Annotated in this window: 102 protein-coding genes, 4 tRNA genes, 3 pseudogenes and 2 riboswitches (2 of these 111 running past the window's edge); of the genes and pseudogenes, 50 read left to right on the top strand and 59 right to left on the bottom strand. The window is 63.8% G+C overall.

All coding sequences use genetic code 11. The features are described from left to right. The 4 genes from QTI66_RS17505 to QTI66_RS17490 form a co-directional block, all read left to right on the top strand. Positions 1-728 carry the 3' portion of a transketolase family protein gene (locus QTI66_RS17505; protein WP_286561104.1) on the top strand. It extends 184 nt beyond the left edge of the window, so 728 of the gene's 912 nt are visible here — the last part of the coding sequence; its start codon lies beyond the left edge, outside the window; it ends in the stop codon at positions 726-728. Further along, positions 725-2,812, top strand: a complete 2,088-nt coding sequence (locus tag QTI66_RS17500) for an NAD-dependent epimerase/dehydratase family protein (RefSeq protein WP_286561103.1) — start codon at positions 725-727, stop codon at positions 2,810-2,812. The genes QTI66_RS17505 and QTI66_RS17500 overlap by 4 nt, the downstream gene beginning before the upstream one ends. A gap of 83 nt (positions 2,813-2,895) precedes the next feature. Further along, complete coding sequence (locus QTI66_RS17495; protein WP_353506202.1) at positions 2,896-3,570, top strand: class I SAM-dependent methyltransferase; 675 nt, start codon at positions 2,896-2,898, stop codon at positions 3,568-3,570. Beyond that, positions 3,567-3,968, top strand: a complete 402-nt coding sequence (locus QTI66_RS17490; RefSeq protein ID WP_286561102.1) for a GtrA family protein — start codon at positions 3,567-3,569, stop codon at positions 3,966-3,968. Before QTI66_RS17495 ends, QTI66_RS17490 begins: the two co-directional genes overlap by 4 nt. A gap of 1 nt (position 3,969) precedes the next feature. Here QTI66_RS17490 and QTI66_RS17485 read toward each other — a convergent pair whose 3' ends face one another. The 8 genes from QTI66_RS17485 to QTI66_RS17450 all read right to left on the bottom strand — a co-directional run bounded on the left by QTI66_RS17485 (position 3,970) and on the right by QTI66_RS17450 (position 15,512). Beyond that, on the bottom strand, positions 3,970-5,697 hold the full coding sequence (locus QTI66_RS17485; protein ID WP_286561101.1) for an ArnT family glycosyltransferase: 1,728 nt from the start codon (positions 5,695-5,697) through the stop codon (positions 3,970-3,972). Between the two features lie 409 nt (positions 5,698-6,106). Further along, entirely contained in the window at positions 6,107-6,331 is a 225-nt protein-coding gene (locus QTI66_RS17480) for a hypothetical protein (RefSeq protein ID WP_286561100.1), read from the bottom strand. 379 nt (positions 6,332-6,710) lie between these two features. Then, on the bottom strand, positions 6,711-9,815 hold the full coding sequence (locus QTI66_RS17475; RefSeq protein WP_286561098.1) for a type I restriction endonuclease subunit R: 3,105 nt from the start codon (positions 9,813-9,815) through the stop codon (positions 6,711-6,713). A gap of 66 nt (positions 9,816-9,881) precedes the next feature. Continuing rightward, positions 9,882-11,177, bottom strand: coding sequence for a restriction endonuclease subunit S (locus tag QTI66_RS17470; protein WP_286561097.1), 1,296 nt, complete (start codon positions 11,175-11,177; stop codon positions 9,882-9,884). Beyond that, the gene (locus QTI66_RS17465) at positions 11,167-12,753 is read right to left on the bottom strand and encodes a type I restriction-modification system subunit M (RefSeq protein ID WP_286561096.1); all 1,587 of its coding nucleotides are present in this window, start codon (positions 12,751-12,753) and stop codon (positions 11,167-11,169) included. The genes QTI66_RS17470 and QTI66_RS17465 overlap by 11 nt, the downstream gene beginning before the upstream one ends. A gap of 51 nt (positions 12,754-12,804) precedes the next feature. Further along, positions 12,805-13,506, bottom strand: coding sequence for a DUF6988 family protein (locus tag QTI66_RS40115; protein ID WP_286561094.1), 702 nt, complete (start codon positions 13,504-13,506; stop codon positions 12,805-12,807). A gap of 216 nt (positions 13,507-13,722) precedes the next feature. After that, on the bottom strand, positions 13,723-14,748 hold the full coding sequence (locus QTI66_RS17455) for a DUF932 domain-containing protein (protein WP_286561093.1): 1,026 nt from the start codon (positions 14,746-14,748) through the stop codon (positions 13,723-13,725). A gap of 536 nt (positions 14,749-15,284) precedes the next feature. Further along, positions 15,285-15,512, bottom strand: coding sequence for a hypothetical protein (locus QTI66_RS17450; protein ID WP_286561092.1), 228 nt, complete (start codon positions 15,510-15,512; stop codon positions 15,285-15,287). Positions 15,513-15,814: 302 nt separating this feature from the next. Then, positions 15,815-15,920: riboswitch (SAM-I-IV-variant riboswitch) on the top strand. Between QTI66_RS17450 and QTI66_RS17445 the strand changes: the two genes are divergently transcribed. The 4 genes from QTI66_RS17445 to QTI66_RS17430 all read left to right on the top strand — a co-directional run bounded on the left by QTI66_RS17445 (position 15,918) and on the right by QTI66_RS17430 (position 20,208). Continuing rightward, positions 15,918-16,379, top strand: a complete 462-nt coding sequence (locus QTI66_RS17445; protein ID WP_286561499.1) for a DUF3293 domain-containing protein — start codon at positions 15,918-15,920, stop codon at positions 16,377-16,379. Its footprint overlaps the riboswitch before it by 3 nt. 105 nt (positions 16,380-16,484) lie before the next feature. Beyond that, entirely contained in the window at positions 16,485-17,666 is a 1,182-nt protein-coding gene (metK, locus tag QTI66_RS17440) for a methionine adenosyltransferase (RefSeq protein ID WP_286561498.1), read from the top strand. Continuing rightward, positions 17,663-18,454, top strand: coding sequence for an N-formylglutamate amidohydrolase (locus QTI66_RS17435; protein WP_286561091.1), 792 nt, complete (start codon positions 17,663-17,665; stop codon positions 18,452-18,454). Before metK ends, QTI66_RS17435 begins: the two co-directional genes overlap by 4 nt. Before the next feature lie 803 nt (positions 18,455-19,257). Then, positions 19,258-20,208, top strand: a complete 951-nt coding sequence (locus tag QTI66_RS17430; protein ID WP_286561090.1) for a hypothetical protein — start codon at positions 19,258-19,260, stop codon at positions 20,206-20,208. 73 nt (positions 20,209-20,281) lie between these two features. On the opposite strand, the gene QTI66_RS17425 is transcribed toward QTI66_RS17430, so the two are convergent. The 5 genes from QTI66_RS17425 to QTI66_RS17405 all read right to left on the bottom strand — a co-directional run bounded on the left by QTI66_RS17425 (position 20,282) and on the right by QTI66_RS17405 (position 23,717). Next, positions 20,282-20,839, bottom strand: coding sequence for an NACHT N-terminal Helical domain 1-containing protein (locus QTI66_RS17425; RefSeq protein ID WP_444815014.1), 558 nt, complete (start codon positions 20,837-20,839; stop codon positions 20,282-20,284). Positions 20,840-21,663: 824 nt separating this feature from the next. Beyond that, entirely contained in the window at positions 21,664-21,801 is a 138-nt protein-coding gene (locus QTI66_RS17420; protein ID WP_286561087.1) for a hypothetical protein, read from the bottom strand. A 65-nt stretch (positions 21,802-21,866) separates the two neighbouring features. Then, the gene (locus tag QTI66_RS17415; protein WP_286561085.1) at positions 21,867-22,454 is read right to left on the bottom strand and encodes a hypothetical protein; all 588 of its coding nucleotides are present in this window, start codon (positions 22,452-22,454) and stop codon (positions 21,867-21,869) included. A 418-nt stretch (positions 22,455-22,872) separates the two neighbouring features. Then, a complete protein-coding gene (locus QTI66_RS17410) occupies positions 22,873-23,421 on the bottom strand; it encodes a hypothetical protein (RefSeq protein WP_286561084.1) in 549 nt (182 codons plus the stop codon). Continuing rightward, positions 23,418-23,717 (bottom strand): hypothetical protein, encoded by a 300-nt coding sequence (locus QTI66_RS17405; protein WP_286561083.1) that lies wholly within the window; start codon positions 23,715-23,717, stop codon positions 23,418-23,420. Before QTI66_RS17405 ends, QTI66_RS17410 begins: the two co-directional genes overlap by 4 nt. Before the next feature lie 125 nt (positions 23,718-23,842). On the opposite strand from QTI66_RS17405, the pseudogene QTI66_RS17400 reads away from it, so the two are divergent. The 3 genes and pseudogenes from QTI66_RS17400 to QTI66_RS17390 form a co-directional block, all read left to right on the top strand. Continuing rightward, positions 23,843-24,253, top strand: a pseudogene (locus QTI66_RS17400) (type I restriction endonuclease subunit R); the annotation flags it as partial. Between the two features lie 338 nt (positions 24,254-24,591). Then, on the top strand, positions 24,592-25,158 hold the full coding sequence (locus tag QTI66_RS17395; protein WP_286561082.1) for a hypothetical protein: 567 nt from the start codon (positions 24,592-24,594) through the stop codon (positions 25,156-25,158). Between the two features lie 220 nt (positions 25,159-25,378). Next, a complete protein-coding gene (locus tag QTI66_RS17390) occupies positions 25,379-26,158 on the top strand; it encodes an NYN domain-containing protein (protein WP_286561081.1) in 780 nt (259 codons plus the stop codon). Positions 26,159-26,662: 504 nt separating this feature from the next. On the opposite strand, the gene QTI66_RS17385 is transcribed toward QTI66_RS17390, so the two are convergent. Beyond that, entirely contained in the window at positions 26,663-27,373 is a 711-nt protein-coding gene (locus QTI66_RS17385; RefSeq protein WP_286561080.1) for a hypothetical protein, read from the bottom strand. Between the two features lie 352 nt (positions 27,374-27,725). Here QTI66_RS17385 and QTI66_RS17380 point away from each other — a divergent pair, with 352 nt between their 5' ends. Next, positions 27,726-28,748, top strand: coding sequence for a hypothetical protein (locus tag QTI66_RS17380; protein WP_286561079.1), 1,023 nt, complete (start codon positions 27,726-27,728; stop codon positions 28,746-28,748). A 245-nt stretch (positions 28,749-28,993) separates the two neighbouring features. After that, positions 28,994-29,272 carry a hypothetical protein gene (locus QTI66_RS17375; RefSeq protein WP_286561078.1) on the top strand — a complete coding sequence of 93 codons (279 nt, stop codon included), beginning with the start codon at positions 28,994-28,996 and terminating at the stop codon, positions 29,270-29,272. Between the two features lie 232 nt (positions 29,273-29,504). On the opposite strand, the gene QTI66_RS17370 is transcribed toward QTI66_RS17375, so the two are convergent. The 12 genes from QTI66_RS17370 to QTI66_RS17315 form a co-directional block, all read right to left on the bottom strand. Continuing rightward, positions 29,505-29,717 (bottom strand): hypothetical protein, encoded by a 213-nt coding sequence (locus tag QTI66_RS17370; protein ID WP_286561077.1) that lies wholly within the window; start codon positions 29,715-29,717, stop codon positions 29,505-29,507. Between the two features lie 138 nt (positions 29,718-29,855). Next, positions 29,856-30,245 (bottom strand): hypothetical protein, encoded by a 390-nt coding sequence (locus QTI66_RS17365; RefSeq protein WP_286561076.1) that lies wholly within the window; start codon positions 30,243-30,245, stop codon positions 29,856-29,858. Continuing rightward, positions 30,245-32,725: a DUF3987 domain-containing protein gene (locus QTI66_RS17360; RefSeq protein ID WP_286561075.1), complete on the bottom strand. Its 2,481-nt coding sequence runs from the start codon at positions 32,723-32,725 to the stop codon at positions 30,245-30,247. The genes QTI66_RS17365 and QTI66_RS17360 overlap by 1 nt, the downstream gene beginning before the upstream one ends. Next, positions 32,722-33,405: a phage antirepressor KilAC domain-containing protein gene (locus tag QTI66_RS17355; RefSeq protein WP_286561074.1), complete on the bottom strand. Its 684-nt coding sequence runs from the start codon at positions 33,403-33,405 to the stop codon at positions 32,722-32,724. The genes QTI66_RS17360 and QTI66_RS17355 overlap by 4 nt, the downstream gene beginning before the upstream one ends. Before the next feature lie 103 nt (positions 33,406-33,508). After that, positions 33,509-33,721, bottom strand: coding sequence for a helix-turn-helix transcriptional regulator (locus tag QTI66_RS17350; RefSeq protein ID WP_286561073.1), 213 nt, complete (start codon positions 33,719-33,721; stop codon positions 33,509-33,511). A gap of 634 nt (positions 33,722-34,355) precedes the next feature. Next, entirely contained in the window at positions 34,356-35,588 is a 1,233-nt protein-coding gene (locus QTI66_RS17345; protein WP_286561072.1) for a tyrosine-type recombinase/integrase, read from the bottom strand. 130 nt (positions 35,589-35,718) lie between these two features. Then, positions 35,719-35,806, bottom strand: a tRNA-Ser gene (locus tag QTI66_RS17340). Positions 35,807-35,901: 95 nt separating this feature from the next. Further along, positions 35,902-37,083 (bottom strand): radical SAM family heme chaperone HemW, encoded by a 1,182-nt coding sequence (gene hemW / locus QTI66_RS17335; protein ID WP_286561497.1) that lies wholly within the window; start codon positions 37,081-37,083, stop codon positions 35,902-35,904. A gap of 100 nt (positions 37,084-37,183) precedes the next feature. Next, positions 37,184-37,783: an RdgB/HAM1 family non-canonical purine NTP pyrophosphatase gene (rdgB, locus tag QTI66_RS17330; protein WP_286561071.1), complete on the bottom strand. Its 600-nt coding sequence runs from the start codon at positions 37,781-37,783 to the stop codon at positions 37,184-37,186. Positions 37,784-37,815: 32 nt separating this feature from the next. Then, on the bottom strand, positions 37,816-38,547 hold the full coding sequence (gene rph / locus QTI66_RS17325) for a ribonuclease PH (protein WP_286561070.1): 732 nt from the start codon (positions 38,545-38,547) through the stop codon (positions 37,816-37,818). Between the two features lie 31 nt (positions 38,548-38,578). After that, positions 38,579-39,481, bottom strand: a complete 903-nt coding sequence (locus QTI66_RS17320; protein WP_286561069.1) for a PP2C family protein-serine/threonine phosphatase — start codon at positions 39,479-39,481, stop codon at positions 38,579-38,581. A gap of 10 nt (positions 39,482-39,491) precedes the next feature. Next, on the bottom strand, positions 39,492-40,499 hold the full coding sequence (locus QTI66_RS17315; protein ID WP_286561068.1) for a serine/threonine protein kinase: 1,008 nt from the start codon (positions 40,497-40,499) through the stop codon (positions 39,492-39,494). A gap of 90 nt (positions 40,500-40,589) precedes the next feature. On the opposite strand from QTI66_RS17315, the gene QTI66_RS17310 reads away from it, so the two are divergent. The 4 genes from QTI66_RS17310 (at position 40,590) to QTI66_RS17295 (ending at position 44,714) form a co-directional block, all read left to right on the top strand. Continuing rightward, complete coding sequence (locus tag QTI66_RS17310; RefSeq protein WP_286561067.1) at positions 40,590-41,504, top strand: YicC/YloC family endoribonuclease; 915 nt, start codon at positions 40,590-40,592, stop codon at positions 41,502-41,504. 8 nt (positions 41,505-41,512) lie between these two features. After that, positions 41,513-42,133, top strand: coding sequence for a guanylate kinase (gmk, locus tag QTI66_RS17305; protein ID WP_286561066.1), 621 nt, complete (start codon positions 41,513-41,515; stop codon positions 42,131-42,133). 25 nt (positions 42,134-42,158) lie between these two features. Then, complete coding sequence (rpoZ, locus tag QTI66_RS17300) at positions 42,159-42,362, top strand: DNA-directed RNA polymerase subunit omega (protein WP_286561065.1); 204 nt, start codon at positions 42,159-42,161, stop codon at positions 42,360-42,362. Positions 42,363-42,458: 96 nt separating this feature from the next. Next, the gene (locus tag QTI66_RS17295; RefSeq protein WP_286561064.1) at positions 42,459-44,714 is read left to right on the top strand and encodes a RelA/SpoT family protein; all 2,256 of its coding nucleotides are present in this window, start codon (positions 42,459-42,461) and stop codon (positions 44,712-44,714) included. Positions 44,715-44,730: 16 nt separating this feature from the next. Here the strand turns inward: QTI66_RS17295 and greB are convergent, their stop codons facing one another. Together greB and QTI66_RS17285 are read right to left on the bottom strand one after the other, a co-directional pair. Beyond that, positions 44,731-45,300 carry a transcription elongation factor GreB gene (gene greB, locus QTI66_RS17290; protein ID WP_286561063.1) on the bottom strand — a complete coding sequence of 190 codons (570 nt, stop codon included), beginning with the start codon at positions 45,298-45,300 and terminating at the stop codon, positions 44,731-44,733. Positions 45,301-45,458: 158 nt separating this feature from the next. Further along, a complete protein-coding gene (locus tag QTI66_RS17285; protein WP_286561062.1) occupies positions 45,459-47,093 on the bottom strand; it encodes an acyl-CoA dehydrogenase family protein in 1,635 nt (544 codons plus the stop codon). Between the two features lie 388 nt (positions 47,094-47,481). Then, positions 47,482-47,591: riboswitch (glycine riboswitch) on the top strand. A gap of 95 nt (positions 47,592-47,686) precedes the next feature. On the opposite strand from QTI66_RS17285, the gene QTI66_RS17280 reads away from it, so the two are divergent. Further along, the gene (locus QTI66_RS17280; RefSeq protein ID WP_286561061.1) at positions 47,687-48,988 is read left to right on the top strand and encodes a D-amino acid dehydrogenase; all 1,302 of its coding nucleotides are present in this window, start codon (positions 47,687-47,689) and stop codon (positions 48,986-48,988) included. Between the two features lie 166 nt (positions 48,989-49,154). Here QTI66_RS17280 and QTI66_RS17275 read toward each other — a convergent pair. Further along, a tRNA-Arg gene (locus QTI66_RS17275) sits at positions 49,155-49,231 on the bottom strand. Positions 49,232-49,463: 232 nt separating this feature from the next. Here QTI66_RS17275 and QTI66_RS17270 point away from each other — a divergent pair. Continuing rightward, on the top strand, positions 49,464-49,892 hold the full coding sequence (locus QTI66_RS17270) for an FHA domain-containing protein (protein ID WP_286561060.1): 429 nt from the start codon (positions 49,464-49,466) through the stop codon (positions 49,890-49,892). A gap of 178 nt (positions 49,893-50,070) precedes the next feature. Here the strand turns inward: QTI66_RS17270 and QTI66_RS17265 are convergent, their stop codons facing one another. Next, positions 50,071-52,365, bottom strand: coding sequence for a heavy metal translocating P-type ATPase (locus QTI66_RS17265; RefSeq protein WP_444815013.1), 2,295 nt, complete (start codon positions 52,363-52,365; stop codon positions 50,071-50,073). A gap of 60 nt (positions 52,366-52,425) precedes the next feature. Between QTI66_RS17265 and cadR the strand changes: the two genes are divergently transcribed. Then, complete coding sequence (gene cadR / locus QTI66_RS17260; RefSeq protein WP_286561058.1) at positions 52,426-52,872, top strand: Cd(II)/Pb(II)-responsive transcriptional regulator; 447 nt, start codon at positions 52,426-52,428, stop codon at positions 52,870-52,872. A gap of 36 nt (positions 52,873-52,908) precedes the next feature. Here the strand turns inward: cadR and metE are convergent, their stop codons facing one another. Continuing rightward, the gene (gene metE, locus QTI66_RS17255) at positions 52,909-55,242 is read right to left on the bottom strand and encodes a 5-methyltetrahydropteroyltriglutamate--homocysteine S-methyltransferase (protein WP_286561057.1); all 2,334 of its coding nucleotides are present in this window, start codon (positions 55,240-55,242) and stop codon (positions 52,909-52,911) included. Between the two features lie 70 nt (positions 55,243-55,312). On the opposite strand from metE, the gene QTI66_RS17250 reads away from it, so the two are divergent. Continuing rightward, a complete protein-coding gene (locus QTI66_RS17250) occupies positions 55,313-56,233 on the top strand; it encodes a LysR family transcriptional regulator (RefSeq protein WP_286561056.1) in 921 nt (306 codons plus the stop codon). Positions 56,234-56,343: 110 nt separating this feature from the next. Then, positions 56,344-56,880, top strand: coding sequence for a hypothetical protein (locus tag QTI66_RS17245; protein ID WP_286561055.1), 537 nt, complete (start codon positions 56,344-56,346; stop codon positions 56,878-56,880). A gap of 18 nt (positions 56,881-56,898) precedes the next feature. On the opposite strand, the gene QTI66_RS17240 is transcribed toward QTI66_RS17245, so the two are convergent. The 7 genes and pseudogenes from QTI66_RS17240 to hrcA all read right to left on the bottom strand — a co-directional run bounded on the left by QTI66_RS17240 (position 56,899) and on the right by hrcA (position 65,509). Beyond that, positions 56,899-58,656: an adenylate/guanylate cyclase domain-containing protein gene (locus tag QTI66_RS17240; RefSeq protein WP_286561054.1), complete on the bottom strand. Its 1,758-nt coding sequence runs from the start codon at positions 58,654-58,656 to the stop codon at positions 56,899-56,901. Beyond that, positions 58,656-59,486: a hypothetical protein gene (locus QTI66_RS17235; RefSeq protein WP_286561053.1), complete on the bottom strand. Its 831-nt coding sequence runs from the start codon at positions 59,484-59,486 to the stop codon at positions 58,656-58,658. Before QTI66_RS17235 ends, QTI66_RS17240 begins: the two co-directional genes overlap by 1 nt. 27 nt (positions 59,487-59,513) lie before the next feature. Beyond that, on the bottom strand, positions 59,514-61,457 hold the full coding sequence (locus QTI66_RS17230) for a caspase family protein (protein WP_286561052.1): 1,944 nt from the start codon (positions 61,455-61,457) through the stop codon (positions 59,514-59,516). Between the two features lie 30 nt (positions 61,458-61,487). Then, on the bottom strand, positions 61,488-63,557 hold the full coding sequence (locus tag QTI66_RS17225) for a hypothetical protein (protein ID WP_286561050.1): 2,070 nt from the start codon (positions 63,555-63,557) through the stop codon (positions 61,488-61,490). A 371-nt stretch (positions 63,558-63,928) separates the two neighbouring features. Next, positions 63,929-64,069, bottom strand: a pseudogene (locus QTI66_RS39910) (IS6 family transposase); the annotation flags it as partial. 325 nt (positions 64,070-64,394) lie between these two features. Further along, positions 64,395-64,471, bottom strand: a tRNA-Ile gene (locus QTI66_RS17220). Between the two features lie 33 nt (positions 64,472-64,504). Continuing rightward, positions 64,505-65,509, bottom strand: coding sequence for a heat-inducible transcriptional repressor HrcA (hrcA, locus tag QTI66_RS17215; protein ID WP_286561049.1), 1,005 nt, complete (start codon positions 65,507-65,509; stop codon positions 64,505-64,507). Positions 65,510-65,537: 28 nt separating this feature from the next. Between hrcA and QTI66_RS17210 the strand changes: the two genes are divergently transcribed. Genes QTI66_RS17210 through rapZ form a run of 3 tightly spaced genes read left to right on the top strand, consistent with a single transcriptional unit; the run spans position 65,538 to position 68,991 of the window. Then, the gene (locus tag QTI66_RS17210; RefSeq protein ID WP_286561048.1) at positions 65,538-66,434 is read left to right on the top strand and encodes an NAD kinase; all 897 of its coding nucleotides are present in this window, start codon (positions 65,538-65,540) and stop codon (positions 66,432-66,434) included. 2 nt (positions 66,435-66,436) lie between these two features. After that, on the top strand, positions 66,437-68,122 hold the full coding sequence (recN, locus tag QTI66_RS17205) for a DNA repair protein RecN (RefSeq protein ID WP_286561047.1): 1,686 nt from the start codon (positions 66,437-66,439) through the stop codon (positions 68,120-68,122). Continuing rightward, positions 68,119-68,991, top strand: coding sequence for an RNase adapter RapZ (gene rapZ, locus QTI66_RS17200; RefSeq protein WP_286561046.1), 873 nt, complete (start codon positions 68,119-68,121; stop codon positions 68,989-68,991). Before recN ends, rapZ begins: the two co-directional genes overlap by 4 nt. Here the strand turns inward: rapZ and mutY are convergent. From mutY to mutM, 3 genes are all read right to left on the bottom strand, one after another. After that, positions 68,988-70,028 (bottom strand): A/G-specific adenine glycosylase, encoded by a 1,041-nt coding sequence (mutY, locus tag QTI66_RS17195; protein ID WP_444815019.1) that lies wholly within the window; start codon positions 70,026-70,028, stop codon positions 68,988-68,990. The two genes, rapZ and mutY, sit on opposite strands and share 4 nt — an antisense overlap. A gap of 66 nt (positions 70,029-70,094) precedes the next feature. Then, positions 70,095-72,056 carry a dynamin family protein gene (locus QTI66_RS17190; RefSeq protein WP_286561044.1) on the bottom strand — a complete coding sequence of 654 codons (1,962 nt, stop codon included), beginning with the start codon at positions 72,054-72,056 and terminating at the stop codon, positions 70,095-70,097. Positions 72,057-72,173: 117 nt separating this feature from the next. Next, positions 72,174-72,989 carry a bifunctional DNA-formamidopyrimidine glycosylase/DNA-(apurinic or apyrimidinic site) lyase gene (mutM, locus tag QTI66_RS17185; protein ID WP_286561043.1) on the bottom strand — a complete coding sequence of 272 codons (816 nt, stop codon included), beginning with the start codon at positions 72,987-72,989 and terminating at the stop codon, positions 72,174-72,176. Between the two features lie 82 nt (positions 72,990-73,071). Here mutM and QTI66_RS17180 point away from each other — a divergent pair, with 82 nt between their 5' ends. The 8 genes from QTI66_RS17180 to QTI66_RS17145 all read left to right on the top strand — a co-directional run bounded on the left by QTI66_RS17180 (position 73,072) and on the right by QTI66_RS17145 (position 79,394). Then, a complete protein-coding gene (locus tag QTI66_RS17180; protein ID WP_286561042.1) occupies positions 73,072-74,943 on the top strand; it encodes a tetratricopeptide repeat protein in 1,872 nt (623 codons plus the stop codon). A gap of 122 nt (positions 74,944-75,065) precedes the next feature. After that, positions 75,066-75,443, top strand: a complete 378-nt coding sequence (locus QTI66_RS17175; protein WP_286561041.1) for a lipoprotein insertase outer membrane protein LolB — start codon at positions 75,066-75,068, stop codon at positions 75,441-75,443. Beyond that, positions 75,440-76,327, top strand: a complete 888-nt coding sequence (gene ispE / locus QTI66_RS17170) for a 4-(cytidine 5'-diphospho)-2-C-methyl-D-erythritol kinase (protein ID WP_286561040.1) — start codon at positions 75,440-75,442, stop codon at positions 76,325-76,327. Before QTI66_RS17175 ends, ispE begins: the two co-directional genes overlap by 4 nt. A gap of 42 nt (positions 76,328-76,369) precedes the next feature. Then, positions 76,370-76,446: transfer RNA gene (locus QTI66_RS17165), tRNA-Gln, on the top strand. Positions 76,447-76,503: 57 nt separating this feature from the next. After that, entirely contained in the window at positions 76,504-77,475 is a 972-nt protein-coding gene (locus tag QTI66_RS17160; protein ID WP_286561039.1) for a ribose-phosphate pyrophosphokinase, read from the top strand. Positions 77,476-77,567: 92 nt separating this feature from the next. Then, positions 77,568-78,224, top strand: a complete 657-nt coding sequence (locus tag QTI66_RS17155; RefSeq protein ID WP_286561038.1) for a 50S ribosomal protein L25/general stress protein Ctc — start codon at positions 77,568-77,570, stop codon at positions 78,222-78,224. A gap of 68 nt (positions 78,225-78,292) precedes the next feature. Continuing rightward, a complete protein-coding gene (gene pth / locus QTI66_RS17150) occupies positions 78,293-78,934 on the top strand; it encodes an aminoacyl-tRNA hydrolase (RefSeq protein ID WP_286561037.1) in 642 nt (213 codons plus the stop codon). Between the two features lie 28 nt (positions 78,935-78,962). Beyond that, on the top strand, positions 78,963-79,394 hold the full coding sequence (locus QTI66_RS17145; protein WP_286561036.1) for a hypothetical protein: 432 nt from the start codon (positions 78,963-78,965) through the stop codon (positions 79,392-79,394). A gap of 3 nt (positions 79,395-79,397) precedes the next feature. Here QTI66_RS17145 and QTI66_RS17140 read toward each other — a convergent pair whose 3' ends face one another. Continuing rightward, complete coding sequence (locus QTI66_RS17140) at positions 79,398-79,706, bottom strand: YfhL family 4Fe-4S dicluster ferredoxin (RefSeq protein WP_286561035.1); 309 nt, start codon at positions 79,704-79,706, stop codon at positions 79,398-79,400. 120 nt (positions 79,707-79,826) lie between these two features. Between QTI66_RS17140 and QTI66_RS17135 the strand changes: the two genes are divergently transcribed. The 6 genes from QTI66_RS17135 (at position 79,827) to QTI66_RS17110 (ending at position 86,747) form a co-directional block, all read left to right on the top strand. Next, positions 79,827-80,777: an ABC transporter permease gene (locus tag QTI66_RS17135; RefSeq protein ID WP_286561034.1), complete on the top strand. Its 951-nt coding sequence runs from the start codon at positions 79,827-79,829 to the stop codon at positions 80,775-80,777. A gap of 79 nt (positions 80,778-80,856) precedes the next feature. Continuing rightward, positions 80,857-81,738, top strand: coding sequence for an ABC transporter permease (locus QTI66_RS17130; protein WP_286561033.1), 882 nt, complete (start codon positions 80,857-80,859; stop codon positions 81,736-81,738). A 174-nt stretch (positions 81,739-81,912) separates the two neighbouring features. Next, positions 81,913-82,965 carry an ABC transporter ATP-binding protein gene (locus QTI66_RS17125; RefSeq protein ID WP_286561032.1) on the top strand — a complete coding sequence of 351 codons (1,053 nt, stop codon included), beginning with the start codon at positions 81,913-81,915 and terminating at the stop codon, positions 82,963-82,965. Further along, positions 82,962-83,777 (top strand): ATP-binding cassette domain-containing protein, encoded by an 816-nt coding sequence (locus QTI66_RS17120; protein ID WP_286561031.1) that lies wholly within the window; start codon positions 82,962-82,964, stop codon positions 83,775-83,777. Before QTI66_RS17125 ends, QTI66_RS17120 begins: the two co-directional genes overlap by 4 nt. Before the next feature lie 57 nt (positions 83,778-83,834). Further along, positions 83,835-85,325 (top strand): ABC transporter substrate-binding protein, encoded by a 1,491-nt coding sequence (locus tag QTI66_RS17115; RefSeq protein WP_286561030.1) that lies wholly within the window; start codon positions 83,835-83,837, stop codon positions 85,323-85,325. Between the two features lie 15 nt (positions 85,326-85,340). Beyond that, on the top strand, positions 85,341-86,747 hold the full coding sequence (locus QTI66_RS17110; RefSeq protein ID WP_286561029.1) for an amidase: 1,407 nt from the start codon (positions 85,341-85,343) through the stop codon (positions 86,745-86,747). A 21-nt stretch (positions 86,748-86,768) separates the two neighbouring features. On the opposite strand, the gene QTI66_RS17105 is transcribed toward QTI66_RS17110, so the two are convergent. Further along, positions 86,769-87,638 carry a LysR family transcriptional regulator gene (locus tag QTI66_RS17105; protein WP_286561028.1) on the bottom strand — a complete coding sequence of 290 codons (870 nt, stop codon included), beginning with the start codon at positions 87,636-87,638 and terminating at the stop codon, positions 86,769-86,771. A gap of 105 nt (positions 87,639-87,743) precedes the next feature. On the opposite strand from QTI66_RS17105, the gene QTI66_RS17100 reads away from it, so the two are divergent. Together QTI66_RS17100 and QTI66_RS17095 are read left to right on the top strand one after the other, a co-directional pair. Beyond that, complete coding sequence (locus QTI66_RS17100) at positions 87,744-88,142, top strand: tautomerase family protein (protein ID WP_286561027.1); 399 nt, start codon at positions 87,744-87,746, stop codon at positions 88,140-88,142. 45 nt (positions 88,143-88,187) lie between these two features. After that, positions 88,188-89,519 carry a tetratricopeptide repeat protein gene (locus tag QTI66_RS17095; RefSeq protein ID WP_286561026.1) on the top strand — a complete coding sequence of 444 codons (1,332 nt, stop codon included), beginning with the start codon at positions 88,188-88,190 and terminating at the stop codon, positions 89,517-89,519. A 7-nt stretch (positions 89,520-89,526) separates the two neighbouring features. Here the strand turns inward: QTI66_RS17095 and QTI66_RS17090 are convergent, their stop codons facing one another. The 5 genes from QTI66_RS17090 to QTI66_RS17070 all read right to left on the bottom strand — a co-directional run bounded on the left by QTI66_RS17090 (position 89,527) and on the right by QTI66_RS17070 (position 92,257). Beyond that, positions 89,527-90,219, bottom strand: a complete 693-nt coding sequence (locus QTI66_RS17090) for a histidine phosphatase family protein (protein WP_286561025.1) — start codon at positions 90,217-90,219, stop codon at positions 89,527-89,529. A gap of 91 nt (positions 90,220-90,310) precedes the next feature. Then, the gene (locus QTI66_RS17085) at positions 90,311-90,796 is read right to left on the bottom strand and encodes a RidA family protein (protein ID WP_286561024.1); all 486 of its coding nucleotides are present in this window, start codon (positions 90,794-90,796) and stop codon (positions 90,311-90,313) included. A gap of 16 nt (positions 90,797-90,812) precedes the next feature. Beyond that, on the bottom strand, positions 90,813-91,220 hold the full coding sequence (locus tag QTI66_RS17080; protein ID WP_286561023.1) for an iron chaperone: 408 nt from the start codon (positions 91,218-91,220) through the stop codon (positions 90,813-90,815). 1 nt (position 91,221) lies between these two features. Further along, entirely contained in the window at positions 91,222-91,764 is a 543-nt protein-coding gene (locus tag QTI66_RS17075) for a hypothetical protein (protein ID WP_286561022.1), read from the bottom strand. A gap of 88 nt (positions 91,765-91,852) precedes the next feature. After that, a complete protein-coding gene (locus QTI66_RS17070) occupies positions 91,853-92,257 on the bottom strand; it encodes a VOC family protein (protein WP_286561021.1) in 405 nt (134 codons plus the stop codon). 841 nt (positions 92,258-93,098) lie between these two features. On the opposite strand from QTI66_RS17070, the gene QTI66_RS17065 reads away from it, so the two are divergent. From QTI66_RS17065 to QTI66_RS17040, 6 genes and pseudogenes are all read left to right on the top strand, one after another. Then, positions 93,099-96,578, top strand: a complete 3,480-nt coding sequence (locus QTI66_RS17065) for a response regulator (RefSeq protein WP_286561020.1) — start codon at positions 93,099-93,101, stop codon at positions 96,576-96,578. Then, positions 96,575-97,438 (top strand): CheR family methyltransferase, encoded by an 864-nt coding sequence (locus tag QTI66_RS17060; protein ID WP_353506201.1) that lies wholly within the window; start codon positions 96,575-96,577, stop codon positions 97,436-97,438. The genes QTI66_RS17065 and QTI66_RS17060 overlap by 4 nt, the downstream gene beginning before the upstream one ends. Continuing rightward, entirely contained in the window at positions 97,435-98,040 is a 606-nt protein-coding gene (locus QTI66_RS17055) for a chemotaxis protein CheB (RefSeq protein ID WP_286561019.1), read from the top strand. The genes QTI66_RS17060 and QTI66_RS17055 overlap by 4 nt, the downstream gene beginning before the upstream one ends. Next, a complete protein-coding gene (locus QTI66_RS17050; RefSeq protein WP_286561018.1) occupies positions 98,030-99,229 on the top strand; it encodes a hybrid sensor histidine kinase/response regulator in 1,200 nt (399 codons plus the stop codon). Before QTI66_RS17055 ends, QTI66_RS17050 begins: the two co-directional genes overlap by 11 nt. 65 nt (positions 99,230-99,294) lie before the next feature. Then, on the top strand, positions 99,295-99,654 hold the full coding sequence (locus QTI66_RS17045; RefSeq protein WP_286561017.1) for a response regulator: 360 nt from the start codon (positions 99,295-99,297) through the stop codon (positions 99,652-99,654). A 285-nt stretch (positions 99,655-99,939) separates the two neighbouring features. Then, positions 99,940-100,128, top strand: a pseudogene (locus QTI66_RS17040) (phage tail protein); the annotation flags it as partial. Positions 100,129-100,191: 63 nt separating this feature from the next. Here the strand turns inward: QTI66_RS17040 and QTI66_RS17035 are convergent. Continuing rightward, positions 100,192-101,406, bottom strand: a complete 1,215-nt coding sequence (locus tag QTI66_RS17035; protein WP_286561016.1) for a GAF domain-containing sensor histidine kinase — start codon at positions 101,404-101,406, stop codon at positions 100,192-100,194. Between the two features lie 15 nt (positions 101,407-101,421). Beyond that, positions 101,422-101,625, bottom strand: coding sequence for a hypothetical protein (locus QTI66_RS17030; protein WP_286561015.1), 204 nt, complete (start codon positions 101,623-101,625; stop codon positions 101,422-101,424). Positions 101,626-101,759: 134 nt separating this feature from the next. On the opposite strand from QTI66_RS17030, the gene QTI66_RS17025 reads away from it, so the two are divergent. Beyond that, entirely contained in the window at positions 101,760-102,134 is a 375-nt protein-coding gene (locus QTI66_RS17025) for a response regulator (RefSeq protein WP_286561014.1), read from the top strand. A 74-nt stretch (positions 102,135-102,208) separates the two neighbouring features. Here QTI66_RS17025 and QTI66_RS17020 read toward each other — a convergent pair whose 3' ends face one another. Genes QTI66_RS17020 through QTI66_RS17010 form a run of 3 tightly spaced genes read right to left on the bottom strand, consistent with a single transcriptional unit; the run spans position 102,209 to position 106,841 of the window. Further along, positions 102,209-103,456, bottom strand: a complete 1,248-nt coding sequence (locus QTI66_RS17020; protein WP_286561013.1) for a c-type cytochrome — start codon at positions 103,454-103,456, stop codon at positions 102,209-102,211. A gap of 2 nt (positions 103,457-103,458) precedes the next feature. Continuing rightward, positions 103,459-104,013, bottom strand: a complete 555-nt coding sequence (locus QTI66_RS17015; RefSeq protein ID WP_286561012.1) for a (2Fe-2S)-binding protein — start codon at positions 104,011-104,013, stop codon at positions 103,459-103,461. Continuing rightward, a complete protein-coding gene (locus QTI66_RS17010; protein ID WP_286561011.1) occupies positions 104,010-106,841 on the bottom strand; it encodes a xanthine dehydrogenase family protein molybdopterin-binding subunit in 2,832 nt (943 codons plus the stop codon). Before QTI66_RS17010 ends, QTI66_RS17015 begins: the two co-directional genes overlap by 4 nt. A 324-nt stretch (positions 106,842-107,165) precedes the next feature. Between QTI66_RS17010 and QTI66_RS17005 the strand changes: the two genes are divergently transcribed. Together QTI66_RS17005 and QTI66_RS17000 are read left to right on the top strand one after the other, a co-directional pair. Then, positions 107,166-108,128, top strand: a complete 963-nt coding sequence (locus QTI66_RS17005; RefSeq protein WP_286561010.1) for an AraC family transcriptional regulator — start codon at positions 107,166-107,168, stop codon at positions 108,126-108,128. Positions 108,129-108,248: 120 nt separating this feature from the next. After that, on the top strand, positions 108,249-109,295 hold the full coding sequence (locus QTI66_RS17000) for an aldo/keto reductase (RefSeq protein WP_286561009.1): 1,047 nt from the start codon (positions 108,249-108,251) through the stop codon (positions 109,293-109,295). Positions 109,296-109,313: 18 nt separating this feature from the next. Here the strand turns inward: QTI66_RS17000 and QTI66_RS16995 are convergent, their stop codons facing one another. The 6 genes from QTI66_RS16995 to QTI66_RS16970 all read right to left on the bottom strand — a co-directional run. Continuing rightward, the gene (locus QTI66_RS16995) at positions 109,314-110,459 is read right to left on the bottom strand and encodes a serine hydrolase domain-containing protein (RefSeq protein WP_286561008.1); all 1,146 of its coding nucleotides are present in this window, start codon (positions 110,457-110,459) and stop codon (positions 109,314-109,316) included. An 88-nt stretch (positions 110,460-110,547) separates the two neighbouring features. Continuing rightward, positions 110,548-111,771, bottom strand: a complete 1,224-nt coding sequence (locus tag QTI66_RS16990) for an ABC transporter substrate-binding protein (RefSeq protein WP_286561007.1) — start codon at positions 111,769-111,771, stop codon at positions 110,548-110,550. Between the two features lie 78 nt (positions 111,772-111,849). After that, positions 111,850-112,872, bottom strand: a complete 1,023-nt coding sequence (locus QTI66_RS16985) for a branched-chain amino acid ABC transporter permease (protein WP_286561006.1) — start codon at positions 112,870-112,872, stop codon at positions 111,850-111,852. Positions 112,873-112,876: 4 nt separating this feature from the next. After that, the gene (locus QTI66_RS16980) at positions 112,877-113,746 is read right to left on the bottom strand and encodes a branched-chain amino acid ABC transporter permease (RefSeq protein WP_286561005.1); all 870 of its coding nucleotides are present in this window, start codon (positions 113,744-113,746) and stop codon (positions 112,877-112,879) included. 1 nt (position 113,747) lies between these two features. Further along, on the bottom strand, positions 113,748-114,461 hold the full coding sequence (locus tag QTI66_RS16975) for an ABC transporter ATP-binding protein (protein ID WP_286561004.1): 714 nt from the start codon (positions 114,459-114,461) through the stop codon (positions 113,748-113,750). Continuing rightward, positions 114,461-114,494, bottom strand: partial view of an ABC transporter ATP-binding protein gene (locus QTI66_RS16970; protein WP_286561003.1) — the 3' end only. 701 nt of this gene lie beyond the right edge of the window; the window shows 34 of its 735 coding nt (coding positions 702-735); its start codon lies off the right edge, out of view — the gene reads right to left on this strand; it ends in the stop codon at positions 114,461-114,463. Before QTI66_RS16970 ends, QTI66_RS16975 begins: the two co-directional genes overlap by 1 nt.

The raw sequence follows: 114,494 nt of genomic DNA, 5'->3' as shown, positions 1-114,494 counted from the left end.
GTTTCGATGTGTGGGCCTACAGCATCGCGCCCTTCTGCTATGCGCGGCCGTTCGAGCAGATTCGCAACGACGTCGCCTTCCACGGCCTGCCGGTCAAGCTCGTCGGCAACGGCGGGGGATACGGCTACGGCGTGATGGGGCCGACGCACCATGCCATCGAGGACTGCGCGGTGATGCTGTGCCTGCCGAACATGTCGGTGTATGTGCCCGTGTTCGACGAAGACGTCGGGTCCGCTGTCGAGCGCGCCGGCGCTGGCAAGGGCGCGTCCTATCTGCGGCTGGGCCGCGGTGAAAAGCCCAAGGATTACGTGATACCGCCGTACGCCGCGTGGCGCGAACTCTGCGAAGGCGGAAGCGACGCCGTGGTGATTGCGCTCGGGCCGCTGGCCGGCACCTACATCGGGGCGGTGGAGTCGCTGCCGTTCGATCGTCGTCCTCACCTGTGGGCCGTGTCGGAACTGCCGATCGCGAAGAATCCGATGCCGCAGGCGCTTGTCGCGCAGCTTGCCCATTCTTCCATTCTTTGCGTTGCAGAAGAGCACGTGCGGCGCGGCGGTCTCGGATCGGAACTCGCGTTCACGTTGGTGGACGGCGACCTGACGGCGGGGCGCTTCGTCCACCTCTACGCCAAGGCGCACCACTACGACCGCTACGGATCCCAAGGCTATCTCCGGCGCTCGTCCGGACTGGACGCGCAGAGTCTCTTGTCGGCGATTGGACAGGCATGAAATCGTTTGGCCACCCCGAGACGGAATACCCGAATGCCCAGCACGAGGCCGCGCCGGTCAGCGTGTTGCGCGAGCTGCATATTGCGCAGGAGAAAGCGGCTCCTGTGAGCATGCCCGCGAGTGCCGACCTCAAGGACCTGATCCGCGCGCTGCGCGGTCCGATCCTGGTGACGGGCGCCTCGGGCTTCATCGGCATCAATCTCTTTCGTGCGATTGCGGCCGAGCGCTCCGATGTCTTCGCAGCCGTGCGGCGTTCGAAGAACTGGCGCATGGCCGATGTGAAGGACGAACAGATCGTCGCGGCGGACCTGAACGACCCTGCAGCCACCAAGAATCTCGTCACCAGCCTGCGGCCGCAGACGATTTTCGACTGCGCCGCCTACGGCGCCTATTCGTTCGAGGAAGACGGAAGCCTGATCTACCAGACCAATTTTCAGTCGATCGTCAACCTGATCACGCTGGTGCAAGACATGCCCTTTGCGGCCTTCGTCCACGCCGGCAGTTCATCCGAGTACGGCACGAACTGCACGGCGCCTGCGGAAGACAGTCCCTGCGAGCCGAACAGCCACTATTCGGTTTCCAAGGTCGCCGTTGCCAGCTTCCTGCGCTACATGGGCAAGCAGAAGCGCTTCCCCTGCGCGAACCTGCGGCTGTATGCGGTGTACGGCCCGTACGAAGACACCTCGCGCTTGATGCCGACGCTGCTGCGCAAGGCGCTGGCCGGCCAGCTTCCGCCTTTCGTCGATGCGAGGACATCGCGCGACTTCATTCATGTGGACGACGTGGTGTCCGCGTTCGTGCGCACCGCGACATCCATGCGGCCCGGCATCTATGGCGAGAGCTTCAACATCGGAACCGGCGTCAGGACGACGATCGCTGAACTCGCATCGCAGACCAAAAAGCTGTTCGCGATCGACGAAGCGCCGCGGTTCGGCACCATGGAGGGCCGCGCATGGGACCTGGCTGACTGGTACGCCGACCCGCGCAAGGCGTTCGCACTGCTCGACTGGGCGCCGCGTGTTTCGCTCGCGGAAGGCATGCTGTCGACCGCGCAGTGGGTCAGGCAACTGAGCGACGTGGAGCATGCGGCCGCGACCAAGCGGGACCCGAACGCGCGCCGCAGAAGCGTCAGCGCGATCATCGCCTGCTACAAGGACGGCGAGGCGATACCGGTGATGTACCGGCGCCTGACCGACACCTTCAAGAAGCTGGACATCGACTACGAGATCATTTTCGTCAACGACTGCAGCCCCGACGCGAGTGCGCAAGTCATTCGCGAGTTGAGTGAAAACGACTCCCACGTGATCGGCATCTCGCACTCGCGCAACTTCGGCTCGCAGATGGCGTTTCGCAGCGGGATGGAACTTTGCACCAAGGACGGCGTGGTGCTCCTGGACGGCGACCTGCAGGACCCGCCGGAGCTGATCGAGAAGTTTTACGCGCAGTGGGAAGCGGGATGGGACGTGGTGTATGGACGAAGGGTGCAGCGCGAGATGCCCTTCGCCTGGGGCCTGATGTACAAGCTCTTCTACCGGGTCTTCGCGAAATTCAGCTACATACCGATCCCGCACGACGCCGGCGATTTTTCGCTGATGGACCGGCGCGTGATCGGCTGGCTGCTCAACTGCCCGGAGCGCGACCTCTTCGTGCGGGGCTTGCGCGCCTACGTCGGATTCCGGCAAACGGGAGTGGACTATGTTCGGCCCGAGCGCATGTTCGGGCACTCCACGAACAACCTGTTCAAGAACATCGAGTGGGCGAAGAAAGGCATCTTCTCGTTCAGCAACACACCACTCACGCTGCTGACCACGACGGGCATCATCGCGCTGATACTGTCGAGCTTCCTCGCGGTGGCGACCGTCATCCTGAAGCTGCTGTTTCCGACAATTGCCGCACAGGGCGCCACCACCTTGCAGATCCTGATCCTCATGTTCGGCTCCGCCAACCTCTTCGCGATCGGCCTGGTGGGCGAGTACGTCGCAAAGATCATCGCTGAAGTGAAGGGAAGGCCGAGGCTCATCCGCTCGGCGCTAATCCGCAACGGCAAGACGACAGAACTCCTTGCCGATGGCAAGGCGAGATAGCGGAGAGCATCCTGGCCGAAGCATTCAAGCCCATTGCCATCCGGCCGCCAAGCGAGGACCGGGGGCTCTTCGCGTTGCGGTGCGTGCTGGACCTGCAGTTCCTGACGACCTTCCGATTCCTCAGGCGGGAGTTGGTGGGACTGCGCGGCAGGGTGCTGGATGTTGGCGCGGGACTTTCGCCGTGGAGGGAAATGCTGCAAGACGCCGCGTATGTCGGCCTCGATGTCGAATCGGCTGACCGCGAATTCGGCATGTCGCGGCAGCGCGATGTCGTGTACTACGACGGCGCAAGAATGCCATTTGGCGACGGGAGCTTCGATCACATCCTGTGTTCCGAGGTGCTCGAGCACGTGCCTGACCCGGGCTACTTCATGTCCGAGCTGAGCCGGCTGCTGAAGACCGGCGGAACGCTGGTGCTCACCGTGCCGTGGTCGGCGCGGCTGCACCATCTGCCCAACGACTATCAGCGCTTCACGCGCTACGGCTTGGCAGCGCTGACAGAGCGCGCCGGCCTCGATGTCCAGCGCATCGAGGAGCGTGGCAATGACGTGGCGGTGGTCGCCAACAAGATCATCGTGATGCTGGTTCGCCTGGTTCGGCCGGCAGGCTGGCGTTCGGCGATCTGGTCGTGGCCGCTGGCACTGTTGCTCATGCCGGGCGCGATCGCGTTTCTGCTCGCGGCCCATCTGGCGCTGCACTTTGGCTGGGGATCGCGCGATGATCCGCTGGGCTACGGGCTGGTGGCCGTCAAGCGATGACGCATGCGACACGCACGCCGGCGCACGTTGTTCGCTTCCTGCGCTACCTGGCGGTCGGCGGGCTCAACACCGCGTTCGGGTTTGCCGTCTACGGTGCGCTGATCGTTGTCGGAGCGCCAATCTGGCTGGCGCTTCTGCTGGCCAATGTCGCGGGCATCGGATTCAATTTCTTCACGACCGGCACGCTGGTGTTTCGCGCATCGCTGCGCGGGCGTCTGGTGCGGTTCGTGGGGGCTTATGCGTGCATCTATGGCGTGAACCTGCTCTTGCTGGCCCTCGTCAGGCAGTGGGTGCAAGGGGAGATCCTGGCCCAGGCGCTGCTCGCGTTGCCGATGGCGGCGTTTGCTTATGTGCTCATCCATCGCTTCGTGTTCACCGACGCACCGGGAATGGCTTGATTCAGGGCGCGGCCTTCTTCAGCACCAGCACGTGCGCGGTCTCGCCGAGCAACCACCTGTCGTAGGCATGGCGCTTGATCTCGTCATAGCCGGCCATGGGTCCTGACGCGATGACGTAGGCGTCATTGACCACCCACCAGTAGCTCTTGCCGGGTGTGGGGACGTAGCCTGCGTCGTAGATGTACCAGCCGTTGAATTCATAGCCGCCGTCGATCTGCCGGGGGTCGATCTTGTCGCTGCGGACAAGCTCCTCGGTTGCCTGCCAGCGCGTCTTGCCCCATGCGACGTAGTCGTGCGTGGCGGCCACGGAGAACACTGCCATCGCCAGCATGCAGAACGCCGACGTGACAAGGCGAGCACCGCGCATGGCAGGTAGAGAAGCGCGGTCGGCGGAAAACAAGGCCACCATCAGCAGCGGCAGGAAGAACAGCAGATAGCGGTCAAAGATCGGGAAATGGCCGGCCGCATAGAGCAGCACCAGGAAGTAGGAGCCCGCAGTTCCCAGCAGGAATGAAAGAAGAGGGTTGTGCCACCACGCGGAGTGCTTCTGCGAATTTGCGCCGCGCGCAAAACGGGTGGCGAGAAAATAAAGCGCCACTGTCACCGCCATGACGGACAGGATGGTCATGGCCTGCCACGCGAGTTGCAGAACCCGGGGAATCACTGGCAGGTTGATCGACAGCAGGTAGGTGTCGCGCAAGGTCAGCGGCCCCAAACCAAAAGGCATCAGCACGTTGCCCAGGCTCGGGATCGTCTTGCCCGTCAGGAAGAGCAATGCAGTCAGTACGAGCCCGAAGATCCCGAGTGCGACGAACAGCTTTTTCTCGTAGCGTTCGAGCTCTGGCCGACGTGGCCTGAAACTGAAGAGCGCGGCCAGTGGAAGAAAGAAGAGCCCGAGGTAGCTCACGATCTTGGCGGACGTTCCAAGGGCGGCGACACCGTCGTGCCAGCTTGGCGCAAATTTGCTCACGTCCGAATGTGTGGCGGCCAAAGAGATCCGCCCCGTGTGCACCATCCAGTACTGATACCCAAGGTGCAGCGCCGCACCAAGGCCGACGACCACGAGTCCCTTGACGACGGATCGCATGCTGAACTTCTCCTGCACGACGTGGGCGACGGCGAAGCCGATCAAGAGGCAGATGCCGAGTTGCCGGATCAGGATGACCAGCATCGACACGCCAATGGCGATGAGCAGATGCTTGCTGGATTGGCGCCGGAAGCCGAGCACGAAGAAGTGGATGGCAACGATCGAGCATGCAACGAAGGGCACATCGGTCATGTAGGTGCTGGAGAGACCGAAATACAGCGGATTGACCAACAGCGCCAAGGTGCCGAACAGGGACCTCTTCCAGTCATCCGTGAGTGTTTCGAGGGTTCGAAACAACACGAGCGCGCCGATCAATCCAAGTACCGAGGTCGAGATGCGAAGGGCCTCGAACGAAAAGCCGAATGGCAGGCAGAAGAGCGCGCCCCAGAACACCTGGGGGCCGACGTTGGCGCTCGATGGGCTCGGGAAGTGATAAACGCCGCTCTCCAGCAGCGATTTCACGGCGAGGGAATACACCCAATCGTCATTGAGCGGATAGCTGCCCCACGGGTCGGAGATGACCAGCATCACCAGCCACAGCAGGACGATGCCGGAGTACGCAAGGATGGCCGGTCCGGCCGTGCGGGGAATGGACGGTGCGGTCGACAACCTCGGACTCGGCGACGTGGTGTGGTAGTTCATGAAAGTCCAAATGCTGGTGCGGAACCTTTGTGGCACGGCGCGAGCGTCTCGCCGTACAGGGTTCAGTGCACGGCACTTGCATCGCGGTCGAACTTGGCGAACTCAGAAACTGGCGGGCGGGAAGAAAAAAGTCGATTCAGGGCCTCGACTGCGGGGTGGAACCCAGGTCTTGCCGTATGCGCCTTGAAACACTTTCCGGATGCAAGATGTGCGCCCGTTGTCGTGGTCATTCGCACGCGAAATGTGCGTGCGCGCAAATTACGCCGATAGCCCCCTCGCGCGAGCGGTATCGACGAAGGCTTCATTTTCCAGTTCGCGCGTCACTGCGGCGCGGCCCTGGCTGAGTTCGGTTGGTTTGGGGGTGCTTTGGCGGCGGATTAGGCGCCGTGGCGGAGAGTGTGTCCGCCGTCTATGTATATTTCATGCGGGTTTCAAGGACTTCTCGAAGATTTTCCATCATCCCTACCATCGAAAAGCAAAACGCCTTCGTCTTCCCTCGCCCCCGGTCAAGACGGGGGGTTTTGGGGTTTCGGCTCAGCCTGCGGCGCATCCACTGCCTGAAGAATTTTGGCTCCTGACCAACCGGGCACGTGAGGCGCAGGTCGTACTCGCCGCGGTCCAGGATGTCCACCATGCGCTTCTCGTCGTCAGGCCGGTGGGAACGCTGATGGCCGGCGTCAGGCTCGCCTACCCCCGCATGGTTCGATAGCCATGTTCGACCGCGGCAAGTGCTTCTGGCAGCCACGACGAGAACGCCTCCGCGTCTTGCTTTGTGGCGTAAAGAACGAACCCGGCGGAGTCGAGGCGTCTGAATTCGGCCGGGGGAGCCTGCACTTGGCAGTTGACCCGTTGTAGCCAGTCGTCGCCCATAACGCACGGCATCCAAAAGTGGGGCCAGGAGTCCGAGTAATTTAGCTGGCCGGCCTCTCCTTGATACTCGAACGCTTTGTCTTCAAGGCAAGCAACAAGAACCTTCATGTCAACCCCCGGTCAAGTACTAGACGGCCGGCGCTTTACGCGGTCGCCCACTCGTCCGACAGCACTTCTGCTTGCTTCATCACCATGTCGATGGCGGCCGCCTCCATGTCAGGCGGGTACTTGTGGTTCGTAAGGATGTGCCGAACCTTCACCCGCATGGCTGCTCGCACGGAGTCACGTCTGGACCAGTCTACCGAGGCGCTTGCCTTTAGTTTTTTGGTCAACTCTTGGGCAATCAGCCTCAGGGTCGCGTCACCGAGTTCGCGGACGGAGGCTTCGTTGCGAGTGAGCGCGTCGTAGAAGGCCAACTCGTCGGTGTCCAGACCGAGTTCGGCGCCCCTGCTGGCTGCTTGGCGGAACTCCTTGGCCATTGCAATGAGCTCTTCGATGATTTGTGCCGTCTCAACTGCCCGTGCCTTGTAGCGGTTCAACGCCGCTTCGAGTAGGTCCGAGAACTTGTTCTTGGAGACGACGTTCGTCCGAAAGCGAGATCTGATTTCGTCGTTCAACAGGCGCTCGAGGAGTTCGACGGCTAGGTTCCGGTGTTCAAGATGCCGCACGTCGTCGAGGAAGGCATCCGAGAGGATGCTGATGTCGGGCTTCTGCAGGCCGGCCACCTCGAAAATGTCCAGCACCTCTTCAGACACCAGAGCGCCGGAGACAATCTGGCGCATGGCGTGCTCTTTAGCCTCGTCACTCAGCGCCTTGCGAGGGTCCGCCTTCGTGAGCACCGCTTTGACGGCTTGGAAGAAGGCGAGCTCCTCCAGGTAGGGTGCCGCCTCGTCAAGAGTGCACGATAGGGCAAACGCTTTCCCGGCCGCCACCGTGTGGTCGGCGAACAGACGGCGACCTTCCTTAGCCTTCTCCTTATGGGTCTGTTTCAGGATGTGGTCAACGGCCTTCGGCAGGACGCTGAGCGCCTTTGCGCGGAACTCTAAGTAGTCGCATCCGTGCAGCAACCCACGCAGAATGTCCATCTCGTCCAGAAATTTCGCGAAGGCTTCCGCGGCGTCCACAGTTGGTCTGCCTTTGCCCTTACTGGCCGTGTACTCCTTCAGTGCGAGCTTCAGCTCACCGGCGATACCGATGTAATCGACCACCAAGCCGCCGGGCTTGTCCTTGAACACCCGGTTTGCACGGGCGATGGCTTGCATCAAGTTGTGGCCCTTCATCGGCTTGTCCACGTACAGCGCGTTCACGACAGGTGCGTCAAAGCCGGTGAGCCACATGTCACGTACGATGACTAGCTGCAGAGGATCAGCTTCATCCTTGAATCGCTTCTCGAGGAGCTTGCGCGTGTCCTTGGAATACACGTGCTCACGGATGTGGGGCTTGTCGCTGGAGCTTCCGGTCATGACGATTTTGATGGCGCCCGTGGAGGGGTCGTCATCGTGCCAGTGCGGCCGCAGCTTGACGATTTCGTCGTAGAGCCGCACGCAGGCTTCCCGGCTCATGGCGACAACCATGGCCTTGCCGAACTCCACTTGTGCTCTTGCCCCAAAATGGCCAACCAAGTCCTTGGCGACCTTGGCGACCCGCGGCTGCGCGGCCACAATCTTCTCGAGCGCGGCCCACTTGCGGTAGCGCGCAGACGTCTCCAGCTCTTCTTCGTCCTCGGCGAGCTCCTCGACCTGCTCGTCGATGTGCGGAGTTTCTTCGGGCTTGAGGTCGAGCTTGACCAACCGGCTTTCGTAGTAAACGGGGACCGTAGCCCCATCCTTCACAGCCTGCTCGATGTCGTAGATGTGGACGTAGTCGCCGAACACAGCCCGGGTGTCGCGATCAGTGCTGCTGACCGGGGTCCCGGTGAAGGCCACAAAAGTTGCGCTCGGCAGCGCGTCGCGCATGTGCTTGGCATGCCCGTATCGGATAGCGCCATCCTTCTGACTGAGTTGTGCAGTCAGGCCGTATTGGCTGCGGTGCGCTTCGTCGCAGATGACCACAACGTTTTCGCGTGTGGTGAGCTGAGGAAATTTCTCCTCGCCGGCCTCCAGAGCAAACTTCTGGACCGTCGTGAAGATGACGCCGCCAGACGGCCGGCCGTTCAGGAGCTTCCGCAACTCATCCCGAGACTCAGCCTGGATGGGGGCTTCCCGGAGCAGTTCGGCATTTCGGGAGAACGTCTCGAAAAGTTGACCGTCAAGGTCATTGCGGTCCGTGACGATGACAAGTGTTGGGTTCTTCAGGGCGGGCTCCGTCAGCAGCACAGAGCCAGAGCACACCATCTCGATGGACTTGCCGGCGCCCTGCGTATGCCACACAACCCCGCCTTTGCGATTCCCGCCAGGTGCGGCGGCGCACACGACGCTCTCGGCTAGCGCCAGAACGGCATGGATTTGGTGGTACCCCGCAATCTTCTTGACTAGGGTGCCTTCGACCTCGAAGAGGATGAAGTTGCGCAAGTACCTGAGTAGCAGCCCCTTCTGGAATACGCCGCGAAGCAGTGTTTCAAGTTCTTGGCCAGGGCCGAAAGGGTCGAGGTTCACACCGTCAACAGTCCGCCAGGCCATGTACCGCTCTTTATTGGCGGTGAGCGAGCCCATGCGTGCGTTCGAGAAATCCGAGATGAGGCAGAACGCGTTGTGGTGGAAGACGGCGCGGATGTCCTTCTTGTAGTTCTGCATCTGGTCGTAAGCCTTCCAGATATCCGCGCTCTCGTCCGCCGGGTTCTTCAGTTCGATGACCACGAGAGGAAGGCCGTTCAGGAACACCACCAAGTCTGGCCGGCAGGTGTGCTTCGGTCCTTGGACGGTGAACTGATTAACCACGTACCAGTCGTTGTTCTCGGGGTTCTCGAAGTCCACCACTTGGACGATGGTGTCCTTCTGCTGACCATGGGCGGCATACGACACCCGTACCCCGTCAACTACGAGACGGTGGAACGCCCGGTTCGACTCGACCAAGTCCGGGTTGTCGAAGGCGGAAAGGATGGCGACGGCCTTCTTCATGGTCACCGCGGGCAGGCCCGGGTTGATTCGCTTGAGGGCCCCCAGCAGCCTGTCAGCAAGGACGACCTGCCGGTGGTCGTCCCGCTCGCCGCCTTCGCCGGTGATGTCCGGGCCATAGCCGTAGTCATAGCCGAGCTCTTGGAGCCAGCCAATGGCCGCTTCTTCGACTTCGCTCTCGGTGATTTTGGCCATGGGCGTAGGTAGGTGGGGCGCTAAGACCGTGCGAATGTAATCCAAGCCGGTCAGGGCACCGCCTCGTTAGGCAGCCAGAAGCTCCGCTACGGCCGCCTCCGCGATTGCTGGGGCCAGTTGCCCCGAGATGAGCCGGGGAAGAAGCGTGTCACGCAACTCCATCAGAGCTGCATGGGTGCGGCCATTCACAACTATGGCATCAAAGAGGGGCTTGGATCTTTCGTTGTACTCGCTCAAGGTTGCTTCGTCCGGCCACACCACCTTTACACCCTCGAACGTTGCTCTGGTGATGGTGTCGAACACGCCGCCGTGAGCTATTTGTCGGAGTTTGGTGATGAGGGCGAGTGTCTGGAAGTACACCCAGTACTCACCGGCTTTTCGCTTTGTGGAGAGGGCGTAGCAAGACTGGTTGATGGTCATCTTGCCTTCCACCATGCCTGTTTTCCCGACGGTTCCCCTAGCCGAAATGATCGTGGACCGCTGAGGAAGTAGCTTCGCAGCCGAATTCGCCAGGCCCGCTTCCGTGATGGTCTTCTCCGTGCGAAGAACGAACACTTGGCCAGGAGCTGGCGCGTCCGCAACTGAAAACCAAGGCACCGGGCCTCCCCAGTATGCCGGTACGGCCGTCTTCGGAGTACCACCGCTATGAATGTTCACAGTCTCGGAGAACGCGCAGACATCCCACCCGTGCGGCACGGGGCCCAGCTCGGTCTCGCCCAACGCGCAAGGGTATGCAGAAGGAACAGGTACTGGGGTGTCCTCGCTTTGAGTCAACAAAGGGTCAAAGTTAACGAACCACGACTCGAAGACCGCGCGCCCCACACTCTCCAAGGCGGCGTTCTGGTTCTCAAGGACCTCGAGCTGGTCGTCAATCGCGCGAAGAAGAGCCGCTGCACGCTCCTGCGCGGGCCGGGCTGGCAGGGGAAGCCGCAGGTTTTCGATGTACGGAATACGAAGGTTGCTGACCGTAGTGCCTTCGCCTTCGACCACAAGCATCTGCTTCTGCAGAACTGGGGACCGTAAGCTGTAGAACAAGAAGTCGGGATCAACCTTTTCAGGATCCGGTCGAATGAGCACCAGCCGCTGACCGAGGCAGCACTTCAAGCCCTTCGGAATCTGGCAAAGCTGGCCGATAGGAGCTTCGCGCGTCAGCACGATGTCCTTATAAGTTGGGATGGCCCGACGCACGCGCTGCTTGAAATGTGCTTCGTCGGTGAACGACGGTGCATCGAGATAGAGGCGGCCGTCTTTGATGTATTGGTTTCTGAGGACAACGACGCCACTGTCCATCCACTTCGGCGTGCTGTGCGGGCAGTCGGCAATCAGAGACGTGACGTTGGCGAGTTTGACTTCAGAGCTCATACCCAAGCTCCTTCAGGCTAGTCCGAACCTCATCGCGCAAGTCGTCACTTCGCCTGAATAGCCCCTTGAGCTCTCCAACAAGAGCATCCAGTCTCTCTTTGAAGCTCTCGTCGTCGTCATTTTCAGCGGCGTGCGAGCCCGTATACCGGCCAGGGGCAAGAACGTAACCGTGACCCCTTATTTCCTCCAGTGTGGCCGACTTGCAGAATCCGGGGACGTCCTGGTAGACCTGCATCTCATCCTCATCCTTGACCGAGATGCGGTCTGCATCTTCCCTCCAAAGATGGACAGCTTGAGCAATCTTTTGAACGTCTGCCTCCCCCAAGTCGCGGTTCACTCGTGATTTCATGAATCCAAGCTTCCGAGCATCTATAAACAGAACTTCTCCTGAGCGGTCCCGCCCGTTCTTAGTCTTGTCCTTGGCAAAAAACCAAAGGCAACAAGGAATCTGTGTGTTGAGGAAGAGCTGGCCGGGCAGCGCGACGATGCACTCCACGACGTCGTCCTCGACCATTTTTTGGCGAATCACATCCTCGCCACCGGCAGTGGTGGTCAGCGTGCCGTTGGCCATGACCACACCGGCTTGCCCCTTGCTGCTCAAGTGATGCAGCGCATGCTGCAGCCATGCGAAGTGGGCCGGCTTTGCAGGCGGAATACCATAGCTCCAGCGGGGGTCCTTCAACAACGACTCTCTCGGCCATTCGCTCTCTTTTCCGAACGGCGGGTTCATCAGGATGTAGTCCGCCTTTAGAGTGGGGTGCTTGTCGCTCGAGAACGTGTCCCCGTTCGCGTCGCCGAGGTTGAAGTCCAACCCACGAATGGCCAGGTTCATGGCGGCTAGCTTCCAGGTGTTGGGGTTGCGCTCCTGACCGTAGATTGAGACGTCGCTTGCTTTGCCGCCATGCAGAACGGTGAACTGCTTGGAGGAAACGAACATGCCGCCGGCGCCGCACGCCGGGTCGTAGATTTTTCCCTTGCGCGGGGCAAGGACCTCTACCAGAACCTTTACGATAGGCTTCGTGGTGTAGAACTCGCCGGCGTTCTTCCCCTCGGCACCAGCGAAGTTCCCCAAGAAGTACTCGTAAACATCGCCCAGAACGTCGCCGCCGTCTTTCCCGTCGAACTGCACGGTGGCGACTAGGTCAATGAGTGAGCCGAGCGTATTCGTCTCCAGCACCGTTTTCACGTAGACCTTAGGCAGCAGGTTGTCCAGCTTCGGGTTGTCCGCCTCAATGAGGCCCATGGCCTCGTCAAGCAGCATGGCGATCTTCGATTGCTTGGCGTTGGCTTGGATGAAGGCCCACCGGGCGCGTTCGGGCACCCAGAAGACGTTCTCCATGGTGTAGTAGTCCCGCTCCTCAAGGGCCACTGCGCGGGCCTTCTCGTTCTTTAGGAACAGATCGTTTGCCGGGTCGGCGAATGCGAGTTCCAACTCGGTCTGCCGGGCGACGAACGCTTCTGACACGTACTTCAAGAAAATGAGGCCCAAAACGGGGTACTTGTAGTCCGAGGGGTCTATAGAGCCGCGCAGCTTGTTGGCCGTGGCCCAGAGGGCATTCTTGAAGTCTTGATTCATATTTCTTTTCGATTGGCGGTGTCAAGGACGGATTGGGGGGCGGCCTCGACGCTAGTCTGTGGACCATATTCTGCCTTTCGGCGGGCGCGTACTGCCCGTGCGCAGTTCCGCCCTGCTGAAGTCGGCGGCATGCACGCGCCATGCTTTTCCCGGAGCAGGCGCATGCGGGGGACGAGGCCAGGGTCTTGGGCTGCGATGACTGCGGCATTCGCCACGTACAACACCATCAGGTTTCGATTCCAAACGACGGCAATCAATTTCTCGCTGGGGTACGACGGCATTAGAGCGTGCACGACTGCCTGCGAACCGATGTGCACAAATGAAATGCATCGCCTTGATCGTGGTAAGCAGGCGCGCGAACTCGGCAGCGAGGTTCGGAACCTCCCGCTTGATATGGGACAGCATGGTCGCGATACCCACCTTCGGTGCAGGCTCCTCGTGATCGGGTCCGTCAACGGGCGCGGTCAACTTTTCCAGCCATTCGTCATTGGCGCACTGGGCGGTCCAGACGGCCCGCACCACGGCCTCGACGTGCAGCCTGCGCAAAGCCAGTGCCGTGCCAGTCAATCCGGCGCTTATCAGCACGCGCTGGCTCAACGCATGCTCGAAGGCGGCGCCGCACAGCGCCGTGGCGATGATGCCGCGCTTCGATCGTGGCTGGCACTTGCCGAGCAGCTTGCCCATGTCTTCGTCCAGCGCCTCGCTGGCTTCCAGCAATTCGGCAAGGCGGGTATCGCCGTCGTGCTTTCTCAACTTCGTGCTTTCTTAACTTCGTGCTTCCTTTGCCGGAGACTCGACCTGACGCGCATGCGCACGCTGGGGAAGGCCGTCCGCAGGCGCTTCGAGGCAGCCGCAAGACACCCCCTCAAGCCAACGAACACGTCTCCCGAAATCGCGCTCCAATGCACGAAGTGAAAAAAGAGCCCTTGTCGGGCGAGCACGTCTCGCTTTGGAGGGTCCCGCAGCCAATTAGGCCAGCTTTGCCTCCAGCAAGATGCGCTTAAGGGCATCGGTCTTGATCCGATCCCCGGTGCCGAACAGAGTGTTCGCGTAGCGGTCGCCGTCGAATTCACTGAAATGATCGACCCAAGCTGTGATGGAGTTCAAGCCACCCCACCAGTTCTTTTCGGCCGGCGGAATGACGATTCTCGAAGCGCACTCGACCGTGCGCCCATTCAAGTGAAGGTCCATGATCTGCTGGCGTTTTTCCGCGGCGTTGGCGACACGGGAGTCATGCCCGCGCGCCACCGCGGCACTGGTGTTCGCAGTTGCCGGCCGGGTAGGCTCGGGTATGAGCTTCTTTAGAAAGGCAATGAAAGCGTCGTCCGTGCATTTGGCATCAATCAGCTTAGCCATCGATGCCTCAGCTTCGCTTTGCTGAAGGAGCACGGCCTTGAAGAAGGCTTCGGCCTCTGCTTTCAACACTTCGTGGCTCCCACTGTGGCTCCGTCGGAAAACGTGTGCTTGATCTCGCTTTCTAAGGGCAATCGTCAAAGTGTTGTTGCAAACCACCCGTACCGTTGTCAAACGAATGTCAATTGGCAACGTCCCGTCATGGCTGTTGCTAAACAGGAGGTAGGTATCGAGCTTGTCCTCGCCAGGCAAAACGATGCCCTGCGGCAGCTTCGCCAACAGCCAGACCACCTCGCCCTTTTTTAGGTAGCCGCCCGTGTGATACACCCGTTCGCCCTTACCGAACAGTGAATCGAACAGTTCTGCACCTTCGCGATTCTGCAGAACCTTGAAGTCTGGATGGACAACGCCTAGGACTCGGCCGGCCAGACCGGAAGGCACGTCGTTACGCACGATTGCTTTTCGTTGCGGCGCGTCGGACTGGTGCTCGTCCTGGAGCACCAAGGGGTGCATGCTGACTGTCCAGTCGAGGCCGCCGGCAGCCAGCGCCTCCTCAAGATTTGCCGGCTTGGTTAGCTTTGTCCCGAGTGTGTGCCATGGCCTTTCGCCGAAATAGAACATTTGACCGATGTTGTGCGCCATTTCAATCTCCTCTGGGTTTGTGTCCCTGTCGCCTTCAAAAACATGTCCTGGGCAGGCAGACCCTTCCTCGACGCGGAGCCAAGACCACGATGGCTGAGAAGAGTCATCATCGTCTTGTCAACTATTGCGCAGAGCATCCTTTGGGCCGAGGCTGAGGCTTCTCAATAGAAACCCTTGCCGAATTGATGTAATCAGGCAAGCAATGGGAACTTTTCCGCAGTTGTTGGCGTTTGCAACCAGCGCCCTCTGGACGGCGACCTCCATTTCGTCCCGCGAAGAGGCGCAGTTCGCGAAGAACTATGTCCGTGCGGGCTTCAGCTTTTTGTTGCTTGTCGCGAACAAAACTTGGTCAACCCAAGTCTTGCGGACTCGTGGCGCGCAAAGCGCCTCTGGAGGACGAGGCTTGTCAACGGCCCGTGGGATTCGGCGCTTCGGGCCAGCGACGCAAGGGACGCCGCGACTTGTACACCCATTCATCGGCTATGCGGCCCTTGGCGACGGACATCGCAAACCGCTAGATTCAGGCGGCCCTGTTCTCACAGAAGATACAGCATTCCGAACTCCTCGATGATGTCGACGCCCCCAGCCTTGCGTTCCTGACTAAGGGAGAACGGCGCCGCCTGGAGGAGGCAATTGCCGAAGAGCGGTTGGAAGCAAACGAATCGAACGGGATGAGCTGCATCGCGCATTGCTCGATCAAGGGCGATGCTGGAGCTGTTCTGGAGTTCGAGGGAGACATCGAGGACGACGGGGCCTGCATCCATCTACGGACGCCATACGACAAGCGCGCCAAACGATTCACAGACCTCTCTCGTTGCCTCACGTCTGAAAACCAATGCTGAACTGGCCAGCGCCTTCATCGCCGCCTTCCGGCGCGAGGGATGGAAGGTGAGCCAGAACGAGCCATTCGCTGGCGCCCTGTGCACTGCAGACGTTCACCGGCGGACCTCCAGCGAAGTGCCGGTCCCGCCCTCGTCGCGATCACTTACCGGTGGTAGGTTGCAGCAACGGACCTTTTCAGGCCCGCAAGGAAAGCGTTAACGCTGAGAAGAATCCCGCTATACTTTTCGTACATTTTGATTTGGGCCGACGCCCATGCCAACCTGCCTCCCCGGGCAAGGTGGATCGCGAAAGCGGATGTGGCTCCCTGGTGAGCAACGAAGCGGGTGATGCGTCGGCCCTCCTTGAACGGAGGGCTTTTTTTGTTTTTTGACACGACCATCGATCCCGGCACGATCCGGGCTTATCGCGAAACTGAGTACCGCGTGCTCGGCGACACCCCGGCGACCTTGAATGTTGACGCCGCCTGTGTCGACCTTGCTGCCATTCACGAAGCGCATCGCGTCGATTGCAGTGCCTTCATCACGGCCTGCAACCCTTTCAGCGAACCATTGGGTGAGACGGCCAACGCGCAGCGCCAGTCCGCCTTCGCCCGCGAGTTGGCTCGACGCGGCCTTGCTTTTATCAACGCCATCGGCCAGCACCCGGTCGGCGACTGGCCCGGCGAGGCCAGCTTCCTGGTGCTCGGCCTTCAGCTTGACGCGGCCAGGTTGCTCGGGACGCAGCATGGGCAGAACGCGATCGTCTGGAGCGGTCCGGACGCGGTCCCGCGGCTGATTCTCTTGCGATGATTTACCTGGGCGGGTCGGCCCACCATGAAGGTGAAAGACCGGGGGGATTTGATCCAGATTGCCGCCCCCGACACATCGTCAAACGCGGCTAAACAGGAGATCGACATGCCGATTCGCCATGGCCCTTTCTCTTCGGAGTCCGTGTCCGAGGGCCACCCCGACAAGCTCGCCGACCGGATCTCGGACCGCATCCTCGATGCATTCCTTGAACGCGATCCGCACGCGCGCGTGGCCTGCGAAACGCTGCTGGCCAACCAATGCGTCATCGTGGCCGGCGAGTTCAAGATCAGGCGTCAGGAAGACTATGTGGCAGTGCGTGAGGGCGCAGCCGGTCTGGTGCGGCAAGTCCTTCGCGACGCTGGCTACCGCAGCAGCTCGAACGGGATCGATCCCGATGCGTGCGAAATCCAGATCCGCTTCAACGCCCAGTCGCAGGACATCAGCCAGGGCGTGGACCGCGCGGACGGTCTCCTCGGTGCGGGCGACCAGGGCCTGATGTTCGGCTACGCGTGCGACGAGACACCGGAGTTGATGCCCGCACCGATCGTCTATGCCCATCGCCTCGTTCGAAGGCAGGCCGCACTGCGCAGGAGCGGCGCGCTGCCGTGGCTTCAACCTGACGCCAAATCGCAGGTGACGTTCGAATACAAAGATGGTCGACCCACCCAGGTCAAGACCGTGGTGCTCTCCACGCAGCACGATGCAGTGGTTGATCTCCAGGCGCTTCGGGACGCCGTGCTGCGCGAGATCATCGACCCGGTCATCCCCCAGAGCCTGCGCGCTTCCGACTTCCGCACGCTGATCAATCCGACGGGGCGCTTCGTGACCGGCGGACCCAAGGGTGATGCCGGGCTGACCGGGCGCAAGATCATCGTTGACACCTACGGTGGCGCAGCGCCACACGGAGGTGGCGCGTTTTCCGGCAAGGACCCTTCCAAGGTCGACCGCTCGGCAGCCTACATGGCCCGGTTCCTTGCCAGGCAGGTCGTCGCCCGGGGATGGTCGGGCCGGTGCCTGGTGCAACTTGCCTATGCGATCGGCGTCGCTGAGCCGGTGAGCTTTCTTGTGGAGGCGGAAGGCGCCACCAGGGCACGCAACGCCGAGATCGCTGCCAGCCTGCACGAGGAGTTCGACCTCACGCCCGCCGGGATCGTTCGCGAGCTCGCGTTGCTGAGGCCGATCTACTTTGAGACCGCTGCCTACGGGCACTTCGGGCGCGACGACCTGGATCTTCCCTGGGAGGCGACGCCGGGGCTGAAAGGGGCGCCGGAGCGGACGATCGCATGACCTATCCGTCCTGGGTGGTACTGCACGTGCCGCACGATTCAACCGACGTGCCCCACGCGGTGCGCGAGCAGTTCCTGCTCAATGACGAGCAGCTGGCCATTGAGCTCAACCGGATGACGGATCACCGCACTCGTGCACTCTTCGTCGATCAGAGCTCGGACGCGGCGACGGTGCGCGCGCCGGTCAGCCGCCTCGTGGTCGATGTGGAACGCTTTGCAAGCGACGACGACGAACCCATGGCTGCCCGGGGCATGGGTGCTGTCTATACCCTGACCTCGGGCCTGGCGCCGCTGCGTCGCGAATTGAGCAGCGACGAGCGCGAAGCCCTGATGCAGGCGTACTACTTTCCGCACCACGTGCGCCTTGAAGCTGCGGTTGCGGCCAGCGTCGAGCGGCATGGCCGCTGCCTCGTGCTCGGCGCCCACAGCTTTCCGGACAGGCCATTGCCTTACGAGCGGGCCGCTGCGGACGCGGAAAGACCGGACATCTGCATCGGGACCGATTCGTTTCACACGAGCGAAGCATTGGCGCGAGCCTTCGTGACCGCGTTTCGGCGGGCGGGCTGGCGAGTCGCGGTCAATGAACCGTTCGCCGGCGCGCTGGTGCCCAGTGATCGCTTCGGGCGCGACCGTCGCGTCGCTGCCGTGATGGTGGAAATCAATCGACGGCTTTACCTGAAGGCAGGTGGCGCGGAGGTATTGCCGGAGTTCGCCGCCATCGCCCGGCAGGTCAGGCAGTGCTGCGACTTGGCAATTGCCTCCTATGCCCTCTTGGACGCGCGACGGTGACAAGCACACCGAATCAGCAGACGAAAGTGGGCGCACTGCCGAAACGATCGCGCGACGCAATGGTCATGTACTCCAAGCGAGCAGGACCCTTCGCGTGCGGCTTTCGTACGCGAGACGACGGACCAGCACAGCCTTGCTCGATGAGATACTGGGCCGGGATGCGCGGACCTTCAGTGTTGAAGGAGACCACCCGCGGTACTCCCTCCCCGAGCGCACCGCCGACGCCAGTGAAGACGACCTTGACACTCAGGCAGAAGTCGGATGGTCCACCATGACCAACACGCCGCGAGCGAGGCCAATATGAATAGTACCTTCCGATACTCCACGCTGGCCTTAGCGCCCGCCCTCGGCCCTTTCGCAAGTGCATTGCGATGCGCTCATCAAGTTCCGATGCTTTGATTTCGACCCTCGACGTCGACCGCGGAACGGTCGAAGTAGTTTTTGGGATTCACCGCCTTCGCACGCCAGCGGTAGTGCACGGCGAGCTCCCTCGCTCGCCTTCTCCAATTCGAAGGGCTCGATTGCTGCAAGGATGACTGCTTCCGCCATCTCGTCGTTTGCCTGCCCGGAGCTACATGTAGCCGGCAAGCGCGCGAGAAAGGCGCGCTGTGCGCCATCGAGGCGACTCCACACTCAACAAACCACAAGAGACTCGTTCTCAGCGGGGGCGCACTCATCGAAGCGCGCCACATGCAGCTCAAATGCGCCACTGCGAGCATTACTGCTCAGTTTCGACGTTTGCACCAATGTTTTGAAACCTACATCGACCTAGACTGCGCGCCAATAGTTTAGTTGGAGACTCGATGAACTGGTTCAAGAAGGCTGATCCGAACCCACTTGGCGTGCCGCTCAGCGATCTGCTGCTCATGCTGGAACCTACGTCGATCAAGGCAAGCTTGAGCGGCAATACTCTAATCGCCCGCCATGAGCACTATTCGGTTCGAATCGAGGTGGTGCCCCCCGAAAACCGGGAGTCGGAGAACGGGCCGATTCGCGCAGTGGTGCGCATGGTCACCGAGTTGCCCAAGCCGATCATGATCCTGTTCGAAGGCAAGGAGGCCGGGGCGACAGCGGCCTACAACGGTTTCGCTGCGCTCGGATCCCTGTGTACAGAAGGCGGCAAGATCTGCATCGGCTCGAGATTGACGATCTACGAGGACGAGGATGCGTGGCGCACGCTGCACCTGCCGCTTCTGATGTTTACCACGACCTGTGGTGCCGAAGCCATCCTGGGCGCGCTGCGACGGACCATGACGAACGAAGGACCACGCGAGGGCACCTCGAAGTGGACCGAAGGTGACTTCGAGCAAGTCGAGGGGTATCTCTCAAGGATGTGCCTGTGCACCACCGGAGGGTTGGGCCTTACGGCCGAGTTTGGCCTAAAGGAAGGCGCGGTGAGCGCCGCAGCCGGTGACCATAAGACGGCCTTGTTGCAGCTGATGGCCGATCAACCGCACCCTGAGCTGGGCGCTGGGTTGTTCTGCCTGCTGCAGATGCCGCACCAATTGCGCGATGAGGACCGCCTAAACCAGGTGTGCCTGCAGCTCAACAACATGGAAATGGCGGCCCATGACCTGCCGCCGTACTTTGGCGCCTGGTGTCCGGGAAAGCTGGGCAACAACCCGGCGTACATCAGCTTCCTCCCGAACGCGCTGCATTCGGTCTCGGGTATTGCCGTCAACTCCGCTTTCTGGGCGATGAACCGAGCGCAGTGGGCCGACGCCATGCTCGCGTCACTTGGCGTGCGGGCATGAGCTAGGAAGCGGCATGCCCCAGCCCCCTCGCTCGGCAGGGCGGCTGACGCACCGCCCGACTTGGAGATCCACGTCAAGGCAGTTTGCCTGCCAGTGAAACAACGTAGGCGCAGGATTCGCCCAGGACTAGTTCGGCCAGTCGCGCACAGTCTCCTCCTAAGCGAAGAAAGTGGGGGCGCGCAAGCACGTTTGCTGCGTTCAACAACCGCGCAGCGTCAAGGTCGCCGCGGGCAATCTCGTCGGCCAAGTCGAGTGAATCGAAGACCGACTTGACGGCCAGCACTGCGGCGACGCGATCGTTGTCGGATAGGCCGCCAAATTCGATATCGATCGTCTCGGAAAGCCGTTTGGCGACCTCGTCCTGCAATCCCTCGAAGAGTTGCTGAGCCGCACGCCTCGTACTGAAGTCCTCGATCTTTTTCTTCAGCACGTCGATCGTGCCGGTCGCGGCGGCTTCGGCCATCGCATTGTCCTTGAGCCAAGCTTGGCTACGGCCTTCATCATTGCTGTGCCAAGGCCCACCGTCAGCGCCTCTATCAAGCCCAACGGAAGTCCTCCTTCGCTTCGACCTCAAAGTGTTGTTCGCGAACGCTCCAGTGCAACCTGTGTTGGGAAAATGCGGCGGCGCCACCTGAGTCAGCCAGCAAATACCACAGGCCCGAACACGATCTAGTACATCACCCTAGCTCGGTGAGGGCAAGGGGGTGAGGCGCCGCCGAATTTCGACGGCGCTTGGACTTGCGGCGCCGTCACGCTACGACTTGCACGCGCCCTCGCCCTGCCCTATGCACGCTCCAGCCCCTTCAGGTACGCTGATCGCGGCGACGGGGTCATCGACGTTGTCCTCTGCGGCACTGCGGTGCAGTTCCTCGGCGATGCGCAAGCCGGTTGCGATCTCCTGCTTCTGCACCTGTGCTTCGTCGGCTCGTGGACCTGGCCGACCTTGAAGGCCGGCTCGAAGACCGCCCCAAGCGCATCAAGGGCGAGCTGTTCGCCTTCGACAACATCGACGTGGCCCCACTGCTGGACGAGCTGGCGCACCGGGGCTTCATCGTGCGCTACGCCGTCGATGATGAGCCGCTGATTCAAGTGTGCGGGTTCACCGCGCACCAGACGCCCAACTTCAAGGAGGCGCCTAGTCGCCTACCGCCAGCACCGTGTTTGCACAGTGATAGCACCGTGCGAGCACGCCCGCACCGCTGCCGGCGTCTGCATGTGCTGGGCGCGTGCCGGCCGTCATCTGCGCGGTCACGATGCGACCCGAACACCAAGCTCTGCAGGCGCGCCTGTTGGGGTGCAGGCCCGTCAAAAGGGTCATATGGGCCGCAGCGCGCGAATCAGGCACCGGGCAAGGGGTGGGTGGCATCGCGGCATTTCGACGGCTCCTGGGCTTCATACGCCGGGCGCGCAACGAGGTGACGCCACGGTGGCGTGGCGGTGCGGTGTCCGTCGCGCCTACTGGCAACGAATTTGCACTTCGGCCGATGCGTTGTTGTAGGCGATCGCGTCAATTGAGGTCGAATTCACAGGGGTGACCTGCTTGCCTTGCTTCCCGCAGAAGTCACGCGCTTCGGCGAACAGTTCAGCCTTCATTTGCCCGCCGCTGTAGACGAATTCCCGGGATATTGGCCAACATCGGTCGCGGTCTTGCAGCCACGCTACAAAGAGACTGCCGCAAGCTTGTCGTTGATGTACGCCCAAGCCTCAGGGCTGAGGTTCCCCTCGGACACGTAAGATGACAGCGCGGAGTTCGTTCGGTAGATGTGTTCGTATTGGCACAGTACATCGCTCTCAAGCCATGCCTTTGACGCCCGAATCATGATGAGCGCAGCCCCCCGCTTCGCGGCAGCCTCGGCAAGACCGAGCATCGCGGCGCGACTAGGCAGTCTCAGGTTCTCATCGTACTTTGCGCTTGCCCATGGATTAATCTGCAAGGCGGCAACATTGTGCGAGATGAACTGCTCGCCATACCGCTGAGATAGCGAGCGGAGGCGAGGCCGCCACCACCCACTCATTCCCACAGGCGCGCTCTCATGGAGCCCTGCAAGCGGCCAGCCGTCAATCTTGAAGTGATGGTCGTCAAGCGTGGACGTGGCGTCGAAGCCTGGGTTCGCCAAGAGCAGGACAACCGGTGCGGTGTCGATGTTTCCCTCGTGCGGGCATGGTCCCATTTCGGGATGCAGCCGGTATTTCTCGCTGACTCTCGCGTTGTATCGCTCAATGGCAGTTAGGTCGGCGTCGTACATGTCTCGCGTCCCTCAAAGGTTGGTGCCTCGGGTTTGAACAGGACCTTGTCATTGGTCGTATCGCGAAGTTGCGGAGCAAATACCCAATGGCTGTTTCTTGCTTCCAACGCTTCGAGTTGAAGCTCGAAGTGTCCATCAGCCAGCGATTGCGCCGGCAGTCTCGGTGTCTGGTGGCAGCGTGTCGGGCTTGCCCAGCCTTCGAGCCATGCGCGCCAGCTCATCGTCAGATAGGCCGGTCCATGCGACCAGCCCCGCAGCGCAGCGGCTCGCCCCCGGTGGAGGGCGTTCCGGAGAGCCGGCCAAGCAGCGCAGCCGATGACCCTTCAATCGCGGCTGAGGCCGCGCGCATGCGCCTCGCGAACCGGGGCGGTTGCCCGCCGGGCCGAGCCAGCCTAGCTCGGCAAGGTAGAAAAGGACATCAGCGCCCATACGGCCGCGGCTTGAACTTCGAGGCCCGGAACGCCGGTTCCGGCTCAGGCGGATCGGCTTCGTGCGGCCGCCAATGCGCGCTGCCGGTGCTGCGTGCCCGGGCAATACGAACCTCCATCGACACCCACAGCAGCAGGTGCGCGAGGACGTGCTTCGGCGCTGCCAGGAGCAGCTCGCGCATCGCGCTGCGCCATTCGACTGGGGCTGTGTAGGTGCGCATCATCCGCAGTTCGTGCGGCAGAAGGCGCCCAGCCTCGTCGGTGGATTGTTCGATCAGCAGTTCGAGCTGGTAGACAGTTGCAAAGTAGGACCATTCGCCGTACCGCTCCTGAAATCCCCGGTCCTTTTCCATGCGGCGCTCCATGCGCTCCAGGCCCTCGGCCAGCAGGGCGCACTGCGCTGTTGCGTCATCACCCTCGCACCAGCGATCCCAGTGCGCGGTGTACTCGTTCCACCAGGATTCCTCGAACAACCCCTCATTCATCGGCGGTGCCAGCAGCCGGTCGAGGTCAATGCGGGGCGCGCCGCCCATGGTCATGAATTCGGTAGCCACGGCGCCATTACCGGATCGCCCACCAGCATGGACGGGCCGGCGCTTGCGCGTGAGGATTCCGGCCGCGCCCAAGCCACGCAGCGGCCTGATGCGCGCGCTTCTTCGAGCTGTGCCCGGCTGGTGATCCTGAACACATCGCGCTTGCAGTTGTCGCAATAGCGCACGTCGGCCGCAAAGGTCGGACGTAACTCGTTCCATTGCATTGAGCACAAGAAGCCGAAATCGCAGGGCCGCGGCCCGTCCGGCGCATCGTCGGGTTGTCTCTCGATCGGTCCGTCCATGGTCTGGCGCTTTCGTGTAGCGTGATGATAGGAGGCAAACCTGCAGTGTGCCCGGCCGCGTGGCGAGTGAATAGGCGGATGAGGGCGAGCGTACTCTGGCGCTGCATGAGCCAGGCGGTTAGTACAAGCTGCAGCCGTTGACTGAAACCGGCGGCGGAGAGGTGCAGGACAAGGTCAAGGCGTTGTTGTCCGAAATCGTGGCCAAGGTTAACGACCTGTTCGAGGGCGACCTGACCGACGACGACAAGCTGGTCTACGTGAACAACGTGCTGAAGGGCAAGCTGCTGGAGTCCGAAATCCTCGTACAGCAGGCAACCACCAACACCAAGGAGCAGTTCTCGAACTCGCCCGACCTGGCGGCCGAGTTGTTGAGCGCGATCATGGATGCGATTGCGGCCAACACGACGATGAGCACGCAGGCGCTGGATTCGGAACGGGTGCGCAGTGGGTTGAAGGACATCCTCCCGGGGCCGGCGGGACTTTACGAGGCGTTGCGGGCACGTGGGGCGGGTTTCCCCCCTGCATACGCGGGCTAGGGGGCCGCCTGTTGTCGGTGCACAAGCACCTCGCTATTTAAGGCGTGTTGGTGTGCCCCTCTTTCGGGCGGCATCGTCGCGTGGGGCAATGGTTTTCAAAGTAGTTATCGACTTTGCTCGTCGGCCCGAGCGGTATGCAGATCGCTGTAGAAAACAATATAGATCCGGAAATAGTGCTCGTTTGAGCCCGTTCTTGATCGTCTCTTGTCCTGCCGGAGGGTATGGTCGTCGGCGTCGGTCGCCATGGCTGTTTGCAGCCGGCCGCAACGTGAGCAAGCAAAATCAAACGAAAAATAGAGGCATCAATGACTTCTCGTAGAGACGCGACTCTTTCGGATATGGCAAACGCCTATGACGAGGTGCTGCCGCACATAGGCGATCAATTGGCAATCTTTTCTCAGCTCCTCGACTCGATTTCGTACTGCGAGAGCCTTGGCTCGTCAGCTTGGTCCCTGACTTTTCTGGACAACGGCTTTCGTCTCAATGTGGGTCCCATTGAAGCCATGACGTGTCGTTTCGCGCATTGGGCTGCGGGTGAGGCCGAAAACGACCACGATGTGACGTTCGTCAACGTGCGACTGCTTTTGGCGGGCGCCGATTGCCTCAATGTTTTGGGTGGAGAAGGGCAAATTAAGGAGATGAGCTACGGGTCGGTCGGCGAAAAATGCTGGTGCTATTTCGGCGCTTTCCTTCCCGCGTCGGGCGACACTCCTGATCCCATTCGACTGGCGACTGAAGAGCACCTGTCACGGTTGCGCGAGAACCACCGCCGCTTCTTGAAGCTTGCCTGCCACACGCCCACCGGCAAGCTCCGGCAGAAATCGAACTTCGCACAGCACCACTGCGAAGGCTTGTTCGCATACGCCCAGCAAGTTGTCGGCGCTTCTCAGTTGGCACAAACTTAGGCGGAATGCGCTGCACCGTCGAAGTTGACGCTGGCAGGATCAAACTGCTGCTACCCCTCGACCCCGTGTCCGGCGCGGCGTTGCCCGAAGCCAATCAAGGAAGCCATCACGGCGACGCCGCCACTTGCGACGGACATCGCGAACCGCCGGATGATGGTCTGACCCAAGGCCCCCAGCCCCCCACTTTGATCCGCCGCACAACTAGAGGGAAAGATTCTCGATGGGCCACCAATTCGACGCCAGCGCAGACCCGAGGGTTGCGGTTCTTGTGGATTGCGACAACACCACGCCTGAAATCTTGGAGTACGCCCTGCGGGTCGTCGCCCAGTTCGGGCGCGTCGTGCTCAGGCGCGGCTATGGCAACCACGCCACGCTCGCGAACAAGTGGCAGGACGCGCTAGTACGCTTGGCCTTCACGCCGTGCCTTCAGTATCAATACGCCCCAGGCAAGAACACCGCTGACATTGCGCTCGCACTCGACGCTATGGAGGCCCTCTTCGACCAGCGTGCCGAGACGTTCTGCATCGTCACCAGCGACTCCGACTTCGCCTACCTCTGCCGCAAGCTACGCGAACGCAGCGCCACTGTACACATCGTCGGCGAGGCGAAGACGCCCGACGCACTGCGCAACGCGAGCGACCAGTTCTTCGAGTGGACGCCGCCCGAGGCGCCGCTCGCCGCCAATGCTTTGGCCCAGGCCGCTAAGGCTGTCGCAATCCCGAAGCCGAAGTTGCGGCCAAAGTCGGTTGTTAGCGCGGTGAACCTATTGGCGGCGGATTCAGCCGACGGGCGTGTGCATGTGGGTTCCCTCGGTTCGTACTTACGCCGTACTGATCCCGCCTTTACGCCAGAGACCTACGGCCACTCGGGATTGGTCAGCATGCTCAAGACGTATGACCTGCTGAATTTGCGCCAGGAGACTGGCGGTCATTGGACGGTCGGGCTCGCCTCGCCGAAGGAAGTGGGCGAAGCAAGCACCGCCGTCGATACGCCTATCTGATCGGGGCGCGTCATGGCATCGGATCAACGGGACTGGCATCGCGATTGATGGCGCAAGCGACTGGGCCAATGTCGAGCGTTCCTCTTTTCGCATGGGCGAGGATGACAAGCGGCGGCCCCGCAGCAGGCCGGCCGGATTGCGCCGGGGGCGGAAGACCCGAGCAGCGCAGAAAAGGTGTAGCGATGCACCTAGCGCGCCACGAGATCGCAGAGCTGTATGGTCTGAGCGAAAGTCCGCCGACCCCGTAGGCGCCCCCGCCCGCGCTCAGCTCGCCCAAGCCCGGACTGGAATGCTTGCCCCGACTTCGACGTGACCGGCCAAGACGTTGCCCCCTACAACGTGGTCAATATCCCATTCCCGCAAGAGCTCGAGGCGACACCGACGTGGGATGGGCGCGGGCGAACCCAGGATGAAGTTGAATCGTGCAGGGGATTCAGGCTCACAAAGCCGACGGTCGTGCGACTCGCCAAAAGCCGTTGGCCGACGGGTGTGCCCACCTGAATGCTAAAGGGGATCCGGGAACGACTTCAGGACTCGATATTCCAGCTTTGTGTTCGTGGCTGCGACAACTTCGATCCGCACACCTTTAAAGCCAATGATCTTTTCGGTCGTGAGGTCGTACTGCACGTCCTGCGAGAAGGCACTGCGGAGCATGTCGCCTGAGAACTCGCGATAGGTCACCTTGATCTGGTCGCCCAATCGCCCACCGTAGATTAGCTCTTGGCGAAAGTTGGGTCGCGCACTATCAATTATCTTGCCGACGCTAAATTTCGGGTTCGCCGGCGAGATTGACCCCGGGCCAGTAAGGTCGTAGTAACCCTGCAATTCCATCGTTCCGTTCGCCTTCACGACTACATAGCCATTCTTTGGGAAGGCTTTTCGCCCGAATATCTTGTCGTTCACATAGTAAGTGCCAGCGGGCGGCTCATAGCGGGACGCACCGTCGGGGGTCTTGTCAATGAATGCCATGCGGCCAGGCTCGACGACGTATTCACGCCCAGCACCGTTGTCGGTGATCCGCTCGCGCAACTCCAGGCCATCGAAGACATAGGAAATGCCTTTTTTCACCAGCGTCTCGCCCAACTCAGCCGTCGCGACGGTGTTAAGTGCTGGCGTGTCAACAACGAGGATCTCAGCGGGCGCGGTCTTCGTGCTCGCGCAGCCTGTGAGAACTGCCGCAAGTGCGATGCAGAAAATGGTGACTAGGGGACGCATAGAGGATGAGTGAAGTGAGGGGTTGGCGGGCTTGGATTCAGGAGGGGTCGCCGCAGTGTAGCCAGCCCTTCCAAGGCGGCGCCGGGGCGCTGGGGCCTGACGACAGGTAAAGCGCGACTTTCTTGGCGTCCCAGATGCGGCACAGCGCAACGCATCGTCCTTTGGCATTCCGATATGCGCACGGTGTGATGCTCACATCGTCGGCCTTTTGGCGCGCACATTGGCGCCCTAGGCAAAGAACGCGAGACTGAGCGCAAGTTGAACTGCGACTTCAACCGGGGCAGCCGATTTCCGTTGCGCGCCAAGGTCGCTTCATGATGAGATCGCGCAGTGTTGAACAACGGAGGCGGGAATGAACAAGGCAATTGCTTTGCTGGCTTTCGCACTTGCGGCGATCATCTTTTACTTTGCCTGGTTCACCTACGAGGACGAGGAGAAGCGAATTCAAAGCGTCGTCGAGGATTGGTGGATCCGGGTGGACGAACTTGGCAATCAACTGCGCTCACGGCAGACAGCCCTTCTTCGATTTGCAGCCCAAGGAGCGACGCATATTCTGGACAATGTCTTCGGTCCCAACATCTGGTCTCTGCAGGGCTACTTCGCGGCAGTCAAAGTGATATTTTGGGCTGGCAGCCTCTTTGGCGGTGTGGCGATCTTTGCAGTAGCGGGATTAATTCCGAGTCCCATTTGGCAGGCGGTTGCTGTGCTTTTTGCGATGGGGACTCTTCTGGGGTGTGGCTGGGTATTTTGGCAAGTTGCCCATGGGGCGGCCGACCGGAGCTCTGGGGCGTTCTTCATCTTTCTCATACTCACGGTCACAGTGCCCCTTATTCGCTACTGCTCTGGCGATCAAAGCAAGGATGCGGCGCTCGAAAAGTTCCTTATGAAAGCGAGCGCGTTCGCTGTGGGCGGGCTCATTTCGATGTTGGTTTTCCAACTAACGAGGATAGTTCTTGTGAGAACTTCGAGCGGAAAAGGGGAAGGATGGCTGCTTTTGTTCACCGCAGCCGTAGTTGGCGCGCTTGCCTCGGTAACAGCGTTGAGTCTGGAACGGCAAACTGGACAAACTTGGTGGATCCTCTTGTTCGGGATGGGCTTTGCATGCCTCTTGTTAGCCACCCTTTATTCACTGCTCGGTGCAATCTTGATCGTCATGATCGCACACCGGGCTGCTTGGCCCTTGATCAGTCGAGCTCTATACATACTTCCTAGGTACAAGCCGCTTGCGAATAAGAAGTTCCTCAATATGGCTGGAGTCGCTCTGATGGGCGCAGGCTTCATGCAATTGGGCTACGGGGAAGGTCTCTTCGACTACTTGCGAGCCATGCCGATGTGGCGAGTTGAAGCATCAATGGCGAGGCAAGGTACTGCCTGAATCTCAACTTGACGCCAGCGCCAGCAGTCCAGCGACGCGCAGGTGGGCATTCACGGTTTGGGCGTACACGAGGGCGGTTTGAAGAAGAACCGAGCCCTGTTGCCGGTGCTATGCACCTCCAGCCCCTTTAGGGTACGTGAGTGCATTTCAGCACTAGCGCGACGCACGCCATCAGGATGGCCCCCTCAGATGCTCCGGGAAACCCTGGCCGGGGGGTAATCGTCTCGCGGTCGTAGGGCTCCGTGATGGAGGGCAATGTTGTCGGCGTAGCGTTCGGTTTCTTCGACTACAACGACAACGTGGCTACGGTGTGCCTTGTAGTGTTGGCCTTGCTGGTCCTCACGCCGGTGGACCGCACCCGCCGCACGGTGTGGATCGCACGAAAACTCAACACCAACGTCGAACCGATGCTGTGGGTAGCAGTACCGCCCGACGAGGCCGTGAGGCGCAAGCGCGAACCGGCCTGGCAGGTACGCCGCCTTGTCGTGGTGGACGACACGGTGGTCGAAGAACACGCCGAGTAGTGCGTAGGACGGACTTCCACGAGGCCGGTGTGGCTCCTTGCCCCTGCGTCAAGGTGAAACGCAGGGGCCGGTGCAACAGGAACGGTTCGTGCAAATCCCCCGGCTGGGCCGGTTGGCCCATTCCAGATACGCCTCGGGGGACAGGGCAAGGGGGCAAGGGGGCAAGGGGGCAAGGGGGCAAGGGGAAGCGAGGGCAGTGACGCCACAACCAGCACAGCCCCCACTGGCGGCTCTATGCGGCCTCCAGCCCCTTCAGGTACGCGCTGATCGCGGCGGTGGGGTCATCCACGCTGTCGTCCTCGGCAATGCGGTGCAGTTCATCGACAATGCGCGCCTTGCTTGCAACCTCGTGCTTCAGGCCCTGAGCATGGGCAATCTGGTTGACGCGGCGGCGCAGGGCGCCGGAGATGGAAATGGGGGGGCGGGGGAAATTGCGGGGGCTCATGGGTAAGTCAGTGAGATGTACGCGTTGCGTGTGTGCACGCGTGCGAGTGAATCGTGGCTGGGGCGGTGTCGGGCTGGTCGTCCACGCGCAGTTCGCGCGCGGAAGGTCACGGGCGAGGATAGAAACCTGCAAAGCCTCTCACGGGTCACCACCTTTGCCGGGGTGCGGTGCTGACGCGTAGCGGAGAAGTCTTTGACCATATTCCTTGCGAAAGTGGTCCAGAAGATCGGCGCGAAGGTGATGCGGTGTTGCGATGCAGTCGGCACGCATTTCCTCACGGGCGGCGGCTTCGTCGCCATAGAGGTCGCATACGCGCATCGCGATCTCAAGTATGTCGGCCATCTCGGTGTCGGCGACGCGCTCCCCCTCTTTCAGGAACCGGATAATTGCCGCCCTGTTGTCGCGCAGCAGCTCGCGTTGGCGCTCGTGCAGTGCGCTTGCGGCGCTGACAAACATCCGGTCGCCCGCATCGAGCCAAACGGAGTGGCCAAGGCTATGGAGCACTTCGAGGATGGACGCGGGCTTCACTAGATTTCCTCGATGTCGGCGATTGCGGCCGATGCCTCCAGGACGACGGGCTTAACTTCGTCGTGCGAACCAGGCGAACTTGGCGAAAGATCAATGCCCGTGCGGGTTGCGGCCTGTTCTTGCTGGTCGCGAACCGTGCGAACTTGGCTAACCAATGCTTCGGAGTTGAACTTCGTGCCGCCGCTTTGTTCGTCAGATTCGCCAACTTCGCCCCCGCGCAGATCAGTCTGCAGAGCGCGCTGTTGCTCAAACTTCGCCAACTTCGCTTTGTTCGCATCCATCAAGCGGTACATTTTTTGGGGACGGCGGGTGCTCGGCACCGTCTCAACCTCGATCAATGCCGGCGTGTGCGACAACAACTCGTCGAGCGCCGCATCAATCTTGTCCTTGGACAAGTGCCTCGCGAAGCATTCGACGGAGATGTCCGTTCGGCTGGCGCTGCCCTTGCTGGTCAGGAACTTGAGGATCTTGTTGGCGTTCGCGCTGGTCTCGGCCACCGTCACTTCATCCAGCGCAGTCGCGAAGATATATTTGACGGAATCGGTCCAGTAACGCACCCACGCCATCGCGGCCCCGACATGGGGCACATCGATTTCATTGCGCTTGTCGAAGATGGCGAACAACATCGCCATGCGCAGCAGAATCGGGGCGCGACGTTCGACCAGCGCGTTGACGAGCTCGCCGGCGCTTTGGTCGTTGAGCTCGCCGTGGTAGAGCTTCTCGTAGTGCCTTTGCGCGGCCGGTGTGAGTTTCATCTCGCGCACATCGGTTTCGACAGGGCGATCTGCGCCGATCCATTTCAGCGCATCGATGATGCGGTCGGCGAAGCCGTCAATCACGTGCGGTGATGTTGGCCGGGGGAATGGCACGAGGTGCTCGCGCTCGGCAAACACCATCATGAAGCGATTCGCGAAGCCATTGGTCAGCTCGCGGGTTGCCAGCATCGAGCGCAACTCGCTCGGTGTCACCGCACACGACATGGCGACATGCGGATCGGTTGCCCCGAGGCGATTTGTCTTGGTCGCCGGCTTGATCGAAGTACCGTCAAACACGTCGCGCAGTGCGGGCGACAGTGTGTTGCCGTCGCGCTTGGTCTGATTCAAGACGTTCGCGAACTCCGACTCCACCACATACAACCGCTTGTCATGGATTGGCGGGACCTCGTTTTTGCCGTCCATGTAGCCATCGTGGATCAGGAATGCCAGGCCCTCGCGCGTGGACAGGCCGCCGCGGTGGACCTGCGGCGCGATGTACTCGTCCTTCGCACGGATCGCCTTGTCGATGCGCTGAACGATACTGGTGGCGTCCCCCTTGCGACCGCGGCCGGTGCGACCGACATGGAGTCCGAATAGGCGCGGGTGGTGAAAGGTGTTGCCCACGGGGTAGTAGGCAACGCGCCCGACCGCGGCGCTCAGGTAGGTCATGACATTCAATGCCACGGCGAAGGGGTTGGCTTCGGTCGTCTCGGCAGCGGCCAGCGCGATTTCGCCAATCAGGCCATACAGCGCGGCCGGATCCGGGCGCGGCACATTGCGGTGGGGGTCGGGGTGATCGTCGTCGTGCACCTCCTCGACGGCCTCTGCCTTCTCGAAGCACTTGCGCACCGCATCGAACCCTTGCGCCTGATGCAGGTCGTTGAAGTCGGTCTGGCCGGGCTTCCGCTCAGCGCCGAACACCGGCACCATGACCGTGCCGCCCACGGCCTTGGCGGCCTCCTGCGCTTTGGTCAAGCCGGGGTTGCCTTTGGCGTCGATGTCGTCGTCAGCGGCCACCACGATCTTCATATACGGGAAGCGGGCGCGCAGGGCCTTGGCCACGGGCATCAAGTTACCGCAGTCGAACGCGACAGCAACGGCTTGCCCGGTCGACTCGTGCACGCTTGCGCCGGTGGCAAAACCCTCGGTGATGCAAATGGTGTCGCCCGGCTTGCCAATACCGAAGTAGCACTCACGCTTGCGGCCAAAGGGAAGGAACCGCTTGACGCCGTTCGCGTCGATCCGCTGGAGCGTCGTCATCTTGCCGTTTGTGTCCCGGATCGGCACGATCAGGTCGCCACCTTCGACACGCAGGCCGTGAGGGTTGACGCCTTTCTTGAGCAAATAGGGATGGTCGGGCGCGGCGGGTTCGGCGTTGCGCCAGAGGATGTTGGCATCCGCCGCTGCGGCCTCGCGATGCATCTCGTCAGCTTCTTCACGGGCGCGGCGAGCCGCCTCTACATGAGCGCGCTGAGCATCCCTTTCGGCTGCGCTGAGGGCACGGCCGATGTCAGCCCTCCACACCTGCCAGTCAAGGCCGTCGCAGTGATTTTCAAAGCCGCCGGCGGGCACACCGTCGAGGTGGAGGACGTAGGCCGCGTCGCAGCGGCCGTTCTTGCCCTTGGCATCGCAACGGTGGAGCGTGCCGTCGGCAATGATTTGCTCGGGCGGGATGATGTCGCGGGCTTCGAGCGCCGCGCGGAACTGTTGGAGCGCGTTGGTCAAATCGCACCGCCGATCTTCGCGAGGTAGACTTGATGTTTGGCCCACTGGCCTGCGATCCAGACGAAGCCCTCGGGCGTGAACTTGGCTTTGATCGTGGCGCGCATGGACTCATCAGCGGGGCCGGCCTCCACAACGAAGAAACCGGCGCTCAAATGGATCGAATAGGGCAGGCGCTCGCAGCCCAGGCGGTACATGATGCCGGCGCTCTGCAGCCACGCCACAAAGTCGTGTTCGTCCGCACCCAAGAGCATGCAGACCTCACGCAGACCCTTGTTGCCGAAGGACGCCATAAAGGCGCCGGCGTACTGCTTTTTGATCACCGCGATCGCATCCTTGTCGTCCCGGAGCGCGATGAGTCCCGCGTCAATCTGTTCGTCGAACTGCTTCATCGCGAAACCCCACAGTCGCGGCATGCTCACCGGCACGCCAGTTTCCATTTCGTACCAGCGGTCGAGGATGTGCCAGTCATGCCCGCTGCCATAGCGAGATGCCAAGACGAACGTCTCCAGTTTGGGCAGCAAGTACACGGGGTAAGGCACGCCATTCTGCGAATTGCACTGCGTGGACTGAAAGAGCAGTGCGCCCGTTTCCCCGTACAGGTCGATCAGCAAGGTGCGAATGTCGGCCTTCACCTTGCGGTGCTCTTGGCGCGTGACGCGTGCAATCTCGCGGCTCGACATCGTGAGCGATTCCGCATTGGTTTTGAGGTGGTGCGCATTGAAGGCCGGTGCGGGCATGCTCACGCCCGGCATGACGCCGTACATACTGTTCATGTGAGGCCCCTTATTCGTCGGAGGCCAGTTTGGCGATCAGCTTGTCGATGTCGCTGGAGAGCCAGCAGGTGGTCTTCGGGCCGAGTTTGTGCCCGGACGGGTAGCGACCGTCTTTCACACCTTTCCACCATGCCGCACGGGACACGGGCACGCGGGTCAGGACTTGGGGGAGGCGCAGCAGGGAATCTTTTTCAGGAGCGAGGTAGGTAGTGCTCAATTGCATTTGCGAGGTTTCGGAAAGTACTTGCGAAGCCCCGAACCCTGCGAAAAGGTCAAGCTTGCGACATCGCGTTGACGCTGGCTCTTCCTACCCGCTATCCTCTGTCTCCTCTGCAACGAGTGACTTCTGGACTTTTGGGTCCGGGTGGTCAAGACGGGGTTCGTGATTTGGTAGATCGCGAACCCCGTCGCCTTTTGTGGGCTACTGAGACGCATCCATTGCTGTTTCTGCATCCGTTTGTCCACTTGGGCATTGGAATGATAGCCAGCACCCCCGCCTGACTCGCCGCTATTTGTGTGGTCTTGAGCCACTTTGAGACTGCTTTGACGGCTCTTGTTAACCAGAAGTGAAAGACTTCGTCACGTCTCAAAATCGCAACTTACTGGTGCCACTAGGTTTTTTTTCGGCGTTTGTTAACCATAAATTACGGAAGCGTCTGTTGCACAAAAGACACGCCCGCGGCCGGAGGGGATGAGCGTGCGCCGGCAATCGGTGATGCCACGCGCGGACTTTTGACAACTTGCCCCTTCAAGGACATTGCAGAGCATCGACAACGTGGTGCGAATAGGCAGCATCGCCGAGGGTTGTGGCAAGGCACACCCCAGACTCCCGGCGCCACCCCGAGCGATCGGCGACGTCAAGCCGCTCTAATTGGCACCACGTTGGCCCCTTTGATGGGCGGCGTGTCGCAGTAGTCGGCCCACGCTTGCATCATCGAGGTCCGTTTCTTGAGCAAGTCGCCGCGGCGGTACGCAGCTTCGACGGCACTTTCGATCGTGTGTGCCAGCGCCATTTCGGCGACTTCGCGAGGGAACGTGGTCTTTTCGGATGCCCAATCGCGAAACGTACTGCGAAAGCCATGCGGCACGGCGTCGAGCTTCATGCGCCGCATGCAGGCCGTGAGGGCCATGTCCGATAGCGGCTTGCCCTTCGCGCCGGGGAACACAACATCCGACCCTTCGATACGGGGAAGGCCATCGAGCAGCTTCATCACCTGCCTGGACAAGGGCACGCGGTGCTCTTTCTTCGCCTTCATCCGCTCAGCCGGCACGGTCCACACCTTTTCGCGCATGTCGATTTCATGCCACCGAGCGCCGCGAACCTCCCCGGAACGACCCGCCGTCAGGATGGCGAACTCGAGCGCCCGCGCCCCGATGCCCTCCATCCTCCGAAGCTCGATCATGAATTTGTGCACGTCGTCGATCTTCACAGCCGGGTGGTGCTTGACGGTCGCGATCTTCCGCGGCTTCGCGAGCATATGGTCGAGGTGTCCGCGCCAGCGTGCCGGGTTGTCGCCGGTCCGAAAGCCTCGCGCCGTTGCCCAGTTGAGAATGGTTTCGATCCGGCCACGCAGTCGCGAGGCGGTTTCCGTCTTGGTCGTCCAAATGTCTTCCAAGACCTTCAAGACGTGCGCGAGCTCGACGTCCTGCACTAATACGTTTCCGAATACGGGCGACGCATAGTTGTCCAGGGTGCTTTGCCACTGCGCGCGATGTTTGGCATTGCGCCATTCGCCTGACTTCGCTTTCATGAAGCCTTCAACACACTGATCGAACGTCTTGGCCTTGGCGTGGGCGGCGGCGGCCGCGCTGCGTGCCGCCTGGCGCAATTGAACCGGGTCGGAGCCGGCGTCGATCAGATCGCGCGCCGCCCTGGCCCGCTCCCTCGCCTGCGCAAGAGTCACGTCCGGAAAGCCCCCGAGCCCCATGTCGCGGCGCTTGCCGGCAATCATGGCGCGCAAGACCCATGAACGGGCACCGGCGTCGTTAACTTTCAACTGCAGGCCGGCCACGCCCCCAACGGCATGCGCGCCAGGCTTCTTGAGCCGACCGACCTGCAACGCACCAAGTTCCACTGCCTTTTTGGGCATATCGTCCTTTCCATCAACCTTACCCACAAAAGATGTGGGATTGCGCTGGATTCTAGGAGTCGACATGAGCCGATCGCATGAGGTTTTCCCTCTGTGGCGACAGTGTCTTGGAAGAATTTTCGGGGGGATCTGGCGGAGAGTGTGAGATTCGAACTCACGGACGCTTTCACGTCGGCAGTTTTCAAGACTGCTGGTTTAAACCACTCACCCAACTCTCCTGATGCGCGGCGGCGTGACCGCGCGGCATGGATTCTAGTCGGAGCGCGACACTGGAGTCGTCGAGACGGTCACCGCATCGCTCCCACGTCGCGCATCACGCAAGAAAAATCTCCTGCAAATCACTCAAAAAGTCAAAGCCCCGCTCCGTCGGCCAGGCATGCCAGAGGTCACGCGCAAGCAATCCTTTGCGTTCCGCCTCCTCCATGCCCTTCTGAATCGCCGTGATCGCCAACCCCGTACGCTCGCCGAACTGCGCCAGCGTAAAACCGTCCTTCAACCGGAGCGCGTTCAACATGAACTCAAAAGGCAAGTCCGCAATCGCCACTTCCTCACTCTGCGCCACAGCACCCGTCGAAGCAGACAACGCGTTCTCCATGTACAGCCGCGGCTCACGAAAGCGCACCTGCCGCACGATGCGATGCGCAAAGCTCAGCTTGCTGTGCGCGCCGGCGCCAATGCCGAGGTAGTCGCCAAACTGCCAATAGTTGAGGTTGTGCGCGCAGCGATGGCCTTCCTTCGCATACGCCGAGATCTCGTAGCGCTGCATGCCCAGCTCGCCCGTGCGCTCGGTGATGCGGTCGAGCATGGCGTACGCGTCGTCTTCCGGCGGCAGCGCGGGCGGGTACTTGGCGAAGTAGGTGTTCGGCTCCAGGGTCAGGTGGTACACCGACAGGTGCGGCGGCGCCAATGCCAGTGCCTGCGTCAGGTCGGCTTCCAGGTCTTGCGGGGTCTGGCCCGGCAAGGCGTACATCAGGTCGAGGTTGAACGTCTCGAACGCGCTGGCCGCCTCTTCGACAGCCGCGATGGCTTGCGCGCTGTCGTGCACGCGGCCGAGCGCCTTCAGGTGCGTGTCGTTGAAGCTTTGCACGCCGACTGACAAGCGCGTCACGCCCGCGGCCCGGTAGCCCCTGAATCGGTCGCGCTCGAAGGTGCCGGGGTTGGCTTCCAGCGTGATTTCGCAATCCGGCGTGAGCTTCAGGCGCGCGCGCACTTCGCTGATCAGGCGGTCGATGCTTTCCGGAGAAAACAGGCTGGGCGTTCCGCCGCCGATGAAGATGGTGTGGACGCTGCGGCCCCAGATCAGCGGCAGCGCGGCGTCGAGGTCGGCAATGACGGCGTCGATATAGCGTTGCTGCGGAATGCCATCGCCCGCCGCCCCGTCACGCCATTCATGCGAGTTGAAGTCGCAATACGGGCACTTGCGCAGGCACCAGGGCAGGTGCACGTACAGCGACAGCGGCGGCAGTGCCGCCAGCTGCAGCGGGCCGGGTCGCATCTGGTGCAACACGTCATTGGCGTTGCTGCTCCCTTGCTCCGCTGAGACGGGTCGAATGGGGATGCTCACGCCGTCAACTCTCGACGAATGGGACGCGGCCTCATGCCCAGCGCTCGCGAATGAGCGCAAGCATGGCCCGCGCCGCCTGCCCTCGATGGCTGTTCGCGTTCTTCACGTCCGCGGGCAACTGCGCAAAGGTCTTGCCGAAATTCGGCAGGAACATCACCGGGTCGAAGCCGAAGCCATTGTCCCCGACCGGCTCGCGCGCGATCTGGCCGACGACGCGACCCGCCGCGATCAGCGGCTCCGGGTCGTCGTGCGTGCGCAGCGCCACCAGGGTGCTGACCAACGCGGCGCGGCGGTTGGCGACGCCTTGCATCTGTTCCAGCAAGGCGCGCACGTTGTTGCTGTCGCCCTTGGGGTAGCCGAACTGCGTGGCGTAGTAGGCCGTGTCCACGCCGGGCAGGCCGCCGAAGGCATCGACGCACAAGCCCGCGTCGTCGGCAATGGCGGGCAGGCCCGTCGCGGCGCTGGCGTGGCGGGCCTTGGCCAGCGCGTTTTCGACAAAGGTGCGAAAGGGCTCGGCCGCTTCGCTCACACCCAGCTCGGATTGCCGGACCAGCACCACGCCCAGCGGCGCAAAGAGTTCCTGCAGCTCGGCGAGCTTGCCTGCATTGTTGGATGCCAGGACCAGTTTCATGTCAACGTCTGCGCCACTCGGGCGCCCTCCAGTCACGCGGCCGCGAGGGCCTGCGTCTGCATCCCGATCAGCTCGCCGATGCCTTTTTCGGCAAGGCCCAGCAGCTTGTCCATTTCGGCGCGCGAGAAGGCCGCGCCTTCGGCCGTGCCCTGCACTTCCACGAAGTGCCCGGCGCCGGTCATGACCACGTTCATGTCGGTGTCGCACGCCGAGTCCTCGGTGTATTCGAGGTCGAGCAGCGGCGTGCCGTCCACGATGCCCACCGAGATGGCGGCCACGTGGCTGCGGATCGGTGACGCAGCGATGCGGCCGTCCGCGATCAGCTTGTTGACGGCGTCCTGCGCCGCGACGAAGGCACCGGTGATGGCTGCCGTGCGCGTGCCGCCATCGGCCTGCAGCACGTCGCAATCGAGGTGGATGGTGCGCTCGCCGAGCGCCGCCAGGTCGAACACCGCGCGCATCGAGCGGCCGATGAGTCGCTGGATTTCCTGCGTGCGGCCGCTCTGCTTGCCGCGAGCGGCTTCGCGGTCGCTGCGCGTGTGCGTGGCGCGCGGAAGCATCCCGTATTCGGCCGTGACCCAGCCTTCGCCGCTGCCGCGCTTGTGTGGCGGCACGCGTTCTTCGACCGAGGCGGTGCACAGCACGCGCGTCTGGCCGAACTCGATCAGCACCGAGCCTTCGGCGTGGATGGTGAAACCGCGGGTGATGCGCACGGGGCGCAGCTGGTCGGCGGCACGGCCGCCGCTTCGTATGTAGTCAGTCATTTTTAGGGAATCGGGGAAGGGAAAGGAGAGGTCAGCCCTTGCGCGCCGCTGAACGGCGGATGGCCTCGTTGATTTCGGCGATGGAACGCTCGATGGCGTCTTCGTCCAGGTCGTCCGATTCGCTCTCGGAGGGCATGCCCGCCTGGATGGTGGAGGCAAAAACGCCTTCGTTGATGCTGTCGGTCGAAATGCCGCGCTCGACGCCCGGCGCATCCGGGGTTTCCCACTCGAGCGCGATCATGGTGACGTTGTCGCCGTTGGCACCGCCGCGGCGCAGTGCCATTTCGACCAGTTCGGGCGCCGCGTCGGACACGGGCTGATTGGCCAGGATGCGCACGATCTGCATCTCGTCCATCACGCCCCACAGGCCGTCGGAGCACAGCATGATGCGGTCGCCCTGCTGCAGCGTCAGCGGCTCGGAGATGTCGAACAATGGCGTCGTCGGCGAGCCCAGGCAGGTCAGCAGCAGGTTGCGGTTGACGATTTCGGGGCCGGGCGTGGCGCGCGGCCGCTCGGCGTGCGAGTGGTCACGGGTGCGCGTGAGCAATTCGCCGTCGCGAATCACGTAAAGGCGCGAATCGCCGCAATGCACCCAGGTGGCCGAGGTGCCTTGCAGCACCGCCGCCACCACTGTGGTGCGGGGCGTGTCGAGCATGCCCTTGTTGCCGGCGTAACGCATGATCTGGTGGTGCGCCGCCAGCACGGCCGAGGTCAGGAAGGCCTTCGGATCCCGCAGGATGGGCCGTGCCTCGCGCTGGTAGAGGGCCGCGATGGTCTGCAAAGCCAGCTGCGCCGCCACCTCGCCTTCCGGATGGCCGCCCATGCCGTCGGCCAGCACGAAGAGGCCCGACTCCCGCGTGTAGCAGTAGCCCATGCGGTCTTCGTTCTTGAGACGGCCGCCTTTGCGGCTGACCTGGAAGACTGAGAATTTCATGCGGGCGCTTTCATGCCGGTCTCGTGGTGGGCGCAGCCGCCTTTGGCAGCGTCTTCTTGTCCGGCGAGCGCATGTTGTCGATGGAGAGGCGAACCTTCTCGCCCACCGTGAGCTTGGTGTAGCGCCGTTCACCTTCGCGGCTCAATTCTTTTTGCAGCGCAAAAACCGACTGCGGACGCGAAAGCGGGTCGAGCGACATGCACCATTCGACCACCTCGATGAGGTTGTCCGAATACACCCCGCGCAGGCGCGAAAGCGAGAGCGAGAGCCGGTCTTTTTCAATGCGCTGCGGCGCGTCGCTGGGCGGATAGCCCTGCATGCAGGCGTAGATGCATGCGCCGATGGCGTAGATGTCCGTCCACGGGCCCATCGACGAATCGCGGCGGTACATCTCGGGAGCCGCAAAGCCCGGCGTGTACATCGGCCGGATGAAATTGCCTTCCTTGCTCAGCACTTCGCGGGCGGCGCCGAAGTCGATCATCACGGCCCGGTCGTCGTCGGTCACGAAGATGTTGGCGGGCTTGATGTCCAGGTGCAGCATCTTGTGCTGGTGCACGATGCGCAGGCCCCGCAGGATCTCGTCAAAAAGCGATCGGATGGTCGACTCGCGGAACACCTTCTGCTTCTTCAGGTCGCGCGCCGTGACGATGAAGTCCTGCAGGGTCGCGCCCTCCAGGTAGTTCATCACCATGTAGACGGTTTCGTTCTCGCGGAAGAAGTTGAGCACGCTCACCACCGAGGCATGCGAGATCTGCGCGAGCGAGCGGCCTTCTTCGAAGAAGCTCTTGAGCCCCAGGCGGTAGAGCGAAAGCTTCTCCGGCGCCACCTGCGGCAGAAGTTCGCCCACACCTCGCGAAGCCAGGGACGAAGGCAGGTATTCCTTGATGGCGACCTGCTGGCCCGAGGCGTCGAGCGCGAGGTAAACAACACCGAAGCCACCCGCGGACAGGCGCCGCACCACGCGGTATCCGCCGATAACCGTGTCAGGCAACAGGGGCGAAGGTTTGACCTTTGACATAATCCGGGAGTTTCGCCCGAAGGCGGTAGTGCGGCAAGCGAGCGCAGTGCCGACGCCTTCGGTGCACATACAAGAACACAGCGAGGCGCGATGCCAGTTTACAGCATGACCGGCTACGCAAGTGGCCAAACCGGCGCCACTGCGGGCCACTCCGAAACCGACGTTCGTCCCTCGACAGCGAGCCGTCTGGGGATCGAAATCCGGTCGGTCAACAGCCGCTTCCTGGACCTCACGTTCAAGCTGCCCGAAGAGCTGCGCCAGCACGAAGCAGCCCTTCGCGAACTGTTGGGAGAACGCCTCAAACGCGGCAAGGTTGAGGTGCGCGGCGCCATCGAGAACGCAGCGCCGGGCGGTATTGCCGACCCCTCCCCGCGATTGCTGCAGCGGCTTAATGGCGTCCAGGACAACATCCGCGCCTGGCTCCCGGCCGCCCGCGAACTGAGCGTGGCCGACGTGCTGCGCCTGGCCGGCGGCGACAGCGCCGCCCAAGGCGACTGGGGCCCCGACCTCACCGCACTGGCCAAGCGCGTGCTCGACGACCTGCTGGCTGCCCGCGCCCGCGAAGGCGGCCGGCTTGCCACCATGCTCACCGGCCACCTCGAGCAGCTTCGCAAGCTGGCCGAGCAAGCCCGCCCGCTGGTGCCCCAACTGGTGGAACAGCAGCGCACGCGCTTCCTTGAGCGTTGGCAAGAGGCGATGGGCCTGGCCGGCGGCACCCTGCCCGAAGCCGCGCAGGACCGCGCCCTGACCGAAGCCACCGCCTTCGCCATCCGGATCGACGTGGCCGAGGAACTCACCCGCCTTGCCTCGCACCTCGACGAAATCGAGCGCCTGTTGAAAAAAGGCGGCGAGATCGGCAAGCGTCTCGATTTCCTGATCCAGGAACTCCACCGCGAAGCCAACACGCTGGGCTCCAAGTCCGCCACACTGGAACTCACCCGGATCGGCGTCGACATGAAGGTCCTGGTCGAGCAGATGCGCGAGCAGGTTCAGAACATCGAGTAATACTTTTTATGGACTACCCCGGAAACATCTTCGTGGTGGCCGCGCCCAGCGGCGCTGGCAAGTCGAGCCTGGTCAAGGCACTCATGGAACTGGATTCCGGGGTACAGCCTTCGGTTTCGCACACCACGCGCCCACCCCGCGGGCAGGAAAAGCACGGGCGGGAATACTTCTTCGCGTCCAACCCGGAATTCGACGCCATGGTCGAAGGCGACGCCTTCGTGGAATGGGCGCATGTGCACGGCCAGCGCTACGGCACGTCCAAGCGCGCCATCGAAGAGCGCATTGCCCAGGGCGCCGACGTCATCCTAGAAATCGACTTCCAGGGTGCGCTGCAGATCCGCAAGACCTTTGCCAACGCGGTGCTGATCTTCATCCTCCCGCCCAGTTGGGAAGAGCTTCGCTCGCGTCTGGAACGGCGGGGCGAAGACAGCGGCGAGACCATCGAATTGCGCCTGAAAAACGCCGCCCACGAGATGGCCCGGGCCAGCGAGTTCGATTTCGTTATAATCAACGAACTATTTGAGCGTGCGCTTTTCGACCTGAAAGCGATCGTTCACGCGCAGCGGCTGCGGTTCTCCGCCCAGCGACGCCTTCGAGCCGACACCTTCGCCGCGCTGAATATCTCCTGACACCGACCACCACCGAAAGCTCCAGATGGCCCGCATTACTGTCGAAGACTGCCTGCTCCAGATCCCCAACCGCTTTCAACTCGTGCTCGCGGCCACCTATCGCGCTCGCATGCTGAGCCAGGGCCACGCGCCCAAGATCGAAAGCAAGAACAAGCCGGGCGTAACCGCCCTGCGCGAGATCGCCGACGGCAAGATCGGCCTCGAAATGCTCAAGAAGGTGCCGGGCTGATAGCGGTCCATCACTTCTCTCGAAAAAAGCACCAGACAAGGTGCTTTTTTTTCGTCACGAAACAGTGAACTTGCGCACACGCTAAAGTGGGGGCTTATGAGCGCTGTCGTTAAACCCCAGCACAAGGCCTCCGGTGGCGCCCAGCGCCCAACTCCGGCGGCCCTCAATGCCGCGGCCGCAAGCTTTGCAGCGCTCACCGCCAAGCTCGATTACCTCAACGCGGAAGACACCGAACTGGTGCGCCGCGCCTACCGTTTTGCCGACGAAGCGCATCTGGGCCAGCTTCGAAACAGCGGCGAGCCCTACATCACCCACCCCATCGCGGTTGCGCAGCAGTGCGCCGAATGGAAGCTCGATGCGCAGGCCCTCATGGCCGCCCTGCTGCACGACGCCATCGAGGACTGCGGGGTCACCAAGTCGGAATTGATCGAGCGCTTTGGCGCCCCGGTGGCCGAACTGGTGGACGGGCTCACCAAGCTGGACAAGCTCCAGTTCAACACCCGCGAAGAGAACCAGGCCGAATCTTTCCGCAAGATGCTGCTGGCGATGGCGCGGGACGTGCGCGTCATCCTCATCAAGCTGGCGGACCGTACGCACAACATGCGCACGCTCAACGACGCGCCGCGCGAAAAATGGGGCCGCATTTCCAACGAGACGCTGGAAATCTACGCGCCCATTGCGCACCGCCTCGGGCTGAACCAGACCTACCGCGAACTGCAGGAACTGTCGTTCAGGCACCTGCTGCCGTGGCGCTACGCGGTGCTGTCCAAGGCCGTGACCAAGGCGCGCGGCCGCCGGCGCGACTTGATCCAGAAGGTGCAGCGCGAGGTGGAGACGTCGTTCTCGGCCGCCAGCATGAACGTGCGGATCCACGGCCGCGAGAAGACGCTCTACTCCATCTATCGCAAGATGCGCGACAAGCACCTGAGCTTTGCGCAGGTGACCGACATCTACGGCTTCCGGCTCATCCTGCCGACCGTCATCAACTGCTACACGGGCTTGGGCATCCTGCACCAGATGTACAAGCCGCTGCCGGGCAAGTTCAAGGATCACATCGCGATTGCGAAGGTCAACGGCTACCAGTCGCTGCACACGACGCTGGTGGGGCCGTCGGGCGTCAACGTCGAATTCCAGTTGCGCACGGAGGCGATGCATGTCGTTGCCGAGTCGGGTGTGGCGGCGCATTGGCTTTACAAGGCGTCGGAGCCCAATCCGGCGAGCAACGACCGGCTGGGCACCAAGTGGCTGCAGTCGCTGCTCGACATCCAGGACGAAACGCGCGACGCCGCGGAGTTCTGGGACCACGTCAAGGTCGACCTGTTCCCGGACGCGGTCTACGTTTTCACGCCCAAGAGCCAGATCCTTGCGCTGCCCCGCGGCGCGACGGTCATCGACTTTGCCTACGCAATCCACAGCAACGTGGGCGACCACACGTCGGCCGCGCGCATCAACGGCGACCAGGTGCCCCTGCGCACCGAACTCAAGAACGGCGACGTGGTGGAGGTCATCACGGCGCCGGTTTCGACGCCCAATCCGGCGTGGCTGGGCTTTGTTCGAACAGGCCGGGCGCGCTCGAAGATTCGCCACTACCTGAAGACGCTGGCGCAGGCGGAGTCGGAACAGCTCGGCGAAAAGCTCCTGGCCCAGGCGCTGCGTGCCGAAGGGCTCGGAAGCCTGCCGGCGGACGATGAAGAGCATCAGTCGATGTGGGAGAAGCTCCTTCGCTTCACCGGCAACAAGTCCCGCTCCGAACTGCTCACCGACATCGGCCTGGGCAAGCGCATCGCGACCATCGTGGCCAAGCGCCTGCTTGCCTTGCTGGCCGAGCGCGGCGAAAAGCCCGATGCCCTGATGCTGAGCCGCGAGCGCTTCACGGCGCACGAAAACGTTTCACAGGGCGCCGTGACGCTGGATGGCAGCGAGAACTCTTCCGTGCGATTTGCGCTGTGCTGCCGCCCCATTCCCGGGGACGCCATCGTCGGCTACTTGGGGCATGGCGAAGGGCTGGTGGTCCACACCGAGGATTGCGGCGTCGGCCAACGGCTGCGCTACAAGGACAGCGAACGCTTCTTCGCGGTCGAATGGGCGGACGAGCCGGTGCGCACGTTCGAGACGGGCGTCATCATCACCGTGCGCAATGACAAGGGCGTGCTGGCGCGCGTGGCGGCCTCGCTGTCGGGCGCGGAGGCCGACATCACGCACGTCGAGATGTCCGAGGAGGCGCCGCAAGACCTGACGGACCTGCGCTTTGTGATCGCCGTGCGCGATCGTGCGCATCTGGAAGCGGTGCTGCGCACCGTCCGCCGTACGCCCTCGGTGCTGACGGCCGCACGGACGGTGCCGGCGCCCTGAACTCAGCGCTTCGTCGTCAGTGCGCGACCGGGCTTGGGTAGCTCACGCCCAGGACTTCGATTTCGTGCACGCCGCCGGGCGTGACCAGCTTCACCACATCCCCCTCACGCGCCTTCAGCAAGACGCGCGCGATGGGTGAAATCCAGCTCACCTGGGACTTGGCGCTCTCGGCTTCATCGATGCCCATGATGGTGATGGTGCGCTCCTCGCCCTGTTCGTCGGCATAGTGCACGGTGGCACCGAAAAACACCTGGTCCCGGCCGTGATGAACAGAGGGGTCGGTGACCTCGGCGATCTCCAGGCGCTTGGTGAGGAAGCGGATGCGTCGATCGATTTCGCGCAGGCGCTTCTTGCCGTAGAGGTAGTCGCCGTTCTCCGAACGATCGCCGTTCTTGGCGGCCCAATGCACCGATTCAACGATCTTCGGACGCTCGTCGTCCATGAGCTGCAGAAGCTCGTCGCGCAGGCGCGAATAGCCGGCCGGCGTCATGTAGTTGCGCGTGCCCGCGGGAATCGGCGGCGACCCGCCTTCGGCGCCGTCGTCCTCGTCGTCTGCGTCACTTTCCTTGGTGAATGCTTTGCTCATGGTGTGGGGAAATCATAGTGGCAGACCCACAACCCATTCGCCGGCGTGGCCGGCCAGCCAGCCAAGGGCAACGCCCTGGGGGGCTGGTGGCCAGGAGTCCGGGCGGCAGAAGGCGTTGCAGCCGACGCTTTCTTCGCTTGGACCCTATGCGCCGGCGATCAAATCCACGCGGCGCGCAAGATCGCAGCCGGATTGGCGGTGCCGGACGTGATGCCACCGACCGCTCCCCATTCCGGATCGAAGCGGCTGTTGATGAAGGCTTGCGCCCGATCGCCTTCGGCGTATTGCAGCATCAGGCATGCCTGAACGGTGAGTGCCAGTCGCTGCGTAAAGCGGCGGGCCTGCCGTTCGAGCGCGTCCGGTGGAAGTTGCAAGGCATCGCGCAAGGACTGCACTTGGGCCAACACACGCGGTTCGTGCGCTGCAATTTCGCCCAACCGGGCGAGCACCAGCATCGCGTCATCCGGGTTGCGCGAAATGGCGCGCAACACATCCAGGCACATGACGTTGCCCGAGCCTTCCCAGATCGAATTGACGGGCGCCTCGCGGAACAGCCGCCCCATCGGGCCGGTTTCCACGTAGCCGTTGCCGCCGAACACTTCCATCGCCTCGGCCGTCACGGCGACGGCGCGCTTGGTGTTCCAGAACTTGGCGGCCGGGGTGATGACGCGACGCCACGCCAAGTCCAGCGCTTCGTTCGAGCCGAAATGCGCCGCCAGATCCATCGCCAGAAGCGTCGCTGCTTCGGATTCGAGCGCCATGTCGGCGAGCAGTTCGGTCATCACGGGCTGCCCGACCAAGGCCTTGCCGAAGGCGTGGCGGTTGCGCGTGTAGTGCAACGCCTGCGTGAAGGCGTGGCGGATGTGGGCGGCGCCCGCCAGCGCGCAGTCGAGGCGGGTGTTGGTGGCCATTTCGATGATGGTCGGGATGCCGCGTCCCTCCTCGCCCACCAGCACACCCCAAGCGCCCTCGAAGCGCACTTCGCTGCTGGAGTTGGAGCGGTTGCCGACCTTGTCTTTCAGACGCTGGATGTGGATGGGGTTCTTGGTGCCATCGGGACGCCACCGCGGCACGTAGAAGCACGACGCGCCGCGCTCATCGGTCTTGGCCAAGACCAGGTGCGCGTCGCACATCGGCGCCGAAAAGAACCACTTGTGGCCCGTGAGCAGGAACTCTTCGCCGAGCGGGCCGGTGCCAACGGGCACCGCACGCGTGGTGTTGGTGCGCAGGTCGCTGCCACCCTGCTTTTCGGTCATGCCCATGCCGACCGTCATCGAGCGCTTCTGCGCGACCGGGATGTCTCGCTCGTCATGCTCCATCGACGCGAGCTTGTCGGCCACGGCCGCGTAGAGCGCCGGGTTGCGACGCAGCACCGGGATGCAGCCCTTGGTCATTGTGGTCGGGCAGGTGGAGCCGGATTCGATCTGGCTGTGCATGTACAACGAGGCACCGTAAGCCGCCCATGCCGACGGCCGCTTGTCGTTGTACGGCAGGTTGGCAATGCCGTTGCGCCGCGCGATGGTCATCATCGTGTGCCAGGCAGGGTGGAACTTGACGAAGTCGATTCGCTCGCCGGTGCGCGAGAGGGTGTGCAGTTCGGGTTCGTAGCGGTTGGCGTCTTCGCCAGCCTGCAGGGTGGTTGCAGCGCCGTACTCCGCGCCTTGGCGCACCAGTTCCTCATCGCTCCACTGCGCGCCGGCGCGGGCCACTGCACGGCGAAGCACGGGGTCGCTGGTGTAGACGTTGTAGTCCTTGAGGTCGGTGGCCTGGTTGTCTGGATGAATGCCGATCATGGTGTCTCTGTCCTGGTTGAATGTGCATGTGCGCGGGGAAGCGCTGCGACGGCACAACAAATTCTAGAAACGAAGACGGGATGAGGTGTTCGGGTTCCGCAGGCTCGGGAGGCGAAGTCTTTTCCCCTTCCTTCGCCTGCCGAAGGGTGCCGCGGCCCTCGCCGCATGGAGCGAATGGACAGCGGTCCAGGGCACGACGTGTTCGGCTTTCAGCGCGAGAGGGCGACTGCAACAACCCTTCGCCGTGGCGCCGTTTCCTTGACGGTGCGCGCACGCGCCATTAGCATCGCCGTTCTGCAGGAGAGCGGGCAAGCCACTTGCCCCACCGAAGGCGCAAACTCCCATAAACGCTCAGGTCGGCCCCAACGGGCCTGTACTGCAGGAACTGACAAAGCCGTCTGGAGAGCCATCGCACACCATGTGCGATGCACCGAAGGAGCAAACCTGTTGCGGGCGCAGCGGGTGAATCTCTCAGGTACCAAGGACAGGGGGAGCGGCAACTCGGACGACAGTTTCCGGTTGCCCATTCATTTCAGTGATGGTCCGCCAGGCGATGCCGTTCGGGTGCTGCAACCACTCGAAGGTTCTTCATCATGCGCGTGATCGTTCTCGGCGCCGGCTTGCTCGGCGTGACTTCGGCTTATTACCTCCAGCAACTCGGCCACGAAGTGACCGTCGTCGACCGGCAGGCTTCACCGGCCGCTGAAACCAGCTTCGCCAACGGCGGACAAATCTCGGTGAGCCACGCCGAGCCCTGGGCCAACCCCAGCGCGCCCTTCAAGGTACTGCAATGGCTGGGCAAGGAAGATGCGCCCCTGCTCTTTCGCTTGCGCGCCGACATGCGCCAATGGCTGTGGGGCCTGCAGTTCCTGCGCGAATGCACGCCGGCGCGCACCCGCCACAACATCGAGCAGATCGTGCGTCTGGGCACCTACAGCCGCGATACCTTGCAACAGTTGCGCCGCGACACCCAGATCGCCTACGACCAGCGCACGCAGGGCATCCTGCACTTCTACACCAGCCAGAAAGAGTTCGATGGCGCGCTCGGGCCGGCCGAGCAAATGCGCGCGCTGGGCTGCGAACGCCAGGTGATCTCGGCGGACGAAGCCGTGAAGCTCGAACCTTCGCTCGCGCACATCCGCCCGCAGTTGGCCGGCGCCACCTACACCGCCGAAGACGAATCGGGCGACGCCAACGCGTTCGCGCGCGAAATGGCCAAGCTGTGCGCGGCCAGCGGCGTCAAGTTCCTGATGAGCCACACGGTGACTGCGCTGCGCGAAGCCGGCGGTCGCATCGACCACGTCGAAGCCACGGACGGCGAAGGCCGCTTCCAGCGCATCACCGGCGACGCGTACGTGATGGCGATGGGATCGCTCAGCCCGCTCATGGCGCAGCCCCTGGGCATTCGCTTGCCGATCTATCCCGCCAAGGGCTACTCGGTCACGGTGCCGGTGATCGACGCAAGCAAGGCCTACCAGGTGTCATTGACGGACGATGAATTCAAGCTCGTCTTCTCGCGCTACACGTCGGAGAAAGGCGACCGCATGCGCATCGCCGGCACGGCCGAGTTCAATGGCTACGACCGCGACCTCAACCGCGTGCGCTGCGAAGCCATCGTGCGCCGTGTTGAACAGTTGTTTCCTGGCGCGGGCGATGCGTCGCAGGCGCAGTTCTGGACGGGCCTGCGTCCCGCAACGCCAAGCAACGTGCCCTTGATCGGCAAGACCAAGCTGCCGAACTTCTTCCTGAACACGGGCCACGGCACGCTGGGCTGGACGCACTCCTGCGGCTCGGGCAAGTCGATTGCACGCATCGTGAGCGGGCTGGCGCCTGAGGTGGATTTCGCGTTCACGGGGATGCCGGCGCCGTCGATGGGCAAGCTGGTTCCGGCGTAAGGTATCGCGGGCCTGGAGCCCCGAGCACGGTTTGCAATGAGGTGAGGACGACGCGAAAGCGCGTCTTCATTTTTCGCGCCGTGTTGTGGCGGGAAACACGTCGTGGCGCGAAACGAACGCGCAAAAGAAAACGGGTCAGCCCCTTTCGGAACTGACCCGTGAATGATGGTGCGGCTGGCAGGAATTGAACCCACGACCCCTTGGTTCGTAGCCAAGTACTCTATCCAACTGAGCTACAGCCGCACAGCTTGCGATTATAGCATGCAAAAAACACACTCTTTTCCGACGCCGATCAAATCCAGGAAGTGACCGGCTGAAGCCTTGGCGTCGAAATGCCGCAAGACGCAATTATGACAGATTCCACAAATAGGCGAAAAGGCTTACGCCGTTCGGCCTAACAACTGTGTCCCGGCCAGTACATTCGGGGGAACCCTCGGGAATCTTCCCAAGCAAGCACCAGCAAGGATCTCTCAAGATGCCAAGACTCATCATCTTGACCAAAGGCCGCAGCGTCAAACAAGTCAACATCACCGGCCGCCTCACGACCATTGGACGCACCGAAGGCAACTCGCTGGTGATGGAGAGCGACCGTGTCAGCCGCAGTCACGCCGTCATCGACTGGAACGGCGATCGTTATGTCATCACCGACGTTGGCAGCCGCAATGGCACCTTCGTGAACGGCATGCGCATCCGGCAACGCCCGTTGGCCAATGGCGACACCATCAGCATCGGCGATTGCGAACTGCGCTTTCTCTACAACACCAAGACGCTGTCGGAGTCCGAAGCGCTTCGGCTTGTCACGATCCCTGGCGCGCTGGCCGATCTCGATGCTGCCGCTGCACTGGCGGCGCGCCACCGGCCGAAAGCGCCCGAAGGCGTGCATCCTTCGGTCGACTTCTTCTGAGCACCTGCTCCACGCGCCCGAAGTGATGGATAGATCGTCGGGCTGCTTGTTGATCGCTTCTATTTCACAGGCTTCTTGCGCTTCGGCAAGGCAGCGTTGGTCGCCATCTCGCCCTCCCCTGAATGCACACTCGCATGCGATCACCAATCCTGGTGCGGATGATTTGACGACTGCGAATTCAAGTCTTCATCAATCGGGGTGACATCAAGCGCAGCCCATTGGCCACCACCAGCAGCGTGGCGCCCATGTCGGCAAACACGGCCATCCACATCGTCGCGGTGCCGAAGATGGCCAGCACCATGAAGACCGCCTTGATGCCCAGCGCTAGCGCGATGTTCTGCATCAGCACGCCGTGCGTGCGGCGCGACAGGCGGATCGTCTCCGGGATGCGGCGCAGATCGTCGTTCATCACCACCACGTCGGCGGCCTCCATGGCGATGTCTGTGCCCATGCCGCCCATGGCAAAGCCGATGTCGGACCGGGCCAATGCGGGTGCATCGTTGATGCCGTCGCCGCTCATGCCGGTCATGCCGTAGCGCGACTTGAGGCGATGGATCTCGGCCAGCTTGTCTTCGGGCAGCAGATGGCCTCGCACTTCGTCGATGCCCGCCTGTGCCGCGATGGTTCGGGCGGTGGCGATGTTGTCGCCGGTGAGCATGACCGGCGCGACGCCAAGCGCCTTGAGTTCGGCCACCGCCTGGCGCGACGATTCCTTGATCGTGTCCGCGACGGCAAAGATGGCGAGCACGCCGTCCTCGTCGGCCAGCAGCGTGACAGTGCGGCCCATTTCCTCGTTCGCTTTCAGCACGGCCTCGATGTCGGCAGAGCACTGCCCGCGCTCTTCGATCAGGCGATGGTTGCCGAGCACATAGCGGCGACCTCCGATGTCACCCTGCGTGCCGCGTCCGGCCAGCGAGCCGAAGGACGACACGGCGCGCACCGGTAGTGCAAGTCCCTGCGCGATGGCCACGGATACGGGGTGGTCGGATCGATCTGCGAGGCTCATGGCAATGCGCGCAATCGGCCCCTCGTCATCGCCGCCGCGCATCGACTTCCACTCGACGAGTTTGGGCTTTCCCTCGGTGACGGTGCCGGTCTTGTCGAGCGCGATGGTTTTCAAGTTGCGCGCTTCTTCGAGGTAGGTGCCGCCCTTGATGAGGATGCCGCGGCGCGCGGCCGACGCGAGCGCACTTACGATGGTCACGGGCGTCGAGATCACGAGAGCACAAGGGCAAGCCACCACCAGCAGCACCAGCGCCTTGTAGATCGCGTCGAGCCAGGCCAGGCCCAACAGCCACGGACTTAGCAGCGCCACGACGAGCGCAAGCGCGAAGACGGCCGGCGTGTAGATGGCAGCGAAGCGATCGACGAAGCGCTGCGTGGGCGCACGTGTTCCTTGTGCCTGCTCAACGGCGTGGATGATGCGGGCCAACGTGGTGTTGGACGCGGCCGCCGTCACGCGGAATTGCAGTTCACCCGTTTCGTTGATGGTGCCGGCATAGACCGGATCGCCCACGGTGCGATCGACGGGCAGGCTTTCGCCGGTTACTGGCGCCTGGTTGACCGCGCTGCGGCCTTCAGTGATGACGCCGTCGAGCGGCACGCGCTCGCCGGGACGGATGCGCACGATGGACTCCAGCGGCACATTCTTCGAGGGCACGCCCGCCCAGCTACGGTCCGGCTGCAGCACGTCGGCGTTTTCGGGTGCGAGCGCAACAAGCCCCTTGATGGCATTGCGGGCGCGGTCTGCGGCCCGGGCCTCGATCAGCTCCGCGATGGCGTAGAGCGCCATCACCATCGCAGCCTCGGGCCATTGGCCAATGACGAAGGCGCCGGTCACGGCGACGCTCATCAGCGCGTTGATGTTGAGCCGGCCGCGCGCCAGTGCTTTCATGCCCTTGGTGTAGGTCTCGACACCGGACAGAAAGATGGCGATGGCGGCGACGACCAGACCAAGGTACTTCATGGCGGGCGCATCGCTCGCCATGAAGTGCAAGGCTTCGGCGCCCAACGCGAGCACGAGCGCCACTGCGAGGCGCTTCACGCCCGTGCCATGGCCGTGGTCATGACCTGCGTGATCGTGGCCTTCGTGATCGTGATCGTGATCGTGGCCGTCGTGCGCTTCGCCATGCGCGACCGCGCCGTCCTCGGCCACAGTCGTCGGCTCGTAGCCCGCCTTGCGAATCGCTGCGACCGCCAACGCGACCACCTCGACCGGCGCCTGGATCGCCACTGTGCGCGCGCCCAGCTGGAAGTTCAGGCTCTTGATGCCGGCCACCTTGTCTAGCGCACGGCGGATATCGCTTTCCTCGACAGCGCAGTCCATGGCGGGAATGCGGAACACGCTGGCGCCGGCAGGCGCTGCCAGCGGAGAGGCAAGGTCAGCCGAAGCAATCGGCGCGCAGCAGGCATCGTCTGCGCAGCAATCCTGGGCAGCGCGCAGAGGGATGGCGTGCAATGGGGTTTTCGTCATTGCCGCCATTGGAAACCCTGTAGTGGGTTTAGAGTCAAGCGTTTTGGCGGAGACCCTTTCATGAAGATCGGTGAACTGGCGCAGGCGACGGCAACGCCCGTCGAAACCATTCGTTTCTACGAGCGTGAGGCGCTACTGCCAACACCCGGGCGCACCGACGGCAACTACCGCGTCTACGGGCAGGAACACGTCGAGCGGTTGACGTTCATCCGGCATTGCCGGTCGCTCGACATGGCGCTGGAAGAAATCCGTTCACTGCTGCGCTTCAAGGAGCTGCCGCAGGAAAACTGCGCCGGCGTCAACGACCTGCTCGACGAACACATCGGCCACGTCGCACAGCGGATTCGCGAACTGCGCGTGCTCGAAAAGCAACTCAAGGTGCTGCGCCAGCAGTGCGGCGAAGTGGACGCGGCGGCGCGGTGCGGGATCCTCAAGGAGCTTTCCAGCGACACGCCTGCGTTGGCGCTGAAATCCGGCGCACGGCGCCACATCCACTCGACGCATTGAGGGACGCTGAAAGGGTCGCCTTGGCGCCTTTCAACGCTATACCTGCGACGCAACGCTCAGTTCACCACGCAGCACCTTCGCCGCAGCCACCATGTTCGACAGCGCAGCCTCCGTCTCGGGCCAGCCACGCGTCTTCAGGCCGCAGTCGGGATTGATCCACAGGTTGGCCGGCGGCACCACCGCCGCCGCCTTGCGCATCAACCGCACCATCTCCTCCGTCGTCGGCACGCGCGGCGAGTGGATGTCGTAGACGCCCGGTCCGATCTCGTTCGGATACTTGAAGTCGCCGAAGCCGCGCAACAGTTCCATGTCGGAGCGGCTGGTTTCGATGGTGATCACGTCGGCATCCATCGCCGCGATCTCGGGCAGGATGTCATTGAACTCCGAGTAGCACATGTGCGTGTGGATCTGGGTGCGGTCGGCCACGCCCGATGCGCTGATGCGAAACGACCGCGTCGCGCCTTCGAGGTAGCGCTTCCAGCCCGCGCGGCGCAGCGGCAAGCCTTCGCGAATGGCCGGCTCGTCGATCTGGATGATGCCGATGCCGGCCTTTTCGAGGTCGACCACTTCGTCGCGAATGGCCCAGGCGATCTGCTCGGTCGTGACGCTGCGCGGCTGGTCGTCGCGCACAAAGGACCATTGCAGGATCGTGATGGGCCCGGTCAGCATTCCCTTCATCGGCAACTTCGTGAGACTTTGCGCGTAGGCCGTCCACGCGACCGTCATGGGCATCGGCCGCGCGACGTCGCCAAAGATCACGGGCGGCTTCACGCAGCGTGATCCATAGGATTGCACCCATCCGTTGGCGGTGAACGTGAATCCTTCGAGCTGTTCGCCGAAGTACTCGACCATGTCGTTGCGCTCGGCCTCGCCATGCACCAAGACGTCGATGCCCAGGTCTTCCTGCTTGCGCACGGCGAGCAGGATTTCGGCCTTCATCTTCGCGCTGTAGCCCTCGGCGTCGAGTTCGCCGCGCTTGAAGGCGGCGCGCGCGGCACGGATTGCTGCGGTTTGCGGAAAGGAGCCGATGGTCGTCGTCGGCAAGGGCGGCAGCGAGAAGCGCACGCGCTGCTCGGCCTGGCGTTGCGCAAAGCTGGAAGCTCGCTTGTCATCGCTCGCCACCGTTCGCGCCAGGCGCAGTGCGACGTCGGCACGGTGCACGCGAGGACTGTTGCGTCGCGCTGTTGCGGCCTTGCGCGCCGCGAGCAATTCGGCTTCGACCGATGTCTCTTCGCCATCGAGCGCCGCGCGCAGCACGCGCAATTCGTCCAGCTTCTCGACCGCGAATGCGAGCCAGGACTTGATCTCCGGATCGAGCTTCGTTTCCGCCGCCAGACTGAAGGGCACATGCAGCAGCGAGCAGGAAGGGGCGATCCAAAGTTCGCCCTTGTGCTTGTCGGCGACGGGTTGCAGGCGCTGCAGCGCCAGGTCCGGATCGATACGCCAGATGTTGCGGCCATCCACGATGCCGACCGACAGCACCTTGTGCGCCGGCAGCCAGTCCGCCACACCAGTGAGTTCCTCAGGCGCACGCACCGCATCGACATGCAGGCCGGCCACGGGTAATTGGCATGCGAGGCGAAGGTTCTCTGCCAGCGGTGAGAAGTAGGTCGCCAGCAGCAGCTTCGGCGCACTGCGCGCCAGCTGCCAGTAGCTGCGCTCGAAGGCGTTGCGCCATACATCCGGCAGGTCCAGCCCGAGGATGGGCTCGTCGATCTGGACCCACTCGACGCCGAGCGATTTCAGGCGCGCCAGCACCTGTTCGTAGACTGGCAGCAGCGCGTCCAGCAAGGAGAACCGGTCGAAGCCCGGCTGCTTTTCCTTGCCGAGCCAGAGAAAACTCAAGGGCCCGAGCAGCACGGCCTTGACCTTGTGCCCGAGCGCTTGCGCTTGTGCGACCTCGTTGAAAAGGCGCACCGAGCTCAGGCCAAAGCGCGTCTGCGCGCTGAACTCTGGCACCAGGTAGTGGTAGTTGGTGTCGAACCACTTCGTCATCTCCAGGGCGAAGGTGCCGTGCTGGCGGCCATGCTCGCCGTGCGTGCAGTCTTCGCGTCCTGCTTCATCGGCCACGCCGCGCGCCATCGTGAAATAGCGCGCCAACTCAGGCTCGACCGCAAAGTCGAAGCGCGTCGGCTCGCAGCCGAGCAACTGGGTGTGATTGGCCACGTGGTCGTAGAACGCAAAGTCGCCGACGGTGACGAAGTCGAGGCCCGCATCGCGTTGGACTTGCCAGTGACGGGCGCGCAGATCGGCGCCGACGGCTTCGAGTGCGGCGGCGTCGATCTCGCCGCGCCAGTGTTTTTCAAGAGCGAACTTGAGTTCGCGTTGGGCGCCCATGCGCGGGAAACCGAGGGTGTGGGTACGTGTCATCCAACGATGCTCCCAAACATCGGACTATGATTCAAACGAAACCTTTTATGCTTCAACATGAAAATCATTCATGAGCATCCTTGAGATCCGGCACTTCCGAACGCTGGTCGCATTGCGCGACACGGGCAGCCTGGTTCGGGCTGCCCAGTTGCTCAACCTGACGCAGTCGGCGTTGTCGCACCAGGTCAAGCTGCTGGAAGATCATTTCGGCCTCGAGTTGTTCGAGCGCAAGTCCGTGCCGCCGCGCTTCAGCGCTGCGGGCTTGCGGCTGCTCGAACTGGCAGACCGAGCGCTCCCCATGATCGGCGAGGCCGAGCGCGACCTCGCGCGGCTGTCGCTCGGCCGTGCGGGCCAACTGCGAATCGTGGTGGAGTGCCATACCTGCTTCGACTGGCTGATGCCCGCGATGGACGCGTTTCGCCAGCGATGGCCCGAGGTTGAACTGGACATCGTCTCGGGCTTTCATCCGGACCCCATTGCCCTCGTGATGCAGGACCGCGCCGAGGTCGCCATCGTGTCCGAACGGGATCCGGACGAGACGGTCGACTACCACTCCCTGTTTCGCTTCGGGATCGTCGCGCTGCTGGCAAACGATCACGCGCTGACGGCCCGGCCCTACCTCACGGCGCGCCACTTTGCCGACCAGACGCTCATCACCTATCCAGTGCCTGACGACATGCTCGACATCGTGCGGCAGGTGTTGGCGCCGGCGGGCGTGGAGCCTGCGAACCGCCGGACCACGGAGCTTACGGTGGCCATGCTGCAGCTGGTGGCCAGCGGGCGCGGCATTGCCACGCTTCCGCTCTGGGCCGTGCAGGGCTACCTGGATCGCGGCTACGTCACCGCGCGGCCCGTGGGCAAGAATGGGCTGAAAGGCGAACTGCACATGGCGTGTACCGCGGCGACGTCGCGTCAGGCCTGGCTGGGGGACTTCGTGCAGATCACGCGGGAAACTTGCTTCAAGAGCTTGCCGGGGATTGAGCTGCTTTAGCGCCTTGGCCTGATCCCGAAACGAGAAAGCCGCTTCATCAGATTGAATGATTCGGTGCAAGGCAGGTAGTAGTTATAAACCCTCTATCAATGGGGTGTCCGGAGGAACTCATGAAGAACGGCGCGTATGTGTTTTGCAGACCGATCGACGGCCCTGTCGGTCAGCACCAATTCCTCGTTCTGGCGCCTGGCGATCCCACGGCCCTTAGCGGCTACACGAAGCCGATAGGAGGAGAAGCGCTATGCGTGGTCGGTGCCTACAACATCGCCGGCCACCTGCGAGCAAGCCTCTTTGCTCCGTCAGACGTCGGTTTCCTGACGAGGAAGCTGGCTACACCGGGAGATCCAGCGATTCAGACTTCAAAGGTGGAACTCCAAGCTTGCCTGGTCGGCTCAGAAGATCCATTCCTGCAGTGCATCACACGGTGCTACTCGAAGTACAGGACTCTTGAAGGTACTCCAGGCGAAATTCGCTACCCGAGCATCACAGAGCAACTGGACAGCAACAACTTCAACAGCAATTCGTGGGCCCAGAGCATTCTCTTTTGGGCGCAGATGATGTTTGTCCCAGGGAAGAACACCATGGACTTCAATGGGTTGGACATCGGAAATGATCGCCGCATTCCGAAGTCCTATTTCTTTCCATAGCAAACCAGATTGCCTGGCTCACCGTTCGCGCCCGTTGAACCCGAACAGCCGTGCAGGGCGATGGCCCTTGATCTCGTACTCGCCGAGGTCGACCATGCAGCCGCGATCTTCGATGAGTCGCTCGACGGCCTCCGAAATCAGCAGCGGATAGCCCAGTGTCTTGGTCAGCCCCTCGAGTCTCGAAGCGAGGTTCACGCAATCACCGACCGCGCCATAGCTATGGCGCGCCGTTGAACCGATATGTCCCACCACCGCGTCGCCGCTGGCCAAGCCGATGCCGATCGCAAGCGGCGCCTCGCCGCGCAAGGCAAGTGCTTCATTGATCCGGGGCACAGAGGCCAGCATCGCGCGGGCGGCATGCATGGCGGCTTGCGCGGGATTGGGCAGCGCACGGGGTGCGCCGAAGAACGCCATGACGCCGTCGCCCATGAACTCTTTGACCGTCCCTCCGTGCTGATGGACGATCTGCGTTGCCACTTCAAACAATTGGTTGAGCACTGCGGTGACCCTTTCGGGCGGGTCGTTCTCTGCACGCGTCGTGAAGTTACGAACATCGACAAACATGACGCAGATGGACATGCGCCGGCTGGTCATTCCTTCCAGCCGACCGCCCTCCAGTTCGGCCATCACGTCGGGACTCACGTAACCGGCGAAGACGCGCCGCAGACGCAGACGGGCCAGAACATCGGCCCGGTACGACTGGCCAAAGCGAAAAGCGACGCATGCCAGGAATGCAAGCGCCGCACTGGCAACCGGAACGGCCTGACCCATCGCAAGCATGACCGGCGACAACGCCCCCAATGCGATCAGCCCGCTCGCCAGGACCAGGGGCATGAACCACCCCCGGGTCGGCAGGCGCCACGCGAGCGCGCACAGCACCGCAGCGAAAAGCGAGGCCCATGCCGGCGACTCGCGCAGGGCGCCACCGGCCGCGAAGCTTTGAAACGCCTGAGCCTGCAGATAGACACCGGGCGTCGATTCGGCGGGATAGCGCCCCGCGCTGATCGAAACTGGCACGCGATGCCGATCGACAAAAGGCATCAGGGCACCGATGAAGACAACCTTGCCCCCGAAGGTGCGACGCAGCAAGTCCGCATCACCGGACTTCGCCAAGTCGAGTACCGTCTGCATCGACAGGGGCACGATCCCGAGCGGCAGCGCGAAATTGATGAGCCCCGAAGTTGCCTGCAGTCCCGTGCGGCGGGCGAGTTCGCCGACCAACGTCGGCACGGCGGAGCCGTCGGCTCCCAGTCGTTCGTCGACTCGACGGACCATGCCGTCCGGATCGACGGGCAGGAGCGCGAAGCCACTCCCATCGATGCCCGCGGCAGCCAGCAGCGGCTTGTAGATCGGGCGCTCATGGCCGGCATCGTCTATCGTGCGCGCCAGCACCAGAACACCGGCACGGCGCATCGCGACAATACCGCGCAGCAATGCGAGGTCATGGCCGGGGGCGATGGCCTCTGCGCTTCGGTCTGGCAACACGATGTCCAGCGCAACCGCCCGTGCCCCGCCCGCTGCCAGGGCCTCGAGCAAGGCGCCGAACTGGGGATGGAACAGCGCAAGCGGCGCCGGGGTGGCGGCCATGGTGGCTTCGTCCAGGCCCACGATCGCGAGGTTCTGCGTTGCGGGCGCGGTGCGAAGGCGCACCAGCACCGCGAAGCCCAGGTCCCACGCCCGGTGATCCAGCGGTTGAGCCACGCGCGTGAGGGGAAAGGCGGCGCCGAGCAGCGCGACCGCCAGGAGCCCCCACCAGGGGTGGCGCCGTGCGGCCACTATCTGCGGGCCCGCACCAGCAAGGCCTGTTCGTCGGGCCGTTGTTCGTAGAGCGCCTGCCACAGGTCCCGCGCCTCGCCAAGCGCGCCAATCTCCTCGAGCCAGAGCGCGTAGACCAGCCGGTCGGCAAAGCTTGAACTCGCGTCAGGCGCCCGGCGGCGCGCGTCGTCGCGAACCGCAGGGGATGCCAAGCTGAAGATCGCTCTTGCGGCGGGAGGCGTTGCGCCTTCGACGGCTTGGCGTGCAACGGTCCACGTGTAGCTTTCATCGGGGCGAAGCTGCAAGTCCGGGGGAAAGGCAAGCGTCAAGCCTGTCGTCAACTGCTCAAAAAGAAGTGTGCCGGTCGCATCGCGTATTTCGACGCGGTACTTGGCACGCGTCATCAGGGACTCCCACGCCAGGCGCGCCGGCGGCGCCGTCAGCACGCCGTCAGGAGCGCGCGCCCGAAGACCGCCGCTTCGGGCCACGAAGCCGCCCATCGCGATCGAGTCGCTTCGAAGCTGCGGCGCAGGCGCGGCGGTCAGCGCCCGGCGCTTGACCGATGCGCCGCCGGAAACGGACACCCCTCCAGAATCGACCAGCGCGTCTCCCGGCCCGGTGACGGTGTACTCGTCGCCCGAGGGCATGTACAGCACCGTCAGGCTGGCGCCGCGCGCAAGCTGGATGCGACTTCCGACTGGCAATGTCGCGAGCGTCGCGACCGGTTGGGGCAGGTTGGGCGCGGCGGAGGAAACCTCGCCGATGCGGTCGACCACCAGCGCGGCAGCCTGGGCTCGTGCCGGCAAGGGACATGCGAGCATTGCCGCGGCGACCACGAAGGCAGCCGGCATGAAGAGGGTTCCAAGAGATGCCAAGGCCTACCTCTTTGGAAACTCGACCAGTTCCTGTCGGTCGTATTGCTCGATCATTCCGTTCGCAAGCCGGACCTTGGTTTCGTGAATGATGTCGGCATCGACGCCCGGGGCGACCCATATGTCGCGTTCGAGCGCGGCGCCGCGATGCACGTTGAAACCGCGCGCTTCGATCTTGAAGGCGTTGAAGCGCCCGGCGGGGACCGTGACGGTTTCCCTGCCCACCACCTTGAGCTGGTATTTGAAGGTGTTGTAGGTGCCGCGCTCGCGCGTCTGGCGGAACATGGTGGTCCACTTCTTTCCGACGTACAACTCGGCGGGATAGAACTGGCGGGGGCTGTCCATGGCGCCACGCTGGTTCTTGACCACGTTGCCCATGCTGTCGGACACATAGTCGCCGTTGTTGTATGTCACCTCATCCTTCTGCGGGTCGACGGCGGTCACGCGCAGTTCATGCGGCGTAGCGACGCTGTTGAAGCGATTGATGATCTGGTACCTGAAAACATCGCCGGGCTGGAAACGGCGGGTGTACTCGTAGGAGCCCTGGTATCGCGGCGTCGCAGCGACCGTGAGATCCTGGGGCGCATCGACGGCGGTGCTGACTGCTGCCACGACTTCAGGGGCGGCGGGTGCTGCCGGCACGGGGGCAGGGCGCGTGACCGGCGCCGCGGCCATGGCGGTCACGGGCGCCATCGGCGCGATCGGCGCGATCGGTGTTGCTGGTGCTGGCGAAGGTGCCAATGCTGCGGGTTGCGCAGGCGTAGCGGCGAGCACGATCGGCGCCTGCATCGGCTCCGCGGGCGCCTTGGGCTCCGGCGCGATCGCTTGCAACGTCAGGGGCGCAGCGGCCGGTTGCGCAACGGCTGCTGTTGCCGCCGGCGCTTCATCCATGGCACGCAGGATGGGCATCGAACCCGATGCCGCAGCCAGCGCCATTTTTTCGGCCGGCGCCGCGCTGGGTGCGTCGGGGGCGTGCAACTGCGCGAGACGGGGACGCGGCGCCTGCTGCCGCAACAGCGTGTTGAGCCGCGCCAGTGCCAGCTCGCTCGCGTTGCCACTCGGATACTCGCGCAGGAAGGTGGCCAGTGCGTCCACGCTGTTGGCGCTCTTGGCCATGCGCCAGGCGTCGATTTCCTCGTCCAGCAGCTTTTCCTGCTCGGCGTTGGACAAGGTCGCGCGGCGCGGCTGCGGAAAGACGTAGAGGTCCTCTTCGAGCGAGGTGCTTTCCCACGGGATCTGGCGCCCGCGCGAGGCGAGCCGCACGCCCAGGCGCACGCGCTTGAAGGCGTCTTCGACGCGTGCGCCCTTGACCGCCAACTCGCGCAACAGGTAGGAGGTGTACAGGCCATTGCGGCCGCTGCCATCGCTCGCCACACGGCCCGGGCCGGTTGCATAGGCGAGCAGGCTGCCAGCGGGCGCGTCGTACTGGGTCAGGCCCTTGGCGGTGGGCTTGTAGGCCACGCCGAAGGGATCGTCGCGGCAGGCGTCCAGGATCATCAGGAAGTTGCGATCGCGTGTACGCGCCATCTCTGTCGTCAGCTCCGACAGGTCCACCGCCATCTGCGCCACATCGTCGCCCGATTGCACATCGGCGTCGACCGGGATCAGGAAGTTGCGCCACGACTGCTGGGCGCCGTGGCCCGCGTAGTAGAAGACGCCGAACTTCGTTCGCTTGTCCTTCAGCGCCTGGCCGAAATCCTGCAACGCCTCCAGCAGTTGCATCTTGCTGGTGTCCAGGCGCAGATCGACCTGGAAGCCGGCCTGCTTCAACAACTCGGCAATGTCGCGGGCATCATTGGCCGGGTTGGGTAGCGCCATCGCCGGATAGGTCGAGTTGCCAATCACCAGGGCGACGCGCTCGGCACCGCCCGGCGCAGCGCTGGTTTGGGCGCAGAGGCTGCCGGCGGCGAGCAGGCCGCCGGCAAGCCACAGGATGATGTGACGCTTCATGGCTGCGTCCGACGGGGTCCGCGCCCACCCTCAATTCCACTGGAGGTAGGTAAAGATGCGATAGCGTGCCTGTGTTGCACCAAGGCCGATCTGGCGGAATGCGGCGCCGCCGGGTGTGGTTTCCAATGGCGGTATGGCGTTGGCTCCGCAGCCCGACGGACCGGTGCCGGCTGCAGTGGCCGTTACGCTGCTGGGGCGCGTGCCGACGGAACTGGAATTGACGCCCACATTGATGACGCTCTGGATTTGCGGTGTGACATTGAAGTTCGCGCCAAAGACGAATCCCCCATCCACGCGCGCGGCATTGAGATTGTTCGTCCAGTTCAGGGTGAAGCTGCAGCCACCATCGGCCGGTGCAGTCACCAGTGGCATGGACGGCGTGAAGTCGTTGCGCTGCAGGGCCCCCGAGAAGCTCGGCGGCATCACGGGTGCCAGGATCCGGACCGTCTCGACGGCATCCGGCGTGGTGTTGCCGGGATTGCTGTTCAGGAAAACTTCGTACGTGTAGCGGCTGTACGCCTGCATGGACGAAAAGTCGGTGAGCGGTGCATCGGCGTTGCTGACACGCGCGGCATTCCAGAAGCCCGGGTAGAGCGCGCTGCCGTCCAGCGCCACCGAACTCAAGGTGTAGTTCGGGTTCGAGTTGGAGTTGATCATGCTGCCGGTGCCGACCTGGCCGATCTTGTTGTCAATGGTGAGGTAGGTCGTGCCGGGTGTCGTGGACTGGGAATAGACCAGGCCGGCATCCGGAAGGCCCGGGCCCTTGATGCGCATCGCGCGGAGGTCGGCAGAAACATAGGTGCGCGTTGGCACGTCGAACTTCAGCAACTGGGGCGAGAAGGTCAGGGCGCTGGACAAGTTGCTCGGGCTGTTGCCGCTGCTGTTGGCCTGCCGCGCCGGGTTGGCCTGCAAGGTCTGTACAAAGCGTGGCTGCACCGGGACGTCGTAGCTGCGCTGGTTTCCATGGAGGATCCAGTTGCCGGCCTTGGCCCGGGTCAGGCTGTCGTCACGGCGGAACACCGTCGTGATCGTGTATTGAAGCGGCGTCGACAGGTTTCCGGAGAGCGGCCCTGTGCGCGGCTGGTTCACGGTGAATTCGACCACGGCGCTTTCGTAGCCGTTGGTTCCCGCCGGCGTCGTGAAGAGGACCAAGGGGTTTCGCAAGGCGCTGCCCTGCACGGCCGAAAGATCCGATTCGCTGAACAGGGCGCGGTAAGTCTCGGGCAGATCCTTGCTGTTGTGCTTGAAGTTCGTCGACACCAGGCGGGTTCCATCGGCATCGTCGCAATCCGCATCGGCATCACGCGCCGCGGAACTCAATGCAAAGCAACGGTTCACCTCGTTCATCCACGCGGTGATCTTGTCGAAGGTCATCGCCGGGTTGCCGGCCACGGCAACCGCCGTGGTGGGCAGCGGGGTGGCTGCGGTGATCAGGGTCGGCGTTACGCTGCCATCTGCGGCCGTTTGCAGTGGCACGAGCTTGGCGCGCAACTGCGTCTCGCCGGTGGCGGCGTCGCGCGTGTGGCTGATCGATTCGATCACCGCATCCACGCCGGTGCCGTTGTAGTCATAGACCGATCGCACCGGGTCGAACTTGCTGCTGTCGGCAACGCCGGCCACGGTGAGTGCGTCCTTCACCGAGGTGACGAGGTTGCCCTTTGCGCTGGCGAGCTTCGACACGTCGACCTTGGAACCGTCGAAGGCCTTGTCGGTCCCGGCCACCGTGGCTGCAATCGCGTCGGAGGTGATCTTGTCGGTGAGCGGGTTGACGTTGATGCGGACCACCTTGCCGCTGGCCGCGGCTTCCTCGGTGGTGCTGGACAACACATTGCCGCCTGCGTCGATGGCCCGCACGACGAATGGCGCTGCAAAAGTGCTGGTCTGGAATTTGAGCAGGAACTTGCCGTTGTCGTCGGTCGTGCCGCTCACTTGTTGGCCCTTGGCGTCGATCAGTGTCACGGTGATGCGACGCAACGGCGAACCATCGCCGGCCCCACCGGCTGCGCCACCGTCGCCACCCGCATCGCCGCCGACGCCGCCGGCATCGATGGCGTACTGGACCATGACCTTGTCGAGGTCGGCCGGGGCGGCGGGCGCCAAGGGGTCTTGTGCGACGGGCGGCGGTGTCTGAGAACCACCCCCGCCATTGCCGCTACCCCCCCCGCAGGCGGCGAGAAGGGAAGCGCAGGCAATGAGCGCCAACGGCATGGATGCGGCGCGCCCCAAGGAACGGGGCGCAGGCGCTGAAGCGGTGGATGGCACAACAGCTGACATGGAGTTTCTCCAATTTGTTGCGAAAGTGTCACCAACGTTAGGGGAGTCAATATTTTTAACAACATTAAGCTGTGTGTTGACAGGCGAGCATGCTTTGCGCTATAGGGTCCGCCGCGGTGAAGCGTAGAGCGCGCGTGCTGCGGCTCTGGTGCAAGAATTGATCGTGGCCACTTGACGCCTCGCGAGTGCCAGACGGGTCAGGCCGAAAACACGGCATTCCAAATTGCAGGCGCAGCTTGGCGTCGATGGCGCAGCTTGCCGAGATTGAATTGGCCTTTGCGGATGCGATGCAGCAGTTCAACGCCGGCGATCGTCACCGCCGCGCTGTCGAATGACTTTGGAACCGAGCATGGGCACCAACGAGCGATAGGGCTGACGAACCTGCGTTGGCCCGCGTGATGTCGGGAGGCCGGAACTGAGCCCAATGCTGCGGGTCAACAAGACGACTTTCGCATTGCGCTGTCGCAAATCGCCTCGTTCGGTCCGGCCGTGGACCTACACCACGGAATGGGACGCGACCGCCATCAGTCTCAAACTGACTCAAACCGTCGCATGCTTGATCGTGACATCAATCGTGACAAAACCAAAGGTTCGATGCCACAGGTGAAAGAATTTCGCTACGAACTTATAGCGAACTTTCTTTTACCCATGCGGTATTCGAAGTGGTAGGCCGTGATGGGCTTGAACCATCGACCAACGGATTATGAGTCCGCTGCTCTAACCAACTGAGCTAACGGCCCACGCGGACGTGATTCTAGTGGCCTGGGACTGGCTTACTTGCGGTGGCTCAGCGCGTTGCTCACCAGCCGCGACGTGATGTCCACGATCTGGATCATGCGCTCGTAGGGCATGCGCGTCGGCCCGATGACGCCCAGCGTGCCAACCACCTGCCCGTCCACCTCGTAATTGGCGCTGACCACGGACAGATCTTCATACGGCACGACCTGGCTTTCGCCGCCAATGAAAATCCGCACGCCCTCCCCCTTGCTCGACACGTCCAACAGGCGCATCAGTTGCGCCTTGTGCTCGAACAGATCGAAAGCGCGGCGCAGCTGGCCCATGTCGCTCGAAAAGTCAGTGACGGACAGCAGGTTGCGCTCGCCAGCGACCACGACTTCGTCTTCCGACTGCGTCAGCACTTCTGCGCTCACTTTCACCGCGGCCTGCATCAGCGTCGCGATTTCACTGCGCAGCGTGTCGATTTCGGATTGAAGCCGGTCGCGCACCTGCTCGATCGTCAGCCCCGAATAGTTGGCGTTGATGTAGTTGGACGCCTCCACCAGTTGCGACTGCGTGAAGTCGATCTCGGGAAATATCACCCGGTTCTGCACGTCGCCGTCGGGCGAGACGATGATGACCAACAGGCGCTTTTCAGAAAGCCGCAGGAACTCGATGTGCCTGAAAGTCGACGCCCGCCGTGGCGCCATGACGACACCCACGAACTGCGAGAGGTTCGACAGCAGGTTGGCCGCGTTGGCAATCACCTTCTGCGGCTGGTCGGCTGCCAGGGTGGGCGTGGTGAATCCCTCCCTTTCCACAGTCAACATGGTGTCAACAAAGAGCCGATATCCTCGCGCCGTGGGCACGCGGCCCGCTGATGTGTGGGGGCTGGCAATCAGGCCATGGTCCTCCAGATCGGCCATGACATTGCGGATGGTGGCAGGCGAAAGCTCGAGTCCCGGAACCCTGGACAGCGTTCTCGAACCGACGGGTTGCCCGTCGGCGATATATCGCTCGACGAGTGTCTTGAGCAAGAGCCTTGCGCGATCGTCCAACATCAAATGATTTTAATGTTGTAATTTGTAGATGACCTCCCGCTTTCGGCACGTTGCGCTCATCGGTAAATACCAGGCCACCGGCGTGCGCGCGCAGGTGGGCGCCCCGGACGTCATGCTGGAGAGCATTGGCCGCTTCCTGGAGTCGCAAGGCTGCGAGGTCTTCACCGAAAAGTGCGTACTGGATGGCTACGAACCCGGCCGCTACGAGCGACTGACCGTCGACGAGATCGGCAAGCGCTGCGATCTGGGCCTGGTCGTCGGCGGCGACGGCACCATGCTGGGCATCGGGCGCCAACTCGCGCCGTACGACGTGCCGCTGATCGGCATCAACCGCGGTCGTCTCGGTTTCGTGACCGACATTCCCCTGGACAACTACCAGTCCACGCTGGTGCCCATGCTGGCCGGCGAATACGAGCACGACCGCCGCAGCCTCATGAAAGCGCAGGTGGTGCGCGACGGCAAGGTCGTGTTCGAGGCGCTCGCCATGAACGACGTGGTCGTCAACCGCGGCGCCACCTCCGGCATGGTCGAACTGCGCGTCTCGGTCGGCCGCCACTTCGTGGCGAACCAGCGCGCCGACGGGATGATCATTGCCACGCCGACAGGCTCGACCGCCTACGCGCTGTCGGCCGGCGGCCCCTTGCTGCATCCGGGCATCCAGGGCTGGGTGCTGGTGCCCATTGCGCCGCACACGCTCTCCAACCGCCCCATTCTTTTCCCCGACGACGACGAAGTGACCATCGAGTTAGTGGCCGGCCGTGATGCCAGCGCCAATTTCGACATGCAATCGCTCGCCTCGCTCATGCACGGTGACCGCATCGTCGTCAGGCGCTCGGAACTGGGTGTTCGCTTCCTCCACCCCAAGGGCTGGAGCTATTTCGACACGTTGCGCAAAAAACTCCATTGGAACGAAGGAGGTTCCTAAACTTGGCCTTGAGACGGATCACGCTGCGCGACTTTGTCATCGTGCGCTCTTTGGACATCGACCTCGCGTCGGGCTTCACCGTGCTGACCGGGGAAACCGGCGCCGGCAAGTCCATCCTCATCGATGCATTGCAACTCGCCCTGGGCAGCCGGGCGGACGCCGGTTCCGTGCGCGAAGGCGCGCAACGCCTGGACGTGAGTGCCGAGTTCGACCCCGACCCGCATCTGGCGGCCTGGCTCGACGAGGGCGGATTCGAGGGCGCCGATTCACTGCTCCTGCGCCGCACGGTCGATCTGCAGGGCCGCAGCCGCGGATGGATCAACGGCAGCCCCGCCACCGCCGCCCAGATGCGCGAACTCGGCGACCGGCTGCTCGACATCCACGGCCAGCACGCTTGGCAGAGCCTGACCCGGCCCGAGGCCGTGCGCGGCCTGCTGGATGCCTACGCCGGCGTGCAACCCGATGCGCTGGAGGCAAGCTGGACGTCGTGGCGCCAATCCATCGGCGCGCTGGACGCCGCGCGCAACGCGCAGGACTCGCTGCAGCGCGAACGCGAACGCCTGCAGTGGCAAATTGGCGAAGTCATGAAGCTGGCGCCGGGCGCCGACGAGTGGGATGAGTTGTCTGCCGACCACACGCGCATGTCGAACGCGCAGGCACTCATCGACGCGGCCGAGGGCGCGCGCACGGCGCTGGAAGACGACGAAAGCGGCGCCTTGTCTGCGCTCAACCGCGCGCTCAGCCTGTTGCAGGGCAGCGAGCACATCGAACCCCAGTTCACGGCGCTCGCCGAAGTGCTGGCGTCCAGCGTGGCGCAAGCCGCCGACGCCGCGCACAGCCTGCACGGCTACCTGCGGCATGCCGACCCCGATCCGCAACGGCTGGCTGAACTGGACGAGCGCATGGGCCTGTGGATGTCGCTCGCCCGCCGGTACAAGCGCACGCCGCAAGACCTGCCTGCCCTCCTCGCCGGTTGGCAAACGGAACTGGCCGCACTCGACGCCGCCGGCGATCTGGAAGCGCTGGAGCGTGCCGAAGCTGCCGCCCAGCAGTCTTACATGAAGGAAGCCAAGGCGCTGGCCAAGGCCCGCAAGCAGGCCGCTCCGCGCCTTGCACATGCCGTGACCCAAGCCATGCAGGGGCTCGGCATGCAAGGCGGCCAGTTCGAAGTGGCGCTGCCGCCCCTGGCGCAGCCCGGACGCGCGGGCCTGGAAGATGTTTCCTTCCTGGTCAGCGGCCACGCCGGCAGCACCCCGCGCGCCATCGGCAAGGTGGCGTCCGGCGGCGAACTGTCGCGCATCGCGCTGGCGATTGCGGTGACCACCAGCGAACTGGGCGCCGCGCAGACGCTCATCTTCGACGAGGTCGATTCCGGCGTTGGCGGCGCGGTCGCCGAAACCGTCGGGCGCCTGATGCAACAGTTGGGCCGCGACCGGCAGGTGCTGGCCGTCACGCATCTGCCGCAAGTCGCTGCCTGCGCCGATCACCACCTGCTCGTTTCCAAGCGCCAGTCCCAAGAGGCAGGCGATGGACCTCGCACCGAAAGCAGCGTCGCGGCGCTGGCCAACGACGCACGCGATCAGGAAATCGCCCGCATGCTGGGCGGCGAACGCGTGTCACAAACCACTCTCGCCCATGCACGCGAGATGCTTGGCAAGCCAGCGCCAGCAGTGAGAGTGCGGGCATGAGCCTTGAACTGGTCCTCATCACCGGCATGTCGGGCTCCGGCAAGTCGGTTGCGCTGCATGCGCTGGAAGACGCGGGCTACTACTGCGTCGACAACCTGCCGCCGGAACTGCTCACCGCCTTCATCGCCCTGCAGCGGCAGCAGCAGGCGCGCCGGGTTGCGATTGCCATGGACATCCGCAGCGGTGTTTCGTTTCCGCTGGTGCCGCAGCAGCTGGAAGCGCTTCGGCTGGAAGGCATTTCACTGCGATCGCTCTTTCTGGATTCGACCACCGATGCATTGGTGCGGCGATTTTCGGAAACTCGGCGGCGGCATCCGCTGTCGCGGCAGGAAAGCGACGCGGACGCGCCCGAGCAGCACCGCGCGCTCATCCAGGCGATCGAGCTCGAACGCGAGTTGCTGACCGACCTGCGCGACGGCGCCGACATCATCGACACCAGCATCATCCGGCCTGCACAGTTGCAGAGCTATCTCAAGGCGCTGATCGCGGCGCCGGAAAGCTCGCTCACGCTGGTGTTTGAATCCTTTGCGTTCAAGCGCGGCATTCCGCTGGACGCGGACTACGTGTTCGACGTGCGCATGCTTCCCAACCCGCACTACGTTCCCGAACTGCGCGCCCTCACCGGACGCGATGCGGAAGTGGTCGATTGGCTGCGCCAGCACGACGACGTGGCGCGCATGTACGAAGACATCGAACAGTTCCTGTCGCACTGGCTCGATGCACTGGCGCGCGACCACCGCAGCTACGTGACGGTCGCCATCGGCTGCACCGGCGGCCAGCATCGCTCGGTGTTTCTGGTCGAGCAATTGACGCGTGCGTTCAGCGCGCGCTGGGCGGCGCTCAAGCGGCACCGCGAGCTGACCAATTAGCCCGCTTGGGCGAGCAGCTTGCGCACGGGCGCGGGCAAGCCCAACGCCGTCCACGCCTCGCCGGAATACCAGTCGCCCTGCGCGGACAGCTTGTGAGCGTCCATCACCGTCAGCGTCACGGGATGCAGATGCAAGTCCTTGTGCGTGAGCACGTGCAGGAAGGGCTCGCCGTCCGACAAGTCATCGGCCTGGCGCGCGGGCAATGAATCCTGCAGCGCCTGCCGGCTGTCAAAGCAAGGAAGGCTGTAGAGGCCAGCCCAGATGCCCGACCCCGGCCGCTTTTCCAGCCACACGCGGCCCTGTGCGTCGCGCGCCATCATCATCCACAGCGACTGCGCGGTTCGCCGCAGCTTGCGTGTCTTCACCGGGTATTTCTCCGGCGCGCCCTCGATGCGCGCGGCGCAGGATGCGTTGACAGGGCAGAGCATGCAGCTCGGCTTGCGCGGCGTACACACCGTGGCGCCGAGATCCATCAGCCCCTGCGTGTAGCCCGCGATGTCATTCTTTTGCTGCGATGGCGGCAGCAGGTCCGTTGCGATGTCCCACAAGGCCCGCTCGTTCGCGCCCGACGCAAGGTCCGCCTCGAAACCGAGCACGCGCGTCAGCACCCGTTTCACGTTGCCGTCGAGGATCGCCACGCGTTCACCAAAGCAGAAAGCGGCAATGGCCGCCGCGGTCGAGCGTCCGATGCCGGGCAGGCTCATGAGCAAGGCGGCGGTTTGTGGAAACTCCCCGCCAAAGCGCGCCACGATCTCCTGCGCGCAGCGATGCATGTTGCGGGCGCGGCTGTAGTAGCCCAGGCCGCTCCACAGCCCGAACACCTCGTCCTCGCCCGCGGCAGCCAGCGCCGCGACGTCCGGAAAGCGGTCCAGAAATCGGGCGAAGTAGCCCAGCACCGTGGACACCTGCGTCTGCTGCAGCATCACCTCGGAAAGCCACACCCGGTAGGGGTCGCGGGTGTTCTGCCAGGGGAGTTCGCTTCGCCCGTGGCTGCGCTGCCAGCGAACGACTTGCGCCGCGAAGGTCGATTCAGAAATGGCTGTGTCCGTCACCGATTCAGTGTCGCTGATTGCGGCGCACCGGCGCCGCAACCGCCTTTGTCGTCAGGCGACGCGCAATTCGGTGCGCCCCGAAAACACGTTGGGCGCGTCCTGGCTGGTCAGGAGCGCGGTGAGTTCTTCCAGTTTTTCGCCCAATTGCTTCAGCGACTCTTCTTGCGCTGCGATTTCCGCGAGTCGCTCGTCCAGGCCGCCCGCCGCACTCTGGATGCGCTCGACCGCTTCGATGCGCTTGCCGAAGTTGCGTCGACGTTCCTTGAGCTGCGCGTCCAGCTGCGCCCCTGCGCCCTTGCTCCAGCGCTCCACCTCGGTCATGGCGGCTTCGTTGACGACACGCAGCCGGCTCGTGAGCGCGCGCACCAGCTTGTCGCAAAACTCGGGCTGCGCCAGCTTGAGCATGTTGCCCACACCAAGGTACTGGATGTGGCTTTGTTCGATCTGGGTGAGTTGACGCGCAAAAGCAGCCAGATCGGGCTCCGCAGGCGCCAGCAGCGTGAAGCCGTGTTCCGCATTGAGCTGCCGGAACGTGGCGTTCAGCATGGCCTGGATTTCGGCGGTGGTCGTCTGCACTTCGCGCAAATTGCCGCGCAGCGCCTCGAAGGTTTCGGCATACACCTTGCGCACGTTGAACTTGATGCCGGGCTTCTTGAGCGCGGCAGAAAGCTTGCCCATGTCCGCCTTGAGCGCCGTGCTGCCCAGCACGGCATACACCTCGCGCAGCAACTTGCCCTGCACCGAGCGCAGGGCCAGGATGCGCGAGTTGCTGCCCTCGAATTCGTTCTGCTCGCCCTCGATGCGCGTTCGCATGTGGCGGATCACCGAGGAATTCTTGCCGCGCAGGCCTTGCAGTTCCAGCGCCTGTTCGGAAAGGTCGCGCGCGCGCACCTTGAGCAGGCGCGCAGCCTCGGTCTTCAGGGCGGTGATGCCCGATTCGATGGCCAGTCGCAGCATCGTCTCGCGCTTGCCCAGCAGGCCTTCGCCCAGCACCGCTTCGAGTGCTGGCAAACGGCTTGCCTGCAGCAAGGGAGCGTCGCGCCGGATCTTGGCCTGCAAGCCCTTTTGGGCCGACACCGGCAACACCTGGGCGATCGGAACCCCGAGAACTTCGGCCGACGCCTTGCACTGCCGCTTGATCTGCTTGTCGACCTCCGCGGGGCTGCTCAGGATGTCCCACAGCGTGTCGATCTTGTTGAGCACCACGATGCGCGTTTCGTGCGCGTCGCCTTCGGTGATGAGGTGTTCGCGCCAGATCGAGAGATCCGATCGCGTGACACCCGTGTCCGCGCCCAGGATGAAAACCACCGCGTGGGCCTGCGGAATCAGGCTGACCGTCAGTTCAGGTTCGGCACCGATCGCGTTCAGGCCGGGAGTGTCCAGGATGACCAGCCCCTGCTCCAGCAGCGGATGCGGCATGTTGAGCACCGCGTGCCGCCAGCGCGGAATCTCGACGTGGCCTTCCGCATCCGGCACGGGGTTGTCTTCGGGGGCTTCGTCGCTCCAGAAGCCGAGTGCGCGGGCCTTGTCCTTGGAAACCCAGTCGACCTCCGCCACCTTGTTCATGGTCGTGGCCAGCATTTCCGCATTGCGGACGTCGATGGGGATGTCTGTCCAGCGCTCTGTCTCTTCGCGCCAGTGAGTCAGCGAATGCGGCTCGAGCCGGGTTTCGATGGGCAAAAGGCGCAGACTGGCTGGCTCGGCGGCGTCGTAGCCCAGCTCCGTGGGGCACATCGTCGTGCGGCCCGCGCTGGCCGGCATGATCCGTCGGCCATAGCCGGCGAAAAAGATCGCGTTGATGAGTTCCGACTTGCCGCGGGAAAACTCGGCCACGAAGGCCACCATGACCTTGCTCGTGCGCATTTGCGCCTCGAGTTCTTTCAGTCTTTCGCCCACCGACGCGTCCAGCAGGTCGTTTTCGCGCAGCCACCCCGTCAGCCACTTGAGCCGGTGTGCAAAGTTGCGTCGCCAGGCGCCGTGCTGGTCAAACTGCTGATTGAAAGATCGTGTCAAAGGGGAAATGTAAAAGGGTGTTTACAAAATATAGCACCGGCCCCCGCTCGTGCGGAGGCCTGGATGTGCAATGGGGGAGTTTCGTTGTTTGTGCACCCGCGAGTGAATACCTTCAGGTTAATATTTCTGGCAATGTGGGCAAAAATAAGTGGATCGCTGCCCCTGTCGCAATTGCCGGATCGGAGTCGCGCAAACGCGACACGGTTCCCCGGCACGGCCGTACACCATGGCCTCGAGCTGGAAATAGCCGCTTTGGCCGTCCACATTGGAAAAATCCCGCAAGGTGCTGCCGCCGCGGTCGACCGCCCGCGCCAAGATCGCCTGCACCGCATCGCGAAGGCGCGCAGCGCGCGGCCGGCTGATGCGTGCCGCTGCCAGCGTCGGGCGGATGCCGGCCGCAAAAAGCGCTTCGGACGCGTAGATATTGCCCACGCCGACCACGATGTCGCCCGCGAGCAGCACCTGCTTGATGGCAGCCTGGCGGCTGCGCAGGCCGGCGTGAAAGGCATCCAGATCGAAGCCATCGCCCAGCGGCTCGACGCCCAAGCCGCCCAACAGCTTCACCGCGATGGGTGAGGACTCGTCCGGCGCATAGACCACCGCACCGAAGCGCCGCGGATCGTTCAGTCGCAGGGTCCCGCGGCTGGTGACCAGGTCGAAGTGGTCGTGGCCGCCGGGTTCGGGCATGTCCGCGGCAAAGCGCAAACTGCCCGACATGCCCAGGTGCAGCAACAGCAGCCCCTGATCCAGGTCGACCAGCAAATACTTTCCACGTCGGCGCACGCCGAGCACCTGGCGGCCGGCAAGCGCCGAAGGATCGATGCCCAAAGCCCAGCGCAGCGGCTTGCCCAGGCGGGCGGACGCCACACGCGCACCCGCGATGCGGTCGGCAAATCCAAGACGGGTGACTTCGACTTCGGGCAGTTCAGGCATTGCAGATGCGCAAGCGGCAAAGATCCTTATCCCGATGGGCACAAGACATCGTTGCCAAAGTTGCTTGGATTATTATGGTTCGATGACCCTACCGCCCCGCCGATTCCGCCTTGCGGCGGCCGCGATTCCCGTCCTGTTCGCGCTTGTTGCCTGCGCGCAAACCGATGTCGCGCCACCATCCACACCTGCAGCCCAAGCTCCGGCGCTGACCTCCGCTCCGGCGCCATCTGCCGCCATTGCGGCGGCGGCACCGGCACCCGCGCCAGCACCCGCCGCGGCACCGCCCGCCGCAAAGACCGACGACGACGAAGACGCCCGCCCTTCGGCCATGACGGCCCAGCTTTTCTATGAAGTGCTGATTGGCGAGCTGACCATGCGCTCCGGCGATCCCGGCGCCGGCTATGCGTTGATGCTTGACTCCGCGCGCCGCACGCGCGACCCGCGGCTTTTCCAGCGCGCGGTCGAAATCGCCCTGCAATCGCGATCCGGCGACGCCGCCCTCGTGGCTGCGCGCGCCTGGAAGGATGCCGTCCCCGATTCACGCGAGGCACGCAGGCTGGAGCTGCAGATCCTCATCGCACTCAATCGCATCGGCGAGACCACGGAGCCGCTGCGCGCCGAGATCGCCGCCACGCCTGTGGTCGAGCGACCGGTGCTCATGGCCGTGATCGCGCGCAACTACTCGCGCGCCACCGACAAGAAGCTGGCCGCGCAAGTGGTCGAAAAGGCCATGACGGATGCAGTCAAGGACCCGGGGACGGCAGCACCGGCCTGGGCCACCATCGGCCGCGTTCGCATGGCCGCCGGCGACAACGCCGGCGCCCTGGATGCCGCCGTCAAGGGCCAGGCGGCCGACCCGGGCGCCGAGGCGCCGGTACTGCTGGCTTTGGACCTCATCGATCCTTCCGAACCGCAGGCAGAGCCAGTGGTCAAGCGCTACCTCGAAGGCCCCAATCCGGTTCCCGAGATACGCCTGGCCTACGCCCGCGTGCTGGCCGAAGGCCGTCGCTACGCCGACGCCAGCAGCCAGTTGTCGCTCCTGACATCGCAAAAGCCGGAACTCGCAGAACCCTGGCTCATGCTCGGCACGCTGCAAACCCAGGCCCGGCAAGACGCCGCAGCCGAAGCGTCGGTCAAGCGCTACATCAGCCTGTCGGCCAAACAGGGCGACACCGACGCGCACAACCGTGGCCTGACGCAGGCCTACTTCATTCTTTCGCAGGTGGCCGAGCGCCGAAAGGACTTCGCCACAGCCGACGCATGGCTGCAGAAGGTCGAAAACAACGACGACCTGGTGGCCACCCAATTGCGCCGCGCGACCTTGCTGGCGCGCCAGGGCAAGGTGCCGCAGGCTCGCGAATTGGTTCGCGAACTGCCCGAAACCTCGCCGGAAGAAAAGCGCCAGAAATTCCAGGCAGAAGTGCAGTTGCTGCGCGACGCCAAGCAATACCAGGCCGCCTACGACATGCTGGCGCAGGCCAGCGCGGCCGCCCCGACCGACGGCGACCTGCTCTACGACCAGGCCATGGTGGCCGAGAAGCTCAACCGCCTGGACGACATGGAGCGCCTGCTGCGCCGCCTGATCGAACTGAAGCCCGACAACCAGAATGCGTACAACGCGCTGGGCTATTCGCTGGCCGATCGCAAGGTGCGCCTGGATGAAGCGCGCGTGCTCATCCACAAGGCCGTGCAACTCGCGCCTGACGATCCTTTCATTGCCGACAGCATGGGCTGGGTGGAGTTCCGCCTCGGCAATGCGAAGGAGGCCTCGCGCATCCTCGAGGCCGCCTACAAGCAAAGGCCCGACCCCGAAATCGGTGCGCACCTTGGCGAAGTGCTTTGGGTTTCCGGCCAGCGCGACCGCGCCATGATGATCTGGAAAGAAGCCCAGATGGCCGACTCCGACAACGAAACCTTGCAGGAAACCCTCAAGCGCCTGCGCGTCAAACTGTGAAGCGTCGCGTTGCGCTGGGTGCGGGCTTCGCCGGAATGCTGACGCTCTCGGGATGCGCCAGCACGGTTGGCGCCTCGAAAGCTACGACTGCCCCGGGCGCCCGAACCATCTGGAGCGGCCGCATGTCGTTGCGCATCGACAGCGCGCCGCCTCAAAGCTTTTCCGCTCTTTTCGACTTGCGCGGCAACGCGCAGGCGGGCGAGCTCACGCTCACCAGCCCCATCGGCAGCACCTTGGGGCTGGCGCGCTGGTCGCCGGGTGAGGCCGTCCTGCAAAACGGATCCGACAGCCGCCGCTTCGATTCGGTCGAAGCCATGATCGAAGCCGCTACCGGCGCCGCCATTCCCATGGACGCACTGTTTGGATGGCTCGACGGCCAGGACAAACCGGTTGCGGGATGGAAGGCGAATCTCAGTCAGGTCGCGTCGGGCAGCATCCAGGCCACGCGCAGCACGCCGCAGCCCACCGCCGAATTGCGCATCCTGTTCGAGCAGCCATGAAGGCCATCTACGACTTGCCCGCGCCGGCCAAGTTGAATCTTTTCCTGCACATCACCGGTCGGCGCGCCGATGGCTATCACCTGCTGCAATCGGTCTTCATGCTGATCGATTGGTGCGACACCCTGCATGTGGAGTTGCGCAAGGACGGCGTGTTGTCGCGCGAGGACCTCACGACACCCTTGCCCGCTGACGACCTGGTGCTGCGCGCGGCGCGGGCGCTGCAGGCTTTTGCCCCTGAAGGTCTTGGCGCCCACATCGGGATTGCCAAGAGCATCCCGGCGCAAGCGGGCATGGGCGGCGGCTCATCGGATGCGGCCACCTGCCTGCTGGCGCTCAACCGACTTTGGGGTCTTCAACTCCCGCTTTCAAAGCTCGAAGAAGTCGGCTTGAAGCTTGGCGCGGACGTCCCTTTCTTCCTGCGCGGCCGCAACGCCTGGGTCGAAGGAATCGGTGAGAAAATCACGCCCGTGGAGGTACCCACCGCGCGTTTCGTGGTGGTCAAACCTGCAGCCGGATTGGACACACTTTCAATTTTTGCTGCGCCGGACCTTCAACGGTCGTCAACGCCTGCTATAATCTCTGGCTTTGCTGCAGTAAGCGCACTTGAAGTCTTCAACTTCGGACGCAACGACCTGCAGCCGGTTGCCCAAAGGCTCTGCCCCGAGGTCACCCAAGCCATCGACTGGCTGGGTTCCAAAGGTCTCAAGGCCCGGATGACCGGATCGGGAAGCGCAGTTTTTGCACCTCTGGTGCAGTGCGATAATTCCGCAGCAAAATTGCAGGAAACGGATCTCTCCGATGCCCATCCAGGCTGGTCGGTTCGTCAATGCGAAAATTTGTCGGTTCACCCCCTCGCCGGGTGGGCAGACAGCGACATTTCATAGGTCGCCGGATTCATCCTTCGGGAGGTGTCCGGAGTCCCGTGTAGGGGAGTCGCCAAGCTGGTTAAGGCACTGGATTTTGATTCCAGCATGCAAAGGTTCGAATCCTTTCTCCCCTGCCAAATTCTTCAAGACCATAGACGGCCCCTCGGGGCCACTCGCATTGCCGGGACGCACAGATGCAGGCTCACAACCCTGATTTCATGGTTTTCACCGGCAACGCCAACCCGGGGTTGGCTGCCGAAATTGCCCAGCATCTCGGCACGACCCTCGGCGCAGCCCGTGTGGGACGTTTTTCAGACGGCGAAGTCACCGTCGAGATCAACCAGAACGTCCGGGCACGCGACGTGTTCGTGGTGCAGTCCACCTGCGCCCCGACCAACGAAAACCTGATGGAACTGCTGATCATGGTCGACGCGCTCAAGCGCGCTTCTGCCGAACGGATCAGCGCAGTGATTCCGTATTTCGGCTACGCCCGCCAGGACCGCCGCCCGCGTTCGAGCCGCGTGCCGATCTCGGCCAAGGTGGTGGCCAACCTGCTGCAAACGGTGGGTGTCGAGCGCGTTTTGACCATGGATCTTCACGCCGACCAGATCCAGGGCTTCTTCGACATTCCGGTCGACAACATCTATGCGTCGCCGGTGCTGCTGGGTGACTTGCGCGCCCAGAACTACGAAGACCTGATCGTGGTTTCGCCCGACGTGGGCGGCGTGGTTCGCGCACGTGCGCTGGCCAAGCAACTGAACACCGACCTGGCCATCATCGACAAGCGTCGCCCCAAGGCGAACGTGAGCGAAGTGATGAACGTCATCGGCGAGATCGACGGCCGCAACTGCGTGATCATGGACGACATGATCGACACGGCCGGCACGCTGGTAAAGGCGGCCGAAGTGCTCAAGGAGCGCGGCGCCAAGAAGGTCTATGCGTATTGCACGCACGCGATTTTCTCGGGTCCGGCCATCGAGCGCATCACGCAGTCGGCACTCGACGAAGTGGTGGTGACCAACACGATTCCGCTTTCCGACGGCGCCAACGCCTGCGGAAAGATCCGCCAGTTGTCCGTGGCACCGCTGATCGCCGAGACGATCCAGCGCATTGCCCGGGGCGATTCGGTGATGAGTTTGTTTTCGGACCAGGACAACCTTTTCTAAGGCGGTCTTGATCCACACGCGGGCCTTCCGTCGGAGGGCCCTTTTTAAATCGGCGTCGCACTGGTCGCGGTCGACGTCCACAGGAGTCAGTCATGAAATTCGTCGCTTTTGAGCGCGCCAAGCAGGGTACGGGTGCGAGCCGCCGTCTCCGCATCTCGGGCAAGACGCCCGGTATCGTCTACGGTGGTGAAGGCCAGCCGCAACTGATCGAAATCGATCACAACGCGCTGTGGCACGCCCTGAAGAAGGAAGCCTTCCACGCCTCCGTCCTGGAGATGGAACTGGCCGGCAACGTCAGCAAGGTTTTGCTGCGCGACGTGCAATACCACCCGTTCAAGCAACTGGTGCAGCACGTCGACTTCCAGCGCGTCGACGCACGCACGCGCCTGTCCATGAAGGTGCCGCTGCACTTCAAGGGCGAGGAAGAATCGACGGCCGTCAAGCTGGACCACAACCTGGTCAACCACGTGATGAACGAAATCGAAGTCACCTGCTTGCCTTCGGACCTGCCTGAGTTCATTGAAATCGACCTGTCGGGCCTGACCAAGAACGCCACCGTCACCGTCAACGACATCAAGCTGCCCAAGGGCGTGAAGTTCGTGAGCCACGGCAAGCTGAACCCGGTCGTGGTTTCGGCCGTGTCGCCGCGCGTTGAAGAAGAAGCGGCTCCCGCTGAAGGCGCTGCCGCTCCCGAAGCTGCCGCACCGGCAAAGGGTGGCAAGCCTGCTGCCAAGACCGCCAAGAAGTAATCCGCTTCCTGCGCGTCCAAACGGCCCACTTCGGTGGGCCTTTTTTTTGACCCACGATAATTCCAGACATGATCAAGTTGTTCGTTGGGCTGGGCAATCCCGGCCCTGAATACGAGGCCACGCGGCACAACGCGGGCTTCTGGTGGATCGACGCCCTGGCGCGCGAACTGAAGGTGACGCTGGTGCCCGAGCGCAGCTATCACGGCTTCGCGGCGCGCGCGAACGTCGGAGGCCAGAGCGTGTGGCTGCTTCAGCCCCAGACATTCATGAACCTGTCGGGCAAGTCGGTTTCGGCGCTGGCGCGCTTTTTCAAGATTGCGCCCAACGAAATGCTGGTGGTGCATGACGAACTCGACATCGTGCCGGGCCAGGCCAAGCTCAAGCTGGGCGGAAGCCACGCCGGCCACAACGGCCTGCGCGACATCCATGCGCAAACGGGCACCGACGACTATTGGCGCCTGCGCCTGGGCATCGGCCATCCCGGCGTGAAGTCCGAGGTGGTGAGCTGGGTGCTGAAAAAGCCGCTGCGCGAGCAGCGCGACCTCATCGACGAAGCCATCGTCCGATCGCTGAAGGCGGTGCCCGCGCTGGTGGCCGGCGAGATGGAAAAGGCCACCGTCATCATTCACACCAGCAAGCCGCCGCGGCCCAAACCGCCGCGACGCGAACCGGGTGACGACAGCAAAGGCGGCGAGACAGCCCCAAGCTGACAAGAAGGATAAAAGGGAGGAGAGAAAAATGAGACTGATCCAGATCGCGGTGGGTTTGTTTGCCACCACAGGCATCGCGTGGACGAATGCGCAGGCCGGACCCGCCATCTGGCGCTGCGGCAACACCTACAGCGAACAACCCTGCGCTGGCGGCAAGACCATCTCGCCTGGCGCGGCGCCGAGTGCCGAACAACGCCGGCAGGCCGATGCCGCCACGGTTCAGAACATGGCCACCGGCGCATCCATGGAACGGGAGCGCCTGAAACTGGAGGCGAAGGCGCAACGCGAGCCGATCCTGTTGGTGCATGAGCGCAACACGCCGCCCGCCGAGGCGACGCCGGTCGGTCGTACCGTTGTCAAGAAGAAAAAGGATCGTCCCAAGTCCGAGCACTTCACGGCGAGCTATTCGCACCCGACGGAGAAGAAGGCAAAGAAGGCCGCGGCGGGCGGCGACAGCTGAAGTCTAGGAATTGGAATTGGCGGGTGACCCGGCGACCGGCGCCGCACCTGCATTCGACGGCGCCTTGGCCGCCGCCAGCCGCTCGAACTTCTGCCAAAGCGTCTCGCGCGTCTCGACGTGCGCCGGGTTCACCGGAATGCACGCGACCGGGCACACCTGCACGCACTGCGGCTCATCGAAGTGGCCAACGCACTCGGTGCACTTGTGCGGATCGATCTCGTAGATCTCCACGCCCATGTAGATCGCGTCGTTCGGGCACTCGGGCTCGCAGACATCGCAGTTGATGCATTCGTCAGTGATCATGAGGGCCATGGGTCGATTATCGGCCGCCCGCCCCTCGCTTGCCACGGCTGCGCCCAAGCCCCCACGGTGCAAGCGCAAACCCCGGCACGACCATTGCTGGGCTCGGGTTATGCTGCGCCCCGCCCCACCATGAGTCTGTTCCTGTTCAAGCGCATTCTGACTTTGATTGCCACGCTGATTGGCGCTTCGATCATTGTCTTTCTGGTGCTGGAAATCCTGCCCGGCAACGCCGCGCAGATGCTGATGGGCCCGGACGCGTCGCCGGATGCGGTCGCCGCGCTGACCGTCAAACTGGGGCTCGACCAGCCGGCATGGACCCGCTACTGGCACTGGGTGGGCGGCATGTTCAGCGGCAACCTTGGCAACAGCTACGCCTACGACTCACCCGTGCTCGAACTCATCGCCGAGCGCCTGGCACTCACCGTGCCGCTGGCGCTCATGGCGATGCTGTTCACCACGGTGCTGGCGCTGATCGTGGGCGTGACGGCTGCTGCGCGTCACAACAAACTGGGCGATGTGGGGCTGATGGGCCTGACGCAGGTGGGCATTGCCATTCCCAACTTCTGGTTTGCGATCCTGCTCATCCTGATCTTTTCGGTGGAGTTGCAGTGGTTCTCCGCGGGCGGCTTTGACGGATGGGGCGAAGGCGTGATGCAGGGGCTGAAGGCCTTGCTGTTGCCGGCCCTGTCGCTTGCCGTGGTGCAGGCGGCGATCCTCGCGCGCATCACGCGTTCGGCGGTGCTCGAAGTGATGCGCGAAGACTTCGTTCGCACTGCGCGGGCCAAGGGTGTGTCGCAACGCACGGTACTGTGGGTCCATGTGCTGCGCAACGCGATGATCCCCGTCGTCACGGTGATGGGCCTGCAGTTTGCGGAACTGCTCGCCGGAACCATCGTGGTGGAGAACGTGTTCTACCTGCCGGGCTTGGGCAAGCTGATTTTTCAGTCGATCAGCAACCGGGACCTGATCGTGGTGCGCAACTGCGTGATGCTGATTGCGGCGATGGTGGTCGTCGTGAATTTCGTGGTTGACGTGCTCTACGCGGTCATTGATCCGCGCATCAAGGCCAGCGATATATGAGACCCCCCGGCTTTTCACTTCGCTTCGCTGCGTGTAACTCCACCCCCGGGGGGGAAGGCACGGCCCGGCGGCGGCCGCCATGAGCAGCCTCCCCATCCCCACCCCCAGCGCGGCGGCGTTCAAGGTTCCGGGCTTCTGGCGGCGCGCGCTGCATCACCGCAGCTTTGTGCTGGGTGGCACGCTCACTGCGCTGCTCCTGCTGGCGGCGGCCGTGTCGCTGGTCTGGACGCCGTGGTCGCCCTACGAGATGAATTTGCCGGACAAGCTCAAGGCGCCGAATGCGTCGCACTGGCTCGGCACCGATGTGTTCGGACGCGACGTCGCGTCTTTGCTGCTCGTGGGCGCACGCGCGTCGATTCTGGTGGGCGTGATCGCCGTGAGCATCGGCCTCGTGGTTGGCACAGCCCTCGGCCTGCTGGCTGCCGCGCGCCGGGGCTGGGTCGAGGAGGCGATCATGCGGCTGACCGATTTCACGCTCGCGTTCCCGGCCATCCTCTCGGCGATCATGATGACGGCGGTGTTCGGCGCCGGCATCGTCAACGCGATCATCGCGATCGGCATCTACAACATCCCGACTTTTGCGCGGATCACGCGGGCGTCGGCGAACGCGATCTGGTCGCGCGAATATGTTGCGGCCTCGCGAGCCTGCGGCAAGGGGGCGTTCGCCATCACGATGCAGCACGTGCTGCCCAACATTTCGGCGGTGCTGATCGTGCAGATCACCATCCGTTTCGCCATCGCCATCCTGGCGGAGGCGGCGCTTTCCTATCTGGGGCTGGGCACGCAGCCGCCGCAACCGTCGTGGGGCCGCATGTTGGCCGAGGCGCAGACGATGATGTTCCAGGCGCCGTTGCTGGCGGTGTTCCCCGGCGTCGCCATTGCGCTGGCGGTGCTGGGACTCAACCTTTTGGGCGACGGTCTGCGGGATCTGCTGGATCCGCGCCTGGCAAGAGCCCGATGAACATGCACCCCCACGCTCATCACTTCGTGTATCGCTGCCCCCCGAGGGGGCGCTCAACGCCCTTCGGGCGGCCGGGCGGGCGTTGAACATGCACCCCCACGCTCATCACTTCGTGTATCGCTGCCCCCCGAGGGGGCGCTCAACGCCCTTCGGGCGGCCGGGCGGGCGTTGAACATGCCCCTCCTCGAAGTCAACAACCTCCACGTCCACCTGCAAACGCAGCGCGGTCCTGCCGAAGCGGTGCGCGGCATCGGCTTCACGCTGGAGCGTGGCGAGACGCTGGGCATCGTGGGTGAATCGGGTTGCGGCAAGTCGATCACCGTGCAGTCGCTGATGGGGCTACTGCCTTCCAGCGCGCAGGTGACGGGCAGCATCCAATTCGACGGCCAGGAACTGGTGGGTCTGGACGAGGCCGCCATGTGCAAGATCCGTGGCGATCGCATCGGCATGATTTTTCAGGAGCCGATGACGGCCCTCAACCCGGTGCACACCATCGCGCGGCAGGTTGGCGAACCCTTGCGGCTGCACCGCGGACTCTCGGCGGCCGACGCGCGCAAGGAAGCGCTGGCGCTGCTGGAGCGGGTCGGCATCCCGGATGCTGCCTCGCGACTTGACGCATATCCGCACCAGTTCTCCGGCGGCCAGCGCCAGCGCATCGGCATTGCGATGGCGCTCGCCTGCGGGCCCGACCTGCTGATCGCCGACGAGCCCACGACCGCGCTGGACGTCACGATCCAGAAGCAGATCCTCGAACTCATCAAGGGCCTGGTGGCCGAACGGGGCATGGCACTGATCCTGATTTCGCACGATCTGGGCGTGATCGCGCAGAGCGTCTCGAAGATGCTCGTGATGTACGGAGGCAGCGTGGTCGAGGCCGGCCCGACCGCCGCGGTTTTTGCCGACCGCGAGCACCCGTACACGCAGGGCCTGTTTGCGGCGCGCCCGGCCCTCAACGCACCGCGCGGCCAGCGCCTGGCGACCATACGCGGCAGCGTGCCTGAACTGGTCGACCTGCCGCCCGGTTGCCCCTTTGCCGGACGCTGCGCGTTCACCATCGACGCCTGCCACACGACTCGCCCCCCCGCTACGCTTCTTCCCCCCTCCCCTCCCGGGGGAGGGCCGGGGTGGGGGCAACCCGCAACAAGCGCACCCGCATCAACTCACGAAGTCCGCTGCATCCGCCTGGACGACGTGCGCGCCGCCCTCACCGAAAAGGCCCCCGCGTGACCGAAGCCCCCCTGCTCGAAGTCACGGACCTCGTGCGCCACTACACCCTGCCGCGCGAAAAGCTCTTCGCGCCCCCAGCGCAGGTGAAGGCACTCAACGGCGTGAGCTTCAGCATGCAGGCGGGCCGCAGCCTCGGCATCGTCGGCGAGTCCGGTTCGGGCAAGTCAACCATTGCACGCCTCGTGATGGCGCTCGACCAGCCCACCTCCGGCAGCGTCCGCCTGATGGGCCGCGACCTGCACGCCCTGCCCCGCGCCGAACTGCGTGCCGCCCGGCGCGACCTGCAGATGGTGTTCCAGGACCCCTACGGCTCCCTCGACCCGCGGCAGACCGTCGCACGCATCGTTGCCGAGCCGCTGGAAGCTCTCGCCGAAACCACCCGCGCCGAGCAGCGCGAGCGGGCGGCCGAAAGCCTGGCGGCCGTCGGGCTGCGCAGCGCCGACCTGCACAAATACCCCCACGAGTTCTCCGGCGGACAGCGCCAACGCATCGCCATTGCTCGGGCGCTCATCACCCGACCGCGCCTGATCGTCGCCGACGAACCGGTGAGCGCGCTCGACGTGTCGGTGCAGGCGCAGGTGCTCAACCTCATGCAGGACCTTCAACAGGAATTCGGCGTGAGCTACCTCCTCATCAGCCACGACCTGGCGGTGGTGAACCACCTTTGCGACGAGGTCTGCGTGCTGCACCGCGGCCTGGTCGTCGAGCGCGGCGCGCCCGGACGGCTGTTCACCCATGCCGAGCACCCGTACACACGGGAATTGCTGGCGGCCGTGCCACGCGCCGAACCGCCCCCTCGTCAGATGATGTAACGTCTCTGTTGCTTATCACCGTTCACAACTTTTATTACCCGAGCTGGAGTTCTTGTTATGTTGAAACGCCGCACCCTCCTGACCACTGCCGCGCTGGGCACCCTGCCGCTGACGCTTCCCCCTGCGGCGTTCGCCCAGTCCAGGAAGGACGCGATGGTGCTCGGCATGGCGCTGGAACCGCCGGGGCTGGATGCGACCGCGAACGCCGCCGCGGCCATCGGCGAGATCACGCTCTACAACATCCACGAGACACTGACCAAGATCAACGCCGGCAGCAAGGTCACGCCCTTGCTGGCGGAAAGCTGGGAGATCTCGCCCGACCTCAAGACCTACACCTTCAAGTTGCGCAAGGGCGTGAAGTTCCAGAACGGCGAGCCCTTCAACGCACAGGCCGTCAAGTTCTCCTTCGACCGCGCCGGCTCCGAAAAAAGCACGAACAAGGACAAGCGCACCTTTGCGAACCTGAGCACGCAAGTGATCGACGAGCACACCGTCGTGCTCATCAACAAGGAAATCGACCCGGACCTGCCCTTCCTGCTCGGCCAGCCAACGGCCATGATCGTCGAGCCCAAGAGTGCCGACACCAATGCCACGCAGCCGGTGGGAACCGGCCCGTACAAGCTGCAAAGTTGGGTGAAGGGTTCCTCGCTGGTGCTGACGACCTGGGATGGCTTTCGCAATGCCTCGGCCATCAAGCTCAAGCGCGTGACTTTCCGCTTCATCTCGGACGCAGCCGCGCAAGCGACGGCGCTGCTCGCAGGCGACGTGGATGCGTTTCCGCGCATCGGCACCCGCGTGGTGCCGCAGTTCAAGGCCAACCCGCAATTCCAGGTCATCCTAGCCGGATCGCTGGCGAAGACCATCGTTTCAATCAACAACAAGCACAAGCCGCTGGACGACGTGCGCGTACGCCGCGCGATCCTCGCGGCAATCGACCGCAAGGCGGTGATCGAAGGCGCGGCAGACGGGTTCGGCGTGCCCATCGGGAGCCATTACGTGCAGGGCCTGCCGGGATATATCGACACGACGGCCATCAACCCCTACGACCTCGAAAAGGCGAAAAAGCTGCTGGCCGAGGCCGGCGTGAAGACGCCGCTGGAACTCACCATGCCGGTGCCGCCGCCACCGTACGCACGCCAGGGCGGCGAAGTGATCGCAGCGCAACTCGCCAAGATCGGCATCGTGGTGAAGCTCCAGAACGTCGAGTGGGCGCAATGGCTCAGCGGCATCTACGGCGGCGCGCACAACTACGACCTCACCATCGTCTCGCACGCCGAGCCCTTCGACCTGGGTAACTACGCCAAGCCGGACTACTACTGGGAATACCAGTCGAAGGAATTCAACGCGGTGTACGACAAGATCAAGGCCACGGGCAACGCCGCCGAGCGCAACAAGCTGCTGGGCGACGCGCAGAAGATCCTGGCCACCGACGCCGCCAACGCCTTCCTCTTCCAGCCGCAATTTCCGATCGTTGCAAAGAAGGGCGTCAAGGGCCTGTGGACCGCGATGCCGATCTTCTGCAACGACCTGTCGACAATGAGCTGGTAAGGGCTCGGCCGCTGCATGAACGACGCTTTGCACGCTGTCTCCGCGGCCGAACTGGTCGCAGGTTATCGCGAGGGTACGCTCTGTCCGGTCGAGGTGACGCAGGCGGTGCTCGACCACATCGAGCGCTGGGAGCCGCACCTGCAGGCCACGTGGCTGCTGCGGCCCGACCAGGCGCTGGAGCAGGCACACGCCTCGGAAAGGCGCTGGCACAACGGGCAGCCTTTGGGTCCGCTCGACGGCGTGCCGATCACCATCAAGGAGAACATCGCCACGCGCGGTGATCCGATGCCCGCGGGCACCGCAGCGGTCGACCTGCGGGCCGCAACCGCCGACGCACCGCCCGCGGCGCGGATGAAGGAATCCGGCGCCATCGTCGTGAGCAAGACGACGATGCCGGACTACGGCATGTTGTCTTCAGGGCTCTCGAGCTTTCACCGGTTGGCGCGCAATCCGTGGGATCTGTCGCTTACGCCGGGTGGTTCCAGCGCGGGCGCGGGCGCGGCAACGGCGGCCGGCTACGGGCCGCTGCACATCGGCACGGACATCGGCGGCTCGCTTCGCCTGCCGGCATCGTGGTGCGGCATCTTCACGCTCAAGCCCAGCCTGGGGCGCATTCCCATCGATCCGCCCTACATGGGTCGCGCGGCAGGGCCCATTACGCGAACGGTCGCCGACAGCGCCTTGGCCATGCAGGTGCTGTCACAACCCGACGCGCGCGACAGCATGAGCCTGCCGGCGCAAGACATTGACTGGGCGTCTTTCGACGTCGATGCCGGCCACCTGAAGGGCTTGCGCATCGGCCTGCTGCTCGACGCGGGATGCGGGCTGGCCGTGGAGCCTGAAATTCGTCAGGCGGTGCAACAGGCCGCGCGCTGGTTCGAGCAGGCGGGCGCCATCGTGGAAGTGATGCAGCCTTTCATGTCGCAGCCCATGCTCGACGGCATGGACCACTTCTGGCGCATGCGCTCGCTGGTGGACATGAACGCGCTGCGCGCCGAACAGCGCGCCAGGGTGCTGCCGTACATCCGCCAATGGGCCGAGAGCGCTGCGCAGTTCAGCGGCGAGCATGTGTTCCGCGCATTCAGCCAGTTCCACGCCACGCGCGTTGCTGCCGTCAATGCCTGTGCGCGCTTTGACTACGTGATCTCGCCGACTGCGCCCAATCTGCCGGCGGCGGCCGAACTGCCCTCGCCTACCAACGACCCGATGCGGCCGCTGGAGCACATCGGCTTCACCGTGCCCTTCAACATGTCGGAGCAACCTGCGGCGTCGATCAACTGCGGCTACACACGGGAAGGCTTGCCGATCGGGATGCAGATCGCGGGGCATCGCTTCGATGATCTGGGCGTGTTGCGCGTATCGCGCGCCTTCGAGCAGATCCGCGCGCCACAGCGTCCGTGGCCGGAGCCACCGGCGGAGTGATTTCTGGCGCCGGCGTCCGTCTCAAACCAGATACGACGCCAGCAGTTCACGCGCCCGCGATACGAAGTCGGTCTCACCGCGCCGCGCCGGCAAGAAATGAAAGGCCACGCGCGGCAAGGCAGGCAGGCCGTGCGGCGGCACCAGCGGCGTCACGCCCTCGCCCATGGCGGATTCGTTGAGGCAGGCAACGCCCAGCCCAGCCGCGAGCGCAGACTGCAACCCTGCCACGCCGGATGCGACGTGCGCCACCGAGTAGGGCACGCGGCGCTTTTGCAATAGTTGCTCGGTGAACTGGCGCAACGAGCAATTGTCCGGCAAGACCAGCAGCCGCAACGGCTCGCCGCGCGTGACGCGCAGTCCACTCGCGCCCATCCACGCCAGGGACTCTCGCCGCAAGACAGGTGCCTGCGCGGATGCGCTGTCTTTCTGCACAGAACCCACGACCCGCATCGACAGGCCCACATCGAAATCGCCGCGCGCGTAGGCTGCCTCAATCTCGCTGCTCTTGAGAATGCTCACGTTCAGGCGTGTCTGCGGATAGCTCTGGCCCAGGCGGCTCAGGAGCTTGGTCAGCTCTTGCGGCCTGAAGTAGTCGGTCACGGCGAGGCGAAGCTCGCCCTGCAATGCGTCGCCGCGGATGTCGCGAAGCGCCTCGTCGGCCAGCGCGACGAGGCGCTGCGCATGCGCCTGCAGGCGCGTGCCCGCGCCGGTCGGCACGACGCCGAGTTTGCTGCGCGCCAGCAAAGCCTGCCCTGCCCGCTCTTCCAGCTTGCGCATCTGTTCGCTCACGGCGGATTGCGAAAGAAAGACCCGTGGCGCAGCCGCCGTCAGGCTGCCGGCGTCGATCACCGCGAGGAAGGTTCGAAGCTGCTCAAGATCGAGTCCCTGCATGTTTTATCCATTCGAATAACAGATGACATGCATCATATCTTCCCGCTTTTCAGATGGCACGTGCAATCCCAGAATGACCGCACCATCAACGAAAGGACACACGCCATGCCACACATCGCCATTCACCTCTCCGGGCAACCCGACGCGCAACTTACCCGCAAGGCCGTCGACAAGGTGGCCGAGTTGACGCAGACCGTTCTGGGCAAGGAACTGCCCGTCATCGCCGTCACCGTGCAATACATCGCGGCCGACGCCTGGTTCGTCGGTGGCCAGTCGCTCGCCGAATTGGGCAAGTCGGCCTTCAACCTGGACATCAGCATCACGGACGAGACCAACACGAAGGCGCAGAAGGCGCGCTACATACGCGAGATTCATTCAGCCATGGCGGCGTTGCGGGGCAACCTCCACGAGGTGTCGTACGTGCATCTCATCGACGCGCGCGCCGCCGCCTATGGCTATGGCGGGCATACGCAGGAGTACCGCCATCAGCAAGCGGGCGTTTGAGCACGCGCTTTTGCACGAGGCGAAGCGGACGGCACAATGGCATGCATGCAAGAAGACAGCCTCGGCAATCCGCTGCAACTGACCGACGCCACCAGCCTCGATGCGGTCAATGACTTCGTCGAGGGCTTCATCTCGTGCGAGGCGCGCGCCCTCAACATCCTGAGCGCGGCCGATGACCCGAGCCCCATCGTGCAGGCCTACTGCGCCACGCTGCACCTGTTCGCGGAATCGCGCGACGCCGTGGCGAACGCGCGCCCTTTCCTGCGGCGCGCGCAAGAAGGCGCTGCGACGGCCACGCCGCGAGAACAACGCTACATCGCCGCGATCGGCGCGTGGGCCGACGGCGACATCACGCGCGCCATTGCGCTGCACCACGAACAGGCGCGCGAGCATCCGCGCGACCTCGCCTCGCTCAAGCTCGGCCAGTACCACGCCTTCAACACGGGCGATTGCCCCGGCATGCTGCGCCTCGCGCTGGCAGCCTTGCCGGCAGCGGGCGACGTGCCGTACCTGCACGGCATGGCCGCCTTCGGTTATGAGCAATGCCACCTGATGCGCGAAGCCGAATCGGCGGCGCGCCGCGCCATCGCCATGCGCCGCAAGGAGCCGTGGGCGCACCACGCGCTGGGCCACGTGATGCTCACCGAAGGGCGGCTGTCTGAAGGACTCGACTTCATGCAGGAGGCGAGCGACACATGGGTCGGGCTCAACTCTTTCATGGTCACCCACAACTGGTGGCATGTGGCGCTGTTCCTGATCGATCTGGGCCGCGAAGCCGAAGCGCTCGCGGTGTACGATCAGCAGGTGTGGGGCGTCGAAAAGGCGTACTCGCAGGACCAGATCGGCGCCGTCTCCCTGTTGGCGCGCTTCGAATTGGCCAGCATCGACGTGGGTGATCGCTGGACCGACGTCGCGAGCTATCTCGTGGCGCGGCTCGACGATCACGTGCTGCCTTTTCTCGACCTGCAATACCTGTACGGACTGGCGCGCGCAGGTCGGCCCGAAGCAGACCTTCTGCTGCAGAACATCGAGCGATTCGCACCCACGGCCCCACCCTCCGTGCGCGCTGCGTGGGAGCGCGTCTGCGTGCCTGCGTCGCGCGGACTGCTGGCGCACGCGCGCGGCGATTTCGCCGGCGCCCTCGAAGGGCTCGGCACCGCCCTGCCGCGTTTGATGGAAATCGGGGGCAGCCACGCGCAGCGCGACCTGTTCGAGCAGGCCTACCTCGACGCCTTGGTGCGAAGCGGCACCGAGGCCACGCTGACGAGTGCGCAAGGCATCCTGCAACGCCAGCTCAACGGACAGCCGCAGTCGCAAAGGCTGCGGCGCCAGACCTCGGCCGTCTACGCAGCGCTGGCGCTGCCTTCCACCATCTAGAACGCCGTCAAGCGCCTTCCTCGGCCTTGCTCGCCACGTAGCGCTTCTGGTCGTAGGTCGGCTGTGCCGGCAGATCGGCCAGATGGCGCGTGTCCGCCCATTCGACGATGTCGATCTTCGTCATGTCCGCGGTATCGCCGATGCGGATGCGGTTGTAGCCGGCATTGGGGATCTCGCTTTGCCGCGGGCCGTTCAGGCCGATGCCGCGCGCCGTGCGCCACACCATGTCGAGTGCACCGCCGTGCGTGAACACCAGCACCGTCTGCCCGGCGTGCGCCGCGACGATGTCCGTCAGCGCCGCAAGAATGCGCGTGTGGAACTGCCGCGCCGACTCGCCGTCAGGCATGGCGTTGTCTTCCTGGAACTTGAGCCAGTCTTCCCACGCGCGCGGGTGTTGCGCCTGGATTTCGTCCGCCCGCATGCCCTCGACCACGCCGAAGTGCTGCTCGCGCAACGCCGCCGTCGTCACGATGGGCAGCGACAGTTGCAGCGACGTGGGCGCGGCGGTTTGCTGGCAGCGCATGAGGTCGCTGCACACCAGATGCTGCGCGCTGACGCCCGCCATGCGCAGCCCGAGCCGCCGGGCCTGCTCGTGGCCGATGTCGTTGAGAGGAACGTCGACGTGGCCCTGGAATCGCAGTTCGCGATTCCAGTCGGTCTCGCCGTGGCGAATCAGGATGAGGTCAGTTGGCATCTTCATTGACATTGTCCACACTTCGGTGAACACCGGACCCTGAGGATGCCGCTTTTACAAGACGTGGCCGTGTCAGGCCCCGCGACTGTGGCTGGAACTACACGTCGATGGCGACCTCGGCCTCCACTTCCACCGGAATGTCGAAGGGCAGTTCCGCCATGCCCACCGCGCTGCGCGCATGGGCCGCGATCTCCGGCCCGAAGACGTCGATGATGAGGTCGGAAAAGCCGTTGATGACGCTGGGCTGCTTGTTGAAGCCCGGCGCCGAATTGACCATGCCGAACACGCGCGTCCACGCGGTGACGCGGTCCAGGTCGCCCAGCGCGCGCTGCAGGCTGCCCAGCGCGGCGAGCGCCGTGAGGCGGGCGGCTGCATAGCCCTGCTCCACCGTCAGTTCGCGGCCCACTTTTCCAAGGGGCGCGGCCAGGCTGCCGTCCGGATTCGTCGGGCCATGCCCGGAGACAAAGACGCGCGAGCCCACGATGTGGACGAAGCGGAAAGGCAGCACCACCCCGGCCGGCGCCTTGACCGCTGCCGGAAGCGCCAGTCCCAGTGCAGCGAGCCGTGCTTCTATTCTTGCCATGGTCTCATCCGTCCTTTCATGTCGGGGCTTTTGTGGGTGCCTTTGCGCGCTTTGCAGCCGCCTTGGCAAGAATCTGCCCTTGCCGGAACCGGACGATCTGCTCGATCAGGTCCAGCGGCATCGGCTGGTTCAGCGGAAAGCGAAGGTTGCCTTTCTCGCCGGCAAAGGGCGCCACGGACTGCTCCAGTTGCGCGTCGCCCCGCACCGGCGGATACACGCCAATGTGGTTCTTGAACGCGGCAAAGTAAATCAGCACGCCGCCCCTGAGCTTGAACGCGGGGATCTGGTAGCTGATGGCCTCCTGCGCGTCCGGCGCGCAGCGGTGCACCAGCCGGCGAATGTCCTGGAGAACCGCCTGCACCTCGGGCGAGAAGGCCGAGATGTAGTCGTCCATGCTGTCGGAGGTGGGCCGCGTCGTCGACATGCTATTCCAGCGTGAAGGTGGTCTTGAGCGGCAGCACCGTGTTGCGCACCTTGTCGCGCAGCGACACCTTGACCGTCCACGTGCCTACCGGATCTCCGGCCTCGGTGACGACATCGACCACCGGCCCCGCCAGGTACATCTTGTGCGCGCCGGACTCGATCGTGCCCTTGAAGCAAACGGCGTCGGCGCGGCGAAACGCGCTCGTGCCATCCGGCTTGGCGATGTCGAAGTCGCAAGCCAGGTCGGCACGGCCTTCGCCGTTCAGCTTGGGATTGGCAAAGAACACCAGCACATGCGCCTGCTGGCCCTTGGCGACCTTTTTGGCTTCCCTGAAGCTGGGGCCCAGCACCGAAGGCGTTTCCCATTTCTCGCGCCAATCACGATCCGGCGTGACAACCAGCCAACCCGCCAGCCCGCCGACGGAGCGCCGGGATTCGGTGTCCGGCACCGGATTGCCATAACGGTCCTTCCAAGGCGCCTCGTCCTGTGCCAGTGCAGCAAGCGAGGTGACCAAGCCGAGGAGAAAGAGGGCAAGAACTCTCATTGCTGCACTCCCATCGGTTGAACGGTCAGCCAGCGTGCTTCCCGTTGAACGATGCATTGTCGAAGGGATCGGCGGCCGGCTGCAAGCCTCAGCCGCCGGGTGAATCAGGGTTGTGGCACGCCACGCAGAGCTTGTTGCCATCGGGATCGCGGAAGTAAGCGCCGTAATAATTGGCGTGGTATTGCGGGCGCAGGGCCGGCGCACCCTCATCCATGCCGCCGTGTGCCAGCGCCGTTCGATAAGCGGCGCGGACGCCTTCCCTGCTGCCCGCAAGAAACGCGACCATCTGGCCATTGCCTGGATGATGCGGATGACCATCGAACGGGTGGCAAATCACGAACAGAGGACGCGTACCACCTTCACAGTGCCAGCCGGCCCACGGCCTGTCCCGTTCGAAGAATCGAAGCTCGACGCCCAGGCTGCGCATCAACGGCGCATAAAACCAGAATGCCCTGTCGAAATCGCCGACGCTGACAAAGATGTGGGAGAACACCGTGCGCTTCCTGTTTCTTGTTCTGGACGAACGGTATATCCGATGGGTTCAGCGCTTCATGATGCAAAGGCAGGGCGCAAGCCAATGCCCCGCGGTGAGCAGCGAGAACTGCGCGATTCGAAGATCACGGCGGCGTTGTCCACCAATCGCCAGAACGAACACATGGTTTATCCAGTCAACGCGAGCAGGGCAGAGGGGTGGCGATACTGCGATCCATGCCTTGCACTGTCAAAACGAATGTGTAACGTAAAAGCAGAGCCGAAGCGCCTTGCGCATGCGCGTTCAAAGCATCGAAAAAGATGAGGTCTCGCGAGGCAAATCCAGCGAATACGTGAGTGTGAAGTGACAAGGCTCTTTCAATGCCCGCCGCTGCGGACATCAGTTGCCCTTTGCACCCAAAAAATCTGAAAGAGTTGACGCGCGCTCCTTCGGGCGGATGGGCCTTCAAACTGCCAATGTGCCCTTCACTGCTGCGGGAAAAATACAAATGAACTGTCTTTCACACAGTCCGGTGACATTTGTTGTCCAAATCTTCGGACGGGCGTGCAGGGCACCGGGGCGGCGCTTTGGCTACCGGCTTGTTGGCGCGTCTTTAAGAAAAAGCCAAATCAATTCGTAAAAGAAATCCGTAGCCGCAAGAGTTCGTGCGTGCGGCAAAAGAATTGAGCAAACCATCCAAACGCAATTTCCGGCGGGCCGCACCGTGCGCTCCTCCTCGCATTGCCCATCGTCTCGAAAACCAGAACGAGCGCAATTCAAGACAAGCCATTGCGGCCTTATCCGACACCGCCCATGGCTGATCTCAGGCACGCTCAACAAGGTTTGCTTACTCAACTGCTCCATGAACACCCCCAAAACGATAGACCAGCAAGACTTCCAGCGCCTGCTGAGCCGCAACCTGACGCTTCCGCTGATAGGGGGCGTGGTGGGTGCGGTGGTGTTCGTCGCACTCATTGTTTATTTGCTCTCCGTCATCGGCTGGGTCGAACACACCGACCGCGTCACACGCAACGCCAGTGAGGTCCAGCGCCGCTTGATCGACATGGAAACCGGCATGCGTGGCTTCGTCATCACGGGCGACGAAACATTTCTGGAACCTTACGAGAGCGCGCTTCCGCGCATCGGCAGCGAACTGGTCAAGCTCCGCGAACTGGTCGCCGACAACCCGCAGCAGGTCGATCGCATCGGCCGGATCATTTCGATCCAGAGCGCATGGAACGAATTCGCACGCGAAGTCATCGCCAAGCGGCGCGCGGGCGACAGTGCCAACGAATCCATTCGCCTGGGCCGGGGCAAACGGCTGACCGATGAAATGCGCGAGGAGTTCACCGCCTTCGTCAACAGGGAGCAGGCGCTGCGCTTCGAGCGCAACAACACGGCCAACCGCACCGCCATGTGGATCGTCGGGCTGTTCGTGCTCTTCACGGTCGTGAGCACGGCCCTGCTGGCCTTCTTCGGTAGACGCCAGTTGTTGCGCCTGTCGCAAAGCTATGACGTGGTGCTCAAGGAGCAGTCCGCGCATGCCGAGTTGCTGCAGAAGCAGGCGTGGCTGCGCGGCGGACAGTCCGAACTGGTGGCGGACCTGGTGGGCGAACTCAGCGCCAGCGAGATGGGCCGCAAGGCGCTCGCCTTCTTCTCTCGCCAGCTGGGCAGCCAGGTCGGCGCGCTGTACGTGCGCGAGCGTGACGGCTCGCTGCGCCGGGCGGCCAGCTATGGTTTTTCGAGCGAAGCCGAGGCGCAGTCGCAGATCTTTGCGCCCACCGGCAACCTCGTGGGACAAACTGCAGCCGAGAAGCGGATGATGCTGGTCGACCCGCTCGCCAGCGACTATCTCAAGGTCAACACCGGCCTGGGCCAGATGGCGCCCACTGCGGCCGTGCTGCTGCCCGTCGCCAACGACGGCATCGTCAACGGCGTGGTCGAACTGGGCCTGGCCCGTGCGCCGGACGAACGCACGACGGAGTTGCTGAACCTCGTCGCCAACAACATCGGCAGCTCCATTGCCGCGGCGCGCTATCGCGAACAGCTGCAGAACGCACTGGCCGAGACGCAGCAGCTCAACGAGGAACTGCAGGTGCAGCAGGAGGAACTGCGCACCGCCAACGAAGAACTCGAAGAACAGTCGCGTGCGCTGCGTGCCTCGCAGGCCACGCTGGAGAACCAGCAGGCCGAACTCGAGCAAACCAACACCCAGCTTTCCGAGCGCACCGAAGCGCTCGACCATCGCAACGCCGCACTGCGCCGCGCGCAGGCCGACCTCGAGGATCGCGCCATCGAACTGCAACGCGCCAGCCGCTACAAGTCGGAGTTCCTGGCGAACATGTCGCACGAGTTGCGCACGCCGCTCAACAGCGCGCTCATCCTCTCAAAGCTGCTGGCGGACAACGCGCGTGGCAATCTGGATGAGGAGCAGGTCAAGTTCGCGGAGTCGATCTATTCGTCGGGAAACGACCTGCTGGTGCTCATCAACGACATCCTCGACATCTCGAAGGTCGAGGCCGGCAAGCTGGAACTCGTGGCCGAAGACGTCGCCATCGCCAGGATCGCCGACAACGCACAAGCCACCTTCGGACCGCAAGCCGCGCAGAAGGGGCTGGACTTGCGCGTCGAGGTCAAGGCCGACGCACCGACGACGCTGGTCACCGACCGGCAACGCGTGGAGCAGGTGCTCAAGAACCTGTTGTCCAACGCGCTCAAGTTCACCGAGCATGGCGAGATCACGCTCACCGTTTCGGGCACGCAGGGCGGTGGCGCCAGCTTTGCCGTGAGCGACTCCGGCATCGGCATTCCCGGTGACCAGCAGGAGGTGATCTTCGAAGCATTCCGCCAGGCCGATGGCACCACCAGCCGGCGCTATGGCGGCACGGGGCTGGGCCTGTCGATTTCGCGCGACCTCACGCATCTGCTGGGCGGCACGCTCAGCGTCAACAGCGTCGCGGGCAAGGGCAGCACCTTCACGCTGACGCTGCCGGCCGATCTGCCGACGGCCTCGAATGGCGGACAAGGCCTGATCGCGCCCACGCCCGTGCAGGCACGCAGCGCTGCGCCAGTTGCGCTGCCGCCGCATCACCCGCCTGCCCCGACACCACCCGCCACACCCATCTTCGCCGACGACCGCACGCTGCCGCGCGACGCGACGCGGCGTGTGCTGGTGATCGAGGACGAGCCCCAGTTCGCCCACATCCTGTATGACCTGTCGCACGAACTCGGCTACCGCTGCCTCGTGGCGCAAGGCGCCCGCGACGGCTTCGAAATGGCCCTGAACTACCTGCCCGACGCCATCCTGCTGGACATGCGCCTGCCCGACGGCCCCGGCATCGGCGTGCTGCAGCGCCTGAAAGATGAGCCGCGCACGCGCCACATCCCCGTGCACGTGGTGTCGGCGCACGACAACCCCGAAGCTGCCCTGCACATGGGCGCCATCGGCTATGCGCGCAAGCCCACCACGCGCGACCAGTTGCGCGACGTCTTCCGCAAGCTCGAAGACAAGCTCACGCAGAAGGTCAAGGCGGTGCTGGTGGTGGAAGACGATCAGCTGCAGCGTGAAAGCGTCATGAAGCTCATCGCCGACGACGACATCATCATCACCGCCGTCGAGTCGGGCGAAGAGGCGCTGGCCCTGCTGCGCAGCCGCGTGTTCGACTGCATGATCACCGACCTGCGCCTGCCGGACATGCAGGGCAGCGAGTTGCTCAAGCGCATGGCGACGGAAGAAATCGTGTCCTTTCCGCCCGTCATCGTCTACACCGGCCGCAACCTCACGCGTGACGAAGAGGCCGAGTTGCTTCGCTATTCGCGCTCCATCATCATCAAGGGCGCGCGCTCGCCCGAACGGCTGCTCGACGAAGTCACGCTCTTCCTGCACAAGGTCGAATCCGACCTGTCGAGCGAACGGCAGACGATGCTGAAGACGGCTCGCGGACGCGACCGCGTGTTCGAAGGCCGCCGCATCCTGCTGGTGGACGACGACGTGCGCAATATCTTCGCGCTCACCAGCGCACTGGAGCAGCGCGGCGCCCTGGTCGAAATCGGCCGCAACGGGCGCGAGGCACTCGAGAAGCTCGACCGGGTCGAGGACATCGACCTTGTGCTGATGGACGTGATGATGCCGGAGATGGATGGCCTCGAAGCCACGCGCCGCCTGCGGCAAGACGCGCGCTTCGAAAAGCTGCCCGTCATCGCCGTCACCGCCAAGGCGATGAAGGACGACCAGGAGCAATGCCTTGCAGCCGGCGCGAGCGACTACCTGGCCAAGCCGGTCGACCTCGACCGCCTGTTCTCGCTGCTGCGCGTGTGGATGCCGATGATGGAGCGGCTGTGAGAGAGGCGTCCTCCCCGCTGCCACCCGTGCCCTCGGGCGAACCTCCGAGCAACACCGACATCGAGCTACGGCTGCTGATGGAGGCGATCTACCTCAAGTACAGCTACGACTTTCGCGACTACACCGGGGCATCGCAAAAGCGCCGCGTGCTGCACGCGCTGTCGCAACTGCACCTTCCCAACATCTCCGTGCTGCAGGAGCGCGTGCTGCGCGACCCGGCGCTGTTCAGCAGCCTGCTGCAGTACCTGACGATTCCGGTGAGCGAGATGTTTCGGGATCCGGCCTACTTCCTGGCGCTGCGCAAGCAGGTGGTGCCGCTGCTGCACACCTACCCCTCGGTCACGGTGTGGGTGGCCGGCTGCAGCACCGGCGAAGAGGTGTATTCGCTGGCCATCCTGCTGCACGAAGAGGGCCTGCTCAAGCGAACGCGCATCTACGCGACCGACATCAACCCCGAGTCGCTGGCCAAGGCGCGGCAGGGCATCTTTCCGATGGAGGCGGTGCGCAACTACACCGCCAACTACCAGCGTGCGGGCGGCGTGCGGGCGTTCTCGGACTACTACACCGCCGCCTACGACGCCGCGCGCTTCGACCCCGCGCTGTGCGCCGACGTGATCTTTGCGGATCACAGCCTGGCCACCGACAGCGTGTTTGCCGAGACGCAGTTCGTCTCGTGCCGCAACGTGCTCATCTACTTCAACCGGGCGTTGCAAGACAGGGCGCTGGGGCTCTTCCACGAATCGCTGTCGCATCGCGGCTTCCTGGGGCTGGGCACCAAGGAGAGCATCGATTTTTCGGGCTACGCCAACCGCTTCGACGTGATGTCGCGCGCCGAGCGCATCTTCCGCAAAGCCTCATGACGTCTTTCATTGAACGCCTGGGCCATCGCACCACCGCGCTCGTTGTCGTCGGCGCATCGGCCGGCGGCGTGGATGCGCTCTCGCTGCTGTTCGAGGACCTGCCCGCGTGCTGGCGCCTGCCCATCGTGGTGGTGCTGCACCTTCCGGAGGGGCACGAGAGCCGCCTGCCGGGGGTCTTTGCAGATCGGCTGCCGCTGCCTGCACGCGAGGCACAGGACAAGGCCTTCGTGGAAGCGGGCACGCTGTACTTCGCGCCGCCGGGCTATCACCTGTCGGTGGAGCGCGACCGCAGCTTTTCGCTGAGCTGCGAGCCCCCCGTGCGCTATTCACGGCCGTCGATCGACGTGCTGATGGCCTCGGCCGCCGATGCCTACGGCCCTGAACTCGCGGGCCTGCTGCTCACGGGCGCCAACGACGACGGCGCCGAAGGCATGTTGCGCATTCACGCTGCAGGCGGGCTCACGGCCGTGCAGGACCCTCAGCACGCCCACGTGCCCATCATGCCGCTCGCGGCCATGGCGCTTCACACCCCCGATTTCGTTTTGCCTCTGCGCGAACTGCGCGAACTGCTGCTGGACCTGGATACCGACCATGCCCATTGATGTCGAAAGCAAGCTGCTGATCGTCGATGACCTGCCCGAGAACCTGCTCGCGCTGGAGGCCCTGATTCGCGGGCACTCGCGCCCGGTGTTCAAGGCGCGCTCTGCCGAAGAGGCACTTGACCTGATGCTGGCACACGAATTCGCGCTCGCCATCCTGGACGTGCAGATGCCGGGCATGAACGGCTTCGAGCTGGCCGAGCTGATGCGCGGCACTGAGCGCACGCGGCACATCCCCATCATCTTCGTGAGCGCCGCGGGCCGCGAGATGAACTACGCCTTCAAGGGCTATGAAAGCGGTGCGGTCGACTTCCTGCAGAAGCCGCTGGACGCGCACGTGGTGGCAAGCAAGGTCAACGTGTTCGTCGAACTGCACCGGCACCGCAAGGCGCTCGGCCGCGAGGTGGAGGCACTGGCCACGCTGCACCGGCAGCAGGAGGCGCTGGTGCAGCAACTGCAGAACGCGCAGCGCGAACTGGAGCGCGCGGTGCGCATGCGCGACGATTTCATGTCGATGGTGTCGCACGAACTGCGCACGCCGCTCAACACGCTGTATCTGGAAACGCAGGTGCGCAAGCTCCACCTTGGCAAGGGCAACACCACCCACTTCGCGCCAGAGCGCCTGCCCGCCATGATCGACCGCGACCAGCGGCAGATCCAGAACATGGTGCGCCTCATCGACGACATGCTGGACGTGACGCGCATGCGCAGCGGCTCGCTGTCCATCCAGCCCAAGCCGGTCGACCTCTCGGCGCTGGCCCGCGGCGTGGTCGAGAACCTCGCGCAGCAAGCCGAAGCCGCGGGTTCGGCCATCAGCCTGAGCGCACCGGCGCCCGTGCGCGGCATCTGGGACGAGTTCCGCATCGAACAGGTGCTGACCAACCTGCTGACCAATGCCCTGCGCTACGGTGGCGGCAAGCCCGTGGAGGTGCGCGTGGGCACATCGGGCAGCTGGGGCTACATGGCGGTGCGTGACCACGGCATGGGCATCGCGGCACGGGACCAGGAGCGCATCTTCGAGCAGTTCGAGCGCACCGATGACAGCCGCAAGCGCGCGCCCGGGCTGGGGCTGGGCCTGTACATCACGCGCCAGATCGTGCTGGCCCACGGGGGGCGCATCGAGGTGGAAAGCGCGCCGGGACTGGGCGCTGCGTTTCGTGTGGAACTGCCGATGCCGGGTGCACCACAGTAGCCCCTCTCCTACAAGTTGACGCGTTACGTACGCGCACAATTAACATTTTTGGACAGTTGGAGATTGTGTTGAACGTGCTCATCGTCGACGACAACGAGGCCGCAGCCGATCTTTTGCAGGAGCTCCTGGTCCTGCAAGACCATACCGCCCGCTGCACGTACACCGGACAACAGGCGCTCGACGCCGCCGCCGAGGAACGCTTCGACGTGGCGCTGGTCGACCTGACCCTTCCCGACTTTTCGGGAACGGTGGTGGCGCAGCGACTGCGTGCCGACGGCCGTGCCGAATCCATGCTGATCGTGGCTGTCACCGGCCATGCCGCCAGCGAGACCGGCGGCATGCCGGGCCTGTTCGACCATCACCTGCAAAAGCCCATCGACTTCAGCGCGCTGGACCGCATCCTGGCCTCCGCGCACGCGGGCTGACTCTCGCTCGCTCTCCGGGGTACGGCTGATCCCGCTCCCTCTCCCGCCGGGAGAGGGTTGGGGTGAGGGCATGCGGCGGTCGAGAGGTCGCTGCCGCTTGGTTGGGCCCGGCGCCCCTCACCCGACCTCTCCCCGGAGGGGGGAGGAGAAGGAGCCCGACCTCTCCCGGGGGAGAGAGATGAGGCCGCAGGCGACGGGAGAAAAACACGCTGAAAGGTCATCCACCGGCGCCCGTGCGGCAGTACCATCCCCTGCCCTCCAACAGCGGCGAAAAGGAAGACTCCTATGGAAGCGTTCCTCGGACAGATTCAGCTCTTTGCCTTCAACTTCGCCCCCCAGAACTGGAAGCTCTGCGACGGGTCGCTGCTCCAGATCAGCCAGGCCACGGCCCTCTTTTCACTGCTCGGCACGACCTATGGCGGCGATGGAAAAACCACTTTCGCCATTCCCAACCTGCAGGGCAAGGAGCCGATACCAGGCGCCATCTATTGCATCTGCGTGAATGGCATCTATCCGCCGAGGCCGTAACCTCGTCGGTCAGGAGCGCGGCAGGACGATCGGGAGCATGGCCTTGAAGGTCGTGCCGGACTCTGCCGATGAACTGGCCTGCAACTGCCCGCCGTGCGCGGCGGCAATCTGTGCGCAGATGTAGAGCCCCAGGCCCAAGCCTCCACCCGGCTTGCTCGCAACTGGGCGCCAATACGGCTCGAAGACACGCGGAAGGTTTTCCGGCTCGATCGGGTCGCCTTCATTGGTGACGGCAATCACCAGCGAGTCGCCTTCGATCGTGGCGCTGACGATGACGGGCCTGTCGCCCGCGCCGTAGGTCAGAGCGTTGCCCAGCAGGTTCGACAGCAGTTGCTGCACGCGCCCGCGATCGCAGCGAACCGGCCGGTCGACCGAGATCGCGTCGACCACGGTTCGATCGGGATGGGACTCGTGCAGTTCCGCCACCACGTCGCGCAGCGCCTCGGCCAGGTCCGGGACTTCTTTCGCCTCCAGCCCCATGCCGGCGCCCAGGCGCCCCCGGGCAAAGTCCAGCACGTCGTCGATCAGGCGGGACATGCGGCGCGTCGTGGTGCGCAGGCGCTCGCCGACCGACACGATCTTTGGATCGGTGCTGCCGCGCACCAGCGTCTCTGCCGCCGCGCCCACCGCCGCCAGCGGATTGCGCAGGTCATGCCCCAGCACGGCGATGAACTGTTCACGCAACTCGGCGTTGGCTCGCTCGCTGGCCAGGGCCTCTTCGACCACGCTCTGGTGGTCTTCGCTTTCGAGCTGCAACGCGATGAGGTCGGCAAAGACCTTGAACATGGTGACCGTACGCGCGTCCGAAACAACCCGCGGCCGGGGATCGATCGCGCACAGGTTGCCAAAGTAGCCGCCATCAGGCCGCACGATGGGCACCGAGATGTAGCTTTCGATCTTGTAGAGCCGCGGCGTATGGTGGTTGAAGTACACCGGGTCCTGGCTGGCATGGTCGATGACCACGGGCTGGCGGGCCGCCCGCGCCTCGCGGCACAGGGTGGTGCGCACGTCGAGCTGCCCGCCGGGGAGCAGGCCGAAGTGAATGTCGTCCTGCACCGCACAGGCCGTCCACGTGCCATCGGTGACGCGGGCCACCGCTGCAAAGCCCATGCCCGTGTTCTGGCAAATGAGCTTGAGCAGCGAAGGCACCGCGCTGATGCGCCCGACCACCGCCACGTCGTGGGCGATGTCTTCAGGCTTGTCGCTGTTGGCGTGGTCGGTCAATGGGCGAATGGGGGTTCAGGCAGGAGACTTGTCCGCGTCGCCGCTGCCAAAAGCCCGCCGGATGTCCTCCAGCGCGGCCTGCGCGAACGCGATGGCCGATTCCAGGTCGGGTGCGCCCGCGATGGGCTGCCCGGCGGGCGGCGCCATCACGAAGGCAAGCCGCTCGCAGGCGGCCTCCCACTTCAAACTGGCTTTGATCTGCTCGGGAGTTTTGTCCATAGGCCTGGTCATCGCTGCAGCTTTGTCGATCTCATCCTACCCTGAAGGTTCCTGAGCGCCCACTGACCCGGGTCAACGGCGCGTTAGTCTGAAACTACCAGAAAGTCAACCGCGTCTCGTTCTCAAAGCACCCTATGGCCCTCGCAGTTTTTTTGGTGGAAGACAACCCCCGCATCCGGGAGAACCTGATCCCGGCGTTGGCCGATTTGGGCTCCGCCAGCGTCATGGCCACGGCCGAATCCGAGCAGGAGGCGATCGGCTGGCTCGCCAGGCACAAGGGCCAATGGGACTTGGCGGTGGTCGACTTCATCCTCAAGGAAGGAACGGGTCTGGGCGTCGTCAAATGGTGCGACGGCCGCGAGCCCAACCAGCGCGTGGTGGTGCTGACCAATTACCCCACCCAGGCCACGCGCACCGCGTGCATGGAGGCCGGGGCCGACGCCCTCTTCGACAAGTCGACCCAGCTCGACGAGTTTTTCGACTATTGCCTGGACACCGATCGGGCCTGAGTGCGAGGCGGGCGCAAAAAAACCCGACGCGACTTTCGCCGCACCGGGTCAGGTTGACAAAACGTGCGTCGCGACTAGTCGTGCCGCAGCTTTGCCACAGTCTCCCGCGTCACCGATGGCGGCTGGCCGCCGAACCGGACGCGCAGGTAGTTGGTCAGATCCGCAATCTCGACGTCGCTCAGCTTGTTGGCGAAGCCGGGCATTTCCTCCATGCGCTCAAGGCCCGGGAATTTCTGCGTCGGGATGCCGTCGATGATCGACACCACCAGGTTTCGCGGATCGCCCAGTCGCAGCGTCGAGTTGCCTGCCATCGGAATCGCGACGTGGCCCTTGCCCTCGCCATTCACCGCATGGCAACCCGCGCAGACGTTCAGGTAGGTCTGGCGACCGGCCGCAAACTTCTGGTCGGCGCCGGGATCTTCCACCGGGGCCTGCGGCGCCAGGGGCTTGTCCCCTGTCATGAAGGTCACCATCGCCTTGCTGTCAGCGTCCGTCAGGTGCTGGGTGCTCAGGTCGATCACCGTGTGCATTTCGCCCCAGGCGGAGCCTTGGGGAGAGATGCCCGTCTTCATGAAGGTCTCGATGTCGCGCGCCGTCCACCCACGCTCGGCCAGGCCCTTGGGCGTGATGTCAGGCGCCAGCCAGCGTCCGATTTGCGCGCCCTGCCACTGCAGCCCCAGGTCCATCTGACCCATGAAGCCGCGCGGCGTATGGCATTCCGCACAATGGCCCAGCACATTGGCGACGTAGCGCCCACGCGTCCACTCCGCTGATGTGCCTTGCGACGCGGCGGGCAGTTCGTCCTTCAGGAACAGCGCCTTCCAGAACCAGACGCCAAAGCGCACGTTGTACGGGAAGTGCAGATCGGCAGCCTTGTTGGGCTGCGCCACGGCCGGCTGCTGCATCAGGTAGTCGTAGACGGCATCGACGTCTTCACGCGGCATGGCGCGATACGACGCATAGGGCATCGCCGGGTAGAGCTGCTTGCCGCCCGGCGAAGTGCCGTCGTGCATCGCCTTGTAGAAGTCGTCCTTGCTCCAGCGGCCGATGCCATGTTCGGGGTCGGGCGTGATGTTGCTGCCATAGAGCGACCCGAAAGGCGACTCCAGGGGATGGCCGCCCGCATAGGGCGCGCCACCCGGTGCCGTGTGGCAGGCTGCGCAGTCGGCCGCCTTGGCGAGGTACTTGCCGCGGGCGATCTGGTCGTCGCTGGCTTTCACCGGCTTGCCGTCGCCCGTCGGGCCACCGCAGGCGGCCACGACCAGGCCGACGCCCGCCACGGCGAGCAGCCGTGCCAGGGATGCGTAGAGGGGATGCTTCATGCTCATCCCTCCGTCGTCAGGCCGGGCGTCGACAGGATCACATCCTTGACTGCCTCGTAGTAGCGGACGTAGCCGGTGCAACGGCACAGGTGCGTGTCCAGCGCGGTGGTGATTTCCGCTTCGAGTCGGCTCTTCTTGACGGGCTGGCGCTTGAGGCGCTCCATGAGCACGGTCGCACCGTTGACGAAGCCCGGCGTGCAGTAGCCGCACTGGAAGCTGTAGTGCTCCAGGAACTTCTGCTGCACAGGCGACAGCATGACGATCTCGCCCTTTTCGTTGCGCTGCGCATGGCCTTCGACGGTTCGGACCTGCTTGCCTTCGAAGTAATGTGCGCCCGTGATGCAGGTACGCGTTTCCTCGCTCACGCCACCGGGCTTGTCGACGATGACGACGCAGGCCCGGCACACGCCGATGCCGCAGCCCATGCGCGAGCCGGTGAGGCCTGCGTACTCGTGGAGAAAGTCGATCATCATCAAACCGTCCGGCACGTCCATCGGACCGACTTCCTTGCCGTTGATCGTGAGCTTGAGCGGTTTGACCGCCGGCATTGTGCTCATTTCAGCACCCCCCTGATTTTCTCCGCCGTGACAGGCAGTTCCGTGAATCGATGTCCGATGGCGTGTGCCACTGCGTTGACGATGGCCGGCACGATCGAAATCATGACCACCTCGCCCATGCCCTTGGGTGGATCGGTGTCCGACAGCGCCGGCAGTACCTCACCCGTCTGCTTCCAGACCGCCACGTCCGATGCGCGCGGCAAGGTGTAGCGGTTGAAGTTCCAGGTGCCGTTGCCGGGCCCGTCTTCGTAGAGCGGCATGTATTCGTGCAGCGCGTGGCCGATGCCCATGGCCACGCCGCCCTGGATCTGGCCGGAGACCAGTTGCGGAACGATCTGGTTGCCGCACTCCAGCACCGAGTCGTGGGACAGCAGTTCGACCTTGCCGGTGCCCGTGTCGATGGCGACTTCAGCCAGCGTCGCGATGGCGGCGTAATAGGTCACGCCCGCGTTGTTGCGCTGGATCGGCGGGTAGTTCACCTTCTTGCGCGTGATGAACTGGTAGCCGCCGGCGGTCGCGCCATTCTTGCGCTTGGCTTCGGGCGCCTTGTCGCCGTAGCGAACGGCCAGGCCGTCCATGGGGCGGCGCTGGTTCTCGCCATCGACTTCGAAGTCGGCCTCGGCCCATTGCCAGCGATTGAACACATGGCCGACCACGCCGGTCACCAGGCCCATCTCGTGCGCCTTGGCACCCAGGCGAGCGAGCGTCAGCGGCTCCATGCCGACGCAGGTGAGCTTGCCGTTGTTCCAGCGTGCGGCGTCGCGACGCACGACAAAAGGTGCCGCTTGTCCACCGCCGATGCCCGCGCTCCAGATCGCCACTGCCGCCGGCCACAGGCCATGCTCGAACAGCACTCGCGCCGTTTCGTAGCTGCCGTGCGAGAAGTAGAACGCCGAGTTGCTGGCGCTGGAAGGCGAACAGTAATTGGGCGTCCAGCGCGGGTCCGAAATCGCCTTGTCCTGATGGGACTGTGGCGACATGTAAGGGTCGCCGCTGGTGACCATCGGCAATTCGGACCATTGGGTCACCGACGTTTCAATGACATCGGCCGGGCGGCCGAGCCAATGCTTGACCATGACCGCTTGCGACGTGCTCATGCCCGTGCCCATCTCGGCGCCGCTGTGCCACATCAGGATGCGACCGTCCGGCGTGACTTCGAGCTTGACGAAGTTCGACTCGGCGCCCGTGCCGTAGTCCTTCTGCGTGCAGCCAAAGCCGACGCCGTAGCGCTTGCCGGGGTTCTTGGCCTCGTACTCGGTCTTCTTCTTGGCGCGCCCGGTCCACGTGGGGTGCTTTTGCAGCTTGAGCATGACCTCGTCGGCGCGGATTGCACCGCCGGGCACGGCCCCCTGGCTGTTCTTCATGCCCGACTTGATGACGTTCTTGAGCCGGAACTCGACCGGATCGAGGCCGAGCTTTTCGGCCACTTCGTCGATCAGCATCTCGGTCGCGCCCATGGCCTGCAAGGCACCATAGCCGCGGGCCGAACCGCAATCGACCGCACGCGACGCAATGCTGACGGCCGCAAAGTCGCTCTTGGGCAGGTAGTAGATGGTCTGCGCCGAAGTGGCGGACACCAGCGTGACCGAAGGCGTGAAGTTCACCCGCCCACCGCCGTCGAGCACGAAGTCGCCGGTCATCGCCTTGATCATTCCGGACTTGCGGTCGACCGCAATCCTGTACTTCATCCGGATGCTGTGGCGCTTGATCGAAGTCTGGAACTGTTCGAAGCGGTCATTGGCCAATCGCACCGGCACACCACCCGCATAAAACGCAGCCATCGCGCCGTAGTAGGGGAAGTTGTAGTGGTCCTTCGAGCCATAGCCCACCGTGTAGCACGGGTGCAGGAAGAGCTTCTTCACGGTGAAGTTGCACTTCGAAAGCATCTCCGTCATGGACTCCATGACTTCGATCGGGCCTTGCGTGGGCACCACCATGTGCAGGGTTTGGTTTCCGGCGTCGTACCAGCCGTTGGCGTTGTCGGGTTCGAGCGCGGCGGTGTCGATGGATTGCGAGAAGTATTCGCGATCGAGCACCAGCAGGTCGTCGCCGCCCTTGCCGATTTCGTCAGCGATGGCCTTTGCATGGGCCATGCCGGTCTCGTTGAGCTTGCCGCCCATGACCGCGTCGGGCCACACGGGCTTTGTCTTGTTGAAGGACGCGGGGAAGAGCACCGTGTCTTTCAGCGGCGAGAACTTGTCTTCGGAGCCGGGTGTGTCGCCGCTCACGCGAACGTAGCGAAAGCCGGCATAGGGCGCGCGCTCGAGCGGACCGGTGACGTTGCCGCCGCGCACCACGTCCTTCAGGCCGCGCAGCCTTTCCTTGGCGTAGCGAAAGCGCGCGAAGTCGTGATAGATGAGCAGTGCCACGGCGTGGCCCAGATAGGCCGGCGTCTTGCCGGTGGGCAACAGCATGTCTTCGCCATAGAAGGCCGGAAAGGCGACGCGGTCGCGTGCCAGGTCTTCGGCGGTGACCAGTCGGTCCGGCTTGAGGTCTTCACCCAGGGCGGCGAGATCGACGCCGGTGAAGATGCGGTCCGCAAAGGCCGCGCGCAGCAAGAGCGCGTGGGATTGCTTCTGCGGCCAATGCGGCAAGTCCCTTGACCGGATGTCGCAGGCGAAGATTTTCTCGCCAGCAACCTTGGCCGTTCCGTCAATGCGGAACTTGACCGATCCGTCAACGCCGTTCCAGGCAATTGGCGTGAGGAGTTTGTCCTCGAACAGTGCCGCGTAGGCGGGACTGAATAGCGGAGCCAGCCAAACGGAGATGCCTGTGGCACCGCCCAGTTTGAGCAACCCGCGCCGAGTGACGTCAGCGCTTTGTTTCATCGATACCCTCTCCTTCTTTTAGCCAGCAGGGGCTGGCGACAGACCGAAGCAGCAGCGGCGCTGCCATGGGTACTGGGGACCCATTCATTTCGGTCGCTGCGAGTGTCGCTGCCGCGTCGAAAAGAAGCAAAGAAAATTCGAGCAGGTGTGCTTGTTCACCAATTTGTCTTAAATGGTGATTTGCGGTCACAGTCGTAGCACTTCTATCAACACGCCTGTCGCGCGAATCAGGACACACCAAGACGCAATGCATGCCCAATCCCATCAAGTTCTTGCCTGTTTCTGCGAAGTGCGTGGCGCGCGCACCGACAACGGCTTACCCTGATGAACATGCTTCCTCAAAGAACCATCAGTACCGATCTGCCGGGCGCGGATGCCGCCACGCAGATCCTCTTGAGGCGCGCAGAGATCGGCGCCTGCATCGAGCGGCTGACCTCAGGCAACGGCGTGCATGCGACGGCCATTCCGCGCCTGAAGCTCATTCGCGCCACATCGTCGAGCGAGTTGCAGCACTCGCTGCACGAACCGGCTTTCTGCATGCCCGTGCAGGGCCGCAAGCGAGTGCTGCTGGCCGACGAAGTGACGATCTACGACGCGGACGACTACCTCGTCATTTCGCAAGACGTTCCGATCTCCAGCCAGGTCATCGATGCAACGGACCAGGCGCCCTACCTGTGCGTGCGACTGGGCTTCTCGCCCGGCGAAGTCGCGGCGCTGATGCACGACATCGGCCAGGCGCCTGCCGCCGAGCGGGTACCGTGCACGCGTGCGATCTATACGGCTCCCACCAACCTCGTGTTGGTCGACGCTGTCTTGCGGCTTGTGCGATTGCTCGACGCGCCCAGGGACGTCGCGGCCCTCGCACCGCTGGTGATCCGCGAGATCCTCTATCGACTCCTGAGCGGCGAAGAAGGGTGGCGGCTTGCGCAGATCGGCATGCCCGATGGCCAGGGGCCGCGCATCTCCGAGGCGATCTCGTGGCTGCGTGCGCACTACCGTGAGCCCCTGAAGGTCGAAGCGCTGGCGGACAACGTCCATATGAGTGCGTCATCGCTGCACCGGCATTTCAAGGCTGTGACGGCGATGAGTCCGCTGCAGTATCAAAAGCACCTTCGGCTTCAGGAGGCGCGCCGCTTGATGCTGGTCGAAGGTGCGGACGCGACCAGTGCCGGCTACCACGTCGGCTACGAAAGCGCGTCGCAGTTCTCGCGTGAATACGCACGCATGTTCGGTGCACCACCGGCGCGTGACATGCGGCGCATGCGGCAGGACTCGCTGAACACGTAGAGGATCAGGCAAGAAGCGGCGCGGATCGGGCTACCGGGCGGTGGCGACGAAGCCGGACACTGGTGTTCACGGCACAACAGCCAGTTGACGTCGTCTCCATCTCTCTTCCAAGGATCCAACATGCGTCAAAAGAAATTCGGCCGCACCGGCCTCTTCGTTTCTGAACTCTGCCTCGGCACCATGACCTTCGGCGGCGAAGGCGAACTGTGGAGCAAGATCGGCACGCTGCAGCAAGGCGATGCGGAAGGCCTCATCGGCCGATCGCTCGATGCTGGCATCAATTTCATCGACACGGCCGATGTCTATTCCGAAGGCCGCTCGGAAATCATCACCGGGCAGGCGCTGAAGAATCTCAAGGTGCCGCGCGACAGCGTGGTCGTCGCGACCAAGGTCTTCGGCGACACCGGCAAGGGCGCCAATGCACGCGGTGCATCGCGGGCGCACATCATGGACGGCGTGAAGGCGAGCCTGAAGCGCATGCAGCTCGACCACATCGACCTCTACCAGATCCATGGCTTCGACCCGGCAACGCCCATCGAGGAAACGGTGCGCGCACTGGACAATCTCGTGCAGCAGGGCCATGTGCGCTACGTCGGCGTTTCCAACTGGGCCGCGTGGCAGATCATGAAAGCCCTCGGCATCTCCGAACGCCTGGGCCTGGCGCGCTTCGAATCGCTGCAGGCCTACTACACGATCGCCGGGCGCGACCTCGAGCGCGAACTGGTGCCGATGATGCAAAGCGAAGGCGTGGGCCTGATGGTGTGGAGTCCGCTCGCGGGCGGCCTGCTCAGCGGCAAGTATGGCCGTGACGTCAAGGCCGAGGCGGGCAACCGGCGTGCAGCCTTCGACTTTCCGCCGGTCAACGTCGAGCGGGCCTACGACAGCATCGACGTCATGCGCGGTATCGCGGAAGCCAAGGGTGTGTCGGTGGCGCAGATCGCGCTGGCGTGGCTGCTGCACCAACCGGTGGTGACGAGCGTGATCATCGGCGCGAAGCGACCCGAGCAGCTCGACGACAACCTCGCGGCCACGAAGATCGACCTCTCGGCCGATGAACTCGCCACGCTCGACAAGGTGAGCGCCCTGCCGCCGGAATATCCGGGCTGGATGCTCGAGCGACAAGGCGGCCTGCGGCGCGGGCAACTGGCGCAGGCCCGCACCGCCTGATCGACTTTTGCGATCAGTTCAGCGCGCGTACACCGCGCGCTCGAACTCCGCATACAGGTTGGCGAAGGGTGCCTCCAGGAAGGGCAAGGTCTGCGTCATGATGAGCCCGACGATGTCGCGGTGCGGATCGAACCAGTAGTGCGTGTTGAGCACGCCCGCCCAACCCAGCGCGCCGGCCGAGCGCATCTGCGGCACGTCTTCCTCCACGCGCATGAAGCCGAGACTGTGCGTCACGGGCGTGCCGGGGAACAACTCGAGATCCGGGCTCACTGCCGGCGCGGCCGTGAGCAACTTGCCGAGGCGAATCGCGCCGATGCTGTTGGCAAAGAGCTTCTCTTCGGCCTTCTCGCTCAGGATGCGCTTGCCATCGAGCGTGCCCTTGTTCAGGTGCATGCGCAGGAAGCGCATGTAGTCGGCGGCCGTCGAGTAGAGACAGTGGCCCATGCCGTAGACCTCGGGATGCGGCGGCGGCGCAAGTTCGAAGGGCGCGAACTTGCCATCCTCGCCGCGCGCGCTCACCGAGCCCAGCCGTGCCGCCAGCGCGCCTTCGCATTCGAAGGCCGTGTCCTTCATGCGCAGCGGGTCGAGGATTTCTTCCTGCACGAACTTGTCGATGCGGCGGCCGTCGATGGCCTCGACCGCCTGGCCGAGCCAATCGATGCCGATCCCATATTCCCATCGCGTTCCGGGGTCCACCACCAGCGGATAGAACAGCGAACTCTTCAATCCGGACAGGATCGACGGATGGCCGGTCGCGCCCATCCAGCGCGCCACATCGGCGTTCCAGAACTCGTAGGCCAAGCCCGAGGTGTGGGTCGCGAGATGACGCAGCGTCGCCTTGGTTTTGGGCGCACGCATGCGCGGCTTGTCGCCATCGAAGCCATCGAGCACCTGGATCCTGGCGAAGTCCGGAAGAATGGATTCGACCGGTGCGTCGTAGTCGAGCTTGCCGCGGTCGGCCAGGATCAACGCGGCGGTCGAGCCTACGGCCTTGGTCATCGAAAAGATACGAAAGACCGTGTCTTCCGTCATCGGCTTGCCGGGCGCCTTCTCGCCGGCCACGCCGGTCCATGTCACGCCACGGGAATTGCCCAGCATGGCCACGAGGCCCGGCGCAGCGCCGGACGCAACGCCGCTCGCGAGCACGTCGTCAAGTGCACTCATTGTTGTCTCCTGTTATGTGGAGTGGCTGAATGACAAACAGGCCGGGGGCAGCCACCACCCCCGGCCCGTTGTACTACTTCGGGCCCAATCAGTCGACGGTGCTCAGCACGTCGCCGAAGCCGGCCCACTGCGTGCCGGTGAACTTGGCGAGTTGCCCCTGCTTGACCAGGAAATAGTCGGTGGGCGACGAGTTGAGCGACATGCCCGTGAGCAGCAGTGGCAGCTTCAGCGCCTTGATGTTCGCGGCCTGCTTCATGACGTTTTCGCGCGTCAGGTCATTGCCGCACTGCTTGAGGATCTGCACCATCGTCTGGGCCGCGATGTAGCCGTAGAGGTTGGATGCGTCTTTCGGGTCACCCTCCTTGTAGTAGCGGCCCATGAAGGCGCGCCATTCGAGCATGGCCGGGTCATCCTTCCATTGCGGATCGTTCGGGTCCTTGTAGTACTGCAAGGTGAGCAGGCCCACCGACTTGTCCAGCCCCGCCGGCGTGAGCACCGAGCCCACCGACGCACCCACGTTGTTGACGATGTGAAGCGGCTTCCAGCCGGAGTCGAAGGCCTTGCGGATGGCCTGTGCCGAGAACTTGGGCGTGGTGATGTTGATGAAGGTATCGGCGCCGGAGCCTTGCAGCGTGACGATCTGCGAATCGACCGTCGGGTCGGACACCTCGTAGCTCGCCTCCGAGACGATCATCTTCGCGCCCTTTGCGCCCAGCCCGTCCTTCACGCCCTTGAGCAGGTCCTTGCCGTAGTCGTCGTTCTGATAAAGGATCGCGATCTTGGCGTTGGGCTTTTCCTTGAGCAGGTACTTGGCGTAGATCACGCCTTCGGCCTGGTAGCTCAGGTTGAAGCCGATGGTCCACGGAAAGTTCTTCGGGTCCGCCCACTTGGTGGCGCCGGTGGCCAGCAGCAGGTGCGGCACCTTCTTGGTGTTGACGTACTTGTGGATGGCCGAATTGCTGGGCGTTCCCAGCGTCTGGAACAGCGCCAGCACTTCGTCCTGCTCGACCAGCTTGCGCACCTGCTCCACCGCCTTGGGCGGGCTGTAGCCATCGTCCAGGCTGATCAGGTTGATCTTGCGGCCGTTGATGCCGCCTTGCTCGTTGATCATCTTGAAGTACGCCACCTGCAGCTTGCCGATGGTGCCGTAGGCCGAGGCGGGCCCGCTGTAGGGCATGGTCTGGCCGAGCTTGATCTCGGTGTCGGATGCGCCCGGCCCGTACTTCTTCTGCGCCATGGCAGGCGCGCTGGCCAGAACGAGCATGACGGCACCGGCGACGAGCGTCGCACGACGGTCGGGTCTGAATTTCATGATGTCTCCTTCGATGTCATCCAACAAGAAAAATCGGCTTGCCCATGTCGGGCGCACCGGGCCGAGGACTCGAAAAACTCAAGGACCGCGCCGCGCGCGCAGGCGTCCGGCCACCACCCGGACCAGCCCCGCCACGCCGTACGGCATCACATACATGAACACGATGAGGAACACGCCATAGATGGCCCACGGCGCCGCCTTTGAAATCTGGTCCGCCACGTTCGGGATGAACTGGATGAACAGCGCCCCGAAGATCGCGCCCTGGATCGACGCCAGCCCACCGACCACGACGCCCACGATCAGCGTGATCGACAGGAACACCGAGAACGAATCGGGCGCCACGAACTGCACCACGATGGCACCCAGCGCACCCGCGATGCCGGTGTACATGGCCGACACGCCGAAGGTCATCGACTTGACCATGGCCGTGTTGACACCCATGGCACGCGCCGCGATCGGCTGGTCGCGAATGGCCACCATCGCCCGGCCCATGCGACCGCGCAACAAATTCCAGCCGGCGAGGAACAGCACCAGCAAGCATGCGAGCACCACGAAGTAGAGCCACTGGTCTTGCGACAGCCCCGTCCACTCCGGCGCTTCAGGCTTGACGATGACGATGCCCATCGCGCCGCCCGTCCAGTGCTCCAGGTGCTTGTACTTGAGGATCTGGGGCATCGCCACGCCGAGTGCGAACGTCGCCAGCGCCAGGTACAGCCCGTCGAAGCGCAAGGCCGGCAGGCCGAAGAGAAAGCCGGCCACAAGGCAGACCGCGCCAGCGACCGGAATCGTCGCCCAGTAGGGCACGCCGAACTTGTCCATGAGGATCGCTGCCACGTAGGCACCGATCGCATAGAAGGCGCCGTGCCCCAGCGAGATCTGGCCGTTGTAGCCCGTCAGCATGTTCAGGCCCAGCAACGCGATCGCGTAGACCAGCGCCAGCGTGAACTGGAACACGCGGTAGTTGCTCACGACGAAGGGCAGCACGCATGCCGCGGCGATGACGACCAGCAGGACGATCAGTTGCCCGCGGTTCTGCGGGCGGTGAACTGCGGGGGTGCTGACGGCGGCGACGGCGGCGACTGTGGCGGTGTTGTTTTCCATGCGTTCACACCCGAGTGACGTGGACCTTGCCGAAGAGGCCCGAAGGCCGGATCACCAGCACGCCGACGATGAGCACCAGCGCCACCGTCAGCTTCAGTTCGGTGCCGATGAGCGAGCCCACCACGTTCTCCAGCACACCGACGATGAAGCCGCCGAGCACCGCGCCGCCGGGGCTGTCGACGCCGCCCAGCAGCGCCGCCGCAAAGGCGTAGAGCAGGATGCCCGACATCATGTTCGGCTCCAGGAAGACGGTGGGTGCCACCATGATCCCCGCGATGGATCCAATCGCGGCAGCCAGCCCCCAGCCCAACGCCAGCATCCATCCCACCCGGATGCCGACCAGCCGGCTCGACACCGGGTTCTGTGCGGCGGCGCGCATCGCCAGCCCCAGCGGCGTGAAGCGGAAGAACACGAACACCAGAATGAGCACCACCAGCGTCACGCCGATGGACCCCAGTTCATGCGAGGACACGTACTTGTTGCCAAAGAGCGGCGCCGTCGGGAACGGGCTGGGAAAAGGCTTGATCGTGTAGCTGAAGATCCACCCCGCCAGGCTGTTCAGGATCACCAAGAGCCCGATGAACACGATCACCACCGACAGGATGGAGCCCTGCTCCACCGGCTGCACGATGACACGCTCGATGAGCGCGCCGATCACGAAGGCAACGCCCACCGTGATGAAGAAGGCCCCCCAGTACGGCACGCCCGCCTGCATGAGGCTCCACGCGATGTAGGTGGAGAACATCGCGAGTTCGCCCTGCGCGAAGTTCACCAGGTGCGTGGCCTGGTAGATCATCACAAGGGCCAGCGCCACGCTGGCGTAGATGCCGCCGGTGGCCAGACCCGAGAGAACCTGGTGAAGCAGGACGTTCATGCTAGTAGCCCAGGTAGGAACGCCGCACCGCTTCGTCGTTGCGGATGACATCGGCCGCGCCGGAGATGACGACGCGCCCCGTTTCGAGCAGGTAGGCCTGATCGGCCAATTGCAGCGCCAGCGCAGCGTTCTGCTCCACCAGCAGCATGCTCACGCGGTCCTGCCGGTTGATCTCGCGGAAGATCTCGAAGATCTCCTGCACGATGCGCGGCGCCAGACCGAAAGACGGCTCGTCCAGCAGCATCAGGCGCGGACGCAGCATCAGCGCCCGCGACACGGCGAGCATTTGTTGCTCGCCACCGGAGAGCGTGCCGGCCTGCTGCTTGCGCCGTTCGCGCAGGCGCGGAAAGTAGCCGTAGATGCGTTCGAAATCCGCCTCCACCTCGGCCTTGTCGCGCCGCGTGTAGGCGCCCAGGCGCAGGTTCTCGTCGACGCTCAGGTTGACGAAGGTGCCGCGCCCGTCCGGCACGTGCGCCACGCCCAGGCGCACGATGCCTTCGGTGCTCTTGCCGTCGATGCGGACTCCGTTGAAGACGATCTCGCCCTGCGTCTTGACCATGCCGCACACAGCGCGCAGGGTCGTCGTCTTGCCTGCGCCGTTGGCCCCGAGGACGGTCGTGATGCCGCCCTCCTCCACGCCGAAGTCCATGCCGTGCAGCACCTTGATGGCACCGTACTGGGCGTTCAGCGCGCGGGCTTCGAGAATCTTGCCCATCAGGCCGGCCCTCCAAGGTAGGCGCGGATCACT

The sequence above is a fragment of the Variovorax brevis genome, from assembly GCF_030317105.1.
Classification (GTDB): Bacteria; Pseudomonadota; Gammaproteobacteria; order Burkholderiales; family Burkholderiaceae_C; genus Variovorax; species Variovorax brevis.
Note: the sequence above shows the minus strand (reverse complement) of the source record. Positions and strands in the feature narration are given on the sequence as shown.

Coding starts and splice junctions, on each gene's coding strand:
- QTI66_RS17310 (WP_286561067.1), top strand. CDS start 40,590: ATGCCAGTTTACAGCATGACCGGCTACGCAAGTGGCCAAACCGGCGCC.
- QTI66_RS17235 (WP_286561053.1), bottom strand. CDS start 59,486: ATGCCGGCTGCCTTCGTGGTCGCCGCGGCAATGCTCGCATGTCCCTTG.
- QTI66_RS17390 (WP_286561081.1), top strand. CDS start 25,379: ATGGGCCACCAATTCGACGCCAGCGCAGACCCGAGGGTTGCGGTTCTT.
- QTI66_RS17485 (WP_286561101.1), bottom strand. CDS start 5,697: ATGAACTACCACACCACGTCGCCGAGTCCGAGGTTGTCGACCGCACCG.
- rapZ (WP_286561046.1), top strand. CDS start 68,119: ATGAGCCTTGAACTGGTCCTCATCACCGGCATGTCGGGCTCCGGCAAG.
- QTI66_RS17490 (WP_286561102.1), top strand. CDS start 3,567: ATGACGCATGCGACACGCACGCCGGCGCACGTTGTTCGCTTCCTGCGC.
- metK (WP_286561498.1), top strand. CDS start 16,485: ATGCCGATTCGCCATGGCCCTTTCTCTTCGGAGTCCGTGTCCGAGGGC.
- QTI66_RS17315 (WP_286561068.1), bottom strand. CDS start 40,499: ATGTCAAAGGTCAAACCTTCGCCCCTGTTGCCTGACACGGTTATCGGC.
- QTI66_RS16975 (WP_286561004.1), bottom strand. CDS start 114,461: ATGGGCAAGATTCTCGAAGCCCGCGCGCTGAACGCCCAGTACGGTGCC.
- QTI66_RS17030 (WP_286561015.1), bottom strand. CDS start 101,625: ATGGACAAAACTCCCGAGCAGATCAAAGCCAGTTTGAAGTGGGAGGCC.
- QTI66_RS17065 (WP_286561020.1), top strand. CDS start 93,099: ATGAACACCCCCAAAACGATAGACCAGCAAGACTTCCAGCGCCTGCTG.
- QTI66_RS17010 (WP_286561011.1), bottom strand. CDS start 106,841: ATGAAACAAAGCGCTGACGTCACTCGGCGCGGGTTGCTCAAACTGGGC.
- mutM (WP_286561043.1), bottom strand. CDS start 72,989: ATGCCTGAACTGCCCGAAGTCGAAGTCACCCGTCTTGGATTTGCCGAC.
- QTI66_RS17380 (WP_286561079.1), top strand. CDS start 27,726: ATGAACAAGGCAATTGCTTTGCTGGCTTTCGCACTTGCGGCGATCATC.
- rpoZ (WP_286561065.1), top strand. CDS start 42,159: ATGGCCCGCATTACTGTCGAAGACTGCCTGCTCCAGATCCCCAACCGC.
- QTI66_RS17075 (WP_286561022.1), bottom strand. CDS start 91,764: ATGAGAGTTCTTGCCCTCTTTCTCCTCGGCTTGGTCACCTCGCTTGCT.
- hemW (WP_286561497.1), bottom strand. CDS start 37,083: ATGCGACCCGGCCCGCTGCAGCTGGCGGCACTGCCGCCGCTGTCGCTG.
- QTI66_RS17385 (WP_286561080.1), bottom strand. CDS start 27,373: ATGCGTCCCCTAGTCACCATTTTCTGCATCGCACTTGCGGCAGTTCTC.
- QTI66_RS17105 (WP_286561028.1), bottom strand. CDS start 87,638: ATGCAGGGACTCGATCTTGAGCAGCTTCGAACCTTCCTCGCGGTGATC.
- QTI66_RS17140 (WP_286561035.1), bottom strand. CDS start 79,706: ATGGCCCTCATGATCACTGACGAATGCATCAACTGCGATGTCTGCGAG.
- QTI66_RS17480 (WP_286561100.1), bottom strand. CDS start 6,331: ATGGTGGACATCCTGGACCGCGGCGAGTACGACCTGCGCCTCACGTGC.
- QTI66_RS17175 (WP_286561041.1), top strand. CDS start 75,066: ATGTCGTTGCGCATCGACAGCGCGCCGCCTCAAAGCTTTTCCGCTCTT.
- QTI66_RS17295 (WP_286561064.1), top strand. CDS start 42,459: ATGAGCGCTGTCGTTAAACCCCAGCACAAGGCCTCCGGTGGCGCCCAG.
- QTI66_RS17415 (WP_286561085.1), bottom strand. CDS start 22,454: ATGTACGACGCCGACCTAACTGCCATTGAGCGATACAACGCGAGAGTC.
- QTI66_RS17080 (WP_286561023.1), bottom strand. CDS start 91,220: ATGTCGACGACGCGGCCCACCTCCGACAGCATGGACGACTACATCTCG.
- QTI66_RS17265 (WP_444815013.1), bottom strand. CDS start 52,365: ATGACGAAAACCCCATTGCACGCCATCCCTCTGCGCGCTGCCCAGGAT.
- QTI66_RS16980 (WP_286561005.1), bottom strand. CDS start 113,746: ATGAACGTCCTGCTTCACCAGGTTCTCTCGGGTCTGGCCACCGGCGGC.
- QTI66_RS17025 (WP_286561014.1), top strand. CDS start 101,760: ATGGCCCTCGCAGTTTTTTTGGTGGAAGACAACCCCCGCATCCGGGAG.
- QTI66_RS17100 (WP_286561027.1), top strand. CDS start 87,744: ATGCCACACATCGCCATTCACCTCTCCGGGCAACCCGACGCGCAACTT.
- QTI66_RS17085 (WP_286561024.1), bottom strand. CDS start 90,796: ATGGCAAGAATAGAAGCACGGCTCGCTGCACTGGGACTGGCGCTTCCG.
- QTI66_RS17090 (WP_286561025.1), bottom strand. CDS start 90,219: ATGAAGATGCCAACTGACCTCATCCTGATTCGCCACGGCGAGACCGAC.
- QTI66_RS17500 (WP_286561103.1), top strand. CDS start 725: ATGAAATCGTTTGGCCACCCCGAGACGGAATACCCGAATGCCCAGCAC.
- metE (WP_286561057.1), bottom strand. CDS start 55,242: ATGACACGTACCCACACCCTCGGTTTCCCGCGCATGGGCGCCCAACGC.
- greB (WP_286561063.1), bottom strand. CDS start 45,300: ATGAGCAAAGCATTCACCAAGGAAAGTGACGCAGACGACGAGGACGAC.
- QTI66_RS17475 (WP_286561098.1), bottom strand. CDS start 9,815: ATGGCCAAAATCACCGAGAGCGAAGTCGAAGAAGCGGCCATTGGCTGG.
- QTI66_RS17285 (WP_286561062.1), bottom strand. CDS start 47,093: ATGATCGGCATTCATCCAGACAACCAGGCCACCGACCTCAAGGACTAC.
- QTI66_RS17050 (WP_286561018.1), top strand. CDS start 98,030: ATGCCCATTGATGTCGAAAGCAAGCTGCTGATCGTCGATGACCTGCCC.
- pth (WP_286561037.1), top strand. CDS start 78,293: ATGATCAAGTTGTTCGTTGGGCTGGGCAATCCCGGCCCTGAATACGAG.
- QTI66_RS17270 (WP_286561060.1), top strand. CDS start 49,464: ATGCCAAGACTCATCATCTTGACCAAAGGCCGCAGCGTCAAACAAGTC.
- QTI66_RS17375 (WP_286561078.1), top strand. CDS start 28,994: ATGGAGGGCAATGTTGTCGGCGTAGCGTTCGGTTTCTTCGACTACAAC.
- QTI66_RS17445 (WP_286561499.1), top strand. CDS start 15,918: ATGCGTCGGCCCTCCTTGAACGGAGGGCTTTTTTTGTTTTTTGACACG.
- rdgB (WP_286561071.1), bottom strand. CDS start 37,783: ATGAAACTGGTCCTGGCATCCAACAATGCAGGCAAGCTCGCCGAGCTG.
- QTI66_RS16995 (WP_286561008.1), bottom strand. CDS start 110,459: ATGAGTGCACTTGACGACGTGCTCGCGAGCGGCGTTGCGTCCGGCGCT.
- QTI66_RS17435 (WP_286561091.1), top strand. CDS start 17,663: ATGACCTATCCGTCCTGGGTGGTACTGCACGTGCCGCACGATTCAACC.
- rph (WP_286561070.1), bottom strand. CDS start 38,547: ATGACTGACTACATACGAAGCGGCGGCCGTGCCGCCGACCAGCTGCGC.
- QTI66_RS17135 (WP_286561034.1), top strand. CDS start 79,827: ATGAGTCTGTTCCTGTTCAAGCGCATTCTGACTTTGATTGCCACGCTG.
- QTI66_RS17250 (WP_286561056.1), top strand. CDS start 55,313: ATGAGCATCCTTGAGATCCGGCACTTCCGAACGCTGGTCGCATTGCGC.
- QTI66_RS16990 (WP_286561007.1), bottom strand. CDS start 111,771: ATGAAATTCAGACCCGACCGTCGTGCGACGCTCGTCGCCGGTGCCGTC.
- QTI66_RS17450 (WP_286561092.1), bottom strand. CDS start 15,512: ATGGATGCAGGCCCCGTCGTCCTCGATGTCTCCCTCGAACTCCAGAAC.
- QTI66_RS17180 (WP_286561042.1), top strand. CDS start 73,072: ATGACCCTACCGCCCCGCCGATTCCGCCTTGCGGCGGCCGCGATTCCC.
- QTI66_RS17410 (WP_286561084.1), bottom strand. CDS start 23,421: ATGACCATGGGCGGCGCGCCCCGCATTGACCTCGACCGGCTGCTGGCA.
- QTI66_RS17000 (WP_286561009.1), top strand. CDS start 108,249: ATGCGTCAAAAGAAATTCGGCCGCACCGGCCTCTTCGTTTCTGAACTC.
- QTI66_RS17145 (WP_286561036.1), top strand. CDS start 78,963: ATGAGACTGATCCAGATCGCGGTGGGTTTGTTTGCCACCACAGGCATC.
- QTI66_RS17230 (WP_286561052.1), bottom strand. CDS start 61,457: ATGAAGCGTCACATCATCCTGTGGCTTGCCGGCGGCCTGCTCGCCGCC.
- QTI66_RS17245 (WP_286561055.1), top strand. CDS start 56,344: ATGAAGAACGGCGCGTATGTGTTTTGCAGACCGATCGACGGCCCTGTC.
- QTI66_RS17420 (WP_286561087.1), bottom strand. CDS start 21,801: ATGAAGGCTGAACTGTTCGCCGAAGCGCGTGACTTCTGCGGGAAGCAA.
- QTI66_RS17020 (WP_286561013.1), bottom strand. CDS start 103,456: ATGAAGCATCCCCTCTACGCATCCCTGGCACGGCTGCTCGCCGTGGCG.
- QTI66_RS17320 (WP_286561069.1), bottom strand. CDS start 39,481: ATGAAATTCTCAGTCTTCCAGGTCAGCCGCAAAGGCGGCCGTCTCAAG.
- QTI66_RS17405 (WP_286561083.1), bottom strand. CDS start 23,717: ATGGACGGACCGATCGAGAGACAACCCGACGATGCGCCGGACGGGCCG.
- QTI66_RS17210 (WP_286561048.1), top strand. CDS start 65,538: ATGACCTCCCGCTTTCGGCACGTTGCGCTCATCGGTAAATACCAGGCC.
- QTI66_RS17095 (WP_286561026.1), top strand. CDS start 88,188: ATGCAAGAAGACAGCCTCGGCAATCCGCTGCAACTGACCGACGCCACC.
- QTI66_RS17430 (WP_286561090.1), top strand. CDS start 19,258: ATGAACTGGTTCAAGAAGGCTGATCCGAACCCACTTGGCGTGCCGCTC.
- QTI66_RS17455 (WP_286561093.1), bottom strand. CDS start 14,748: ATGGCGCACAACATCGGTCAAATGTTCTATTTCGGCGAAAGGCCATGG.
- QTI66_RS17350 (WP_286561073.1), bottom strand. CDS start 33,721: ATGCAATTGAGCACTACCTACCTCGCTCCTGAAAAAGATTCCCTGCTG.
- ispE (WP_286561040.1), top strand. CDS start 75,440: ATGAAGGCCATCTACGACTTGCCCGCGCCGGCCAAGTTGAATCTTTTC.
- hrcA (WP_286561049.1), bottom strand. CDS start 65,509: ATGTTGGACGATCGCGCAAGGCTCTTGCTCAAGACACTCGTCGAGCGA.
- QTI66_RS17015 (WP_286561012.1), bottom strand. CDS start 104,013: ATGAGCACAATGCCGGCGGTCAAACCGCTCAAGCTCACGATCAACGGC.
- gmk (WP_286561066.1), top strand. CDS start 41,513: ATGGACTACCCCGGAAACATCTTCGTGGTGGCCGCGCCCAGCGGCGCT.
- QTI66_RS17125 (WP_286561032.1), top strand. CDS start 81,913: ATGCCCCTCCTCGAAGTCAACAACCTCCACGTCCACCTGCAAACGCAG.
- QTI66_RS17005 (WP_286561010.1), top strand. CDS start 107,166: ATGAACATGCTTCCTCAAAGAACCATCAGTACCGATCTGCCGGGCGCG.
- QTI66_RS17280 (WP_286561061.1), top strand. CDS start 47,687: ATGCGCGTGATCGTTCTCGGCGCCGGCTTGCTCGGCGTGACTTCGGCT.
- QTI66_RS17395 (WP_286561082.1), top strand. CDS start 24,592: ATGGCAAACGCCTATGACGAGGTGCTGCCGCACATAGGCGATCAATTG.
- QTI66_RS17055 (WP_286561019.1), top strand. CDS start 97,435: ATGACGTCTTTCATTGAACGCCTGGGCCATCGCACCACCGCGCTCGTT.
- QTI66_RS17110 (WP_286561029.1), top strand. CDS start 85,341: ATGAACGACGCTTTGCACGCTGTCTCCGCGGCCGAACTGGTCGCAGGT.
- QTI66_RS17355 (WP_286561074.1), bottom strand. CDS start 33,405: ATGTCGAGCCGCGAGATTGCACGCGTCACGCGCCAAGAGCACCGCAAG.
- QTI66_RS17470 (WP_286561097.1), bottom strand. CDS start 11,177: ATGAGCTCTGAAGTCAAACTCGCCAACGTCACGTCTCTGATTGCCGAC.
- QTI66_RS17160 (WP_286561039.1), top strand. CDS start 76,504: ATGCAGGCTCACAACCCTGATTTCATGGTTTTCACCGGCAACGCCAAC.
- QTI66_RS17465 (WP_286561096.1), bottom strand. CDS start 12,753: ATGAATCAAGACTTCAAGAATGCCCTCTGGGCCACGGCCAACAAGCTG.
- QTI66_RS17155 (WP_286561038.1), top strand. CDS start 77,568: ATGAAATTCGTCGCTTTTGAGCGCGCCAAGCAGGGTACGGGTGCGAGC.
- QTI66_RS17130 (WP_286561033.1), top strand. CDS start 80,857: ATGAGCAGCCTCCCCATCCCCACCCCCAGCGCGGCGGCGTTCAAGGTT.
- cadR (WP_286561058.1), top strand. CDS start 52,426: ATGAAGATCGGTGAACTGGCGCAGGCGACGGCAACGCCCGTCGAAACC.
- QTI66_RS17370 (WP_286561077.1), bottom strand. CDS start 29,717: ATGAGCCCCCGCAATTTCCCCCGCCCCCCCATTTCCATCTCCGGCGCC.
- QTI66_RS16985 (WP_286561006.1), bottom strand. CDS start 112,872: ATGGAAAACAACACCGCCACAGTCGCCGCCGTCGCCGCCGTCAGCACC.
- QTI66_RS17345 (WP_286561072.1), bottom strand. CDS start 35,588: ATGCCCAAAAAGGCAGTGGAACTTGGTGCGTTGCAGGTCGGTCGGCTC.
- QTI66_RS17115 (WP_286561030.1), top strand. CDS start 83,835: ATGTTGAAACGCCGCACCCTCCTGACCACTGCCGCGCTGGGCACCCTG.